The 114,358-nt window shown below is 72.9% G+C and carries 95 protein-coding genes and 1 riboswitch; of the genes, 28 read left to right on the top strand and 67 right to left on the bottom strand.

Annotated elements, in window-relative coordinates; all coding sequences use genetic code 11:
• Positions 1 to 385 precede the first annotated feature (385 nt).
• Both ABD350_RS17275 and ptsP read left to right on the top strand, forming a co-directional pair.
• Positions 386 to 835 (top strand): PTS sugar transporter subunit IIA, encoded by a 450-nt coding sequence (locus ABD350_RS17275; RefSeq protein WP_344349008.1) that lies wholly within the window; start codon positions 386 to 388, stop codon positions 833 to 835.
• Between the two features lie 78 nt (positions 836 to 913).
• On the top strand, positions 914 to 2,584 hold the full coding sequence (gene ptsP / locus ABD350_RS17270) for a phosphoenolpyruvate--protein phosphotransferase (protein WP_344349007.1): 1,671 nt from the start codon (positions 914 to 916) through the stop codon (positions 2,582 to 2,584).
• A gap of 89 nt (positions 2,585 to 2,673) precedes the next feature.
• Here ptsP and ABD350_RS17265 read toward each other — a convergent pair whose 3' ends face one another.
• Both ABD350_RS17265 and ABD350_RS17260 read right to left on the bottom strand, forming a co-directional pair.
• A complete protein-coding gene (locus ABD350_RS17265) occupies positions 2,674 to 3,567 on the bottom strand; it encodes a hypothetical protein (protein WP_344349006.1) in 894 nt (297 codons plus the stop codon).
• A gap of 198 nt (positions 3,568 to 3,765) precedes the next feature.
• Positions 3,766 to 5,742 (bottom strand): acetoacetate--CoA ligase, encoded by a 1,977-nt coding sequence (locus tag ABD350_RS17260; RefSeq protein WP_344349005.1) that lies wholly within the window; start codon positions 5,740 to 5,742, stop codon positions 3,766 to 3,768.
• A 213-nt stretch (positions 5,743 to 5,955) separates the two neighbouring features.
• Between ABD350_RS17260 and ABD350_RS17255 the strand changes: the two genes are divergently transcribed.
• Entirely contained in the window at positions 5,956 to 8,316 is a 2,361-nt protein-coding gene (locus ABD350_RS17255; protein ID WP_344349004.1) for a glycoside hydrolase family 31 protein, read from the top strand.
• Between the two features lie 10 nt (positions 8,317 to 8,326).
• Here the strand turns inward: ABD350_RS17255 and ABD350_RS17250 are convergent, their stop codons facing one another.
• Complete coding sequence (locus ABD350_RS17250; RefSeq protein WP_344349003.1) at positions 8,327 to 8,863, bottom strand: NUDIX domain-containing protein; 537 nt, start codon at positions 8,861 to 8,863, stop codon at positions 8,327 to 8,329.
• Between the two features lie 325 nt (positions 8,864 to 9,188).
• Between ABD350_RS17250 and ABD350_RS17245 the strand changes: the two genes are divergently transcribed.
• Entirely contained in the window at positions 9,189 to 10,838 is a 1,650-nt protein-coding gene (locus ABD350_RS17245) for a GGDEF domain-containing protein (protein ID WP_344349002.1), read from the top strand.
• Between the two features lie 277 nt (positions 10,839 to 11,115).
• Here ABD350_RS17245 and ABD350_RS17240 read toward each other — a convergent pair whose 3' ends face one another.
• The 5 genes from ABD350_RS17240 to ABD350_RS17220 are packed head-to-tail and all read right to left on the bottom strand — an operon-like array spanning position 11,116 to position 18,981.
• Positions 11,116 to 11,721 (bottom strand): GTP-binding protein, encoded by a 606-nt coding sequence (locus ABD350_RS17240; RefSeq protein WP_344349001.1) that lies wholly within the window; start codon positions 11,719 to 11,721, stop codon positions 11,116 to 11,118.
• A complete protein-coding gene (locus ABD350_RS17235; protein ID WP_344349000.1) occupies positions 11,702 to 15,340 on the bottom strand; it encodes a hydantoinase B/oxoprolinase family protein in 3,639 nt (1,212 codons plus the stop codon). The genes ABD350_RS17240 and ABD350_RS17235 overlap by 20 nt, the downstream gene beginning before the upstream one ends.
• Before the next feature lie 24 nt (positions 15,341 to 15,364).
• Positions 15,365 to 15,760 (bottom strand): DUF742 domain-containing protein, encoded by a 396-nt coding sequence (locus tag ABD350_RS17230; RefSeq protein ID WP_344348999.1) that lies wholly within the window; start codon positions 15,758 to 15,760, stop codon positions 15,365 to 15,367.
• 9 nt (positions 15,761 to 15,769) lie between these two features.
• Positions 15,770 to 16,204 carry a roadblock/LC7 domain-containing protein gene (locus ABD350_RS17225; RefSeq protein WP_030793366.1) on the bottom strand — a complete coding sequence of 145 codons (435 nt, stop codon included), beginning with the start codon at positions 16,202 to 16,204 and terminating at the stop codon, positions 15,770 to 15,772.
• Complete coding sequence (locus ABD350_RS17220; RefSeq protein WP_344348998.1) at positions 16,201 to 18,981, bottom strand: nitrate- and nitrite sensing domain-containing protein; 2,781 nt, start codon at positions 18,979 to 18,981, stop codon at positions 16,201 to 16,203. The genes ABD350_RS17225 and ABD350_RS17220 overlap by 4 nt, the downstream gene beginning before the upstream one ends.
• A 417-nt stretch (positions 18,982 to 19,398) precedes the next feature.
• Between ABD350_RS17220 and ABD350_RS17215 the strand changes: the two genes are divergently transcribed.
• A complete protein-coding gene (locus ABD350_RS17215) occupies positions 19,399 to 19,914 on the top strand; it encodes a hypothetical protein (RefSeq protein ID WP_344348997.1) in 516 nt (171 codons plus the stop codon).
• Between the two features lie 168 nt (positions 19,915 to 20,082).
• The gene (locus ABD350_RS17210) at positions 20,083 to 20,922 is read left to right on the top strand and encodes an IclR family transcriptional regulator (protein WP_382467105.1); all 840 of its coding nucleotides are present in this window, start codon (positions 20,083 to 20,085) and stop codon (positions 20,920 to 20,922) included.
• 112 nt (positions 20,923 to 21,034) lie between these two features.
• Here ABD350_RS17210 and ABD350_RS17205 read toward each other — a convergent pair whose 3' ends face one another.
• From ABD350_RS17205 to ABD350_RS17190, 4 genes are all read right to left on the bottom strand, one after another.
• Positions 21,035 to 25,675, bottom strand: coding sequence for a coiled-coil domain-containing protein (locus tag ABD350_RS17205; RefSeq protein ID WP_344348996.1), 4,641 nt, complete (start codon positions 25,673 to 25,675; stop codon positions 21,035 to 21,037).
• 61 nt (positions 25,676 to 25,736) lie between these two features.
• Positions 25,737 to 26,615, bottom strand: a complete 879-nt coding sequence (locus ABD350_RS17200; protein ID WP_344348995.1) for a hypothetical protein — start codon at positions 26,613 to 26,615, stop codon at positions 25,737 to 25,739.
• Between the two features lie 31 nt (positions 26,616 to 26,646).
• Entirely contained in the window at positions 26,647 to 28,176 is a 1,530-nt protein-coding gene (locus ABD350_RS17195; protein WP_344348994.1) for a hypothetical protein, read from the bottom strand.
• 91 nt (positions 28,177 to 28,267) lie between these two features.
• Positions 28,268 to 28,975 (bottom strand): GntR family transcriptional regulator, encoded by a 708-nt coding sequence (locus tag ABD350_RS17190; RefSeq protein WP_344348992.1) that lies wholly within the window; start codon positions 28,973 to 28,975, stop codon positions 28,268 to 28,270.
• A gap of 128 nt (positions 28,976 to 29,103) precedes the next feature.
• On the opposite strand from ABD350_RS17190, the gene ABD350_RS17185 reads away from it, so the two are divergent.
• From ABD350_RS17185 to ABD350_RS17170, 4 genes are all read left to right on the top strand, one after another.
• Positions 29,104 to 30,426: an MFS transporter gene (locus tag ABD350_RS17185; RefSeq protein WP_344348991.1), complete on the top strand. Its 1,323-nt coding sequence runs from the start codon at positions 29,104 to 29,106 to the stop codon at positions 30,424 to 30,426.
• Positions 30,427 to 30,592: 166 nt separating this feature from the next.
• Positions 30,593 to 31,351: a LamB/YcsF family protein gene (locus ABD350_RS17180; RefSeq protein ID WP_344348990.1), complete on the top strand. Its 759-nt coding sequence runs from the start codon at positions 30,593 to 30,595 to the stop codon at positions 31,349 to 31,351.
• The gene (locus ABD350_RS17175) at positions 31,348 to 31,965 is read left to right on the top strand and encodes a 5-oxoprolinase subunit B family protein (RefSeq protein ID WP_344348989.1); all 618 of its coding nucleotides are present in this window, start codon (positions 31,348 to 31,350) and stop codon (positions 31,963 to 31,965) included. The genes ABD350_RS17180 and ABD350_RS17175 overlap by 4 nt, the downstream gene beginning before the upstream one ends.
• Positions 31,966 to 32,137: 172 nt before the next feature.
• Positions 32,138 to 33,007, top strand: a complete 870-nt coding sequence (locus ABD350_RS17170) for a 5-oxoprolinase subunit C family protein (protein ID WP_344348988.1) — start codon at positions 32,138 to 32,140, stop codon at positions 33,005 to 33,007.
• Positions 33,008 to 33,337: 330 nt separating this feature from the next.
• Here the strand turns inward: ABD350_RS17170 and ABD350_RS17165 are convergent, their stop codons facing one another.
• The 4 genes from ABD350_RS17165 to ABD350_RS17150 all read right to left on the bottom strand — a co-directional run bounded on the left by ABD350_RS17165 (position 33,338) and on the right by ABD350_RS17150 (position 38,049).
• Positions 33,338 to 34,528, bottom strand: coding sequence for a glycosyltransferase (locus tag ABD350_RS17165; protein WP_344348987.1), 1,191 nt, complete (start codon positions 34,526 to 34,528; stop codon positions 33,338 to 33,340).
• The gene (locus ABD350_RS17160; RefSeq protein WP_344348986.1) at positions 34,525 to 35,652 is read right to left on the bottom strand and encodes a glycosyltransferase family 4 protein; all 1,128 of its coding nucleotides are present in this window, start codon (positions 35,650 to 35,652) and stop codon (positions 34,525 to 34,527) included. The genes ABD350_RS17165 and ABD350_RS17160 overlap by 4 nt, the downstream gene beginning before the upstream one ends.
• A gap of 285 nt (positions 35,653 to 35,937) precedes the next feature.
• Positions 35,938 to 37,356: a HEAT repeat domain-containing protein gene (locus ABD350_RS17155; RefSeq protein ID WP_344348985.1), complete on the bottom strand. Its 1,419-nt coding sequence runs from the start codon at positions 37,354 to 37,356 to the stop codon at positions 35,938 to 35,940.
• A 300-nt stretch (positions 37,357 to 37,656) separates the two neighbouring features.
• Positions 37,657 to 38,049, bottom strand: coding sequence for an ankyrin repeat domain-containing protein (locus ABD350_RS17150; RefSeq protein WP_344348984.1), 393 nt, complete (start codon positions 38,047 to 38,049; stop codon positions 37,657 to 37,659).
• A gap of 303 nt (positions 38,050 to 38,352) precedes the next feature.
• Here ABD350_RS17150 and ABD350_RS17145 point away from each other — a divergent pair, with 303 nt between their 5' ends.
• Together ABD350_RS17145 and ABD350_RS17140 are read left to right on the top strand one after the other, a co-directional pair.
• Entirely contained in the window at positions 38,353 to 38,547 is a 195-nt protein-coding gene (locus tag ABD350_RS17145) for a hypothetical protein (protein ID WP_030620070.1), read from the top strand.
• Between the two features lie 40 nt (positions 38,548 to 38,587).
• A complete protein-coding gene (locus ABD350_RS17140) occupies positions 38,588 to 40,198 on the top strand; it encodes a hypothetical protein (protein WP_344348983.1) in 1,611 nt (536 codons plus the stop codon).
• Positions 40,199 to 40,325: 127 nt separating this feature from the next.
• Here ABD350_RS17140 and ABD350_RS17135 read toward each other — a convergent pair whose 3' ends face one another.
• Positions 40,326 to 41,831 carry an SCO1417 family PLP biosynthesis transcription factor gene (locus tag ABD350_RS17135; protein ID WP_344348982.1) on the bottom strand — a complete coding sequence of 502 codons (1,506 nt, stop codon included), beginning with the start codon at positions 41,829 to 41,831 and terminating at the stop codon, positions 40,326 to 40,328.
• Between the two features lie 103 nt (positions 41,832 to 41,934).
• Here ABD350_RS17135 and yczE point away from each other — a divergent pair, with 103 nt between their 5' ends.
• From yczE to ABD350_RS17120, 3 genes are all read left to right on the top strand, one after another.
• Complete coding sequence (yczE, locus tag ABD350_RS17130; RefSeq protein WP_344348981.1) at positions 41,935 to 42,606, top strand: membrane protein YczE; 672 nt, start codon at positions 41,935 to 41,937, stop codon at positions 42,604 to 42,606.
• Positions 42,607 to 42,608: 2 nt separating this feature from the next.
• The gene (locus ABD350_RS17125; protein ID WP_344349013.1) at positions 42,609 to 43,379 is read left to right on the top strand and encodes a glycerophosphodiester phosphodiesterase family protein; all 771 of its coding nucleotides are present in this window, start codon (positions 42,609 to 42,611) and stop codon (positions 43,377 to 43,379) included.
• Positions 43,380 to 43,704: 325 nt separating this feature from the next.
• Positions 43,705 to 44,079, top strand: coding sequence for an RNA polymerase-binding protein RbpA (locus ABD350_RS17120; protein WP_003977404.1), 375 nt, complete (start codon positions 43,705 to 43,707; stop codon positions 44,077 to 44,079).
• A gap of 120 nt (positions 44,080 to 44,199) precedes the next feature.
• On the opposite strand, the gene fxsA is transcribed toward ABD350_RS17120, so the two are convergent.
• From fxsA to ABD350_RS17100, 4 genes are all read right to left on the bottom strand, one after another.
• Positions 44,200 to 44,757 carry an FxsA family membrane protein gene (gene fxsA, locus ABD350_RS17115; protein ID WP_344348980.1) on the bottom strand — a complete coding sequence of 186 codons (558 nt, stop codon included), beginning with the start codon at positions 44,755 to 44,757 and terminating at the stop codon, positions 44,200 to 44,202.
• A 70-nt stretch (positions 44,758 to 44,827) separates the two neighbouring features.
• Complete coding sequence (locus ABD350_RS17110; protein WP_344348979.1) at positions 44,828 to 45,622, bottom strand: polyprenol monophosphomannose synthase; 795 nt, start codon at positions 45,620 to 45,622, stop codon at positions 44,828 to 44,830.
• Between the two features lie 558 nt (positions 45,623 to 46,180).
• Positions 46,181 to 47,797 carry an amidohydrolase gene (locus ABD350_RS17105; protein WP_344348978.1) on the bottom strand — a complete coding sequence of 539 codons (1,617 nt, stop codon included), beginning with the start codon at positions 47,795 to 47,797 and terminating at the stop codon, positions 46,181 to 46,183.
• A gap of 90 nt (positions 47,798 to 47,887) precedes the next feature.
• Positions 47,888 to 48,328, bottom strand: coding sequence for an Lrp/AsnC family transcriptional regulator (locus ABD350_RS17100; protein WP_067046457.1), 441 nt, complete (start codon positions 48,326 to 48,328; stop codon positions 47,888 to 47,890).
• Between the two features lie 235 nt (positions 48,329 to 48,563).
• On the opposite strand from ABD350_RS17100, the gene ABD350_RS17095 reads away from it, so the two are divergent.
• Entirely contained in the window at positions 48,564 to 48,998 is a 435-nt protein-coding gene (locus ABD350_RS17095) for a hypothetical protein (protein ID WP_344348977.1), read from the top strand.
• A gap of 666 nt (positions 48,999 to 49,664) precedes the next feature.
• Here ABD350_RS17095 and ABD350_RS17090 read toward each other — a convergent pair.
• Complete coding sequence (locus ABD350_RS17090; RefSeq protein ID WP_344348976.1) at positions 49,665 to 50,837, bottom strand: acyl-CoA dehydrogenase family protein; 1,173 nt, start codon at positions 50,835 to 50,837, stop codon at positions 49,665 to 49,667.
• Positions 50,838 to 51,161: 324 nt separating this feature from the next.
• Here ABD350_RS17090 and ABD350_RS17085 point away from each other — a divergent pair, with 324 nt between their 5' ends.
• Entirely contained in the window at positions 51,162 to 52,394 is a 1,233-nt protein-coding gene (locus ABD350_RS17085; protein ID WP_344348975.1) for a glycoside hydrolase family 18 protein, read from the top strand.
• Positions 52,395 to 52,514: 120 nt separating this feature from the next.
• On the opposite strand, the gene ABD350_RS17080 is transcribed toward ABD350_RS17085, so the two are convergent.
• From ABD350_RS17080 to ABD350_RS17065, 4 genes are all read right to left on the bottom strand, one after another.
• Positions 52,515 to 52,655, bottom strand: a complete 141-nt coding sequence (locus tag ABD350_RS17080) for an SCO1431 family membrane protein (protein WP_344348974.1) — start codon at positions 52,653 to 52,655, stop codon at positions 52,515 to 52,517.
• A gap of 111 nt (positions 52,656 to 52,766) precedes the next feature.
• Positions 52,767 to 54,137 carry a peptidase C39 family protein gene (locus tag ABD350_RS17075; protein WP_344348973.1) on the bottom strand — a complete coding sequence of 457 codons (1,371 nt, stop codon included), beginning with the start codon at positions 54,135 to 54,137 and terminating at the stop codon, positions 52,767 to 52,769.
• 191 nt (positions 54,138 to 54,328) lie between these two features.
• On the bottom strand, positions 54,329 to 55,867 hold the full coding sequence (locus tag ABD350_RS17070) for an amino acid permease (RefSeq protein WP_344348972.1): 1,539 nt from the start codon (positions 55,865 to 55,867) through the stop codon (positions 54,329 to 54,331).
• Positions 55,868 to 55,937: 70 nt separating this feature from the next.
• Positions 55,938 to 56,894: a hypothetical protein gene (locus ABD350_RS17065; protein WP_344348971.1), complete on the bottom strand. Its 957-nt coding sequence runs from the start codon at positions 56,892 to 56,894 to the stop codon at positions 55,938 to 55,940.
• Between the two features lie 310 nt (positions 56,895 to 57,204).
• Between ABD350_RS17065 and ABD350_RS17060 the strand changes: the two genes are divergently transcribed.
• Together ABD350_RS17060 and ABD350_RS17055 are read left to right on the top strand one after the other, a co-directional pair.
• Positions 57,205 to 57,831 carry a uridine kinase family protein gene (locus tag ABD350_RS17060; RefSeq protein ID WP_382466935.1) on the top strand — a complete coding sequence of 209 codons (627 nt, stop codon included), beginning with the start codon at positions 57,205 to 57,207 and terminating at the stop codon, positions 57,829 to 57,831.
• A 429-nt stretch (positions 57,832 to 58,260) separates the two neighbouring features.
• The gene (locus tag ABD350_RS17055) at positions 58,261 to 60,129 is read left to right on the top strand and encodes an AAA family ATPase (RefSeq protein ID WP_344349010.1); all 1,869 of its coding nucleotides are present in this window, start codon (positions 58,261 to 58,263) and stop codon (positions 60,127 to 60,129) included.
• 111 nt (positions 60,130 to 60,240) lie between these two features.
• Here ABD350_RS17055 and ABD350_RS17050 read toward each other — a convergent pair whose 3' ends face one another.
• The 10 genes from ABD350_RS17050 to ABD350_RS17005 form a co-directional block, all read right to left on the bottom strand.
• The gene (locus ABD350_RS17050) at positions 60,241 to 61,314 is read right to left on the bottom strand and encodes a hemolysin family protein (RefSeq protein WP_344348970.1); all 1,074 of its coding nucleotides are present in this window, start codon (positions 61,312 to 61,314) and stop codon (positions 60,241 to 60,243) included.
• Positions 61,311 to 62,645 carry a hemolysin family protein gene (locus ABD350_RS17045; protein WP_344348969.1) on the bottom strand — a complete coding sequence of 445 codons (1,335 nt, stop codon included), beginning with the start codon at positions 62,643 to 62,645 and terminating at the stop codon, positions 61,311 to 61,313. The genes ABD350_RS17050 and ABD350_RS17045 overlap by 4 nt, the downstream gene beginning before the upstream one ends.
• Positions 62,646 to 62,808: 163 nt before the next feature.
• Positions 62,809 to 63,270: a PH domain-containing protein gene (locus tag ABD350_RS17040; RefSeq protein WP_344348968.1), complete on the bottom strand. Its 462-nt coding sequence runs from the start codon at positions 63,268 to 63,270 to the stop codon at positions 62,809 to 62,811.
• A gap of 14 nt (positions 63,271 to 63,284) precedes the next feature.
• On the bottom strand, positions 63,285 to 64,133 hold the full coding sequence (hisG, locus tag ABD350_RS17035) for an ATP phosphoribosyltransferase (protein ID WP_344348967.1): 849 nt from the start codon (positions 64,131 to 64,133) through the stop codon (positions 63,285 to 63,287).
• A gap of 51 nt (positions 64,134 to 64,184) precedes the next feature.
• Positions 64,185 to 64,457 carry a phosphoribosyl-ATP diphosphatase gene (locus ABD350_RS17030; RefSeq protein WP_019983911.1) on the bottom strand — a complete coding sequence of 91 codons (273 nt, stop codon included), beginning with the start codon at positions 64,455 to 64,457 and terminating at the stop codon, positions 64,185 to 64,187.
• Between the two features lie 34 nt (positions 64,458 to 64,491).
• On the bottom strand, positions 64,492 to 64,977 hold the full coding sequence (gene ribH, locus ABD350_RS17025; protein ID WP_344348966.1) for a 6,7-dimethyl-8-ribityllumazine synthase: 486 nt from the start codon (positions 64,975 to 64,977) through the stop codon (positions 64,492 to 64,494).
• Between the two features lie 23 nt (positions 64,978 to 65,000).
• Positions 65,001 to 66,290 (bottom strand): bifunctional 3,4-dihydroxy-2-butanone-4-phosphate synthase/GTP cyclohydrolase II, encoded by a 1,290-nt coding sequence (locus ABD350_RS17020; protein ID WP_344348965.1) that lies wholly within the window; start codon positions 66,288 to 66,290, stop codon positions 65,001 to 65,003.
• Complete coding sequence (locus ABD350_RS17015; RefSeq protein ID WP_344348964.1) at positions 66,287 to 66,928, bottom strand: nicotinamide mononucleotide transporter family protein; 642 nt, start codon at positions 66,926 to 66,928, stop codon at positions 66,287 to 66,289. The genes ABD350_RS17020 and ABD350_RS17015 overlap by 4 nt, the downstream gene beginning before the upstream one ends.
• On the bottom strand, positions 66,925 to 67,530 hold the full coding sequence (locus ABD350_RS17010) for a riboflavin synthase (protein ID WP_344348963.1): 606 nt from the start codon (positions 67,528 to 67,530) through the stop codon (positions 66,925 to 66,927). Before ABD350_RS17010 ends, ABD350_RS17015 begins: the two co-directional genes overlap by 4 nt.
• 161 nt (positions 67,531 to 67,691) lie before the next feature.
• A riboswitch (FMN riboswitch) is annotated at positions 67,692 to 67,822 on the bottom strand.
• Between the two features lie 277 nt (positions 67,823 to 68,099).
• Entirely contained in the window at positions 68,100 to 69,287 is a 1,188-nt protein-coding gene (locus ABD350_RS17005; RefSeq protein WP_344348962.1) for an ROK family transcriptional regulator, read from the bottom strand.
• A gap of 132 nt (positions 69,288 to 69,419) precedes the next feature.
• On the opposite strand from ABD350_RS17005, the gene ABD350_RS17000 reads away from it, so the two are divergent.
• From ABD350_RS17000 to ABD350_RS16990, 3 genes are all read left to right on the top strand, one after another.
• Positions 69,420 to 70,634: an MFS transporter gene (locus ABD350_RS17000; protein WP_344348961.1), complete on the top strand. Its 1,215-nt coding sequence runs from the start codon at positions 69,420 to 69,422 to the stop codon at positions 70,632 to 70,634.
• A 105-nt stretch (positions 70,635 to 70,739) separates the two neighbouring features.
• A complete protein-coding gene (locus ABD350_RS16995) occupies positions 70,740 to 72,167 on the top strand; it encodes a uracil-xanthine permease family protein (RefSeq protein WP_344348960.1) in 1,428 nt (475 codons plus the stop codon).
• 103 nt (positions 72,168 to 72,270) lie between these two features.
• Positions 72,271 to 72,981 (top strand): DUF5995 family protein, encoded by a 711-nt coding sequence (locus ABD350_RS16990; protein ID WP_344348959.1) that lies wholly within the window; start codon positions 72,271 to 72,273, stop codon positions 72,979 to 72,981.
• Between the two features lie 121 nt (positions 72,982 to 73,102).
• On the opposite strand, the gene ABD350_RS16985 is transcribed toward ABD350_RS16990, so the two are convergent.
• The 11 genes from ABD350_RS16985 to fmt form a co-directional block, all read right to left on the bottom strand.
• A complete protein-coding gene (locus ABD350_RS16985; RefSeq protein ID WP_344348958.1) occupies positions 73,103 to 74,800 on the bottom strand; it encodes a flavin monoamine oxidase family protein in 1,698 nt (565 codons plus the stop codon).
• Between the two features lie 83 nt (positions 74,801 to 74,883).
• Positions 74,884 to 75,672, bottom strand: a complete 789-nt coding sequence (locus ABD350_RS16980; RefSeq protein WP_344348957.1) for a carbon-nitrogen hydrolase family protein — start codon at positions 75,670 to 75,672, stop codon at positions 74,884 to 74,886.
• 171 nt (positions 75,673 to 75,843) lie between these two features.
• Entirely contained in the window at positions 75,844 to 76,296 is a 453-nt protein-coding gene (locus tag ABD350_RS16975; RefSeq protein WP_030620185.1) for an Lrp/AsnC family transcriptional regulator, read from the bottom strand.
• 27 nt (positions 76,297 to 76,323) lie between these two features.
• A complete protein-coding gene (locus ABD350_RS16970; protein WP_344348956.1) occupies positions 76,324 to 77,811 on the bottom strand; it encodes an amino acid permease in 1,488 nt (495 codons plus the stop codon).
• Between the two features lie 364 nt (positions 77,812 to 78,175).
• A complete protein-coding gene (locus ABD350_RS16965) occupies positions 78,176 to 79,618 on the bottom strand; it encodes a GuaB1 family IMP dehydrogenase-related protein (RefSeq protein ID WP_344348955.1) in 1,443 nt (480 codons plus the stop codon).
• A gap of 93 nt (positions 79,619 to 79,711) precedes the next feature.
• Complete coding sequence (locus tag ABD350_RS16960; protein WP_344348954.1) at positions 79,712 to 80,080, bottom strand: barstar family protein; 369 nt, start codon at positions 80,078 to 80,080, stop codon at positions 79,712 to 79,714.
• Positions 80,077 to 80,499, bottom strand: coding sequence for a guanyl-specific ribonuclease (locus ABD350_RS16955; protein WP_344348953.1), 423 nt, complete (start codon positions 80,497 to 80,499; stop codon positions 80,077 to 80,079). The genes ABD350_RS16960 and ABD350_RS16955 overlap by 4 nt, the downstream gene beginning before the upstream one ends.
• Before the next feature lie 92 nt (positions 80,500 to 80,591).
• A complete protein-coding gene (locus tag ABD350_RS16950; RefSeq protein WP_344348952.1) occupies positions 80,592 to 81,635 on the bottom strand; it encodes a sugar-binding transcriptional regulator in 1,044 nt (347 codons plus the stop codon).
• Between the two features lie 90 nt (positions 81,636 to 81,725).
• Complete coding sequence (gene rpe, locus ABD350_RS16945) at positions 81,726 to 82,412, bottom strand: ribulose-phosphate 3-epimerase (RefSeq protein ID WP_344348951.1); 687 nt, start codon at positions 82,410 to 82,412, stop codon at positions 81,726 to 81,728.
• A gap of 55 nt (positions 82,413 to 82,467) precedes the next feature.
• Complete coding sequence (locus tag ABD350_RS16940; RefSeq protein ID WP_344348950.1) at positions 82,468 to 83,886, bottom strand: RsmB/NOP family class I SAM-dependent RNA methyltransferase; 1,419 nt, start codon at positions 83,884 to 83,886, stop codon at positions 82,468 to 82,470.
• A gap of 78 nt (positions 83,887 to 83,964) precedes the next feature.
• Positions 83,965 to 84,897 carry a methionyl-tRNA formyltransferase gene (fmt, locus tag ABD350_RS16935; protein ID WP_344348949.1) on the bottom strand — a complete coding sequence of 311 codons (933 nt, stop codon included), beginning with the start codon at positions 84,895 to 84,897 and terminating at the stop codon, positions 83,965 to 83,967.
• Positions 84,898 to 85,112: 215 nt separating this feature from the next.
• Here fmt and ABD350_RS16930 point away from each other — a divergent pair, with 215 nt between their 5' ends.
• The gene (locus ABD350_RS16930; RefSeq protein ID WP_344348948.1) at positions 85,113 to 85,643 is read left to right on the top strand and encodes a hypothetical protein; all 531 of its coding nucleotides are present in this window, start codon (positions 85,113 to 85,115) and stop codon (positions 85,641 to 85,643) included.
• A 664-nt stretch (positions 85,644 to 86,307) separates the two neighbouring features.
• On the opposite strand, the gene ABD350_RS16925 is transcribed toward ABD350_RS16930, so the two are convergent.
• Positions 86,308 to 88,467, bottom strand: a complete 2,160-nt coding sequence (locus tag ABD350_RS16925; RefSeq protein ID WP_344348947.1) for a primosomal protein N' — start codon at positions 88,465 to 88,467, stop codon at positions 86,308 to 86,310.
• Positions 88,468 to 88,800: 333 nt separating this feature from the next.
• Here ABD350_RS16925 and ABD350_RS16920 point away from each other — a divergent pair, with 333 nt between their 5' ends.
• The 4 genes from ABD350_RS16920 (at position 88,801) to ABD350_RS16905 (ending at position 93,957) form a co-directional block, all read left to right on the top strand.
• On the top strand, positions 88,801 to 90,096 hold the full coding sequence (locus ABD350_RS16920) for a helix-turn-helix domain-containing protein (RefSeq protein ID WP_344348946.1): 1,296 nt from the start codon (positions 88,801 to 88,803) through the stop codon (positions 90,094 to 90,096).
• A 13-nt stretch (positions 90,097 to 90,109) separates the two neighbouring features.
• Positions 90,110 to 90,859 (top strand): toll/interleukin-1 receptor domain-containing protein, encoded by a 750-nt coding sequence (locus tag ABD350_RS16915; protein WP_344348945.1) that lies wholly within the window; start codon positions 90,110 to 90,112, stop codon positions 90,857 to 90,859.
• A complete protein-coding gene (locus ABD350_RS16910) occupies positions 90,856 to 92,802 on the top strand; it encodes a hypothetical protein (RefSeq protein ID WP_344348944.1) in 1,947 nt (648 codons plus the stop codon). Before ABD350_RS16915 ends, ABD350_RS16910 begins: the two co-directional genes overlap by 4 nt.
• 72 nt (positions 92,803 to 92,874) lie before the next feature.
• The gene (locus ABD350_RS16905; protein ID WP_344348943.1) at positions 92,875 to 93,957 is read left to right on the top strand and encodes a hypothetical protein; all 1,083 of its coding nucleotides are present in this window, start codon (positions 92,875 to 92,877) and stop codon (positions 93,955 to 93,957) included.
• Between the two features lie 74 nt (positions 93,958 to 94,031).
• On the opposite strand, the gene metK is transcribed toward ABD350_RS16905, so the two are convergent.
• The 13 genes from metK to pyrR all read right to left on the bottom strand — a co-directional run bounded on the left by metK (position 94,032) and on the right by pyrR (position 108,299).
• Positions 94,032 to 95,240: a methionine adenosyltransferase gene (gene metK / locus ABD350_RS16900; RefSeq protein WP_167512953.1), complete on the bottom strand. Its 1,209-nt coding sequence runs from the start codon at positions 95,238 to 95,240 to the stop codon at positions 94,032 to 94,034.
• Between the two features lie 249 nt (positions 95,241 to 95,489).
• Positions 95,490 to 96,692: a bifunctional phosphopantothenoylcysteine decarboxylase/phosphopantothenate--cysteine ligase CoaBC gene (gene coaBC / locus ABD350_RS16895; protein WP_344349009.1), complete on the bottom strand. Its 1,203-nt coding sequence runs from the start codon at positions 96,690 to 96,692 to the stop codon at positions 95,490 to 95,492.
• Between the two features lie 102 nt (positions 96,693 to 96,794).
• A complete protein-coding gene (gene rpoZ, locus ABD350_RS16890) occupies positions 96,795 to 97,067 on the bottom strand; it encodes a DNA-directed RNA polymerase subunit omega (RefSeq protein WP_030620214.1) in 273 nt (90 codons plus the stop codon).
• Between the two features lie 53 nt (positions 97,068 to 97,120).
• Positions 97,121 to 97,678, bottom strand: coding sequence for a guanylate kinase (gmk, locus tag ABD350_RS16885; RefSeq protein WP_344348941.1), 558 nt, complete (start codon positions 97,676 to 97,678; stop codon positions 97,121 to 97,123).
• A 61-nt stretch (positions 97,679 to 97,739) separates the two neighbouring features.
• Positions 97,740 to 98,063, bottom strand: a complete 324-nt coding sequence (locus tag ABD350_RS16880; protein WP_003977346.1) for an integration host factor — start codon at positions 98,061 to 98,063, stop codon at positions 97,740 to 97,742.
• A gap of 298 nt (positions 98,064 to 98,361) precedes the next feature.
• Positions 98,362 to 99,207 carry an orotidine-5'-phosphate decarboxylase gene (gene pyrF / locus ABD350_RS16875; RefSeq protein ID WP_344348939.1) on the bottom strand — a complete coding sequence of 282 codons (846 nt, stop codon included), beginning with the start codon at positions 99,205 to 99,207 and terminating at the stop codon, positions 98,362 to 98,364.
• The gene (locus ABD350_RS16870; protein WP_344348938.1) at positions 99,204 to 100,310 is read right to left on the bottom strand and encodes a quinone-dependent dihydroorotate dehydrogenase; all 1,107 of its coding nucleotides are present in this window, start codon (positions 100,308 to 100,310) and stop codon (positions 99,204 to 99,206) included. Before ABD350_RS16870 ends, pyrF begins: the two co-directional genes overlap by 4 nt.
• Before the next feature lie 51 nt (positions 100,311 to 100,361).
• Positions 100,362 to 103,670, bottom strand: a complete 3,309-nt coding sequence (carB, locus tag ABD350_RS16865) for a carbamoyl-phosphate synthase large subunit (protein WP_344348937.1) — start codon at positions 103,668 to 103,670, stop codon at positions 100,362 to 100,364.
• The gene (carA, locus tag ABD350_RS16860; RefSeq protein WP_344348936.1) at positions 103,663 to 104,805 is read right to left on the bottom strand and encodes a glutamine-hydrolyzing carbamoyl-phosphate synthase small subunit; all 1,143 of its coding nucleotides are present in this window, start codon (positions 104,803 to 104,805) and stop codon (positions 103,663 to 103,665) included. Before carA ends, carB begins: the two co-directional genes overlap by 8 nt.
• Positions 104,802 to 105,362 carry a PH-like domain-containing protein gene (locus ABD350_RS16855; protein WP_344348935.1) on the bottom strand — a complete coding sequence of 187 codons (561 nt, stop codon included), beginning with the start codon at positions 105,360 to 105,362 and terminating at the stop codon, positions 104,802 to 104,804. Before ABD350_RS16855 ends, carA begins: the two co-directional genes overlap by 4 nt.
• Positions 105,359 to 106,645, bottom strand: a complete 1,287-nt coding sequence (locus ABD350_RS16850; protein ID WP_344348934.1) for a dihydroorotase — start codon at positions 106,643 to 106,645, stop codon at positions 105,359 to 105,361. The genes ABD350_RS16855 and ABD350_RS16850 overlap by 4 nt, the downstream gene beginning before the upstream one ends.
• A gap of 4 nt (positions 106,646 to 106,649) precedes the next feature.
• Complete coding sequence (locus tag ABD350_RS16845) at positions 106,650 to 107,627, bottom strand: aspartate carbamoyltransferase catalytic subunit (protein WP_344348933.1); 978 nt, start codon at positions 107,625 to 107,627, stop codon at positions 106,650 to 106,652.
• Between the two features lie 90 nt (positions 107,628 to 107,717).
• On the bottom strand, positions 107,718 to 108,299 hold the full coding sequence (gene pyrR / locus ABD350_RS16840) for a bifunctional pyr operon transcriptional regulator/uracil phosphoribosyltransferase PyrR (RefSeq protein WP_344348932.1): 582 nt from the start codon (positions 108,297 to 108,299) through the stop codon (positions 107,718 to 107,720).
• Between the two features lie 253 nt (positions 108,300 to 108,552).
• Between pyrR and bldD the strand changes: the two genes are divergently transcribed.
• Entirely contained in the window at positions 108,553 to 109,056 is a 504-nt protein-coding gene (gene bldD, locus ABD350_RS16835) for a transcriptional regulator BldD (protein ID WP_344348931.1), read from the top strand.
• A 241-nt stretch (positions 109,057 to 109,297) separates the two neighbouring features.
• Here bldD and nusB read toward each other — a convergent pair whose 3' ends face one another.
• The 6 genes from nusB to ABD350_RS16805 all read right to left on the bottom strand — a co-directional run bounded on the left by nusB (position 109,298) and on the right by ABD350_RS16805 (position 114,279).
• The gene (gene nusB / locus ABD350_RS16830) at positions 109,298 to 109,726 is read right to left on the bottom strand and encodes a transcription antitermination factor NusB (protein WP_344348930.1); all 429 of its coding nucleotides are present in this window, start codon (positions 109,724 to 109,726) and stop codon (positions 109,298 to 109,300) included.
• Between the two features lie 2 nt (positions 109,727 to 109,728).
• Positions 109,729 to 110,295, bottom strand: a complete 567-nt coding sequence (gene efp, locus ABD350_RS16825) for an elongation factor P (protein ID WP_030795020.1) — start codon at positions 110,293 to 110,295, stop codon at positions 109,729 to 109,731.
• 45 nt (positions 110,296 to 110,340) lie between these two features.
• Positions 110,341 to 111,447, bottom strand: coding sequence for an aminopeptidase P family protein (locus tag ABD350_RS16820; RefSeq protein ID WP_344348929.1), 1,107 nt, complete (start codon positions 111,445 to 111,447; stop codon positions 110,341 to 110,343).
• Between the two features lie 71 nt (positions 111,448 to 111,518).
• Positions 111,519 to 112,514, bottom strand: coding sequence for an AAA family ATPase (locus tag ABD350_RS16815; protein ID WP_344348928.1), 996 nt, complete (start codon positions 112,512 to 112,514; stop codon positions 111,519 to 111,521).
• Between the two features lie 167 nt (positions 112,515 to 112,681).
• A complete protein-coding gene (aroB, locus tag ABD350_RS16810; RefSeq protein ID WP_344348927.1) occupies positions 112,682 to 113,773 on the bottom strand; it encodes a 3-dehydroquinate synthase in 1,092 nt (363 codons plus the stop codon).
• On the bottom strand, positions 113,770 to 114,279 hold the full coding sequence (locus ABD350_RS16805; protein WP_344348926.1) for a shikimate kinase: 510 nt from the start codon (positions 114,277 to 114,279) through the stop codon (positions 113,770 to 113,772). Before ABD350_RS16805 ends, aroB begins: the two co-directional genes overlap by 4 nt.
• Positions 114,280 to 114,358 lie beyond the last annotated feature (79 nt).

The following is a 114,358-nucleotide window of genomic DNA, read 5'->3' as shown; positions in this document are numbered from 1 at the left end:
CAAGGAACGGTCGCTTCCTTTGTACTCACCCTCTCGGGCTTTCCTCCGGGCGCTTCCCTTCGGTGTTTCAAACTCTACCAGGGTTTTTCCGTCTCTCTGACCACTCTCCTGCAAGCACGCAGAAGAAGATCCAGAGATCAGGATCTGATGAGTTTGGTTGCCGCCAGGGGCTGGGCACTGTTTCGTGCCTCTCGCCTCGAGCAGGGTTACGACTGTACACGCGGCCTGGAAGGCCATGCAAATCGCCATGGTTGGTGGTCTAGACCACTAGCTGGTAGCTTCTATCCGGAACCGCCAGTTCATTTGACATACGCTGCTGCTCGGTATGCCGTCCGGGACAGGCGGTGACGGCCTGCGAGCAGCTCCACTCCTTGGGAGGCTTCCCATGACCACCGTGACGTCCCCTCTCGCTGGACGGGCCATCGGACTGGCCGCAGTGCCGGACCCGGTCTTCTCCGGGGCCATGGTCGGCCCGGGTACCGCGATCGATCCCGTGCGCGAGGCCTCCGAGGCGGTGGCGCCCGTGGACGGCGTCATCGTCTCCCTGCACCCGCACGCGTTCGTCGTGGTCGACGAGAGCGGCCACGGGGTGCTCACCCACCTCGGCATCGACACGGTCCAGCTCAACGGCGAGGGCTTCGAGCTGCTCGTCGCCAAGGGGGACAGGGTCACCCGCGGCCAGGCCGTCGTCCGCTGGAACCCGGCCGCCGTCGAAGCCGCCGGCAAGTCCCCGGTGTGCCCGGTCGTCGCCCTGGAAGCCACTGCCGAGTCCCTCTCCGAACTGCGTGACAGCGGTGACGTGGAGACCGGCGACAGCCTCTTCTCCTGGAACTGACGACTGTGCCGTCCCAGGGCGGCGTACAGGACAACCACCGCGGCGGCGGGACCCGCCGCACTACTGGAGACGGGTGAGATGGAGACAACGCTGCGAGGCGTCGGCGTGAGCCATGGCGTGGCGATCGGCGAGGTTCGGCACATGGGCACGGCGGTGCTGGAGCCGCCGGCCAAGCAGATCCCCGCCGAGGACGCCGAGCGGGAGCAGGGGCGCGCCCGGCAGGCCGTCGACGCCGTGGCCGCCGATCTGATGGCGCGCGGGAATCTGGCGGGCGGCGAGGCCCAGGCCGTGCTGGAAGCGCAGGCCATGATGGCCCAGGACCCCGAGCTGATGGCGGACGTGGACCGGCGGATCGCCGTCGGCAGCACCGCGGAGCGGGCGGTGTACGACGCGTTCGCGGCGTACCGGGAGCTGCTGGCCGGTGCCGGCGAGTACCTCGCGGGGCGTGTGGCCGACCTGGACGACGTGCGGAACCGTATCGTCGCGCGGCTGCTGGGCGTGCCGATGCCGGGTGTGCCGGACAGCGACCAGCCGTATGTACTCGTGGCCCGGGATCTGGCTCCGGCCGACACCGCGCTGCTGGATCCGTCGCTCGTGCTCGGTTTCGTCACCGAGGAGGGCGGTCCGACCAGCCACAGCGCGATCCTGGCGCGGGCGCTGGGCGTGCCGGCCGTCGTGGCGCTGCCGGGCGCCGGCGAGCTGGCCGAGGGCACGGTGGTCGCCGTGGACGGCAGCACGGGTGATGTCTTCGTCAACCCGAGCGAGGAGCAGAAGGCGCGGCTTTCGGCCGCGGCTGCCGAGCGCAAGGCGGCGCTGGCCGCCTCGACGGGTCCCGGTGTGACCGCGGACGGGCACAAGGTGCCGCTGCTGGCCAACGTGGGCGGGCCGGCGGATGTGCCGGCGGCGGTCGAGGCGGGTGCCGAGGGCGTCGGTCTGTTCCGTACCGAGTTCCTGTTCCTGGACGACAGCAAGAAGGCTCCTTCCGAGCAGAGACAGGTGGAGGCCTACCGGCAGGTGCTGGAGGCGTTCCCCGAGGGTCGTGTGGTCGTACGGGTGCTGGACGCGGGCGCGGACAAGCCCCTGGACTTCCTCACGCCGGCGGACGAGCCGAACCCGGCGCTGGGTGTGCGGGGTCTGCGGACGCTGCTCGACCACCCCGAGGTGCTGCGCACTCAGCTGACGGCGCTGGCCAAGGCCGCCGAGGGGCTGCCCGTCCACCTTGAGGTGATGGCGCCCATGGTGGCGGACCGCCAGGACGCCAAGGCGTTCGCGGACGCCTGCCGGGAGGCGGGGCTTCAGGCCAAGTTCGGTGCGATGGTCGAGATTCCGTCGGCCGCGCTGCGGGCGCGCTCGATCCTGCGGGAGGTCGAGTTCCTGTCGCTGGGGACCAACGACCTCGCGCAGTACACGTTCGCGGCGGACCGGCAGGTGGGCGCGGTGTCGCGGCTCCAGGACCCGTGGCAGCCGGCGCTGCTCGACCTGGTGGCGCTGTCGGCCGAGGCCGCGCGGGCCGAGGGCAAGAGCTGCGGGGTGTGCGGTGAGGCCGCGTCCGATCCGCTGCTGGCCTGTGTGCTGACCGGTCTGGGGGTCACCTCCCTGTCCATGGGGTCGGCGTCGATTCCGTATGTGCGCGCCACGCTGGCGAAGTACACGCTGGCGCAGTGTGAGCGGGCCGCCGCCGCGGCGCGTGCGGCGGACAGCGCCGAGGAGGCGCGGGGCGCCGCTCAGGCGGTGCTGTCCGGCGAGTAGCCGTACCGGTGCCTTCGGGCGCTGTCGGTCAGGGGCGTCCTGCCTTCGGGTGGGGCGCCCCTGACGCGTGTGCGGGCGGTGGCCGTGTCTCAGTGGCGGTGGTGCGCTGCCGTGCCGTCGTCTCCGAGGTCGGGGGGCGCGCCGTAGTCGACGCCGGACTCGGGTGGGATGAGGTCGCCGGATTCGACGTCGGTGCAGTAGGCGTCGAAGACTTCCGAGGCCGTCAGGGGTTCGAGGGTGCCGCGGCGCAGGCGCCAGCCGTAGACGCGGTCGGCGGTGCCGGCGGCGCTGGTGCGGATGACGAGTCCGCCGGGGCTGCGGGTGGCCAGTCCGAGGGCGAGGACGCTGGTGAATTCCAGGGCCTCCGCCTCGTCCAGGCGGGTCGCGCCGGTGTCGTCCTGGTCGCCGTGCAGGACGGAGACGAGGGTGTCCGGTGGTCCGGAGACGCTGCAGACGAGGTGCCTCTCGCCGGGCGGTGCGGTGTCGAGGATGCGGACCAGGAGGTCGGAGGCGCGGGTGAAGGCGGCCCTGCCGATGTCCTCGCCGCAGGTCGGGCAGGGGCCGAGGCGGGTGAGGAGGGTGGTGGCGTACTCCCAGGTGGCCTGGCGTACGGCCTCGTCCACGAGCTGGGGCAGGAGGTCGGTGAGCGGGCGGCCGTCGTAGGGAACGGTGGGGCCGGTGGCCGCGAGCTGTGCGGTGAACCGGCTGCGGCTGGCCGGGGCGTCCGGGTCGAGTCCGGTGTCCGCGCAGTACGCGGCGTAGTCCTCCGGGTCGAACAGGGCGAGTGTGGTGTGGCTGCCCTGTGCGGCGCGGGCCTTGAGGACCGTCTCCAGTTGCCTCAGGTAGGCCGTGTGGTCGTCGAAGGTGAAGCTGCGGTAGCGCCGCATGGCGCGGAAGTCGTGGTCGTCGGTGAGAACGCCGATGGTGCCGGCGATCTCACGGCGCAGGACGCGTCGCAGGGCCTGGTGGTCGGTGTGCGCCATGATTCCCCCAATGCGCGGTCGATCAGTGCTCACTCACCGTAACCGTCGGCACTGACAACGGCCGTCCGCCGGCTGGCGTGGACCGGCTTGTGGAGGGTGTCTTCCCAGGTCATGGTCGGTGTGGGGAGGCGGTCCCGGACGTCGCGGTCTGGTTCGGCGGGGGACCGGGACCGGTGCGGAGGGTGATGTTCCGGTGGGTCAGGCGCGCTTGCGGGCCAGTTCCTCGTAGAAGCCGAGCAGGGCGACGTTGTCGATGGAGCCGGGGTTGACCGCCTTTTCCAGCGGGGTGCCCTGCAGCAGACGCTTGACCGGGACCTCGATGCGCTTGCCGGTGAGGGTGTGCGGGATGCCGGGGACCTCGATGATCTCGTCCGGGACGTGGCGGGGGGAGAGCTGTTCGCGGATGGCCTGCTTGAGGCGGTTCAGGAGCGCCTCGTCCAGGACGGCGCCGGGTGCGAGGTGCACGAACAGCGGCATCCAGTAGCCGCCGTCGGGTTGTTCGACGCCGATGACGAGGGATTCCCTGATCTCGGGCAGGCGTTCGACGACCTCGTAGATGTCTGCCGAACCCATGCGGACGCCCTGCCGGTTGAGGGTGGAGTCGGAGCGGCCGTGGATGATCACGGAGCCCCGGGAGGTGACGGTGATCCAGTCGCCGTGGCGCCAGACGCCGGGGTAGGTGTCGAAGTAGCTGTCGTGGTAGCGGCTGCCGTCGGGGTCGTTCCAGAAGCTGATCGGCATGGAGGGCATGGGCTGGGTGACGACCAGTTCGCCGACCTCGTCCACGAGGGGTGCGCCGTTCGGGTCCCAGGACCGCAGGTCGGTGCCGAGGCCGGGTGCCTGGAGTTCGCCGGTGTACACGGGGAGGGTGGGTACGGCGCCGGCGAAGCAGGAGCAGACGTCCGTGCCGCCGCTGACGGAGGCGATCCACAGGTCGGCCCCGCCCTCGGCGAACTCGTCGTGCAGCCAGCGGAAGCCGTCGGGCGGCAGCGGGGAGCCGGTGGTGGCGACGCATTCGACCATGGACAGGTCGTAGTCGCGGGCGGGGTGGACGCCGGCCTTGCGGCAGGCCATGACGTAGGCGGCGGAGGTGCCGTAGAGGGTGGCCCCGGTGCGTTCGGCGATCCGCCACTGGGCGCCGGTGTCCGGGTGGCCGGGGCTGCCGTCGTACAGGACGATCGTGGTGCCCGTCAGGAGGCCGGAGACGAGGAAGTTCCACATCATCCAGCCGGTCGAGGTGTACCAGAAGAAGCGGTCCCCGGGACCGAGGTCGCAGTGCAGGCCGAGCTGTTTGAGGTGTTCGACCAGGATGCCGCCCTGCGACTGGACGATGGCCTTGGGCAGGCCGGTCGTGCCGGAGGAGTACAGCACCCACAGCGGGTGGTCGAAGGGGACCTGCTCGTAGACCGGCTCGGTGTCCCCGGCGGTCAGCGCCGACCATTCGAGGGCGCCTTCGGGAGTGTCGGTGCCCAGCAGCGGGATGTGGACGACGGCGCGCAGGGTGGGCAGTTCGCGGCGCAGTTCGGCGACGATGTCACGGCGGTCGTGTTCCTTGCCGCCGTAGCGGTAGCCGTCGACGGTGAACAGGACGACGGGTTCGACCTGCTGGAAGCGGTCGAGGACGCTGCGGGCGCCGAAGTCGGGGGCGCAGGAGGTCCATACGGCGCCGACGGCGGCCGTGGCGAGGAGGGCGACGACGGCCTCGGGGATGTTGGGGAGGTAGCCGCTGACGCGGTCGCCGGGGCGTACGCCGAGCGCGCGGAGTTCGGCGGCGAGGGAGCCGACCTGGCGGCGCAGCTCGGACCAGGTCACGGGGCGGGGTTCGTGGGTCTCGTCCACGCACAGCAGGGCGGGTTCGGCGGCGCGGTCGGCCGCGGCGCGCAGGGCGTGTTCGGCGTAGTTGAGGGTGGCTCCGGGGAACCAGCGGGCGCCGGGCATGGCGCGGTCGCCGAGCACGCGCGTGTAGGGGGTGGCGAACCGTACGTCGAACCACTCCGTGACGGCTTTCCAGAAGGTGTCGAGCCGGTCGACGGACCACCGGTGCAGGGCCGGGTAGCCGCCCTCGGCCGGGGCGCCGTGGTGTTCGGCGGCCCATGCCTGGAACCGGGTGATGCGGGCCTGGGCGATCCGCTCGGGGTCGGGCTGCCAGAGCGGCTGGGGGTTCGCGGTCGACATGGGAGGCTCCCGGGCTGTGCGCGTCGTGTGCGTCGGTCCGCGCACGGGCTGGGGTGTGCGCGTGACGCGGCTGACACGGACGATGCCATGTGATCGACTTCTGCACCAGGGTTCGCCTCACATAGTCGATGTCGTGAAGATGTGGCCCGGGCACGGGTGAACGGCAGTTGAACGGCACGCGCGCGTGGGACGCTCAGTGGCAGGGTGAGCAGCATGGACGGTCGTGACCTGGTGCGTTCGGTGAGTCTGGTCGGTTCGGGGAGGGCGGCTCGGGGGTTGCGCACCGTGCGGGCCGCGTGGCGCAGGAGGCGTATCGACGCGGCGGGGCTGCCGCTGCGGGGGCCCGAGCGGGCCCGGGTGCCGGGGCAGGTGCGGGACGTGGAGCCGGGTCCGGGCGGCGGGCTGATCCGGTTCGACCGTTCCGAGCTGCGGATCGTGGTGGCGGCGAACGGGGCGGTGTTCTGGGGGTGGGACGGGGCCGGTGCGCTGCCGTCGTACGCGCTCGCGGGGAGTGGTCCGGAGCCGGATCCGCGGGCGGTGCTGGAGCCGGACAAGGACGGCGGCTGGCGGGTGGTGGCCGAGCGGGTGACCGTGGTCGTGTCGCGGCACGGCGCGCTGCAGGTGTGCACGCCGGGCGGGGTGGTGCTGCGGCGGGAGCTGCCGCCGCGCTGGTGGGAGCCGGTCGGCGGGGGTGCGGCGCGGTGGGTGCAGCGGTCGGAGGTGGCGGCGGACGCCCGGTTCTTCGGGCTGGGCGGGCGGGCGTCCGGACCTCGGCTGCGCGACGGGAGGTACCGGCTGTGGAACACCGATCCCGGCCGGGCGTTCGGGCCCGGTGACGATCCGCTGTATCTGACCATGCCGGTGCAGCTGGTGGTGGCGGACGCGGGCACGCATCTGGTGTTCCACGACACCACCTGGGACGGCTCGGTGGTGCTGCGGGAGGGCGAGGAGGGTGCCGGGTCCGGGCACGACCGGGCGGGGCGCTGCGAAGTGCACATGGACGGCGGCCCGCTGCGCTGCTGGGCGATGGTGGGCACTCCCGCGCGCGTGCTGTACACGTGGGCCTCGCTGACCGGGGCGCCCGCGCTGCCGCCCGCGTGGGCCCTGGGGTACCAGCACGCGCGACGGGGTTTCGGCAGCGAGCAGGAGGTGCGCCGGATCGTCGCCGGCTATCACGAGCGGGGGCTGCCGCTGGACGCCGTGCACCTCGGTATCGACCACTTCGACGACCACCGGGTGTTCACCGTCGACGAGCAGCGTTTCCCCAAGCTGCCGGTGCTGGCCGAGGAGCTGCGCCGGGACGGGATCCGGCTGGTGTCGGTCGTGGATCCGGCGGTGCGGGCGGAACCGGGTGACGCCGTGTACGACGGCGGCAGTGCCGTGGACGCGTTCGTGCGGGACGCGCGGGGCCGCACGGTGGAGGGTCTGGCGTGGGCCGGCGAGTCGGTCTTCCCGGACTTCACGCACGCGCGCGTGCGCGCGTGGTGGGGCGGGCTCTACGGGGAGCGGCTGGAGCAGGGTTTCGCGGGGTTCTGGCACGACATGAACGAGCCGACGTCGTTCGGCGCCTTCGGTGAGCCGACGTTGCCGCGGTCGGCCCGGCACGCTCTGGAGGGGCGCGGCGGTGACCACCGGGAGGCGCACAACGTGTACGCGCTGTGCATGGCCCGGGCGGCCTACGAGGGGCTGCGCGAGCTGGCGCCCGAGGCGCGGCCCTTCGTGTTGTCCCGTTCGGGCTGGGCGGGGCTGCAGCGGTACGGGGGTGCGTGGTCGGGGGATGTGGCGACGGGCTGGCCGGGGCTGCGGGCGTCGCTGTCGCTGGTGCTGGGGCTGGGGCTGTGCGGGGTGCCGTACTCGGGTCCGGACGTGGGCGGTGCCGACGGCGGTCCGTCGCCCGAGCTGTATCTGCGCTGGTTCCAGCTGGGCGCGTATATGCCGCTGTTCCGGACCCACGCGGGCCCCCGGGCCGGGCGCAGGGAGCCGTGGGAGTTCGGTGCCGAGGTGCTGGAGCACGCGCGCGCGGTGCTGCTCGAACGCCGGCGGCTGCTGCCGTACTTCGTGACGCTGGCGCATCTGGCCCGGCGGACCGGGGCGCCCTATGTGCGGCCGCTGTGGTGGGGGTCGCCGGAGGACCGGGCGCTGCGCGACTGCGAGGACGCGTTCCTGCTGGGCGACAGCCTTCTGGTGGCACCGGTGCTGGAGCCCGGTGCCGGCCGGCGTGCGGTGCGGCTGCCGCGGGGCCGCTGGTACGACACGGTGACGGAGGAGGCCTACGAGGGGCCGGCGCGGGTCGTGGTCGACGCGCCGCTGTCCCGGGTGCCGGTGTTCGCGCGCGCGGGTGCGGTGCTGCCCGTGCGGGGCGCCGACGGCGGGCTGGAGCTGGAGGTGTGGGCGCCCGCGCGCGGGCGGACCGGCGGCGGTCTGGTGGTGCCGGACGCGGGCGACGGGTGGGAGGAGCCGGAGATCGAGCGCTATGCCGCCCGCGGCCGGGACGGACGGGTGGTGGTCACCCGGGAGCGGGAGGACGGCGCGGCCGAGCCGCCCTACCCGGTGCGTGTGCGCGGGCTGGGCTGAACCGCGCCGCTCACACGTAGCGGCCTTCGAACCAGGCTTTGACGGCCACGGTGTGCAGCGGGAAGGCGAGTTCCTCGGGTCTGCGCAGCAGCTGCCAGCCCTCGGTCTCGTCGGTGGGGCCGGAGGGCGGCAGTCCGTCGGCCGGGCGCTCCGGCAGCAGCCCGAACAGCAGCAGGTGCCCGTCGGGCGCGCTCATGGCGTCCACGAGCCGTACGTCGCGGGCGGCCGCGTCGATGCCGGTCTCTTCCTTGAGTTCGCGGACGACGGCCTGCTTCCAGTCCTCGCGGTCGTCGATGTAACCGCCGGGCAGGGCCGTGCCTCCGCGCGCGGGGGCGATGGTGCGGGTGATGACGACCAGGGCCGTGCCCTGGGTGTCGTACACGGGCTGGAGCGCGATCGCGACCGGCAGCGGGTTGCGGTAGGCGACGGTCCCGCAGGACGGGCAGGTACGCGGCCAGCCGGAGATGCCCTCTCCATAGGGCGTTCCGCAGCTCGAACAGTGGGAGTCCGGCGCGGAATTGGCAGTTGGTTGCTGAGTTTCGGACACGCGCGGACTGTATCCGATCACGAAAGGGGCGTGTTCCGGCAGCGAGCCGTCAGGAACGGGCGGATCGGGAAGAGGCGGCCGGAATCACCCCCGTCGGTCCCGGCCGCCCCCGCTGTAACACGACGCCGCCCGGGGCCCTTCGGTTCACCGCCACGGCCTGCCCGTTTCCGGTTGCCCGTGGCACCCTTCCGACGACCGGTCAGACGGCTCCCCCGGGTGGGGCGGGGGCGGAGGGCCGTCCACCCTGTGTGACCGCCACGGAATCCTGCGTGAACGTCTCATGAACTGCGCCTGGGCGTGCGCGGGCGGCGCCCATCATGCTCCCGTGCACTCCTGGACGGATACTCTCCGCTTCGCCTTCCAGCCGGTGGTCAACCTGAGGACGGGCGCGGTCGCCGCACTGGAGACACTCGCCCGCCCGGAGACCGGCGACATCCTGGCCGAGGCCCGCCGGGATCCCGAACTGGACGGCAGGCTGGCCGTGCTGGCGTTCCGCGCGGCGGCGCGCCAGGAGACGCTGCTGCCCCTGCATCTGAACGTGTTCGCGGCCACGCTCGCCGACCTCGGCGGCCTCACCCCGCTGCGCGACGCCGTGCGCGGGGCGGGGCGCATGCCCTGGGAGGTGACGCTCGACATCGTCCCGCCCTATACGCACGTACCGCACCGGGCCCTGCTGGAGGCGGTGGCCGCGCTGCGCGAGCAGGGGTTCCGGATCAGCGCGGACGGCATCGGGGACGGCGACGTACCGCTCAGGCTGCTCACCGACCTCTCCCCCGGCCTGGTCAAGCTCGACGCCTCGCTGCTGGCACGGCCGGCCGCGGTACGGGCGATGCGGACGCTGTGCGAGGAACTGGGCGCCCTGGTGGCGGTGGAGGGCGTGGAGACCGAGCTGCAGTACGCGGGGGCCCTGGCGGCCGGTGCGCAGCTGGCCCAGGGCGAGCTGTTCGCGCCGCCGGCCCGGATCCCCACCGTGGACGTCTACGTTCCGTCCCTGACTCCCGGTGCCCTGACCGCGCCCCGTTCCGGGCCGTCGGTGCGGGAGTTCGTGCGGCCCGCCGCCGTACTGCCGCTGTCCGCCTCGGCGGAGCGGGTGCGGGCCCTGCTGACCGGTTCCCCGGACGTGTCCGGGGTGCTGCTGGTGGACCCGTCGGGGCGGCCGGTCCGGTCGGTGCACCGCTCGCGGTTCCTGCTGTCGATGTCCACCCGCTACGGACACGCCCTGTACGCCGACCGGCCGGCGTACAAGCTGGGCGACACGCCCCGCACGGTCGGGGTGGACGCGACGGCCTGGGAGGTGCTGGACGTGGTCGCGGTCGGCGGCCGGGACCGCACCTCGGACGATGTGGCGGTGGTGGACGAACAGGGCCGGTGCGCAGGGGTCGTACGGCTGGCGGACCTGGTACGGGCGCTGGCCGAGAGCCGGGTGGAGGAGGCGGCCGGGCTCAACCCGCTGACCAGGCTGCCCGGTTCGGACGCGATCGTGGGCGAGGTGGACCGGCGGATCTCCGAGGGGCGGGCGTTCGCGCTCAGCTGGCTGGACATCGACCACTTCAAACAGGTCAACGACGGGGCCGGGTTCGCCGCGGGCGACGAGCTGATCCGCGCGGTCGGCGGCGCGCTCCAGCGGGCGGCGGGGCAGGCCCGGGTGGGGCACATCGGCGGGGACGACTTCCTGGTGCTGGCCGACGAGGAGGCGCTCGGTCCGTTGGTGACGGCCGTACTGGACGCGCCCTGGACGGCGGGCGGACGGCCGGTCACGCTGTCGGTGGCCACCGTCGTCTGCGCTCCGGGCAGCGTCGGCGACCACCACCAGGCCGCCGCCCGGCTCGCTCCGCTGAAGAAGGCGGCCAAGGCGCTGCGCGGCGGGAGCTGGGTGCTCGGCCGGGCCGGGCTCCCGGGCCACGAGGTCCGGCGCGGCATGCCCGGACCCGCCCCCGCGGGGGCCGGGTTCTCGGCCGCCGAGCCGGGGCGGTGAACCCGCCGCGCCGGTACGGCCGTCCGGCGCGGCCCCGTGGGATGACGGGCGGCCGGTGTCACCGGCGTCGTCCACAGCCTTGACGCCCCCGCGGTGCCGGTGAAAACTTCCCGGTGTCAGCCGATATCGCCGTACATTCCTGGCGGTATCCGGCATTTCATGACAGGCGTGCGCGCGCGTGGCGCTCCGTACGGGACCACGGCCCGTACCCCGGTCGGCGGGGGTACGGGCCGTGCCCGCCGGCGGGCGGCGCGGGACGTGGCGGGCTGCCGGGCGATCAGACGGTGGCGGCCCGGCGGCGTCCGGCCGTGTAGGCCATCGCGTGCCGGACGAGCCCGATGAGCACCTCCTTGACCGACTCCCGGTCCCGGGCGTCGCACAGCAGGAGGGGCACGCCGTCGTCCAGGTCCAGCGCCTGGCGGACGGTCTCGATGGGGTACCGCGCGGCGCCCTCGAAGCAGTTGACGCCGACGACGAAGGGTATGGAACGCCGCTCGAAGTAGTCGATGGCGGCGAAGCAGTCCTCCAGGCGGCGGGTGTCGGCGAGGACGACGGCACCGAGGGCGCCCTCGGACAGCTCGTCCCACATGAACCAGAACCGTTCCTGCCCGGGTGTGCCGAACAGGTAGAGCACCAGGTTCTCGCGCACGGTGATACGGCCGAAGTCCATGGCGACCGTGGTGGTGTGCTTGCCCTCCACACCGCTGATGTCGTCGACCGGCCGCCCGGCCTCGGTGAGCAGCTCCTCCGTGCGCAGCGGTCTGATCTCGCTGACCGCGCCGACGAGGGTCGTCTTGCCCACGCCGAAGCCGCCGGCCACCAGGATCTTGAGCGTGACGGGCTCGACCGGGGGCTTGCCGCGCTCAGAACGCCCGAAGATCATCGATCTCTTCTCCTGCTTGATGGGGGTCGGGCGACGGTCGGCCGTAGCCGCCGCCACCGGGGGTTTCGATGACGAGTACGTCTCCGGGGCCGACGTCGGCCGAACCGCTCGCGCCGAGGTCGGTGACCGAGCCGTCGGCCCGCTCCACCCGGTTGGCGCCGAGCGCTCCGGGTGCGCCGCCGGCCATGCCGTACGGCGGCACCCGGCGGTGCTGGGAGAGCGTCGAGACGGTCATCGGCTCCAGGAAGCGGATGCGGCGCACGGCACCGTCCCCGCCGCGCCAGCGCCCGGCGCCGCCGCTCCCCCGCCGGACGGCGAACTCCTCCAGCCGCACCGGCAGCCGCCATTCCAGGACTTCCGGGTCGGTGAGCCGGGAGTTGGTCATATGGGTCTGGACCACGTCGGCGCCGGGAAAACCGTCGCCTGCGCCGGAACCGGAGGCGACGGTTTCGTAGTACTGGTAGCGCTCGTTGCCGAAGGTGACGTTGTTCATGGTGCCGGAGCCCTCGGCCTGCACGCCGAGCGCGGCGTACAGGGCGCCGGTGATGGCCTGCGAGGTCTCGACGTTGCCGGCGACGACGGCGGCCGGCGGCTCGGGAGCGAGCATGGAGCCGGGCGGCACGATGATGTCCAACGGGCGCAGACAGCCCTCGTTGAGCGGGATGTCGTCGGCGACCAGGGTGCGGAAGACGTACAGGACTGCCGCGTCGACGACCGCGCGGGGCGCGTTGAAGTTGGTGGCCAGTTGCGCGGAGGTGCCGGTGAAGTCGATGGTCGCCCGGCGCCCGGCTCGGTCGACGCGGATGGCGACCCGGATGACGGCGCCGGAGTCGGTCTCGTAGGCGTACTCGCCATCGTCCAGGGCGTCGATGACGCGGCGGACGGCTTCCTCGGCGTTGTCCTGGACGTGCCGCATATAGGCCTGGACGACGTCGAGGCCGAACTCGTCGATCATGCGGCGGACCTCGTCGACGCCCTTGCGGTTGGCGGCGATCTGCGCGCGCAGGTCGGCGAGGTTGGTGCGCGGGTTGCGCGAGGGGTACGGCGCCCCGGTGAGCAGGCGCAGGGTCTCCTCCTCGCGGAAGCGTCCGTTCTCGGCGAGGAGCCAGTTGTCGAAGAGGACGCCCTCCTCCTCGATGGTGCGGCTGTGGGCCGGCATGGAGCCGGGGGCGATGCCGCCGATCTCGGCGTGGTGGCCGCGTGAGGCGACGTGGAAGAGGAGCCGCGGCTCGCTGCCCGTGTCCGTCGTCCGGTCGGTGTCGAAGACGGGAGTGATCACGGTGACGTCGGGCAGGTGTGTGCCGCCGTGGTAGGGGTCGTTGACGGCGTAGGTGTCGCCCGGCCGCATGGCGGAGCCGCGGCGGCGGATGACCTCTTTGACGCTGGTGCCCATGGAGCCCAGGTGGACAGGGATGTGGGGGGCGTTGGCCACCAGGTTGCCGGCCGGGTCGAACAGGGCGCAGGAGAAGTCCAGCCGCTCCTTGATGTTGACGGACTGGGCGGTGGACTCCAGCCGGGCGCCCATCTGCTCGGCGATCGACATGAAGAGGTTGTTGAAGACTTCGAGCAGAACCGGATCGATGTCCGTGCCGAGTTCGGAACTCTGCGTAATCGCCGCGCGTTCCATGACCAGATGCCCGTCCTCGGTCGCGGCGGCCCGCCAGCCGTCGTCCACGACGGTCGTCGCGCCGGCCTCGGTGATGAGCGCGGGGCCGGTGACGGTCTCGCCGGGCGCAAGGGCCTCCCGGCGGTGGAGGGGTACGTCGCGCCAGGCGCCGCCGGTGTGCAGGCGGACGGTGCCGGCCGCCCGGGAACGGCCCTCGTACGGGGCGAGGGCGGAGAGATCGGGGGGTGTGGTGAGGCCGGTGGCTTCGACGGAGAGGGCTTCGATCACCACGGGGCGGTCGAGGGTGAAGGAGTACGTGGCGCGATGACGTTCTTCGAAGTCCCGCCGCATGGCCTCGGGACCGGCCAGGGCGACGGTGAGGGTGGTGTCGGTGCCGTCGTAGCGCAGCTGGGCGCGGCGGGTGACGCGGACCCGGTCCTCCGGGACGTCCTCGGCGACCAGTTCGGCGCGCGCCGCCGTCTCCAGGTCGTCGGCCGTGGCGCGCACGCGGGGCATGGCGGCGGCCTCCAGGGGTGCCTCCACGGACCGCTCCCGCATGGCCGTGATGTCGGCGAGGCCGATGCCGAGTGCGGAGAGGACACCGGCCATGGGGGGTACGAGGACGGTGCGGATGCCGAGCGAGTCGGCGACCCGGCAGGCGTGCTGGCCGCCCGCTCCGCCGAAGGTGGTCAGTGCGTAGCGGGTGACGTCGTGGCCCTTCTGGACGGAGATCCGCTTCACGGCGCCCGCGATGTTCGCGACGGCGATCCGCAGGTAGCCCTCGGCCACCTGTTCGGGGGTGCGGTCGTCGCCGGTGCGGTCGTGGATCTCGCGCGCGAGGGCGGTGAACCGGTCACGGACGAGGGTGGCGTCCAGGGGCTGGTCGCCCCCGGGTCCGAAGACCGCGGGGAAGTGGGCGGCCTGGATGCGGCCGAGCATCAGGTTGGCGTCGGTGACGGTGAGCGGGCCGCCGGCCCGGTAGCAGGCCGGGCCGGGGTCGGCGCCGGCCGAGTCGGGGCCGACCCGGTAGCGGGAGCCGTCGAAGTGCAGGACGGAGCCGCCGCCGGCGGCGACCGTGTGGATGTCCAGCATGGGGGCGCGCAGCCGGACCCCCGCGATCCGGGTGGTGAACACGCGCTCGTAGGCGCCGGCGAAGTGCGAGACGTCGGTGGAGGTGCCGCCCATGTCGAAACCGATGACGCGCTCGAAGCCCGCGCGCTGCGACATGCGGGCCATGCCGACGATGCCGCCGGCCGGTCCGGAGAGGACGGCGTCCTTGCCGCGGAACTGCCCGGCCTCCGTCAGCCCGCCGTTGGACTGCATGAACATCAGCCGGACCCCGCGCAGTTCCCCGGCGACGTGCCGCACGTAGCGGCGCAGCACGGGCGAGAGGTAGGCGTCCACGACGGCGGTGTCCCCGCGGGGGACGAGCTTCATCAGCGGACTGACCTCGCTGGACAGCGAGATCTGCGGGAAGCCGACGCGGGCGGCGAGTTCACCGATGGCGCGCTCGTGGCCGGGGTGCAGGTGGCTGTGCAGGCAGACGACGGCGATCGCGCGGATCCCGTCGTCGTACGCCTGCCGGAGCGGGCCGGCCAGGGCGTCCAGGTCGGGGGCGCGCAGGACGGTGCCGTCGGCGGCGAGCCGTTCGTCCACCTCCACGACCCGTTCGTGGAGCAGTCCGGGCAGCTCGATACGGCGGGCGAAGATGCGGGGGCGGTTCTGGTAGGCGATGCGCAGGGCGTCACCGAAACCCCGGGTGACGACCAGGAGGGTGCGCTCGCCCTTGCGTTCCAGCAGGGCGTTGGTGGCGACCGTGGTGCCCATGCGGACGGCGTCGACGGGTTCCCGGGAGTCGCCAAGCAGCTCGCGCACCCCGGCCACGGCGGCGTCGGCGTACCGGGCCGGGTTGTCGGACAGCAGCTTGTGCGTGAGCAGCCGGCCGTCCGGGCGCCGCGCGACGATGTCCGTGAAGGTGCCGCCTCGGTCGACCCAGAACTGCCAGCCAGTCACGTCACTACCCCGCTCTCGCGCCGGTCACAGCGCCCGGAGGCCGTTGATCACGTCGCGCAGAATACTCTCGTCCGGCAGCTCCGCCGGTGGCACCGGGCGGGTCACATGGACGAAACCGGCGTGCACCAGATCGCCGATGAGCACGCGGACCACGCCGATGGGCAGATCGAGTTCCGCGGCCAGTTCGGCGACCGACTGGGGCTCGTCCCGGCAGAGCCCGACGATGTCCACGTGCTCGGGGGACAGCGTCGGGTCCGTTTCCGGGTCACCGGCGTCGAGCTCGGTGACGACCACCGCGATCAGGTCGAGGCGATGCTGGCCCTCGCTCGTGGTACGGCCACGTGTCATGGCGTACGGCCGGACGACCGGCCCGGCCTCGTCGTCGAACCAGTGGTTTCTTCCCTGACCGTCTCCGCTCATGCCATCCCACTACCCGCCTGCGGGCAGATCGGTGCGCGGGGCGGTGCCCAGGTGCACGCCGACCCGCTTGACCAGCAGCGTCATCTCGTAGGCGACCTGTCCGACGTCGGAGTCGGCGTCCGAGAGGACGGCGAGGCAGCTGCCGTCGCCGGCGGCGGTGACGAAGAGGAAGGCGCCGTCCAGCTCGACGATGGTCTGCCGGACGCCGCCCGCGTCGAAGTGGCGGCCCACGCCCTTGGCGAGGCTGTGGAAGCCGGACGCGACGGCTGCCAGGTGCTCGCTGTCCTCCCTGGTCAGGTCCTTGGACACCCCTGTCGGCAGTCCGTCGCCGGACAGGATGACGGCCTTGCGGATGCTGGCGACCCGGTCCACCAGGTCGTCCAGGAGCCAGTTCAGCTCCCCCTTGTTCGTCGTCGTGTGGCCGGTGGCCTTCGGTGCGGTCATCGACCGTCTCCCTTGGTCGTTCCTTGTGCTGTGCCGTTGTGGGTCCCGTCGCCCGCGGCGTTCTCCTCGCGGCCGCGCTGCCAGCCGCGCTGGAGCGAGGCCATCCGGCTGCGGACCTCGTCGGCGTCGCGGTCGGCGGGCTCCTCCGCGCGTCCGGCGCGCCGTTCGGTGTCCTGCTTGAGCTGGGGGGCCAGGCTGGCCTGGCGCACACGCCGGGGCAGCGGCCTGGCGCCCGGCTCCGGGGCCGGGCCGCCGGGGGGCGGGGCCGGGTCCGCCGGAGCGCCGGGGCCGGACGTCAGGGGCCGGGTGCGCCTGGGCAGCTCCGGGACGCCGGACGTCTCGCCGGTGCTCTCGGCCGGGGCTCCGGGCCGGTCGCCGGCGGGGTCGGTGAGGGGGCGCCGGGCGGCGGTGCCGCGGCGGCGGGAGGGCAGCGGGGCCAGTTCGCCGGCGTCGGAGGCACCCGGGCCGGCGGTGGGTCCCGGGGCCGGTTCGCCGCGGCGGGGCCGCTGGTCGGTGACGGGCTTGCCGTGCGAGCTGACCAGCTTGGGCGTCTGCCGCCGGGGCAGCGGTACGGCTCCGCGGTCGCCGGCCTCGTGGTGCGCGGGCCGGCCGGCCGGCTGGTCGTCGCCGCCCGGGCGCGGCCGGCGGGGGCGGAACAGGCCGCCGCGCTCGCTGTCCTCGTCCGGCAGGGCGCCGGGGAAGTCGTCCAGCGCGTCGAGATCGACGGGCGCCTCCAGCTCGACCGGGCCGTCCAGCACGGAGGTCGGCGGTCCGGGCAGCCGCAGCGGCTCCGGGGACCGCCCGCCGCTCCGGCCGAGCGCCTGCTCGCCGCCGTTTCCGGGGCGGTCCCGGTCGAGCCGGAAACCGGCGCCGTTGGTGTCCGGGACGTCCTCGGTGAGCAGCGCGTCGGGGATGAACACCACGGCGGTGGTCCCGCCGTACGGCGACGGCTGGAGGGAGACCCGGACGTTCTGGCGCTGGGCGAGCCGGCTGACGACGAACAGGCCCAGCCGGTCGGTGTCGGACAGTTCGAACTCGGGTGTCTCGGCGAGGCGGAGATTGGCGTCGAGGAGTGCCTCGGCCGTCATACCGAGACCCCGGTCGTGGATCTCCAGGGTGAAGCCGTTGGCGACCCGCTCGCCGACGACCTGGACGCCGGTGTGCGGGGGCGAGAAGACCGTGGCGTTCTCCAGGAGTTCGGCCACGAGGTGGGTGAGGTCGGCGACGGCGGGCCCGGTGACGGCGACCCGCGGCAGGCGCCGGACCTCGATGCGCTCGTAGTCCTCGACCTCGGCGACGGCGGCGCGGACGACGTCCATCAGCTGCACGGGGCGGCGCCACTGCCGGGAGGGCGCGGCACCGGAGAGGATCACCAGGCCCTCGGCGTGCCGGCGCATACGGGTGGTGAGGTGGTCCAGGCGGAACAGGTCGGCGAGTTCGTCGGTGTCCTCGGTACGGCGCTCCATGCTGTCGAGCAGGGTGAGCTGCTTGTGCAGCAGCACCTGGCTGCGGCGGGCGAGGTTGACGAAGACCTCGGAGACACCGGCACGCAGTTCGGCCTGCTTGACGGCGGCCTCCACGGCGGCCCGCTGCAGGGTGTTGAGGGCCTGCCCGACCTCGCCGATCTCGTTCTTGTCGTACTCCAGGCGCGGCACCTCGGTCTCGACGTCGACCTGTTCACCGGCGGACAGCCGGCGCATCACGCTGGGCAGCCGGACACCGGACGCCTCGTGGGCCTCCAGACGCAGCTGGCGCAGGTCGCGGATGAGGGCGCGGCCGATCCGGATGGACAGGACGACGGAGACGAGGAGGGCGATCAGTCCGAGGAGGCCGACGACGGCCGCCTTGGCGATGACACCGACGGCCACCGGGCGCATGCGGTCCTGGTAGCGGTCGCTCGCCTGGTCGTCGAGGGTGCCGAGTTCGTCCAGGGCGGTGGCCGCGGCGGAATCCCAGCTCTCGGCGGTGACACCGCGGGGAGTGCCGGAGTCCATGGCGACGACGGTCCGTTCGGCTCCACGCAGGGGTGCCGTGGTGGCGTTCTTCCAGAAGCGTTCGTAGCGTGCGCGTTCGGCGGCGGGCAGCAGCGGGAGGCTGATGTCGTACAGCAGGGTGCGCTGGGCGACGAGGTCGGAGATCTCACGGGTCTCGTCCCGGGTGAGCCGGCCGACGACGAGGGACGAGCCGAGCAGGGCGTCCTCGCGGGCGAGCAGTTCGCGGGCGCGGGTGAGGTTGACCAGGGCGCGGGCCTGCTTCTCGACCTCGACGTCGTCGATGCCGACGAGGGAGGCGAGCAGCGCGTAGCAGGGGTCGACGAGGCGGTTGTAGAGGCCGAGTGCCTGGGCCCGGGTGACGGAGCGCTCCTCGACGCTGCGGCGCAGGGAGTCGAGGCCGTCCAGGGAGTCCAGGACGGCGGTCAGGTGGTCACGGCCGTCCGTCTCCAGGCGGTCCCGGGTGTCCTGGTCCTCGGCGTTCCGGCGGAGCGTGGTGATCGACCGGTCGGTGGCGGCGCGGGTGCGGTGCAGACCGGACAGGGCCTCGGAGGCCCGCGGGTCGGCGAGGTAGACGAGGGCCTGGCGGCGTTCCTGCTGCAGGACGCGGACGGTGTCCTCGGCGGGGTAACCGATGTCCTCGATGACGCCGGACACGCGGAACAGCTGGGCCACTTCCCGGCCGGCGAACACCGTGGCGAACGCCCAGACGCCGGTCAGGGACACCAGCGGCACGAGAAGCAGCGCCACGATCTTCCGGCGGATCGACTTCCCGCGAAAGCGCATGGCCTCCCCCAGCTCGACCCCCGCTGGTCGGGGGTGTTCATGTCCGTCAGCAAACGGCGCGAGCCTACTACCGCCCCACAGCTAACTCGAAGACACGTCCGGTGGGTGAAGTTCCGCACCGCAGGCGAGAGATGGCGAGTTGTCCGGGCATTAGGGGAGATTGCCACCGCGTTCCGGAGGGCCACGACCGGCCGCTTGTGGCAACTTTGGCGGGTGGTTGGCCGGATTTTTTCGCCGTGCGGGAATCTTCACCCGGTCTCGTTCGTCCTTCTCTATGGGAATTGGGGGCGGAATAGGCCACAGCGGCCGCATCCCGCGTCCCGGCGGCGTAAAGCGGCGCAAGCCGGGCAGCCACTGGGGAGGCGGGGTCTTCGGACTCCGGGGGCGAGCGGTCTGCCGGCGGTGGGGAGTGACACGGTGACGGGCACGGCGGAACGGCGCGAGGCGCACGGGAAGAGCGAGGCGGGGCGCCCGCGGACAGGGTGGGGCGGCACGGCACCACAAGGCGGCGGGGAGCCGGGCGGCGACGAACCGCGGTACGGACACCGGCCGTTGTGGGTCGAGGAGCCCGCGCGCCGGCATCCGGTGCCCGATCCGGTGCGTGCGGCGGCGGTGCGGGCCGTCCTCGTCATCGCGGTGACGCTGATCCAGGCGATGGTCGCGTTCTTGTGCACGCTGGCCGGTTCCTGGCTGGCGTTCCCGATGGTGATGGGCGGTGTGGCCGGCACGGTGGTGGCCACGTGGGCCGTGGTCGACGTGTGGGTGACCCGCCAGGTGTGGAACCAGCGGCACGGTGTGGTCTCGGAGCCGAGCAGCACGGCCCGCGCCCTGCGCCGGGAGCGACGGGCTCGCCGCCGCCAGGAGCGTGCGGCCCTGCGGGAACAGGAGCGGATACGACGCAGGGGTGGGGCGGGGCAGCTGTCGCACCCCTGAGGCGGGGCGGCCTGTCACACTCCTGAGGCGGGGCGGGGCCTGCCACATCCGTGAGGCGGGGCGGCTGTCGAGCCCTTGACCGGGCCCTTCGATAGCATCGGGTTTCGTATGGCGCACGACGAAGCGCCCTGCGCAACGAACGCGGCCCCGGATGATGAGAGTCAAGCCATGCCCCGCACGCAGAAGCAGCCCGACCGCGGCGGGCGGACCGCCCGGGAGCCGGGGCGCCCGGAGCGGCCGGGCGGCCGTGGGGCGGCCGGCGCGGTGCAGTCGGTGGACCGCGCCGTGAGCGTGCTGGAGATCCTCGCCCGGCACGGCGAGGCGGGCGTCACCGAGATCGCCGCGGAGCTGGACGTCCACAAGTCCACGGCGTTCCGGCTGCTCGGGGTCCTGGAGAACCGGGGCCTGGTGGCCCAGGCCATGGAGCGCGGGAAGTACTGCCTGGGGGCGGGCGTACTGCGCCTGGCGGGAGCGGCGGCGGTGCGTCTCGACATCTCGCAGGAGGCCGTCCCGGTGTGCCGTGAGGTCGCCGACGAGCTGGGCGAGACGGTCAACATCGCCGTCCTCGACGACGACGCCGCGGTGAACATCATGCAGGCGCGCGGCACCGCGGCCGTGACCGCGCAGAACTGGCTGGGCAGACGCACCCCGCTGCACGCCACGTCCAGCGGCAAGGTGCTCCTCGCGCACCTGTCGCCGACCCTGCGCGAGGGTCTGCTGGCGCGGCCGTTGACGCGGTTCACGGACCGTACGGTCACGGGTGCGGCGATGCTGCGCGCCGAGCTGGAGGCCGTGGTGCGGCAGGGATACGGCGTCACGGTCGAGGAACTGGAACCGGGCCTCGCGGCCGTCGCGGCACCGGTGCGCGCGCACGACGGCGAGGTGATCGCGGCCATCAGCGTCTCGGGCCCGGTGTACCGGCTCGACGCGGACCGGCTGCCGAAGGTGGCCGCGCGTACGGCCGCGGCGGGAGCCGAGCTGTCCCGGCGGATGGGGTACGGCTTCTGACGGGCGTCGACGCCTGACGGCACCGCGCCACATCGGCCGGCCCTGTTCCGCATCGTGCGATGTGCTGCACGCTGCGGAACAGAGCGGCGGCGCGAGCCGACGCGCCCGTGCCCTACGGAGCGCTCGGCGCCGGCTTCTTGAACATGCGCGTCGCCGTGATCTCGCTGTGCACGGTCTCCCCCGCCTGAGGCGGCTGGGGCAGGCCGGGCCGGAGGTGTTCCTCCACGCTGATGTACTTCAGGCCCGCCCGGAGGTCGGCGTCGTTGCGCAGGCGGATGACCAGCGGGAACTCGGCGAGGGCGGTCGTGTCGAACAGACCGGTGGTGTACAGCAGCTGGACGCCCAGCGCGTCGGACACGGCCCGCTGGAGCTCCAGCAGATAGGTGGCGTTGGCCCGGCCGATCGGGTTGTCCAGGAACAGCGTGCCCGCGTGCCGGTGCTTGTCGCGGCCCCGGTCGTTCGAGCGGAGCGCGGCCATCGTGCAGTACAGGGCGATGGCCGCGGTGAGCAGCTGGCCGCCGGAGAACACATCGCCCATCTGGCCGACGGGGACGCGCTCGGCGCGCAGTACGGCGTCGGGCTTGAGGATCTCGACGGCCACGCCCTTGGGCTGGAGGGCCGCGGCGACGCCCCGCAGGAGCAGGGACATCCCGTCGCGGCGCAGGTCGGAGTTCTTCTTCACGGCCGCGCGCGTGGCCTCGTCGATGACCTCGCCGAGCCGTTCGGTGAGCGTGGCCTGGTCGGGTTCCTCGAAGCGGATGCGCAGGAACTCCTGCCCGGACCACTCGCCGAGCCCCTCCGGCAGCCGGGAGAGCCGCTGGGCGGAGCGCAGGGTGGCGAGGGCCGACTCCACGAGGCCGCGCAGCCGGTCCACGATGGAGTCGCGGTTGCGTTCCAGCTGGGCCAGCTCATCGGTCAGCACGCGCAGCCGGGGCGCGAACGCGTCCGCCCACTTCTGGGCGTGCTCGGGCAGCGCGGAGGCGGGCAGTTCCCGGATCTGCTGCCGGGCGGGGGTGCGGACCTGCTCGTAGCGCGTGGAGTTGGCGTGCCGGACCAGGACGTCGCTCGCCTCGCGCACGGCCGCCTCGGCGGCGGACAGGTCGGCGGCGCAGCCGCGCAGAGAGCGGCGGGCCTCGGCGGCGGAGTGCCGGGCCTCCTCCAGGGTGCCGGGGTACGGCTCCGGCTCCTCCGGCTCCTCCTCGGGCGTCTGCTCGCGCAGCAGGTCGCGGAGCATGGCGGCGATCTCGTCGAAGCCGCCGGCCGCGTCCTCGGCGGCGCGGTGGGCCTCCAGCAGCTCGGTGTGGGCCGCCCGGGCCTCGGCCAGCGCCTCGGTGGTGGCGGCGAGTTCGGCCGTGGCGGTGCGCAGCAGGGCCTGGGCGTGCTCGGCGTCGCGCGGGATCAGTTCCTCGGGCAGCTCGGTGTGCGCCTCGGCGTCCTCGGGGGCGTGCCGCTCGGTCTCGCCGCGCAGCCGGCCGAGCTGTTCGCTCGCGGTCGACATACGGGTCTCCAGGAGCTGCACCAGCTCCTCCGCGCGAGCTGCGGCGGCCTGCCGGGACGGCCCGTCGGAGCCGTCGGGCGACTGCAGCAGCTGCTCGGCGCGGGTGCGGACCTTGTTGCTGAGCCGGTCCAGTTCGGCGCGGGCGGCGCTCTCGTCGCTCTCCGCGCGGGCCTGCTCGGCGCGCAGGTCGGCGCCGACGCCGACCTTCTCGTACACCTGGGAGGCGGCCCGGTAGGCCTCGCGGAGGGCGGGCAGGGACGCCTTCGGGGCGTCCGCGTCCGCCTCGGGTACGTCGTCGGGGGCGCCGGCGATCTCGGAGCGCTCGGCCCGCAGGGCGCGCGCGGTGCGGCGGGCGTCGTCGGCGGCGCGCTGCGCGGCCCGGCGGTCCTCGTCGGCGGCGCGGGCGCGCTCCAGGCAGGCCTGGGCGCGTGCCTCGGATTCGGCCGCCTCGTCGGCGAGTTCGCGCAGCTTCGCCTGCCAGCCGGCGCGCTCGCGCAGCCGGTGGGCGAGGCCGGCGAGGGCGTCGGCGGCGCGCCGGGCCTTCTGCGCGGCCTCCTGGCGCTCGTCGCGGACCCGCGCGGCCTCCACCGCGGTCTCCTCCGCCTCCGCGCGGGCGGTCCGCGCCTCGGCGAGTTCGGCCTCGGCCTCCTCGGCGAACGCGCGGGCCTCCTCGGCGGCCCGGGCCAGCTCGGTCAGACGTCCGGCGGGGCAGCCGGTGCGCCAGGAGGCGAGCCGGGCGGCCAGTTCGCGGTCCTTGCCGAGGCGGGCGGCGAGGACGCGGATCTCCTCGTCGCGCTCGGTGGCCCGGGCGCGCAGTGCCTGCCGTTCCTCGTCGGCGGCGTGTTCGTCGTGCATGGCCGGGTTCGGCGGCACCAGGAACACGTCACCGGGGGTGGCGTCGGCGGCGGGCGGCGGGGCGAGCAGCGCGGCGGCGGTGCCGACGGCTACCGCGGAGCGGGGCAGCAGGGCGGCGTCGCCGAGGACTTCGCGGGCGCGCGCGTGCGTGTCCGGGTCGGTGATGATCACACCGTCGACGAGCTCGGGACGGGCGGCGAGCACGCGCGCGTGGTCGGCCGGGTCGACGGCCTGGGCGAGGTAGCGCCAGCCGGGGAGCGCCGGGATGCCGTGTTCGCCGAGGAACTCGACGGTGGCCAGCACGTCGGGGCCGGGCGGCAGCAGCCCGCCGTCACCGAGGGCGCCGAGGATCCGGGCGTCGTCGGCGGCCGCCGTGCGCAGGTCGAACAGGTGCCGTTCGGCGGTGGACACGGCGTCGTCGAGGAGTTCGCGCAGCTCGTCGGCGAAGCGGTCGAGCTCCTCGGGGGTGAGCGCGCCCTCCGCGACGGTACGGGGTGCCGGGACGGCGTCGTCGGCCCCGGTGCGCGGGCCGGGCACGCGGACCGTGCTCGGTGCCCCGGGCAGGCTCAGCAGTTCCGCCAGCCGTTCCTCGGCGGCCAGCGACTCGGCGAGGCGCCGCTCGGCCTCGTACGCGCGCTCGGCAGCGGTGGCCGCGTCCGCCGCGCGGGCCGCGGTCAGCTCGGCGCGGGACTCGGCGGCGGCGGTCTCGCGCGCGTGCTCGGTGGCCTTGCGGGCGGACTCACGAGCCGCGTCCCAGGCGGCCACGGCGGTCTTCTCGGCGTCGCTGGCGGCGAGCGCGGCCCGTGCCGGGTCGGCGTCCGGGGCGCTGTCGTCCAGCCAGCCCGCGCGGACCGCCTCGGCGGTCTCCTGCTCGACCTCGGCGAGCCGCTGGCGCAGGTGCCCGGCCTCGCTGCGGGCCCGCTGCGCTTCGGTGGCGGCGGTGGTGGAGTCGCGGTAGGCGCAGTCGCCGGACTCCTGGAGGGCGGCGGACCGCTCCTCCTCCTCGTTGGCGAGGGTCTCGGCGCTCTCGGCGGCCGCGTGCAGGGCCCGCACGAGGTCCACGGCGGCCTTGGCGCGGGCGGCGAGCGCGGGGGCCGCGTCCCGTTCGGCCTCCTGGATGGCGGCGGACACGCGCGCGACACGGTCGGCGGCGGCCCGGTGGCGCAGCACGGCCTCGGCGGCCTGCCAGGCGGAGTGCAGGGTGCGGGCGTCGGCCAGTTCGCGCTTCTGCGCGGCGGCGGATTTCTCGGCGGCGGCCAGCGCCAGCGAGGCGTGCCGGTAGGCGAGTTCGGCGGCGATGAGGGCGCTGCGCTCGCGGGCGCCCTCGGAGTGGGTGACGGCGTAGGCGGCGGCCGTCACCCGCTGGGCGAGGTCGGCGGCCCGGACCCGTTCCCGCACGGCCCGCGCGGACAGTCGGCGGGCCAGCGTGCGGGTACGGCGTTCGGCGCCCGCGTGCACGTCACGCGCGCGTGCCCGGGCGTCGGCCGCCTCGATGATCCTTCCGAGCAGGTCGACCGAACCGGCGGTGAAGTCCCGTTCGGCGATCAGCTCGGCGCGTCGGCCGAGTTTGCTGCCGAAGCCGCTGACGAGGTCGGCGAGGCCGTCGGTGTCGCGGGTGTCGGTGACGGCGCGCAGCAACAGATCGGTGAAGTCGGAGTCCTTCTTGACCGCGAAGAGGCCGGCCGCCTCGCCCTCGTCGGCGTTCATCTCGCGCTGGTAGCGGAAGAGTTCGGGGTCCAGGCCGAGGTCGCCGAGGTGCTCGGTCCAGCGCTCGTGGATCTCCTCCCAGTGCACTTCAAGGTGCGGGTAGGCCTTGCCGGCCTCCATGAGGGCGTCGCGGAAGCCCTTCATGGTGCGGCGGCGGCCGTGCGCGCCGGAGGTGCCCTCGGCGGGCGGCCGTACGGCGGTGGCCTCGGCGACGGGCAGGCTGTCCAGGCTGAGGCCGGGACCGGGGCGGAAGGAGTACCAGGCCTCGGCGAACTTGCGCGGGTCGTTGGAGACCTGCCGTCCACGCCACTCGCTGACCTTGCCGACGACCACGCACTCGCCGGTCTGCACGTGCTGCCACTCCAGGGCCACATGGCCGCAGTCGTCGGCGAGCAGGAACTTGCGCAACACACCGGAGCTGGCGCCGCCGAGGGTGTTGCGGTGGCCCGGCAGCATCACCGAGAAGATCAACTTGAGCAGGACGGACTTTCCGCCGCCGTTCTCCAGGAACAGCACGCCCGCGGGCGCGGGCCGGCGCGGCGGGCCGGACGGCTCCTCCTCGAAGAACTCCGCCTGCGTGGGCGCCGGGTCGGGCACGGGCTCGCCGACACCCCGCAGGTCAAGCACGGTGTCGGCGTAGCGCGCACCGGCGGGACCGATGGAGTAGAGGCGGACCCGGGACAGCTCGTACATGGCGGACTCTCGTCAGTGTTCTTGCGGTGGAGGGGGTTCGGGGTTGGTGCGGGGCAGGGGTTCAGGAGTGGAACGGCAGCCCGGCCTCGGCCACCAGGTCCAGGGCGTCGGTGTCCTCGGCGGGCAGCAGGGTGGCCGTGCCGTCGGTGACCGGGACGACGCCCAGCTCGGACAGTTCGGCCAGGGCGGCGTTGCCGGCCATGTCGCGGACCTGGAGCTGGTAGCGGGCGGTGGTGCGGTAGGTGCCGCCGTTGTCGTCGCCGGTGCGCTGCAGGAAGCCGGAGTCGGTGAGGAAGGCCAGGGCCTTGGCAACGATGCCGGTGGTGGAGGCGGCGGGGCGGCGGGCGTCCTTGGTGGCGCCGGTGGCGCTGCGCCTGGCCCAGATCCGCCAGGCGGCCTCCAGGCCGGGTGCGTCGGTGGCCGGGTCGGTGTTCTCGCCGCGTTCCTCGGCGCGCTCCTCCAGGCGGCGGCAGGCCTGCCGGACGAAGGCGTCGACGCCGTTGACGGTGACCCGGCCGATGTAGGAGTCGTCGGCGAGGTCCTCGGGGCGCGGGAACGCCAGCGCGGCGACGGCGAGATGGGCCAGGCCGTGCAGGAAGCGGTCGCCGGAGTCGGCGGCGGTGCGACGCGCGTAGTCGCCCATGCGCACGGCGAAGACCGAGTCCTCGGCGGCGGTGACGGCCATGCCCGCGCGCGGGGACACCTCCAGCACGACGAGCCCCAGTCCGGCGGCGACGGCGTCGGCGAGCCGGGCGAAGGCCGGGTCCTCGCGGTAGCGGCGCAGCAGTTCGGTGTACTCCTGGTCGCGGGCGGGCGCCAGCTTGGGCTGGAGTCCGAAGGCGACGAGCCGCGCCGCGTCGGCGGCGTCGGCGGGGGTGACGGCGGTGGGCGCCGGCGGGGCGGGTGTCTCCGCCTCGCTCCACTCGACGTGCTCGGTCACGGGTTCGGCTCCTTGTCGCGGTCGTGCTCACTCATGCTGCTTCCGTCCGGTCGGCCGCCATCCCGGCGGCGTCCAGCAGGGCCGTTCCCACGATGAGGTCGGCCCCGCCGAACTCGGGATCGTCCAGCTCGGTCCCGTCGTCCACGGCGAAGAGCAGCTTCTCCTCGCCCTGCCGGTAGGCGGTGCCGACGGCGGGGCTGGCCGCGTGGACGGCGAGCAGCGCCACCAGGTAGGCGAGGTCGGGGTCGCCGGTGCGGCGGGCCTCGGCGAGCAGCCCGGACAGCCGTCGGGGCGCGTCCGGGGGCAGGTCCAGCAGGTGTGTCGCCGCGGCGAGCTGTTCCTCGCTGAACCGGCTGTCGTCGGGCGTGGCGATCAGGTCGGGTTCGGGCATCTCCGCGCCCAGGTGCTCCCGTTCCACGGGCGGGGTCAGCAGGATGTCGACGAGGTCGCCGATCCGGACGGACACCGGGGTGCGCGGTCCGGTGCCGCGTGCGAAGAACGCGTCGGTGACCCGGATCGCCTGCTCAAGCGGCAACGGCAGGACCGGGGCGAGGAGATGGCCGTAGAGGTCCGTCCCGGACGTCGCCGCCGGGGTGGCGAAGGCCTGCCGGTCCTGTTCGGCGCGGAACAGCGGGCCGGCCTCCAGCAGGCGCGACTGGAGCTGGGTGTGGCGCCGGATGCAGTCCTTGACGATGTCGACCAGCTCGGCGGCGCGGCGCTTGTGCTCGGGCTCCTCGGTCTCGTCGCGGGCCTTGCGGATGTTGGTGAGGATGGCGTTCTCGTGGCGGTAGCGCTCGGCCACGTGGTCCAGGGCCTCGGCGATCATGTCGGGGACGGTGTTGAGCCAGTCGACCGCGCGGACGTTGCGCCGGGTGGCCTCCAGGGCGCGGCGCAGCGTCTCGGAGTACTGCACCGTGCGGTAGCGGGCCTGCTCGGCGGCGAGCTGGGCGTCGGCGAGCCGGCCGCGGCTGATCAGCACCTCCAGCTTGACCTCGGCGGCGATCTGGGCGCTGGTGACGTCCGTGTCGAGGGCGCCGACCAGGACGTTGACCGCCTCGTCCGTGGTGCGCAGGTAGACCGTGCCGCCGGGGCCGGGGACCTCCTCGATCAGCTTGAAGTCGTAGTCACGGCGGACGTACGTGCCGTCCGGCGCGAAGGTGCCGTAGACCGCGCGGAAGCCGCGGTCGACGCTGCCGACGTTGATCAGGTTCTCCAGGACCCAGCGGGCCACGCGCTCGTGTTCGGCGGCGGACCGGTGCGGTGCCTGGGCGGCGATGCGCGGGACCAGCCGGGCGACGACCTGTTCGTGGTCGGCGCCCGTGTCGAAGTCCATGTTCAGCGTGACCAGGTCGATGGCGGCCAGCGCCACCTCGGCCATCCCGTACACCGAGTACTCGCCGGCCAGGTTGGCCTTGCGCACGTCCAGGTCGTGCAGCGGCGCGGTGCAGGCGAGCGCGCGCAGCCGGCGCGCCAGCCCCTCGTCGGCGGCCGGGCCCTGCGCCGGGCGCGGCCCCGCGCTGAGCTGGGGCGGAACACTGTCCGTCGATGCAGGCGAAGTCACGGTGCACAGACTAGGTCCTGGGTCTGACATCGGCCCAAACGGCTCAGAAGCGACGGCCGTCACAGAGGCGGAAGACGGCCTGCCGTGCCGGTCAGGAGGGGCCGGCCGCGTCCTCGCCCACCCGGCGCCGGTAGACCTCGACGACCCGTTCCAGGGAGTCCGCGAGGTACGTCTCCAGGAGCCGTTCCGCGCCTTTGGTGTCCCCGGCCTGGAGCGCCCGCAGAATCCGGGCGTTGCGGGCGAGGTAGGGCTCGTGCAGCCGGCGCGGGTCGTCCGCCACGTGGAAGGCCAGGCGCAGCTCGGCGAAGACGCTGCGCATCAGCTCGTCGGCGCGTTCGCTTCCGGCCAGGGCGACCAGCTCCCGGTGGAAGTGGATGTTGGCGGTGCCCAGGGCCTTCCAGTCGTTCTCCGCGGCGGCCCTGTGCCCTTCCTCGACCGCCGAGACCAGTCCGCCGAGCCGGTACGGCGGCGCCCCGAGGCCGCGGACGACGGCGCACTCGACCAGCGCGCGCGTGCGGTAGATGTCCTCCACGTCCTCCACTGTCAGGACCCGGACGAACACGCCCCGGTTGAGTTCGTGGACCAGCAGGCGTTCGTGGGTGAGCAGCCGGAAGGCCTCGCGCAGGGTGTTGCGGGAGACGCCGAGGGCCCCGCCGATGCCGTCCTCCGACAGCCGGGTGCCGGGCGGGAAGTAGCCCTCGGATATGCGGCTCCTGAGGATGTCGGCGACCCGCTCCGCGGTGCTGGTGCGGCCCAGGAGGACACGGTCGCCGGCCAGTCCCGTCAACTGCTCTGCCATGCCCGGAATTCAATCGCAGACATCAGGACGAAACAACATGGGTATTGAGGGATCGTTGAACGATCCTCTACGGTGCTCGACACGGCTCACTTCCCAGCACCCTCCGTCCCCCTTTCTGCGAGGTGCCCATGAGCACGACCCCACCGCCCCGGTCCGGGCCCCGCGCCGACGTACGGTCGGCGGGAGATGAACGGGCCGGTGAGGACGGCCCGTTCGGCTGGCTGCGCGCCCTCGGCCCACGCGGCCGGCGCGCCTTCGCCGGAGCTTTCGGCGGTTATGCCCTGGATTCCTACGACTACTTCACCCTGCCGCTGAGCATGGTGGCGCTCGCGGCGTACTTCGGCCTCGACAGCGGCCAGACGGGTCTGTTCACCACGGTGACGCTGGTGGTCTCGGCGGTCGGCGGTGCCGTGGCCGGCGTGGTCGCGGACCGGGTCGGCCGGGTCCGGGCCCTGATGATCACGGTGATCACGTACGCCGTGTTCACCGTCGCCTGCGGCTTCGCGCCCACCTACGAGACGCTGCTGGTCTTCCGCGCCCTCCAGGGCCTCGGCTTCGGCGGCGAGTGGGCGGTCGGGGCGATCCTGGTCGCCGAGTACGCGAGCGCGCGCCACCGGGGCCGTACGCTCGGCGCGGTCCAGAGTTCCTGGGCGGTCGGCTGGGGACTGGCGGCGGTGGTCTACACGCTGGTGTTCTCCTTCGTCGGCGAGGACCTGGCCTGGCGGGTGATGTTCTGGACCGGGGCGCTGCCGGCGCTGCTCGTGGTGTGGCTGCGCCGCCGGGTGCACGACGCACCCACGGCGACGGCGGCCCGGGAGCAGGACCCGGGGCGCGGCTCGTTCGCGGCCGTCTTCCGCCCCGGCCGGGACGGCGTGCCGGGCCTGCTGCGCACGACGCTCCTCGCGAGCCTGCTGTCGACGGGCGTCCAGGGCGGCTACTACACGCTGGCGACCTGGGTGCCGACGTACCTGAAGTCCGAACGCGGTCTGTCGGTCGTCGGCACGGGCGGCTATCTGGCCTTCCTGATCTCCGGCGCCTTCCTCGGCTACCTGACCGGCGGGGTGCTGACCGACCGGCTGGGCCGGCGGAACAACATCTGGCTGTTCGCGCTGCTGTCGGCGCTGTGCATCCTGGCGTACGCGAACATCCCGCACGGCGCCGACACCCTGCTGCTGGTGCTCGGATTCCCGCTCGGCTTCTGCATGTCGGCCATCTTCAGCGGCTTCGGCTCCTATCTGAGCGAGCTGTACCCGACGGCGGTGCGCGGCACCGGGCAGGGGTTCACGTACAACACGGGCCGTGCGGTGGGCGCGGTGTTCCCGACCGTGGTGGGGTTCCTGGCGGACAGCTGGGGCGTCGGCGGCGCGCTGGTCTTCGGCGCGCTCGGCTACGGCGTCGCCGCGCTGGCCCTGCTGGGGCTGCCGGAGACCCGCGGGAGGGAGCTGGCCTGAGGCACGCACGCGGGGCGGCCGGTCCGCCGGCCGCACGAGAACCACCAGGGGCAACCGCCGTACGGAACCACCGTGCGGAAGCGCCGCAGAGAAGCGCCGTACGGAACCACCACCGGCGACCGCCGTACGAGCGACCCGCACGAGACACCGGAGACACGAGAACACCATGACCGCGATCGATCTGAACGCCGACCTCGGCGAGGGCTTCGGGCGCTGGCGGCTGACCGACGACGAAGCGCTGCTGTCCGTCGTCACCAGCGCCAACGTGGCCTGCGGCTTCCACGCGGGAGACGCGGCCACCATGCGCCGGGTGTGCGAGCTGGCGGCCGAGCGCGGCGTGACGATCGGCGCGCAGGTCTCCTACCGGGACCTGGCCGGCTTCGGGCGGCGCGCGATGGACGTGCCGCCCGCCGAGCTGGCGGCCGAGGTGGCCTACCAGATCGGCGCGCTGGAGGTGTTCGCCCGGGCGGCGGGGGCGCGGGTGGCGTACGTCAAGCCGCACGGCGCGCTCTACAACCGGGTGGTGTACGACGCCGGGCAGGCCCGCGCGGTGATCGACGGCGTCCGCCTCGCGGACCCCTCGTTGCCGGTGCTGGGCCTGCCCGGCTCGCGGCTGCTGGAACTGGCCGCCGAGGCGGGGCTGCCGGCCGTTCCGGAGGCCTTCGCGGACCGCGCGTACACCGACGAGGGCACCCTGATGCCGCGCGACCGGGAGGGCGCCGTGGTGACCGACCCGGACACGGTCGTGGAGCGCTCGGTGAGCCTGGCGCGCTACGGCGCGGTCGTCGCGCACTCCGGCGCGCGGATCCCGGTGCGCGCCCGTTCGCTGTGCCTGCACGGCGACACGCCCGGCGCGGTCGGCCTGGCCCGCCGGGTGCGCGAACGGCTGGAGGCGGCGGGCGTGCGGGTGGAGGCGTTCGCGTGAGGGCGCTTCTCGTGGGCGACGACGCGCTCCTGGTGGAGGTGTCGTCCGGAAAGGAGGCGCAGGCCCTGCACGCGGAGCTGCTGCGCCGCCGCGCGGAGGGCGCGCTCACCGTCCGGGAGATCGTTCCGGCGGCCCGTACGGTCCTGCTCGACGGGCTGGCCGACCCCGACCGCTGGGCGGCGGAACTGACCACCGCGCGGGTACCGGAGGTGCCCTCCCGCGCGCGCGAGCTGATCGAACTGCCCGTGCGCTACGACGGCCCGGACCTCGCGGTGGTCGCCGCGCACTGGGGGGTGACCGAGCGGGAGGCGGCCCGCATCCACGCCGGCACCGAGTTCACGGTGGCCTTCTGCGGCTTCGCCCCGGGCTTCGGCTATCTCACCGGGCTGCCGGACCACTACGCCGTCCCGCGCCGCGCCACCCCGCGCACGGCCGTCCCCGCGGGCGCCGTCGCGCTCGCCGGGCCGTACACGGGCGTCTACCCGCGCACCTCCCCGGGCGGCTGGCAGCTGATCGGCACGACGGACGCGGTGCTGTGGGACCACACGCGCGTGCCGGCCGCGCTGCTGTCCCCGGGGGCGCGCGTGCGCTTCGTACCGCGGGAGGACGCGTGACGCGAAAGGGAAAGCAGGGGCGCCGGACGACCGCCGCCCACGCGCGCGTGGCCGCCACGCGGACAGGTACGGCTGCCGTACGGGGCCGCCCCGCCGCCACGCGGGCGGGCGCCGCCGGTGCCCCGGCTCGTGTCACGGGCGTCCCGGTGGTCCCGTCCGGGGAGGTGGGTGCGTGAGTGACCGTGTGCTCGTCGTGGTGCGCGCCGGGGTGTTGACGACCGTGCAGGACCAGGGGCGGCCGGGGTACGCGCACCTCGGCGTGCCCCGCTCCGGGGCGCTCGACCGGCCCGCGGCGGCGCTGGTGAACCGGCTCGTCGGCAATCCGCCGGACGCCGCCGTCCTGGAGACCACGCTCAACGGCTGTGCGCTGCGCGCGCGTTCCACGGTGACGGTCGCGGTCGGCGGCGCGCCGAGCCCGGTGTCGGTGGGCGGTCGCCCGGCCGCGTGGGGCGCCCCGGTCGTGGTGCCGGCGGGCGAGCTGCTGGAGGTGGGCGCGGCCACGGCCGGCGTACGCGGTTATGTGGCCGTCTCCGGCGGCATCACCGTGGAGCCGGTCCTCGGCAGCCGCGCCACCGACCTGCTGTCCGGCCTGGGCCCGGCCCCGCTCACGGACGGCACGGTCCTGCCGCTGGGCCCCCCGGCCGGCCCTCCCGCGCGCGTGGACGGCGCCCCACAGCCGCGTCCGCCCGCCGAGCTGGTGCTCCGGGTGACCCTGGGTCCGCGCGACGACTGGTTCACGGCGGGCGCGGTCCGGGACCTCACCACGCGCGCGTACCGGGTCTCCTCGGCGAGCAACCGCATCGGTCTGCGTACCGAGGGGCCCGCGCTGGAGCGGGCCCGGCCCGGGGAACTGCCCAGCGAGGGGATGGTGCTCGGCGCGGTCCAGGTGCCGCCGGACGGGCGGCCGGTGGTCTTCCTCGCGGACCATCCGACCACCGGCGGCTACCCGGTGATCGCGGTGGTGCGCACCGCCGATCTGCCCGCCGCCGCGCAGGCGCCACCGGGCACGCTGGTCAGGTTCGTCCCGGTACGGCGCCGCTGACCCCGGCGGCCCGCTCCGGGGGAGCCACCGGAACGGCACGGCGGAGCCCCGCGGTCCGGCCGCCCTCGTCGGTGGCCTCCCGCGCGCCGTCTGCCCGCGTGCCATCTGCCCGCGTGCCCCGCCCGTCGTCCTCCCACGCGGCGCCCTCCCGTCCGTCGTCCTCCCGCCCGTCGTCCTCCCGCCCGTCGTCCTTCCGCCCGGCGGGCGGTGAGCCGGAGCGGTTCACCGCCCGCGCCACCGGACGGGGCGCACGCCCCGAGGCCGCCGCACATGCGGCCGGCGGCCGCCCCGCTGCCGCGCACCGGCCCGAGCGGCGCCCGGCGTCGCCTGTCACGCCACGCCCTCAGGCTCCGGCTCCGGCACGGCGGGGCGGGCGTCGGCGCGGCGCGGCACCTCCGCCGCGTCGTGGGCCGCGAGGAACGCCTCCACGGCCGTTCCCCAGCCGAAGCACTCCGCACGCGCGCGTGCCGCTTCCCGACGCTCGGGTCCGCCGCGGTCCAGGAGCAGTTCCACGGCGTCCGCGAACGTCTCCGGGCCGCCGGCCGCGGTGGCTCCGGCGGAGCCGATGACCTCGGGCAGCGCGGAGAGGGCGCTCGCCACCACGGGAGTGCCGCACGCCATGGCCTCCAGCGCGGCCAGACCGAAGGTCTCGGCGGGCCCGGGCGCGAGGCACACGTCGGCGGACGCCTGGAGCGCGCCGAGGGCGGCCCGGTCGGACACGTGCCCGAGGAAGGTCACCGGGAGCCGACGGGTGCGGGCGCGCCGCTCCAGCCGGGGCCGCAGCGGCCCGTCCCCGGCGACCACGAGCACCACGCGCCGGCCGCGCCGCAATAGCTCCTCCAGGGCGTCCAGGGCCGTACCGGGCCGTTTCTCCACGGACAGCCGGGAGGCCAGCACGAGCAGCGTCTCGTCCACGCGCGCGTGGCGGGCCCGCAGCCCGGGGTCGCGCAGCGCGGGGTGGCGTTCCATCAGGTCGACGCCCAGGGGGGCGCGTACGACGTTGCGCGCGCCGATGCGGACGAACTCGCGCTCGGCGAACCCGGTGGTGCACACCACCCGTGAGTAGACGTGCGCGGTACGGGTGTTGAGGGAGTCGGCGGTGCGCCGGGCGAGCGGTTCGGGCAGACCCCAGGTGCGCAGGACGCCGTCGGCGCTCTCGTGGGAGACCATCACGGCGGGCACGCGCGCGCGTCGGGCCCAGCGGCCGGTCCAGCGCAGGGTGGTCCGGTCGGAGACCTCCAGCCGGTCCGGGGCCAGCTCCGTCAGCAGGGCGGCCACCCGCCGCCGGTCGGTGAGGACCCGGTAGCCGCCGGTGCCGGGCAGCGGCGGGCCGGGCAGGGTGATGACCCGGCCCTGCTCGGTGGCGCGGTCGGTGTGCCGTTCGCCGGGCACGATCAGGACGGGTTCGTGGCCGGCGGCCAGGTAGCCCTTGCCGAGTTCGCGCAGGGCGGTGCGCAGGCCGCCGGAGGCGGGGGCGACGAAGTTGGCGAGGCGGACGATGCGCAGGGACGGCCCGGTCATGCCGCCACCGCCGTCCGGCGGGCCGCGAGGACCTGGTCGTAGTGGTCGATCAGCTGGTCGCCGACGGCGGCCCAGGTGCGGCCCTCGACGCTCGCGCGGGCGGCGGCGCCGTAGGCGGACCGCCGCGCGGGGTCGGCGGCCAGGACCCGGACGGCCTCCCGGACGGCGGTGGCGTCGCGCGGCGGGACGAGCAGGCCGGTGCGGCCGTGGGCGACCAGGTCGAGTGGGCCGCCGGCGGCGGGTGCGACGACCGGCACCCCGCTGGCCATGGCCTCCTGGACGGTCTGGCAGAAGGTCTCGAAGGGGCCGGTGTGCACGAACAGGTCCAGCGAGGCGAAGATCCTGGCCAGTTCGCCGCCGGTGCGCCGGCCCAGGAAGACCGCGCCGGGCAGGGCCTCGGCGAGCTGGGCCCGGCTGGGTCCGTCGCCCACGACCACGACCCGCACGCCGGGCAGTCCGCAGGCCCCGGAGAGGAGTTCGACGTGCTTCTCGGGGGCGAGCCGGCCGACGTAGCCGACGATCCGTTCGCCGTGCGGGGCGAGTTCGCGGCGCAGCGCCTCGTCCCGGCGGTCCGGCCGGAAACGTACGGTGTCCACGCCGCGCGGCCACAGCCGTACCCGTGGTACGCCGTGCGCCTCCAGGTCGGCCCACGCGGCGCTGGAGGGGGCCAGGGTGCGGTCGGCGGCGGCGTGCACGGAGCGGATCCGCCGCCACGCCGCGGCCTCTCCGGCGCCCATGTAGGTGCGGGCGTATCCGGCCAGGTCGGTCTGGTAGACGGCGACGGCGGGGATGCCGAGCCGGGCGGCGGCGGCCATGCCCCGCACGCCGAGGACGAAGGGGCCCGCCAGGTGGACCACGTCGGGGCGGTGGGTGACGAGGGCGGCGGCGAGGCGCCGGCTGGGCAGGGCGACGCGAACCTGGGGGTAGCCGGGGAGGGGCAGGGAGGGAACCCGGACGACCGGGCACGGGGCGTCCGGGTCCGGGCCGGTGCCGGGGGCCGGGGCGGGGGCGACGACGAGCGGGTGGTGACCGCGGTCTACGAGGTGCCGGGCGGTCTGGAGCGCGCAGTGGGCCACGCCGTTCACATCGGGGGGAAAGGATTCGGTCACGATGACGACACGCATACGGGTGTTGTCGCCGCGCCGGACGTGCCCACGTCAACTTCGATCTTTCGGCGCGGGGAACGTCCCATGAGCGTTGAGCGGCCCGCCCCACGAACCAGGCGCTCCTCCTGCGAACCAGGCCCCCACGGACCAGGCGCCCCCACAGCGGTCCACCCCGCCGAACAGGCGCCCCTCCACGCTCCGCCCCCCGCGGGACAGGCGGCTGTCACGGTGCCCTGGCCCGCGGGTCATCCGGAGTTCACCCGCCGGGCGGTCGTCCGCCCCGGCAGGGAGGTGCGGGTGGGGTCAGCCGAGGGCGGCGTCGGGCCCGAAGCGGCTGCGTACGGCGGTCTGCACCTCGGCCTCCTCGGCCGGGTCGGCGGCCAGGCGGCGCAGCCGCTCCACGACCCGGGTGTCACCGGTCTCGGCGTGCCGGGCGGCGAGTTCGCGGGTGGTCTCCTCGCAGTCCCACAGGCACTCGACGGCGAAGCCGGCGGCGAAGGAGGGGTCGGTCGCGGCCAGCGCGCGGGCGGCGCGGCCCCTCAGGTGGGAGGAGGCCGTCTCGCGGTAGACGTGCCGCAGGACGGGGGCCGCGCAGCCGATGCCGAGGCGTCCGGCACCGTCGACGAGGGTCCACAGGGTGGGCGCGTCGGGCCCCTCGCCGCGTACGGCCTGGCGCAGGGCGGCGAGGACGAGGTCGCGGTCGCGGGTGCCGCCGCGGCAGGCGAGGATGCGGCCGGCGGCGGCGCCGAGCGCGTCGGGGCGCCGGGCCCAGCCGCGCGCGCGGTCCACGGCGGCGACGCCGCGCATCCGTTCGAAGGCGTCGACGGCGGCCTCCACGACGGCCGTGGTCCCGTCGGCGACCGCGGCCTCGACGAGATCGAGGGCGGCGGGGTCGTCGCTGTCGGCGAGGTAGCGCAGGGCGGTGCAGCGGGCTCCGTCGTCGCCGCTCCTGGCGGCCCGGAGGATCTCGGGCCGGTCCTCGGGGCCGGCCACGGCGACCAGACAGCGGGCGGCGGGCACATGGAGGGCGGCGCCGCGCTCCATGCCCTGCTGGGCCCACTCGAAGACGGCCCGCACGCTCCAGCCGGGCCGGGGGCCGGTGGGGCGCATCTGCCGCTGCCAGCGGTCGAAGCAGCCGGTTTCCTGGGCGGCACGCACGCGGGTGGCGATCGACGCGCGCGGGTCCTCGGCCCACAGCCGCCAGGGCCGTGGTTCGAAGGCGTCGCGTACGGCGGCGGCCAGGTCGGCCTCGCCCTCGGGGTCGGTGGCGAAGCGGGCCAACACGGGCGCGGCGAGGGCGCGCAGGCCCGCGTCGTCGTCCCGCAGGGCCAGCTCGTCGAGGGCCCAGGCCCAGTTGGAGCCGTGCGCGGCATACCTGCGCAACAGGTCGAGGGCGTCCCGCCGTCCGTAGGAGGCGAGGTGGCCGAGGACGGCGAGGGCCAGGCCGGTGCGGGACTCGTCGGTGTCGAGCACGTCCTCGGCGTCGAAGAGGTGCGCCTCCACGGCGTCGAGTCCGCCGTTCAGGTCGAGGTAGAGCCGGGCGTAGTAGAGGGAGCGGTTCTCCACCTGCCAGTCGTGGCGGGGGTCGCGCAGTACACAGTGGTTGAGGGCCGCGAGCGCTTCGGCGCGCGGGGCCGTCAGCGCGTGCAGCGTGCCGTCGCCACGGCCGCGCTGGAGCAGCCCGAGCAGGGTGCCGCTGGGCGCTATGACCGGATCGAACATGGGAAACAGCCTCACATCAAGCGTCGACGCAACCGGTGAATACGCGTTACCTGGCCGTGCGACACAACGTCGGAGCGCCCGCCGTTTCCTGCTTGCTGTAGACCATCTCTCTCTGCCTCTCGTCGGTGGCCCATGCGGACCGCATCACGGCCCGCGCGGTGCGGCAACACCTGCCCAGCCATCGCGTCCGTGAATCACGTCGTCATGATGACCCGCGCTGTGTGCTGCCGCGACCGTATTTCCGGCGGCCCTGTACCGCCTCCCCCGTTTTCCGTGTCGTTGCTGGTCGGAATATTCGGTTCAGCGCGCGCCGAACAGTTCCAGCAGTTCGGTCTTGCCGAACATCCGGGCCGTGTCGACGGCCGACGGCGTGCCCTTGGAAGGGTCGGCTCCGCCTTCCAGCAGGGCCTTGATCACATCGGTCTCGCCCTTGAAGACGGCACCCGCGAGCGGGGTCTGGCCCCGGTCGTTGACCTCATTGGCGGCGGCGCCGCGGGCGAGCAGCGCGCGCACCGTGTCGGCGTGGCCGTGGTAGGCGGCGAGCATCACCAGGGAGTCGCCGCGGTCGTTGGTGAGGTTGGCGGGAGCGCCCGCGTCGACATACGCCACGAGCGCCTCGGTCTGCCCCTGCCGGGCCAGATCGAAGATCTTGGTCGCCAGCTCCACGACCTCGGGGTCGAGGGCTTCACTCATGGCCGGACCGCCTCTCCATGCTGATAAGGGGACGTGCCCCACTGCTGCGGGGACTGCTTCGTACGAGTGAATCGCCAGCGTACTGGCTCTCGGGGCACATGACCCGATGTGCCCGAGGTAAAGATCACCGACGGGCCCCGCACGAGGCAACAGCGCTGGTCAACCAGGCCGCAACCGCTTCCTCCGAGTGGGCGGGATCCACCGGTTTACACCCAGTTGCACCTTTAATCGTATGGATACATGCTGTGATCCTGGAAGAACTCATGGTGACTGTCCCCCACCTTCGACACCAGGAGGCCCCAAATGATCCTCTCCCTCTCCGGCGTGCTGCTGCTCGGCATCGTCGTCTTCCTGTTCTTCCGCAAGGACGGGCTGAAGGGCTCGCACGCCACGGTGTCGGCCCTGTTCGGTTTCTACCTGTCGACCACAGGCATCGCCCCGAGCATCAAGGCCGGAGGAGAGAGCCTGGCCAGCCTCCTGGGCGGCATCAAGTTCTGACCCCGCCCCCACCGTCCGCACGCACGACGAGGAGTCAGCAGTGGCCCGGCGCCCTCTCCCCCGCATTCTGAGCAAGGACAGCGCCCAGATCGCCCGGACGCAGCTCGCCCGGAGCAGGGAACTGGCCCGGACGGCGGCCGACAGCGCCACCGACGTCCTTCATCCGCTGATCACCGTCGCGCGCGGGCTGGGCGTGCTGGCCTCGGCCGGCCGTCGCAGGTGGGCGGACACGCCCAAGGACAGACGCGGGCCGGTGCTGTTCCTCGCGACCTCCGCGATCATGGTCGTGGCCCTGATGCCGTACGGACCGCTGCTCGCCGTCGTCACGGTGATGGCGGCGGCGGCCTGGCAGGGCCGCGACCGCACCCCGTCGGCGCCGGAGGGACCCGACGCCTCCCGGACCGAACGCCTCAAAGCGCTCTACGACGCCCTGGTGCCGTATTTCTCCGCCCCCGAGGACCCGGCGCCGCTGTACGCGCACGGCGGGGAGTGGGAGCAGGCCTTCACCGCCTACGAGTTCGACGACGCCGGGCGCGTCGGCCACCTGGTGATCCGCTACCCCGCCTATTTCCCGGACGGCGAGCCCCAGGCCCGGGCGCGGGTCGAGCAGCTGCTCACCGCCAAGGCCGGGCGGGGCCGCGAGTACCACTTCGACTGGGACGAGGAGGGCAACCGGCTCACCGTCACCGTTCTCGCGCCGCTGCCCGCCGACATCCCCGCCCAGCCCTTCGTCACCGCGCCCGGCGAGACCGTCCTCGGCTACACCGACCCCAGTGAGGTCCAGCGCACGCTTCCCCTGTCCTACGGAGAGGAACGGATCGACGTCCCGCCGGTCGTCTGGCGCACCGGCATCCGCTCCACCGAGCCGCACCTGCTGGCCGTCGGCCATCCCGGCAGCGGCACGTCGACCCTGCTGCGCTCCATCGCCCTGCAGGCCCTGCGCCACGGCGATGTGCTGATCGTCGACGGCGGCGGCACCGGTGAGTACGCCTGCCTGACCGGCCGGGACGGCGTACTGGCGGTGGAGTGCGCGCTCGCCGGGGCGCTGGCCAGCCTGGAGTGGGCCGCGCGGGAGACCGAGCGGCGGCTCATCGCGGTCAACCTGGCCCGGCAGGCGGGCGACCCGCCGCCCGCGGACACCCGGCGCCCGCTGTGGCTCCTGCTGGACCGGCCCGCCGTCTTCACGCACCTGGCGGCGGCCGACGGGCGGGGGGATCCGCAAGCGTTGCTCCAGGGGCCGCTGCGGCACGGCCGCGCGGCGAATGTGACGGTGGTCGTCGCCGAGCAGTTCGACAGCGCGGAGACGCTCGGCGACGCGGTACGGCAGCACACGCGCGCGCGTGTCGTGCTGGGAGCCACCGCGCCGCAGCAGGTGGAGGCGGTGCTCGGGGCGGCACCGCACACGACACCGCCGACGCGGGTGCCGCCCGGGCGGGGGTACGCCCGGCTGGGCTCCGGCCCGGTGCACCGGCTCCAGGTGCCCCGTACCCCCGACCCCTACGACGACGCCACGAGCGACGCCGACCGGCAGGCGGTGCTGGAGCTGCTGCCCCCGCGGGCCACCGCCGCGGGGTCCACGCCGGCGGGCCTCGCGAAACCGGCGCCGGAGCAGACACCGGTACGGGCGGAAGCGGTGGCGGCGGAGTCCTGACCGACGCCCGGGCGTCCCGAAGGGGCGCGGGGAACCGCGCGCGCGACCACCGGGTGCGGGCGGACGCCGGAGCCCGGCCCCCCGGCCATCAGACACGGCCCCACCCCGGCCGTCAGGACCCGCCGCCCTACGCCACGAAGGTGCGCGGCGACTCCGTCGCCCCCGTCGCGCCCGACTCCACCAGGCGGGCCGCCGCGGCCAGCCGGGACGCCGCCTCGTCCGCCACCGCTCCCCCGACGGTGAACGGAAGCCGCAGATAGCCCTCGAAGGCGCCGTCGACACCGAAGCGCGGCCCGGACGGAACCCGGACCCCCGTCCGCTCGCCGGCCTCCGCGAGGCGGGAGCCGGACAGGCCGCCGGCCCGGACCCAGAGGGTCAGCCCGCCGCGCGGCACCTCGAACTCCCAGTCGGGCAGCTCCCGGCGCACCGCCGCCACCAGGGCGTCCCGGTTCTCCCGGGCCTGCGCCCGGCGCAGTTCGACCGCCTGCTCCCAGCCGCCCGTGCTGAAAAGCCAGTTCACGGCCAGCTGCTCCAGCACCGGCGTGCCCAGGTCGGCGTACGCCCGCGCGGCGACCAGGCTGCGGATGACGTCCGGCGCCGCGCGCACCCAGCCGATGCGCATCCCCGCCCAGAACGCCTTGCTGGCCGAGCCCACCGTGATCACCGTGGAGCCGGCCGGGTCGAAACCGCACACCGGCCGGGGCATGCCCTCCCGGACCTCCTCGTCGAGCCATAGCTCGCTCATCGTCTCGTCGGCGACGAGCACGGTGCCGGCCGAGCGGGCCGCGTCCACCAGCCGGCGCCGCTGGTCCTCCTCGGCGAGCGCCCCGGTGGGGTTGTGGAAGTCGGCGACCACGTAGGCGATGCGCGGGGCGGCCTCGCGCAGGACCTGGCGCCAGCGGTCCATGTCCCAGCCGGACAGCCCCTCGGCCATCGCGACCGGGACCAGCCGGGCCCCCGCCTCCCGCATGAGCTGGAGGATGTTGGCGTAGGACGGCGACTCGACGGCGATGCGTTCGCCGCGGCCCCCGAAGAGATGGCAGATGGCGTCGATGGCGCCCATCGCGCCGGTCGTCACCATGATCTGCTCCGGCATGGTGGGGATCCCGCGCGCGGTGTACCGCTCGGCGATCATCGAGCGCAGCGCGGGCAGCCCGGCCGGGTAGTCGCCGTGGGTGTGGGCGTACGGCGGCAGTTCCTCCAGGGCGCCCTGGACGGCCCGGGTGAGCCATGGTTCGGGTGCCGGGAGCGAGGCGCAGCCCAGGTCGATCATCGAGCCGAGGGCCTCCGGAGGCAGCGGCTCCAGGCCGCGCGCGGGGATCGGGTTGCCCGCCGGTACGGCGGTCCAGCTGCCGGCACCGCGCCGGGACTCCAGGAAGCCCTCCCCGCGCAGCGCCTCGTAGGCCGCCGCGACGGTGGTGCGGCTGACGGCGAGGGCGAGGGCGAGTTCGCGTTCCGCGGGCAGGCGCGCGGCCACCGGGACACGGCCCTCCAGGACGAGGAGCCGGATGCCGTCGGCGAGGGCGCGGTAGGCGGGGGGACGGCGGGTGCCGGGGCCGGCCGGACGGTCCTGCTGGGAGGTGAGGAGCCGGGCGAGCTGCGCGGCCCCCACCGCCGAGGTCCACTGCGCCATGAAGATCAGTCCACCTTCCCCGGATTGGCCATGGATGGCGAGGATTAACAAGCCACAGAGTGTCATGCGTCAGGCCACCGCCACCACTCAGGGGGGAATTTTCATGTCCACTCGGACCGGCACGGCGCCCGGCCGTCGGCTCGGCCGGCGCCTGGTCCAGCTGTACGCGGGACTCGTTCTCTACGGCGTGAGTTCCGCGCTGCTCGTGGCGGCGGGGCTGGGCCTGGAGCCGTGGAACGTGCTGCACCAGGGGCTCGCGGGGCTGACCGGGCTCGGCATCGGGGTGCTGTCGATCATCGTGGGCGCGGCGGTGCTGCTGCTGTGGATCCCGCTGCGGCAGCGGCCCGGGCTGGGGACGGTCTCCAACGTCTTCGTGGTCGGCCTGGCGATGGACGGCACCCTCGCGGTGCTTCCGGACGTCCACTCCCTCGCCCTGCGCGTGCCCCTGCTCGTCGCCGGCATCGTGCTCAACGGCATGGCGACCGGCCTGTACATCTCCGCGCGCTTCGGCCCGGGCCCGCGGGACGGGCTGATGACCGGGCTGCACCGGCGCACCGGCCGGTCGATCCGGCTGATGCGGACGGCGGTGGAGGTGGCGGTGGTGGTGACCGGGTTCGCCCTGGGCGGCACCATCGGGGTCGGCACCGTGCTGTACGCGGTGTCCATCGGCCCGCTGGCGCAGGTGTTCCTGCGGGCGTTCGCCGTCCCCCCGGCACCGGCGGGCAGCACGATCGTCGCCGGCGGGACACCCGAGCGGGTGATACTGCGTTCGTGACCTTGACGACGCCCGCCCCGCGCCACCCGTATCTCGACCACCCGGGGCCGATCCCCTTCGCGCACCGGGGCGGCGCGGCCGACGGCCTGGAGAACACCGTGGCGCAGTTCCGGCGGGCGGTGCGGCTGGGTTACCGGTACATCGAGACCGATGTGCACGCCACGGCGGACGGGCGGCTGGTCGCCTTCCACGACGCCACGCTGGACCGGGTCACCGACGGCGCGGGCCGGATCGCCGACCTGCCGTGGGCGGAGATACGGCACGCGCGCGTGGCGGGCCGGGAACCGGTGCCGCTGTTCGAGGAACTGCTGGAGACCTTTCCCGAAGCGCGCTGGAACATCGACGTCAAGGCGGAGCCGGCGCTGCGCCCCCTGCTGGAGCTGGTCGAGCGCGCGAACGCCTGGGACCGGGTCTGCGTGGGCTCCTTCTCCGAGGCGCGGGTGGTGCGCGCGCAGCGGCTGGCCGGGCCCCGGCTCGCCACCTCGTTCGGCACGCGCGGGGTGCTGGGCCTGCGGCTGCGCTCCTGGGGACTGCCGGCCGCGGTGCGCCGGTCGGCCGTGGCCGCGCAGGTACCCGAGAGCCGGTCGGGCGTGCCCGTGGCCGACCGCCGCTTCGTCCGCGCCGCCCACGCGCGCGGACTCCAGGTGCACGTGTGGACCGTCAACGCACCGGAGCGGATGCACCGGCTCCTGGACCTCGGAGTCGATGGCATCATGACGGATCACATCGGCACCCTGCGCGAGGTCATGGAGGAGCGCGGCGTCTGGGCCTGACCGCCCGGAACGCCTCTTTCCCGGCCTCGGCGACGGGAAGCCGGCTCCGGTGGATCCGGAAGCGATTTCGCACTCGGCGCGAAAGGGCGGTAGTGTACGCGTTTGGCCTGCCAGGCGTACCGTTACTGCGCGTCAAAGATGCCGAAACGCTGGGTGACATCTGCTAGCAGATGTGACAAACCGGGCGCCTGTGGGTAGAACAAGGGGCGGCTACGACGGCGACGCATGACCCGGAACGGGAATCTTTACCGCCGACCGGACGTTGACCGGATGACGACGACAGCGACACCTGTCCTGTGGGCGACAAGCCCGGGAGGCACGATTCATGAGTGAGCGAGCTCTTCGCGGTACGCGCCTCGTAGTGACCAGCTACGAGACGGACCGCGGCATCGACCTGGCCCCGCGCCAGGCCGTGGAGTACGCATGTGAGAAGGGGCACCGCTTCGAGATGCCCTTCTCTGTGGAGGCGGAGATCCCGCCGGAGTGGGAGTGCAAGGTCTGCGGTGCCCAGGCACTCCTGGTGGACGGTGACGGTCCCGAGGAGAAGAAGGCCAAGCCCGCGCGCACCCATTGGGACATGCTGATGGAGCGGCGCACCCGCGAGGAACTCGAAGAGGTCCTTGAGGAGCGTCTGGCGGTGCTGCGTTCGGGCGCGATGAACATCGCGGTCCACCCCCGGGACAGCCGCAAGAGCGCCTAGTCCCCGCGGGGGCTCGGCCGGTACAGAGCGCGACACATACGACGGCGGGCGCCGTACATGGAGATCATGTACGGCGCCCGCCGTCGTCGTGCGCCGGAAAGCGCCCCGCGCCGGGACCGCTCAGCGCGTCAGCGGCGGACGGGGCCCCTGCGAGGCGTCGCGCGGCTCGTCGTCCCGGATGACCTCGCCCGGCACCACCTTGCCGTCGGGCCGGTGCATGCGGGCCTGCTGGAACACGTCCCCCAGGCTGCCCGGGGCGACCCGGCGCAGGCTCCGCTCCAGGGCGTTCTCGGCGAGCCGGCCGACCGCCCGCTGGACGGGCGGGAGCAGCAGGAGCAGGCCGGCCGCGTCCGAGACCAGGCCCGGGATCATCAGCAGCAGACCGCCGAGCATCATCAGGCCGTTGCCGCCGCCCCGCGCAGGCGAGCCGCCCTGGCGTACGGCCTCGTTCAGGCTCGCGAAGGCGCGCCGGCCCGCCCGCTTGATGACCACCGATCCGGCCACGAGGCCCGCGACCAGGAGCAGGAACACCGTGAGGCCGCCCGCCGCGCCCGCGACCAGGGTCAGCAGCCAGATCTCCAGCACCAGCCAGGCGGCGAGGCCCAGCGGCAGATACCTGCGCAGCCGGGAGCGCCGGCGGCGTGCGGGGTACGGGGAGGTCGGAGCGCCAGTCGTCATGCTCCCAGTGTGCCTGGGCACGGCTCAGCACCGGATAAGGGAGTGACCGGCCGCGGCCGTGACCGGTGTGCTAGGCGCGCTTGTCCTTGCCGGCGAACCGGCCGATGCGGTCCCCCACGCCCCAGGAGGTGACCCGCCACAGCGCCTCGACCACGATGTCCCGGCTCATCTTGGAGTCGCCCAGTTCGCGCTCGACGAAGGTGATGGGGACCTCGACGACGTGATAGCCGGCCTTCACCGCGCGGCGGGCCAGGTCGACCTGGAAGCAGTAGCCCTGCGAGGCGACCTCGCCCAGGCCCAGGCCCTCCAAAGTCTCGCGGCGGAAGGCCCGGAAGCCGCCCGTGACGTCCCGGATCGGCACGTCCAGCATGAGACGCGAGTAGGTGGAGCCGCCCCGCGAGAGGAACTCACGGGACTTGGGCCAGTTCACCACCCGGCCGCCGGGCACCCAGCGGGAGCCGAGGACCAGGTCGGCGCCCTTGAGGGCGGTGAGCAGCCGGGGCAGTTCCTCGGGCTGGTGGGAGCCGTCGGCGTCCATCTCGATCAACACGCCGTAGTCCCGCTCCAGGCCCCAGCGGAAGCCCGCGAGGTAGGCCGCGCCGAGGCCTTCCTTGCCCTTGCGGTGCAGCACCTGGACGTGGTCGTCGGCGGCGGCGAGTTCGTCGGCGAGCTTGCCCGTGCCGTCGGGGCTGTTGTCGTCCGCGATCAGTACGTGCGCCTCGGGGACGGCGCCGCGTACCCGGCCCACGATGGTCTTGATGTTCTCCGCCTCGTTGTAGGTCGGAATGATCACCAAGGCCGTGCCGAGCGGACCGAACCGCCTTCCCTGGGCTGTGGCCGCGAGGGCCCCGTCGCCGTCGTTCACTGCTGCCCCTTCATGTCGTACGCAAGGGTCCACCATAGTGGCCGCCGCCTGGGAAGACCCGATGGCGCAGGCATCTTGTGGTGTCGATTCCCCGGGAACGGGGTAGGGGTGAGGTTTCTGGGCACCTTCCCGCCGCGCGGCGGACGGAACGCGCCACGGCGGATGGGGGCCCGGCGCCCTTCGGGCCGACCTGGGACCCGCTGGCTGCGGATCTACCGAGAGCCGTTGTCTAGGGAGCGCCCGGGCCCCACCCGGGTCACACCGGCCGATCGTCCGGGGTGTTCCCTCGCCGGCGCGGGCGCTGGGCCTGGCTCCCAGTGACGGTGCCCCGGTGCGGCACACCGTCCCTGACCCAGCGGCGCTGCGACGAGCCGTGCGAACAGTCCCCGGTCGAGCGTTTCGGTGGTGGACCCGGCCGAACCTACCGGCCCCCGGCCGCCGACTGTCAACAGCCCTCCGAGCTGGGGCGACGGGGTCGGTTTCGCGGGCGGCGGGGAGGATGCGCAGGTGGGGCGGCGAGGCCGCGGCGGCCGGTGGCCGCCGCGCCACCCCGGGAGATCACTCGCCCGGCCGTACGAACACCGTCCGCCCGCCCACCACGGTGCGCAGGCAGACCGGCAGGTCACGGCCCGGGGTGAGGTCGGGCAGGCCGGGGGTGCCCGAGCGCGGGTCGGTGGACCAGCGGGCCACCCGGTCGTCGGGGGCCTGCACGACGAGCCGGTCCGTGTGCCAGACGGCGTAGTCGGCGGGGGCGCCGGGCACCAGGACGCCGGCGTCGTCCCGTCCCACGGCCCGCCAGCCGCCGCGCGTGTGCGCGGTGAACGCGGCCCGGACCGAGATCCGGTGCTCGGGCGTGCGGTGGAAGGCGGCGGCCCGGACCGTGCCCCACGGGTCGAGCGGGGTGACCGGGCTGTCCGAGCCGAACGCGAGCGGTACGCCGGCCCGCAGCAGCGCGGCGAACGGGTTGAGGGTGCGGGCCCGGCCGGCGCCCAGCCGCCGGGCGTACATGCCGGCCTCGCCGCCCCACAGCGCGTCGAAGGCGGGCTGCACGGAGGCGATCAGGCCCAGTTCGGCGAAGCCGGCGACGGTCTCGGGGGTGAGCATCTCGGCGTGCTCGACACGGTGCCGGGCGGCGCGGACGCGGGCCAGGCCCACCTTCTCGGCGGCGGCGCGCACGCCCTCGACCACGGCGCTCACGGCGGCGTCGCCGATGGCGTGGAAGCCGGCCTGGAGGCCCGCCTCGGTGCAGGCCACCACGTGCGCGGCGACGGCGTCGGCGTCCAGGTAGGCGGTACCGCGATGGTCGGCGTCGGCGTACGGCTCGTGCAGGCAGGCGGTGTGCGAACCGAGGGCGCCGTCGGCGAACAGGTCGCCGGCGGCACCGGCCGCGCCCAGCTCACGGGCCCTGGCCACGCCTTCCTCGGCCCCTTCGGCCCAGTAGCCGACCACGCGGGGGCCGGGCAGCTCGGCGGCGAGCCGCAGCAGGGCGGTGAAGTCGTCCTCGGAGGAGATCCGCGGACCGCCGCACTCGTGGACGGTGCCGATGCCGAGCGAGGCGGCGTGCGCGAGCGCGGCGCGCTGGGCCTCCTCCCGCTGGGCGGGGGTGATGGCGGCGAGCGCGGTCTCGCGTACGGCGTGGTGGGCGTCCCGGGTGAGCGGGGCGTCGTCGCGGGGCACGCGGGCGGGGACCAGGTCCAGCAGGGCGGTGCTGACGACCGCCGAGTGCACGTCGATGCGGGACAGATACAGGGGTCGTCCGCCGGTGGCCTCGTCCAGTTCCGCGCGGGTCGGCGGGCGGCCACCGGGCCAGCGGGCGGCGTCCCAGCCGTGGCCCAGCAGCACCCGGTCGCCGGGGCGGGCGGCGGCGAACTCGCGGATCCGCGCGAGGGCCGCCTCCAGGGACGGGGCGCCGGACAGGTCGAGGCCGGTCAGGGCGAGGCCGGTGGCGGTGGTGTGCACATGGGCGTCGGTGAACGCCGGGGTGACCAGGGCGCCGTCGAGGTCGACCACCTCGTCGACGCCGTCGGCGAAGGCGTCGGCGGCGCCTTCGGAGCCGACCCAGGCGACGTGGCCCGCCTCCACGACCATCGCCGTGGCGAAGGGGTCGGCGGGGCTGTGCACCTCGCCGCGGCGGAGCAGGACGGTCTTGGGGGGCTCGGCGGTGCGGTTGCTCATAGCCGACAGTTTCTCCCGGCGCCGCGGTAAGGCCGCGCCCGGGGCGTGTCCGCGCGGCACCCGGAACCGGCCCGCCGGTGCCGGGCCCTGTCAGATCTTCGGCGGGCGGGCCTCGTACGGGGTCGAGAGGACCACCGTCGTACGGGTCGACACCCCTGCCAGCGAGCGCAGGCGGGCCAGGAGTTCCTCCAGTTCGTGCGGGGTGGCCACGCGCACCTTGAGGATGTAGTTCTCGTCCCCGGCGACGCTGTGGCAGGCCTCGATCTCGGGGACGCCGGCGAGGCGGTCCGCGATGTCGTCGGGGGCGCTGGGGTCGAACGGTTTGACCGAGATGAACGCGGTCAGCGGCAGTCCGACGGCCTCCGGGTCGACCACCGCGGCATAGCCGCGGATGACGCCACGCTGTTCCAGCCGGCGCACCCGCTGGTGCACGGCCGACGTGGACAGGCCCGTGGCCTTGCCCAGGTCTGTGTAGCTCATCCGCCCGTCCTTGACGAGCAGCTGCACGATCTGACGGTCCAGCTCCTCCATGCCGCCAAAACCTACAGTGCGCTTGATCTCCGCGGATACCTCGGAGACGCAGGTCATGCCCTGTTCCCCGGAAAAAGAGCCGGGGCGGGCATCTGCGCGCGGCATGTGACGAACACCACACGGCTCGGGCGGGCTCCGTGATGTTCTCGTGATTACCGCCGAGACCGGACGGGAAGTGCTTGGTGTGGTCGAGGCCGCAGTGCCTTTCACGGCCCAGCCTTAGGGGGAGAATCCCATGCAGAGTACCCATCGCCCTGGTCGATCTACGTCCGCACGGCCGCAGCCGGTCGTCGAGCCCGAGCCGGAGGGCGTCGAACCCGACGCCTACGACGAGGAACCGGACGCCTACGACACCTTCGAGATGTACCGGGTGATCTGCCCGGACTGCGCGCAGCCGATCGCGCTGCTGGCGGACGAGGAGTTCCTGCCGGAGCACGCGCTGTGCGCCTCGCCGTGGAACCCGTTCGGGCTCACGGTGTGCGCGGGCACGGGCCGTCCGGCGGCCGACGCCCGCCCCGCGGACGAGTCCGCCGAGCCGCAGGAGCAGGGCACCGCCCTGCTGCTCACGCTTCCGCAGGGTCTGGACTGGCGGACGCAGCCCTTCTCGCACGTCGGTGGCCCGGGCTCGCGCCCGATGCGCGTGCCGGCGCTGCGCGACCAGGCCGCCTGAGCCGCTCCGCCCCACCCCGTTTCCGCCCCGTTCCATGACGCACCGGCCGACGTGGTGCGGGACCGGCGTGTCCGGGCCCGCCGCGCCCGGCCCGGACGGGCGGCGAGACCGGGCGCCGGACGGCGACCGCACCCGGACCCGCGGCCCGGCCGTGACCGCCTCCGGGTACCCGCGTGCGGCGCCGCCCGCCGCGTGCGCCCACCTCCGGGCTCGGGCGCGCCGGTGTGACCGGCGGCGAGTCACGTGGCGCGGCACCGGCGGGCCGTGCCGTCGCGCCCGGGCCTCCGGGGAGGGTGCGGAGACGGCCGTCGGCCGTCGGCCGGGGAACACCACCTGGCCACCGACTTCCTGACGGAGCGTCAGGCAGGCGGAGGCGGCCGATGGGGGAACCGGACGTGTGTGGACTGACGCTCGATTCCGCCGAATGGTGACCTGCCCGGCCGTCGGCGCGTTCCCCGGGTATGACCCCCACGTACCCGGCGACCGGGCGTCAGCGTCGTACCTTCGTTCCCCGCCCGGCGGAGACACTTCCGCCGCCCGTCTCCCAGGATCCGCCGATCTACCGCGATCTGATGCGGGCCTGGGCGGACCGGGGCCGTACCCTGCCGGGCCGCCACGACCCGGAATGGACCAGGCTGGCGGCCCCGACGGTCCGCCCGGGGCAGTTCAGCGATCTTCTGGGCCCGCCACATGACGGGCGATGACCATCCGCTGGATCTGGTTGGTGCCCTCGACGATCTGCAGGACCTTGGCCTCGCGCATATAGCGTTCGGCCGGGAAGTCGGCGGTGTAGCCGTAGCCGCCCAGGATCTGCACCGCGTCCGTGGTGACCTTCATGGCGGTGTCGGTGCAGTGCAGCTTGGCCATGGCGGCCTGCTTGGCGAACGGCCGGCCCGCGTCCCGCAGCCGGGCGGCGGCGAGGTAGAGCGCGCGGCCCGCCTCGATCTGGGTGGCCATGTCGGCGATCATGAAGCGCAGGCCCTGGAAGTCGGCGATGGGCCGGCCGAACTGGCGGCGCTCGGTGGCGTACCGGACCGCCTCGTCCAGGGCGGCCTGGGCGAGGCCGACGGCGCAGGCCGCGATGCCGAGCCGGCCGGAGTCGAGCGCCGACAGGGCGATGGAGAAGCCCTGGCCCTCCTCGCCGACGCGCCGGCTGTCGGGGACGCGGACGCCGTCGAGGTGCACCTGGGCGGTGGGTGAGCCCTTCAGGCCCATCTTCCGTTCGGGCGCCGCGCCGCTCAGGCCGGGCGCGTCGCCGGGGACGAGGAAGGCGGTGATCCCCCGCGGGCCGTCCTCGCCGGTGCGGGCCATCACGGTGTAGAAGTCGGCGATGCCGCCGTGGGTGATCCAGGCCTTGGTCCCGTCGATGACCCACGTGTCGCCTTCACGGACGGCCTTGGTGCGCAGGGAGGCGGCGTCGGAGCCGGAGGACGGCTCGGACAGGCAGTAGGCGCCGAGCAGCCCGCCGCCCAGCATCGCGGGCAGGTGCTCGACCTGCTGCTGCTTGCTGCCGTAGGTGGCGAGCGCGTAGGAGGCGAGCGTGTGGACGCTGACGCCGAGGCCGACGGTGAGCCGGGCGGCGGCCAGTTCCTCCAGCACCTGGAGGTAGACCTCGTACGGCTGGTCGCCGCCGCCGTGCTCGGCGGGGTACGGCAGGCCCAGCAGGCCGGATGAGGAGAGCAGGGTGAAGACCTCGCGCGGGAAGCGCCCCGCGTCCTCCTCCTGCGCGGCCTTCGGCGCGATCTCCCGCTGGGCGATCTCCCGGACGAGGGCGAGCAGATCCTTCGCCTCTTCCGTGGGCAGTTGACGCTCCACCGGCTGCGGCGCGCGGTCGGACATGGCGTCGGCTCCTCCCTGTTCGGATCCCGGCGGCACGGCCCGTGGTGGGGGCGGCACCGCCTGATCGTTCCGCTGTGCCGAGGCACCCTCTTCCGGGTCGCGGAAGCTGCTGACCAGCGGCATGCGCTGTGAGTATGCCCGATCGGCGACCTCCCGTCACCAGTTAACGACCGCTCACTTCAGGACTGCCGTGCGGGCTTCACCCGTCGGTGAAATTGGTCCGAACCATTGACCTACTGGTCTAGTCCTCCTACTGTGCAGCCCACGCCTTACCGCGTTCATGCCAATCGGCGCGCTTTCCCCTCCCCCACGAGGAGACACCCGATGCACACTCCCCACCGCTCACTCCTGCGGACGCTGGTCTCGGCCGCGTGTACCGCCGCGCTCGGCGCCGGCCTGCTGGCCGGGACCGGCACCGCCACCGCGGCGGCGCCGAGCGCCCCCCAGGTCACGGCCGGCTCCAAGGTCGTCGGCTACTTCACCGAATGGGGCACCTACGACCGCAAGTACTACGTCAAGAACATCGAGACCTCGGGTTCCGCGGCCAAGCTGACCCACATCAACTACGCCTTCGGCAACGTCACCGGTGGCAAGTGCGCCATGGGCGACTCCTACGCGGCCACCGACCGGGCCTACACCGCGGCCGAGTCCGTGGACGGCGTCGCCGACACCTGGGACCAGCCGCTGCGCGGCAACTTCAACCAGCTGCTGAAGCTGAAGAAGAAGCACCCGGGCCTGAAGGTCCTGTGGTCCTTCGGCGGCTGGACCTGGTCGAGCGGCTTCGGCGAGGCGGCGAAGAACCCGGCCGCCTTCGCCCAGTCCTGCTACGACCTGGTGAAGAACTCCAAGTGGGCCGGTGTCTTCGACGGCATCGACATCGACTGGGAGTACCCGAACGCCTGCGGCAACACCTGCGACACCAGCGGGCGGGAGGCGTTCCGCACCCTGATGGCCGCGGTGCGCGCGAAGTTCGGCTCCGGGAACCTGGTCACCGCGGCGATCACCGCGGACGCCACCAGCGGCGGCAAGATCGACGCGGCGGACTACGCCGGTGCCGCCCAGTACGTCGACTGGTACAACCCGATGACGTACGACTACTTCGGCGCCTGGGACGCCAAGGGCCCGACCGCCCCGCACTCCCCGCTGAACTCCTACTCGGGCATCCCGAAGGCGAACTACTACACCTCCGCGACGATCGCCAAGCTCAGGGGCCTCGGCATCCCGGCCTCGAAGCTGCTCCTCGGCCTCGGCTTCTACGGACGCGGCTGGACCGGCGTCACCCAGGCGGCGCCCGGCGGCACGGCCACGGGTCCGGCGGCCGGCACGTACGAGCAGGGCATCGACGACTACAAGGTGCTCAAGACCAAGTGCCCGGCGAACGGCACCGTGGCCGGCACCGCCTACGCCAAGTGCGGCAGCGACTGGTGGAGTTACGACACCCCGGCGACCATCGCCACGAAGACGGCGTACAAGAACCAGCAGGGCCTCGGCGGCACCTTCTTCTGGGAGCTGAGCGGCGACACCGCGAACGGTGAGCTGATCAAGGCGATCAACTAGCCCGGCCGGCGACTTCGGCCGTCCGCCCGCCCGTCCGTCGTCCCGGCGGGCGGGCGGCGGCCGTGACCGGGCCGGCGACCGGTCCCCGGCCGCCGAACGGGCCGCTTCGCACGCGTGGTGTCAGAGCAGTCCGAGCCGGGTCACGAGCATCGCGAACACCACGACGAGAACCCAGCCCATGACGTGCTCAAGGAGGTCCGGGCGGTCTTCCCGGGGGCCGCCGGTGACGGCGCGGGTGGCGGTGGCCGGGTGTGCGGTCATGGTGTCACTCACAAAAGATCAGACGTTCACGGCGTAATCCCCCACCCCTGACGTCCACCATGCCACCCGCGTCGGTGTTCGCGGCGATGAGCTTGGTCACAGGGCTGCGGCTCAGCGCACCCCCACCGCGGCGAGCGCCCTGCGCTGGCGCGGGGTCGGATGGGCCGGGAAGTACAGGTAGCAGACCCCTCCCGTGCCGGAGACGACCTTGCCGGAGGCGTTGTAGCGCTTCGTGCGGAGCCAGATATTTTCCCACTCGCGCCGCTTGTAGACGCGCCGCACCGCCTCGTCGCTCGGGGAGGCCGGGTCGTTGGCGATCACGTCTCCGTCGGCCGTGAACCCGATGACGGTCATCAGGTGGCCCGCGGTGCCGTAACCGGCCCCCGTGAGCTCGCTCCTGAGGAACGACTGGGACGTGATGACCGGGATGCCGGCCGCGATCAGCGTCTCCAGGTCGGTGAGGGAGGCGAGCCGGGTGACCACGCCCTGGAGGCCCTCGAAGGTCGCCGCGTAGGCGGCGTTGAAGGGCCAGTTGCCGCAGCCCTGGTACTGGTAGTCGTAGGTGAAGCGGGCCGCGTGGTCGACCTGGGGGTCGGCGTAGGCCGGGTCGACCCAGGAGAGCTGTTCGGGGGTGAGCCGGCCGCCCCAGTACTCGACGACCATCTGCGAGGAGGTCGGGCTGCACCAGGCCTCGCCGCCGTTGTCGTACTCGGGGTACTGGCCCTTGTGGATCTCCTGCGAGTAGCGCGGGACGGCCAGTTCCCGGGCGAGGCCGGGGGTGGAGGCCGGGACGGTGAAGCGGTCGGGGACGTCGGAGCCCATCGCGCCCAGCCGCCAGACGGTCGGGGTGAGCCGGGTGCCGGGCCTGCGGTAGAGGGTCAGGCGCAGCCGGTACGACGTCAGGCGCAGGCCGGTGCCCGGGTCGTCGATGGCGAAGGTGTCGGTCCAGACGCTGCTCTTGCCGTCTCGCTGGCCGTCCACCGAGGTCCGCCGGATGTCCTGGTCGCCGGCCGCCCAGCGGCCCAGCACGTACCAGGGCGTGTCGGTGCCGTCGGAGTACGTGCCGCGCAGCTCGGCCTGGAGCCAGGTGCCCTCGGGGGTGTGCGCGTTCCAGGAGGCGACGACCTCGGTCGCGGGCACGGTGAGCCGGTGCGCCGGGCCGGTCCAGGTGGCGTACTCCCAGGCGGCGGTGGTGCCGGTGTGCGGGTCGGTGTAGTCGGTACGGCCGGCCGGGCTGCCGATCACCACGCCGGGCCGGCGTCCGGCGACGGTCCGGGTGCCCTCGGCCGTCCCGGAGCGCCAGTCGCGGTAGGTGGTCCAGGCGTGGTAGTCGACCGGGCGGGCCTGCGCCGGGGCGGGGCCGTCGGTGTGGGGCGCGTATGCCGGTGCGGCGGCGGCAGCGGGGGCCGCGGTGCCGGTCACCGCCGCGGCGACGGCCACTGCCAGGACGGTTCTGCGGGAGGGCTGTTCGGCTCTGCTCATGGGCGCGATGACCCCCAGGGTGTCCGAGTCGGGCTGGTCCGGTGCGGTAACTATGGAGCAGGCCGAATCGCGCTGCCAGCACTTCGACACATGCCGCGCCAGGAATATTGGTCCCGGCCACTGGCGGCGGGATTTGGGGGTGTCCGCTTGCCCGCGGGCCCGGGCGGAGTACCGCCCGGGCCCGGGAGGGGTCAGACCAGGTCCATCGCGGCGACCTCGTCGGGCCGTCCGTAGCTGACCGGCCCCTGGAAGCGGCGGCGGGCCGTGGCGAACCACCACACCGTGGCGATCAGCAGGACGACGGCGAGCGCGATCGGCGCGTAGTTGAAGGAGTCCACGGTGATCGGCGAGGCCTGCGGGAGCATGAACAGCACGCTGCTCAGCAGGATCCACACCACAGCCAGCCAGCCGATCGGCCTGCCCCAGCGGCCCAGGTGCCAGGGGCCGGGCTGGAAGGCGTCACCGAGCCGCAGCCGCAGGAAGATCGGCACGGCGTAGGCGAGGAAGAGGCCGACCACGTTGACGCTGACGATCGCGGTGAACGCCGTGTGCGACCACCAGCCCGGCACCACCAGCGCCAGCGAGCAGCCGACCGCGAGCCACACCGCCTTCACCGGCGTGCGGGTGCGCAGGGAGACCGAGTGCCACCAGCGGGAGCCGGGCATGGCACCGTCCCGGGAGAAGGCGAAGATCTGCCGGGTGTTGCTGGTGAGGTTGGCGAGACCGCAGAAGAGCATCGCGCCGATGACGATGAGGAGCAGCACCTTCGCGGTGCGCAGCCCGAGGCCGTCGATGAGGATCTGGATGGGCGGGGCGGCCGCGCCGGCCACCTTGGCGTAGTCGCCGATGCTGTAGACCAGTGCCAGCATCAGCACCAGGCCGGCGATCGCCGAACAGGCGATGGCGCGGGTGATCCCCTTCGGCGCGCTGACCGTCGCCTGGACGGTTTCCTCGGACATGTGGAAGCTGCCGTCGAACCCGGTGAAGGTCCAGCTGGTGACCAGCAGGCCGAGCATGCCGCCGTAAAGCCCGCTGGTGAAGCCGGTGTTGTTCTCGAAATGCGTGACAAAGGACGCCGACTGATGATGGTCGGGCATCACGACGAGTGCGCCCACGATCACGACGAGTCCGATCAGCAGCCACCATACGGAAATGCGGTTCAGTATCGCGACGAGCTGGACGGTGTAGGTGTTGGCGAGCCCTTGCAGGACGATGATCAGGGCCGTGATCAGCACCGTCTGGTGCGCGGTCGGGTGATAGGAGGGCCACTGGAGCTCGACGAACACCTGGATGAAGGTGGCCGCGGCGTATCCGGTGGCGGCGGTGCCGCCGATCTGGCCCACGAAGTTCAGCCACCCCGTGAACCAGGACCAGGCGCCCTTGTGCCGCTTGGCGAGTTTACCGGCGGAGAAATAGAGGGCACCGCTCGTGGGATAGGCGGAGGCGACCTCGGCCATGGCCGCTCCGATCAGCAGGACCATCACCGAGACGCCGATCCAGCCGAACACGAGAATCCGCGGGCCGCCCGCGTTCATACCGAATCCGAAGGACGAGAAAATGCCCGAGAGGATATTGATGATGGTGAACGAGATCGCGAAATTGTCGAACGCTTTGAAGCGCCGGGTGAGCTTGCGCGGATAACCCATCGCGTGCAGCGTGGCGTCGTCGTCGAGCACGACGTCGTCCGCGGCCCGGGCACGCGCCCGGGGAGTCGACATCCGTTCGGACACGGATCGGCCTTTCTCTCGATGGAGACAAGGGGGGACGAAGGGAACAGCGGGGTGAGCGGGGCCGGCCGGGTCAGCCCGGCCCCGGGACGGGCAGGCCGCAGGCGCGCCGGGCCCGGGAGAGCTGCTCGACGGGGTCTCCGAAGGCGCTCCAGGGCATGCGCGAGGCGTACGGACCCATCGCCGTGAACACCGCCCGGGCCTCGAACTCGCGCTGGCCCATCACCAGCGCGTGCGCGAGGTAGGCCAGGTCGAGCACCGGGGTGAAGCGGTAACCGGACACCGCGGGCAGCCAGTTCTGGTAGATCGCCAGCGCGGTGGAGCGCCACTGGGGCTGTTCCCAGACCCGGTCGGCGAGCAGCTGGGTGGGGTTGTAGCTCTCCACCAGGGCCACCAGGGGCAGCAGCCGCAGGGCGGAGTCGGCGGGGGCCCGCTGGCTGAGGAAGGCGGCCACGTCCCAGGCGGCGGTGACCGAGCCGCCGTGGCGGGTGAAGAAACAGGACAGGAAGCGGTGGTGGGCCTCGCGGTGCCAGGGGTCCAGGGACAGGATGTGCGCGAACAGCCGCCAGGGGCCGGGCGGCGAGGTGAGCAGGCCCTTCGGGGCCGGGTCGCGCAGCCGGTGCAGCCGGGCCATGGCGAGCCGGGCGACCCAGGGCGTGGGGTCGGCGGGGTTCGCCTCGGCGGCCCGGTCGCAGGCGGCCAGCGCTATCCGCTCCAGCGCCTCGGCTCGGTCGTCGCGCGCGTCGGCGGCCCGCAGGGCGCGCTGCACGGCCACGCGCGCCCACATCAGCGCGGCCTCGGGGGTCGGCTCCTCGGCGAGCCAGCGCTCCGCCAGATCGGTGCCGGCCGCCTCGGAGGCGAGCACCAGCGAGCGGTGGGCGCGCAGGCCGAAGTCGGTACGGGTCTCGGCGAGGGCCTCGTCGGCGGACCGGTAACGCCCGGCGCGCACGTCGACGCAGACGCTCGCCAGCACCCGGTCGTCGGCCGCCGGATGCCACACATAGTGCCCTTCGAATAAGTCCGCGGCCATATCCCCCTGCCCGTCACCGTGCGGCGCATCACGTTGCGCAGGAGGCACCTTACTCAGCGTGGGGCACACCCGGAACGCCGAATTCGACATATCGGTCAGCGGATTCGGATTGTTTATCGACACCTTCGACTGGCCCGCGGCCGGTGATTCAAGTCGGGACTTTTCCCGGCCCGCCGACTACGGACGCCACCCGGCGACTCCCGGCCGCTCCCGACGGCCGCCCCGCCGCCCCCGGCGCCGCCCCGCCCCCCGGGGCCCGCCACTAGACTGTCGTGCGGACAACCGGCCCGCATCGCACCACACCTCGGGAATCGCCATTCACGACCTCGCCGCCCGGCTGCGCGGGCTCCCCCCGTCCCTGGGACCGGTCCGGCTGATCGGCGTCGACGGGCACGCCGGATCCGGGAAGTCGACCTTCGCCCGGCGGCTGGCGCGGGCGCTGGGCGGGGCCCCGGTCGTCCACCTCGACGACTTCGCCAGCCATGAGCGCCTGTTCGCCTGGACCGGCCGGCTGATGACCCAGGTGATCGAACCGCTGGGCCGCGGCGAGAGCGGATACGTCACCCCCTACGACTGGCGGGCCCGCGTCTTCGGCGACCCGCGTCCGGTGCCGGCCGCGCCCGTGGTGCTGATCGAGGGCGTCGGCGCCGGGCGCCGGGCGCTGCGGCCCCATCTGGCCCGGCTGCTGTGGATGGAGCTGCCCCGGGAGGAGTCCTGGGCGCGCGGCCGGCGGCGGGACGGGGCGGAGCAGCGGGAGTTCTGGGACGGCTGGGTCACGGCGGAGCGCGCGCACTTCGTCACCGATCCCTCACGCCCCCACGCCGATCTGCTGGTGCTCCAGCGACCCGAGGGGTACGAGGTGCTGCCGGGACCGGCCGCGGGCACCGGATCCACGCCCGATGTGACCCTCGGTGACGGCCCCTCCGCGATGTGGTGAGGCTGTGAAGACCCTTGCGGGACAAGTTCTCCGAGTACCTCAACTTCGCTTGACCGAGGGCCGGTACAGGACTTACGTTCTGAATGTGCGGCTTTCGGAGCCGCCCACCGACACGAAGCCCCCGGTTGTTCCCCCGTGACCGGGGGCTTCGTTCTGCCCGCGGGACCCGGTTTCCGCCCGTCGGCGCGGCGGCCCTCTCACCCTCGGTCACGAAATGCCGTGCGCCCCGTCTGCCCCACCTCGCCGAACGCCCTGTGCGGCACCCTTCGGCAGGCACCCTGACCGCGGGTACGATGCCCTCGGTGCGACCTTCGAGCGGCAGCCTCGCGCACCCGCAACTCCGTTCCGCGGTACGGCGGTTCGACCACGGTGGCCGTCGGGTGACTGCCCGGCGGTGAACCACGGGTGCATGGTCTGTGGGGGGACGTGATGGACTTCGGCTCGCAGGGTCCCGAGGCGCCGGCCGACCTCGCCTGGCTGCGGGGCGTGGACGCCTACACGATGGGCGCCTACCCGCAGGCGGAGGAGGAGTTCCGCGCCGCGGTGCGGATGGACCCGGGCATGGCGGACGCCTGGCTCGGACTGCACGCGCTCCGGGTCGACACCACCACCGCGCTGCTGCGCATGTTCCGGCACCGCGACCGCTTCGGCGAACAGCGCGCCCGGCACCGCCGCACCCTCAACTCCTGGTACTGGCTGGGCTGGTGGGTGCAGCCCGTGCTGGAGAGCCCGCGTGATCTGCTGCTGGCGCACGCCTCCCACTGGCTGGACGGCCGGCATGTGCCCGAGCTGGACCGCGCCCTGGCCGGACTGCCCCCGGTCGACACCGACGCCCAGGTCCGCTTCCTGCACGCCTGCCGCGCCTATCTGGTCAAGGACTGGGAGCAGCTGGTCCGGCACACCGACCCGCTGCTGGACGATCCCCTACTCGGCATCGAGGCCGGCCTCTTCGGCGGCATGGCCCGGGTCCGGCTGGAGATGTACGGCCAGGCCGAGCCGCTGCTGTCGGCCGCGCTGATGCGATGCCGCAGCGAGCAGCCGCAACGCAAGGAGCTGCGCTACTGGCTGGCGCGGGCACACGAGGGCACGGGACGGTCGGCCGCCGCGCTCCCCCTGTACCGGGCGGTGCACCGGGTGGACCCGGCCTTCATGGACACCTCGGCCCGGCTCGCGGCGATCGCCGAGGGCGACGGGTACGACGAGACGGGCGACCTCGCCGCGATCACCCTGACCGGCGCGGGACAGGACACGGTGGACGGCCCCGACGGGTTCGATCCGCTGTTCGGCACCGAGGGCCGCGATCTGCGGCTGCCCGAGCCCGACCTGCCGGCCGGGCCGCTGCCGTCGGCGGCCGACCCCTCGGTGCGGACCAGGACGGGCCCCGGGGGATCCGCCTCGCCGGTCCCGGCCGGGCCGACCGACCCCGCGTTACTGGACCAGGCGCTCGCCGAACTGGAGCGCATGGTGGGCCTTGAGCCGGTCAAGCGCCAGGTCAAGGCGTTGTCCGCGCAGCTGAACATGGCGCGGCTGCGGGCCGGGCAGGGCCTGCCGGTGCAGCCGCCCAAGCGGCACTTCGTCTTCTCCGGCCCGTCCGGCACGGGCAAGACCACGGTCGCGCGCATCCTGGGCCGGGTGTTCTACGCCCTGGGCCTGCTCGGCGGCGACCATCTCGTGGAGGCCCAGCGCGCCGACCTGGTCGGCGAGTACCTGGGGCAGACGGCCGTGAAGGCCAACGAGCTGATCGACTCCGCGATCGGCGGGGTGCTGTTCGTGGACGAGGCGTACTCGCTGTCCAACTCCGGGTACGGCAAGGGGGACGCCTACGGCGACGAGGCGCTCCAGGTGCTGCTGAAGCGGGCCGAGGACAACCGCGACCACCTGGTGGTGATCCTGGCCGGCTACCCGGAGGGCATGGACCGCCTGCTGGCCGCCAACCCCGGGCTGTCCTCCCGTTTCACCACCCGGGTGGACTTCCCCTCCTACCGGCCGGCGGAACTCACCGAGATCGGCAAGGTGCTCGCGGCGGAGAACGGCGACCAGTGGGACGAGGAGGCGCTGGAGGAGCTGCGGTCGATCGCCGGGCACGTGGTCGGCCAGGGGTGGATCGACGAGCTGGGCAACGGACGGTTCCTGCGCACGCTGTACGAGAAGAGCTGCGCGTACCGGGATCTGCGGCTGTCGTCGTACGCGGGACCCTTGTCCCGGGAGGACCTGGCGACCCTGCGGCTGCCCGACCTGATGCAGGCCTACGGCGAGGTGCTGTCGGGGCGGGGCCCGCACGATCCGTCCGCGTACTAGGCGAGCGCCCCTGAAGGGGGCGGGGTACCGGGTGAGCGCCCCGGAGGGAGGCGGGGAACCGCGCGGCCGGCCCGGCACCGGCCGGCGGCCACGGCTCCCGCCACCACCCGGCTATCCGGCGAGCGCCTCCTCCGGCTCCCCGCTCACCCTCGGTTCCGGCATCTCCCGGTGCGCCGGGTCCCGGACCTCGCCCACCAGCATCTCCAGTACGTCCTCCAGGGCCACCAGGCCCAGCACCTTGCCGGACGCGTCGGCGACCTGGGCCAGATGCGTGGCCGCCCGGCGCATCACGGTGAGGGCGTCGTCCAGCGGCAGCTCGGCGCGGAGCGTGGCCATGGGCCGCCAGACCTGCTGGGGGACGGCCCGGTCGGAGTCCTCCAGGTCGAGGACGTCCTTCACGTGCACGTACCCCATGAAGGGGCCCTTGCCGGCCGCGGCGACCGGGAAGCGGGAGTAGCCCGTGCGGGCGGTCAGCTCCACGATGTCCCCCGGGGTCACCGACGGTTCCACCGTGACCAGGGACTCGCGGCGCAGCAGGACGTCCGTCACCGGGCGGGAGCCCAGTTCCAGGGCGTCCTCCAGCCGCTCGCGCTCCTCGGGGCCGAGGAGGCCGGCCTCACCGGAGTCCTCCAGCAGGCGGTTGAGCTGCTCGGTGGTGACGACCGCCGCCACCTCGTCCTTCGGCTCGACCCGGAACAGCCGCAGGATGCCCTGGGCGCAGGCGCCGAGGGCCACGGTGACCGGCTTGCACAGGCGGGCGAACCAGACCAGGCCGGGGCTGAGCCAGAGCGCCGCCTTCTCGGGCGCCGCCATGGCCAGGTTCTTCGGCACCATCTCGCCGATGACCAGGTGGAAGAAGACCACCGCGGCCAGCGCGATGACATAGCCGAGGGGGTGGATCATGCCGTGCGGCAGGTGGATCCACTCGAACAGCGGCTCCAGCAGGTGCGCCACCGTCGGCTCGGCGACCGCGCCGAGCGTCAGGGAGCAGACGGTGATGCCGAACTGGGCGGCGGCCATCATCTGCGGCAGCCGCTCCAGGCCGTAGAGCACCTGGCGGGCGCGGGCGGTGCCGAGCGGTTCGATCTGGCTGCGGCGGACGGAGACGAGCGCGAACTCGGCGCCGACGAAGAAGCCGTTGGCGAGCACGAGCAGCGCCGCGAAGACCAGTTGCAGCACGCTCATCGGGCGGCCTCCGTCACGCCCGCCACCGGGGCCGTCCTGACCAGGCGGACCCGTTCGGCGCGATAGTGGCCGACCTGGCGGACCGAGAGCCGCCAGCCGGGCAGTTCGGCCCGGTCGCCGGGGGCCGGGATCCGGCCGAGCAGATCGGCGACCAGTCCGGCCACGGTCTCGTACGGCCCCTCGGGCACCTCCAGGCCTATGCGCGTCAGGATGTCGACGCGGCAGCCGCCGTCCACGTCCCAGGCGGGCCTGCCGTCCTCGGGCGGGGCGGGGGCCAGCTCGGGCATGTCCTTGGCGTCGTGCTCGTCGCGGACCTCGCCGACCAGTTCCTCGACGATGTCCTCCAGGGTGACCACGCCGGCCGTGCCGCCGTACTCGTCCACGACGACCGCGATGGGCTGCTCGCTGCGCAGCCGGGCGAGCAGGGGCTGCACGGGCAGGATCTCGGGGACGAGGAGCGCCTTGCGGGCGATGCGGCCGACCGGGGTGCGCAGCCGGTCGTGGGCCGGGACGGCCAGCGCGTCCTTGAGGTGGGCCATGCCCACGACCTCGTCGATCTTCTCCCGGTAGACGGGGAAGCGGGACAGGCCGGTGGCCCGGGTGAGGTTGACGACGTCCTCGGCGGTGGCCGAGACCTGCAACGCGCTCACCTTCACCCGCGGGGTCATCACGTGCTGTGCGGTCAGCTCGCCCAGGGACAGGGTGCGTACGAACAGGTCGGCCGTGTCCTGCTCCAGGGCGCCGGCCAGGGCGGAGTGCCGGGCCAGGGAGACGAGTTCGCCGGGGGTGCGGGCGGAGGCCAGCTCCTCGGCGGGCTCCACGCCGAGGGCGCGGACCAGCCGGTTGGCGACCGTGTTCAGCGCGGAGATCACCGGGCGGAACAGGAGGGCGAAGCGGTGCTGCGGGCCGGCCACGAAGCGGGCCACCTGCAACGGCCGGGACACCGCCCAGTTCTTCGGCACGAGTTCGCCGATCACCATCTGGATCGCGGAGGCCAGCAGCATGCCGACGACCACCGCGACACCGGCCGCGGCCCCCTCGGGGACGCCGAGCGCCGCGAACGGGCCGCGCAGCAGCTCGGCCAGCGCGGGTTCGGCGAGCATGCCGACGACCAGGGAGGTGATGGTGATGCCGAGCTGGGTGCCGGAGAGCTGGAAGGACAGTTCCTTCAGCGACTCCACGACCGTGCGGGCGCGTGGGTCGCCGTCGGCGGCGGCCTTCTCGGCGTCCGGGCGTTCGACCGTCACAAGGCCGAACTCGGCCGCCACGAAGAATCCGTTGGCGAGGATCAGCAGGAAGGCCGCGGCGAGCAACAGCAGGGGGATGGTCACGCCGCCACCGCCTTGCCGCTATGTCGGGCAGGGGTGGCGCGGGTACTACAGGACGATCCGTCCATCGCCGGAGAGGGTCACTCCTCGGGTAGCAGGAACCCCTGTGCACCGGGTGGCACGCAGGGGCGGAGGCACAGCGGGACGCCTCCGCCCACCAGATTAATCAAGATCTGGGCTCGTGCGGCAGGGCGGGCGAGCCGGAGCGGGCCTCGGCGAGTGCCCGCAGGGCCCGGGCGTCGGCGATGGCCTGCTGCTTGGCGATGCCCGGCTGGATGCCGAGCGCGGGCAGGCTGGTGCCGTCGCTGAGGTCGAGGAACACCCAGGGGTCACCCGGCCGGAGGTTCACCCTAAGGATCTCCGCCCAGGCCAGGCGGCGCCTGCTCGCGATGTTGACGACGGTGACACCGGACTCGTCGGCGACCACCTTCACCCGGGCCAGCTGGGCCAGTACCCACAGGCAGAGCGCGCCGGTGACGATGAAGCTGAGCCGCGAGCCGGGGCCGAGGTTCTCCAGCAGCAGCGCGATCCCGGAGATCACCACGAAGATCAGGACTCCGGCGGTGAGCAGGATCACCCGGGTGCGGCCGGGCCGGAAGGTGACGGGCAGGGCGGGCAGGTCGGACATCTCGGACGTACCCCTCAGAGGCGGCAGGCGTGGATGGCCGTGGTCAGGATGGCACGGGCGCCGATGCCGTAGAGGTCGTCCATGATCCGCTGGGCCTCCTTGGCGGGGACCATGGCGCGCACGGCGACCCAGCCCTCGTTGTGCAGCGGGGAGACGGTCGGGGACTCCAGGCCGGGGGTGAGCGCGACGGCCTTCTCCAGCTGCTCCACCCGGCAGTCGTAGTCCATCATCACGTACGTCCGGGCGACCAGGACGCCCTGGAGGCGGCGCAGGAACTGCTGGACCTTGGGCTCCTCGGCGTCGGCGCCGGTGCGGCGGACGACGATGGCCTCGGACTTCATGATCGGCTCGCCGAAGACCTCCAGGCCCGCGTTGCGCAGGCTGGTGCCGGTCTCCACGACGTCGGCGATGACCTCGGCGACGCCCAGCTCGATGGCGGTCTCGACGGCGCCGTCCAGGTGGACCACGGCGGCGTCGATGCCGCTGTCCGCGAGGTGCCTGGCGACGATCCCCTCGTAGGAGGTGGCGACCGTACGGCCCTTGAGGTCCTCGATGCCGCTTGCGGTGCCGGGCTTGGCGGCGAAGCGGAAGGTGGAGCGGGCGAAGCCGAGCGGCAGGATCTCCTCGGCGTCGGCGCCGGAGTCGATCAGCAGGTCACGGCCGGTGATGCCGATGTCGAGACGGCCGGAGGAGACGTAGATCGCGATGTCGCGGGGGCGGAGGTAGAAGAACTCGACCTCGTTCTCCGGGTCGACGATGCGCAGCTCTTTGGACTCGCGGCGCTGCTGGTAGCCGGCCTCATGCAGCATCTCCGCCGCAGGGCCGGACAGTGAACCCTTGTTGGGGACGGCGATGCGCAGCATGAGGTCGGCTTCCTTCGTTCGTTCTCTACGGGGTGGGTGCGGGGGGACGGCTTACAGATGGGCGTAGACGTCGTCCAGGGAGATGCCGCGGGCGACCATCATCACCTGGACGTGGTACAGCAGCTGCGAGATCTCCTCGGCCGCCGCCTCCTTGCCCTCGTACTCGGCGGCCATCCAGACCTCGGCGGCCTCCTCGACGACCTTCTTGCCGATGGCATGGACGCCCTTGCCGACCAGCTCGGCGGTGCGGGAGGTGGCGGGATCGCCCTGGGCGGCCTTGTGCTGGAGCTCGGTGAACAGCTCCTCGAACGTCTTCTTGGACATGGTGAGCCCCACCCTAGCCGTTGTGCCGGCCGGCCTAGTGCCAGGGTTCGGATACCGAGCGGAGGGTGGCCGCCGTCGCCACGGCCGCCGTCACCGCCTCGTGGCCCTTGTCCTCGCTGGAGCCCTCCAGGCCGGCCCGGTCCAGGGCCTGCTCCTCGGTGTCGCAGGTGAGCACGCCGAAGCCGACGGGGACGCCGGTGTCGACGGAGACCTGGGTGAGGCCCTGGGTGACGCCCTGGCACACGTAGTCGAAGTGGGGGGTGCCGCCCCGGATGACGACGCCGAGGGCGACGATCGCGTGGTAGCCGCGGCCCGCGAGGACCTTGGCGGCGACCGGGAGTTCGAAGCTGCCCGGGACCCGGATCAGGGTCGGCTCGTCGATGCCCAGGTCGCGCAGGGCGCGCAGGGCGCCGTCCACCAGGCCGTCCATCACCTTCTCGTGCCACTGCGCCGCGATGACGGCGACCCTGAGGTCGCTCACCTTGCGTACGGACACGTCCGGTGCACCCTTGCCGCTCACGTCTTACCTCCGTGCTCTCTCGCTTACTGGTTGCCGCAGGCCGACACGGCGGGTGTGTCGAGCCAGGGCAGGTCGTGTCCCATCCGGTCCCGCTTGGTGCGCAGGTAGCGGAGGTTGTGCTCACCGGCCTGGACGGGCATCGGCTCCCGGCCGGTGACCTCGATGCCGTGGCGCCCGAGGGCGTCGGTCTTGTCGGGGTTGTTGGTCATCAGCCGGACCCCGCGGACACCGAGGTCGGCCAGGATCCGCGCGCCCGCGCCGTAGTCGCGGGCGTCGGCGGGCAGGCCGAGTTCCAGGTTGGCGTCCAGGGTGTCGTGGCCCTGCTCCTGGAGTTCGTAGGCGCGCAGCTTGGACAGCAGGCCGATGCCGCGTCCCTCGTGTCCGCGCAGGTAGACGACGACTCCGCGGCCCTCCTGCTGGATCCGGGCGAGCGCGGTGTCCAGCTGGGGGCCGCAGTCGCAGCGCAGGGAGCCGAAGACGTCGCCGGTGAGGCACTCGGAGTGGACGCGGACCAGGACGTCCCGGCCGTCGCCGAGGTCGCCGTGGACGAGGGCGACGTGCTCGACGCCGTCGACGGTGGACCGGTAGCCGTAGGCGGTGAAGGTGCCGTGCCGGGTGGGCAGGCGGGTGGCGGCCTCGCGGCGGACGGTGGGCTCGCTGTCGCGGCGGTAGGCGATCAGGTCCTCGATGGAGATGATCGTCAGGCCGTGCTTGCGGGCGAACGGGATCAGCTCGGGCAGGCGGAGCATCCGGCCGTCCTCGCCGGCGATCTCCACGATGGCACCGGCCGGGCGCAGGCCCGCGAGCCGGGCGAGGTCGACGGCGGCCTCGGTGTGGCCGTCGCGGGCGAGGACGCCGCCGGCCTTGGCGCGCAGCGGGAAGACATGGCCGGGGCGGACGAAGTCGGCGGGCTCGGCCGTGCCGCTCGCGAGCAGCCGGAGCGTGGTGGCGCGGTCGGCGGCCGAGATGCCGGTGCTCACACCGTGCGCGGCGGTGGCGTCCACGGAGACCGTGAACGCGGTTTTCATCGACTCGGTGTTGTCCTCGACCATCTGCGGCAGCCGCAGCCGGTCCAGTTCCCCGCTCTCCATGGGAGCGCAGATCAGCCCGCGGCACTCGCTCATCATGAAGGCGACGATCTCGGGGGTGATCTTCTCGGCGGCCACGACGAGGTCGCCCTCGTTCTCCCGGTTCTCGTCGTCGACGACGACGATCGGGCGCCCGGCGGCGATGTCGGCGATGGCCTGCTCGACCGGGTCGAGCGCGAAGTTCTCGATGTCGTGGGTGTCGTGGAGGACGGGTGCCGAGGTCATGCCGGCGCTCCTTCCAGTGTGGGCCGCGCGGCCTTGCGGGAACGCAGCCACCAGTCGCGCATGCCCCACAGGACGAGTGCGCCGTAGATGACGTAGACGAAGCCGGAGAAGGCGTAGCCGTTGGCGAAGTTGAGGGGGACGCCGACGAGGTCGACGAGCAGCCAGGCGAACCAGAACTCGACCATGCCCTTGGCCTGGGCGTACATCGCGACGATGGTGCCGACGAAGATGTAGGCGTCGGGCCAGGGGTCCCAGGACAGGGACGGGTAGGCCTGGAACAGCAGGGCGACGGCGACCGTGCCGGCGCCGGCGGCGGCGACCATGGCCGCACGCTCGCGCCAGGTGGCGAACCGGGGGGTGATCTGGCCGTCGCCGGACCGGTTCCGGGTGCGCTGCCACTGCCACCAGCCGTACAGCGCGACGGCCATGACGACGACCTGCTTGCCGGCGCTGCCGGTCAGATGGCCGTAGAAGGCGGCGAACAGCACGAGGCCGGACAGGAACTGCACGGGCCAGGTCCACAGGGAGCGGCGCCAGCCGAGGGCGAGGGTGATCAGGCCCAGGATGTTGCCGGTCATGTCCGACCAGATGATGTGCTGACCGAAGAGGGTGAACGCCTCGGAGTTCAGCCAGTTCACCGGCCGGCCTCCCGTCCGGCCGTGAGCAGCCGCTCGACGTACTTGGCGATGACGTCCACTTCGAGGTTGACCGCGTCGCCGGGCTGCTTCACGCCGAGCGTGGTCAGCGCGAGGGTGGTCGGGATGAGACTGACGGTGAAGTGGTCCGGGGCCGCCTCCACGACGGTGAGGCTGATGCCGTCGACCGTGATGGAGCCCTTCTCCACGACGTAGCGGGAGAGGTCCGCGGGGAGGGAGATCTTCACGATCTCCCAGTGCTCGGAGGGCGTGCGGGCCAGGATCTCGCCGGTGCCGTCGACGTGCCCCTGCACGATGTGCCCGCCGAGGCGGGCGCCGACGGCGGTGGGGCGCTCCAGGTTGACGCGGGAGCCGACGGTGAGCGCGCCCAGGCTGGAACGCTTCAGGGTCTCGGCCATGACGTCGGCGGTGAACTCGTCACCCTCGTGTTCGACGACGGTGAGACAGACCCCGTTCACGGCGATGGAGTCGCCGTGCCGCGCGCCCTCGGTCACGACGGGGCCGCGCAGCCGGAAGCGGGAGGCGTCGCCGAGGTTCTCGACGGCGGTGACCTCACCCAGCTCTTCGACGATTCCGGTGAACACTTCCCGGGTCCTCCTGCCTCTTCGGGCACGGACTCCGGGGCTGTCGATGACGACAGAATCCACGGGTGAGCACACACCGGAGGCGTCGCCGGACGGGCGCGTCCACGCTGGGACGAGCCTCGATACGGCGGCGCGCACACGGATACACGCGTGCCCGCCCGCCGCGCACTGCCTCCCATCCGGACTTTAACCGTCGGTCCAGGAATTTCACCTGGTCAACCGGCCGCTGGAAGCGACCGGGTCGCGGACTGTAACCGCCGGTTCGGACTTTCACCGACCCCGGAGTGCGCTGCTTCTGGTACAGGGCCCAGTCTGCCACGCCCGTCACCCGTCCAGACGGGCGGGTCGTGTGGCCTCCCTCACAGTGCGCGCGGACGCGTTCGCGCCACGCCACCGCCCCCGGCAACCGGTCGGCGGACCAAGGGCGTTGAGGTTGGTCCGGACCATTGACCCTACTGGTCTAGTCCTCTTAAGGTGCGGACGGGCTCGGCGGCGGTGACGACGGCCCTTGCCCGCCGCCGGGCCGCCAAGACGGGGCCGGACAGGCAGGGCCGGACAGGCAGGGCCGGCTACCGCTCCGGCGGCGCGAACAGCTCGTCCTGCGCCCGTTCCCGCGCGGTGAGCAGCGCCCCGCGCAGCACGGCCGTACCGCCGAGGCCGCTCGCCCGCACCTCGGTGGCCAGCGGCGACATCCGGCGCAGCCGCTCCCCCACCAGCCCGGCGAGCACCGCTCCCCCGGCCCGGCCGACCTCCCCGCCGAGCACCACGCAGCCGGGGTCCAGGACGGCCGCCACCGAGGCCGCGCCGACGGCGACCCGGTCGGCGAGGGCGCGCAGAAAGCGCTCGTCGGCCGCGGACGCCCGCGTCACCGCCCCGCGCACCGCGCGCGCCGCGCCCGGCCCGTCCGCCGGGCCGGGCGCCGGCAGGCCGCACTCGGCGGCCAGCGAGACGACCGCGGCCGCGCCGGCCAGCGAGTGGAAGCCGCCGTCGCAGTCGGTCGCCGAGGGCAGCGAGGCCGTGCCCGGCACCGGCAGGAAACCGATCTCGCCGGTGCCGCCGGAGGCACCGCGGCGCAGGCTGCCGTCGAGGACGACCGCGGCGCCGACGCCGTGCCCCAGCCAGAGCAGGACGAAGGTGTCCCGGTCGCGGGCGGCGCCCTCGCGCTGCTCGGCCAGGGCGGCCAGGTTGGTCTCGTTCTCGACGGTCACCCGGGCACCCGGCAGCCGGTCCTGGAGGGCGGCGACCAGGCTGCGGTGCCAGGCGGGCAGTCCGGCGGAGTCCCTGAGGTCGCCGGTGGCCGGGTCGATCAGGCCCGGCGCCCCGATGCCGACGGTGTGCAGCCGGTCCGCACCGCCCTCCTTCACGGCCCGCTCCACCGCGGCCACCGCCCGCTCCACTGCGGGCCCGGTCCCGGTGTCCCCGCCGATCGGCGCGGACGCCTCGGCGAGCACCCGGCCGAGCAGGTCGGAGACCAGGACGAGGACGCCTTCGGTGCGCACGTCGAGCGCGGCGAGGTGGGCGCGACCGGCCACGATGCCGTAGAGCCGGGCGTTGGGGCCCCGGCGCTGCTCGCCGGACTCACCGACCACCGTGATCAGTCCGGCGGCCGTGAGCCGGTCGACGAGGTCGGCGACCGTCGGCCGGGACAGGCCGGTCAGCTGCTTGAGCTGCCCCGCCGTCAGCGGGCCTTCCTGCTGCAACAGCCGCAGGGCCAGCCGGTCGTTGAGGGCCCGGGCGGTGCTGGGTGATGCGGGCATGTCGGGAATCCTCCCAGATCGCTGCGGACCGGACGGTCGTACGCGGCGCACGGCTGCCCTATCTATCAGGCAGGGTTCCTGATAATTTACGCCCCGGGTTGCCGAGAGGGTCGGCCGGGGAGGGACAGGAACATGGGTGACATGAGCCCCGCACGCGACGAGGTCCGGCGTGCCCGGTACGCCGTGGCGGCGGTGTTCGCCGTGCACGGCTCGGTGACCGGGTCGTTCGCCACGCGGGTGCCCTGGATCAGGGAGCACGCCGGGCTGAGCGCCGGCCAACTGGGGTTCGCGCTGGCCTTCACCGCGCTCGGTGCCGCGTGCGCGATGCCGCTGGCCGGGCGGGTCACCCACCGCTTCGGCAGCCGTACGGCCCTGCGCGGGCTGCTGGCGCTGTGGACGCTCGCCCTGGTGCTGCCCTCCGTCGCGCCGAACCTGGTCACCCTGTGCCTGGCGCTGTTCGCCTACGGCGCCTCCTCGGGCATGGCCGACGTCGCGATGAACGCGCTCGGCGTGGAGGTCGAGCGGCTGCTCGGCAGGTCGGTGATGTCCGGGCTGCACGGCATGTGGAGCGCGGGCGCCCTGACCGGCTCGGCGGCCGGCACCCTGGCCGCGCATCTCGGCGCGGACGCCCGGGTGCACTTCGCGCTGGCCTCGGCCGTGCTGACCGTGCTCGGGTGGACGGTCTGCGGCTGGGTGCTGGACATCCAGCCCGCCGCGGACGAGGAGCCGCCGCCGCGGTTCGCGCTGCCGCCGCGCTCGGCGCTGCTGATCGGCGCGGTCGGGTTCTGCGCGGTGTTCGCCGAGGGCGCGACCCTGGACTGGTCGGCGGTGTTCCTGCGGGACCGGCTGGACAGCTCGGCCGGGCTGGCGGCGTCCGCCACCACCGGCTCCATGCTGACCATGGCCGTGGCCCGGATCGCCGGGGACGCGGTGGTGAACCGCTTCGGCGCGGTCCGCACCGTGCGGGCCGGCGGAGTGCTGGCCGTGCTGGGCGGACTGCTGATCGTGCTCGCGGAGCACCCGGCGGCGGCCATGACCGGATTCGCGCTGATGGGGCTCGGCATCGCGGTGGTCGTCCCGCTGTGCTTCGCCGCCGCCGGTCACGCCGGCCCCCGCCCGAGCCAGGCCATCGCGGGCGTGGCGACCGTCACCTACACCTCCGGGCTGATCGCGCCGAGCCTGATCGGCGGGGTGGCCCAGGCCACCAGCCTGATGGTGTCCTTCTGCGTGGTGACGGCGCTGGCCTGCGGGCTCGTCGTGTTCTCGGGCGTCCTGCGCGCCGCCGAACGCGGGGGCCGGGCGAAGGCGGATCCGCGGAGCGCGGCGGTGTCCGGCCCGCACTCCTGAGGTGATCGCGGAGGTTCACGTACGTGACCACGTGGGCGGAGAACCCTCACTTACCCGCACAATGGTTCGGACCGTCTCATGTACGTAAGAAAGTGAAACCCCACCATGGACCTCGGCGTGCGCTGGAAACTGCACGGTGACGGGCGCACGCCCGCTCCCGGAGCGGTGGTACGCCCCGACGAACGGCTGTCCTGGCCCCGCACCGTGGGCCTGGGCGCCCAGCACGTGGTCGCGATGTTCGGCGCCTCCTTCGTGGCCCCCGTGCTCATGGGCCTGGACCCGAACCTGGCGATCATGATGTCGGGCGTGGCGACCGTGATCTTCCTGCTCGCCACCCGGGGCCGGGTGCCGAGCTACCTCGGCTGCTCCCTGTCCTTCGTGGGCGTGGCCGCCGTCATCCGCGCCCAGGGCGGCACCAGCGCGACCGTGACCGGCGCGGTGCTCGTCGTCGGCGCGGTGCTGTTCCTGGTGGGCCTGGCCGTGCAGCGGTTCGGCGCGCGGATCATCCACGCCGCCATGCCGCCGATCGTCACCGGTGCCGTCGTCATGCTGATCGGCTTCAACCTGGCCCCGGTGACCGCGTCCACCTACTGGCCGCAGGACCAGTGGACCGCGCTGCTGGTGATGCTCTTCACCGGGCTGGCGGTCGTCTGCCTGCGCGGTTTCTGGTCGCGCATCGCCATCTTCCTGGGCCTGGTCTTCGGCTACGGCATCTCCTGGGCCTTCGACCGGATCTTCGGCAAGATCCACTCCGTGAGCCCGAGCGGGAAGGTCACCGACCACTGGCGCCTGGACCTCTCCGCGGTCTCCCACGCCGACTGGATCGGGCTGCCCCACCTGCACGGGCCGTCCTTCCAGTGGTCGGCCGTCCTGGTCGCCCTGCCCGTGGTCATCGCCCTGGTCGCGGAGAACGCGGGCCATGTCAAGGCGGTCGGCGAGATGACCGGCGACCCGCTGGACGACAAGCTCGGCACGGCGATCTCCGCCGACGGTGTCGCCTCGGTGCTCTCCACCGCCGTGGGCGGCCCGCCGAACACCACGTACTCGGAGAACATCGGCGTGATGGCCGCGACCCGCGTCTACTCCACCGCCGCCTACTGGGCCGCCGCCGGCTTCGCGCTGCTCTTCGGCGTCTGCCCGAAGTTCGGCGCGGTCGTGGCGGCCATCCCGGGCGGGGTGCTCGGCGGCATCACCGTCATCCTCTACGGCATGATCGGCCTGCTCGGCGCCCAGATCTGGATCAACGCCAAGGTGGACCTGCGCAACCCGCTGAACCTGGTCCCGGCCGCCGCGGGCATCATCATCGGCGTCGGCAACGTCTCCATGAAGTTCACCGACACCTTCTCGCTCAGCGGCATCGCCCTCGGCACCCTGGTCGTCATCACCGGCTACCACGCTCTGCGCGCCTTCGCCCCGGCCCATCTGAAGGGGCAGGAGCCGCTGCTGGACGAGGGCACGTCGACGTACGACACGGAGGCGGACACGGAGACCGGCTCGCCGGCGGGGGAACGGGCGCCGCGCGCGAAGTCCTAGCCGGCGCTCCCGCGTTGCGCCGTTCCCCCGTTCCGGCGAAGCACCGGGCCGGTCGGCCCGCCGGCCGGCCCCGTGCTGGGACGCTTCCCCCATGGCTTTCCCCATGGCTTCCCCTCTGGCTTTCCCCCTGGCGCGGCCCGCGGCACCCACCACCCCCGTCGACGCCGTCGTGGCGCGGATGCGCGCGCTGGACGCGGCCCTGCCCGCGCGGGACGGCGTCGCCGTGTTCAACCGCGTCTACCTCGCCGTCACCGAGGAGGTCGGCCGGCGGCTGACCGTGGGCGAGTTCCCCGATCCGCGGGCGGCGAGCGCGCTGGACGTACGGTTCGCGGAGCGCTATCTGGCGGCGGTCGACGCGGCCGCCGGGGACCACCGCCCGCCCGCCTGCTGGCGGCCGCTGTTCCAGCTCCGCCGCCACCCCGGGGTACGGCCGCTGCAGTTCGCCCTGTCCGGCGTGAACGCGCACATCGGGCACGATCTGGCCCTGGCCGTGGTCGACACCTGCCGGGCACTCGGCTGCGAACCGGCCGACCTGGAGGACGAGTTCGACCGGGTGGGCGAGCTGCTCGTGGCGCTGGAGGAACGCGTCCGCGAGGAGCTGATGCCGGGCCCGGATCTGCTCCAGCTCGCCGACCCGCTCACCCATCTGCTGGGCTCGTGGAGTCTGGAGCGGGCCCGGGACGCGGCCTGGGCGGCGGCCCGCGCCCTGTGGGCGCTGCGGCACTGCGCCGGAATCGTCGAGGAGTTCACCGAGCGGCTGGACGCGGCGGTGGGGTTCGCGGGCCGGATGCTGCTGACCCCGCTGCCCGCCTGAGCGGGCCCGCGGACCCGGTGGCCGGCGCAGCAACAATCCCCGGCGGAGGCGCGGGGGTTGGCGAAGGCGCGGGCGGCCGGAATCCGGGTCCGGCCGCCCGCGCCTTGGTCGGTCTCCCGGGTCAGTCCTCGGGAAGCTCCACCGGCGCGATCTCGTCGTAGACGTCACCCGGGCCCGGGTTCGACGGGTCGGTCGTACCGCCGAAGTGGTGCATCACGCCCCACACCGCGTTCAGCGCGGTCTGCACGGCGCCCTCGGCCCAGCCGGCCGTCCAGGAGATGTCGTCGCCGGCCAGGAAGATGCCCCGCTTGTCCTCGGGCAGCCGGCCCTGCATGAAGTGGGTGAACAGGCGCCGCTGGTAGCGGTAGTGGCCGGGCAGGTTGGCCTTGAACGCGCCCATGAAATAGGGCTCGTTCTCCCAGGAGATCGTCACCGGGTTGCCGATGATGTGCTTGCGGATGTCGACCTTCGGATAGATCTCGCCGAGCGACTTCAGCATGACCTCCATCCGCTCGTTCGCGGACAGCGGCAGCCACTTCAGGCTGTCGTCGCACCAGGTGTACGACAGGCAGATCACGGCCGGCTTGTCGGGGCCGTCGTCGAGCAGGTAGGTGCCGCGGGTCATGCGGTCGGTAAGCGTCATCGACATGACGTCCCGGCCGGTCTCCTCGTCCTTGTCCAGCCAGAACGGCCGGTCCACGGGCACGAAGAGCTTGCTGGACTCCATGTAGTGGGTGCGCTCGATCGCGGTCCAGTGGTCGATCGGGAAGAGCGAGTCGTCGCAGGCGATCTTGGACAGCAGCATCCAGGACTGGGCGGTGAAGATCGCCGCCTTGTAGGTGCGGATGTCGCCGCGCGCGTCGGTGACGGTGATCCGGTTGCCCGCGGTGCGGTGCAGCCGGGTCACGGCCGGACGCGGCTCGCCGCCGGTGTGCAGGGACCGCAGCGAGGTGCCGTGCGGCCAGTGCACGATCTTCTCCGGCTCGCGCTCCCACAGCCGCAGCGGCAGCTGCTGGGAGCCGCCGACGATGCCGCGGTGGTGGTCGTCGGCCTCGGTGTAGACGACGCGCAGGATCTCCAGGATGGAGTTCGGGAAGTCGGTGTCCCAGCCGCCGGTGCCGAAGCCGACCTGGCCGAAGATCTCCCGGTGCCGGAAGGACTTGAACGCCTCGGAGTCGCACAGGAAGCCGTAGAAGGTCTGGTTGTCGAGCTTCTCGACCAGCTTCGCCCAGATCTCCCGGATGCGCGGCACGTCCCGCTCGCGCATCGCGCGGTTCATGTCGGAGAAGTCGGCGCCCTCCTCCAGGCACTTGTTCCAGGCCGCGGCGACGTCCCGGTACACCTGGGGCAGGTCGTCGATGGTGACGGCGTAGTGCGACTCGCCCTTGAGGTCGACCACGGTCGAGGGGGTGGCCTCGGCCAGCGGGTTCGGGAAGGGCCTGGTCTCCAGGCCGACCAGGTCGATGTAGTGCTGGAGCGCCGTGGAGGACGGCGGGAAGCGCATCGCGCCCATCTCGGCGGTCAGTGAGCCGTCGCAGCCGTCGAAGCCGACCGTGCGGAGCCGGCCGCCGATCTGGTCGGCCTCGTAGACGACGGGCTTGAGGCCCATCTTCATCAGCTCGTAGGCGGCGACGATGCCGGACAGGCCGCCGCCGATGACCGCGACCTCGGTGCCGTGCTCGGTCGCCGGGACCTGGCCGAGGCCCGCCGGGTGGGCGAGGAAGTCGTCGTAGGCGTAGGGGAAGTCCGGGCCGAACATGGTGATCGGCGGCTGCTGCTCGTCGGTGTGCTCGACGGCGTTGGGCACCGTGGACGTCATGGGGGTACGGACTCCTTGCGTGGTGGAACAGGGTGAGGCTGCTGCGGCCGCTCTCGCGCGGCTTTCCTTCGCGTGTCCGCGGCTCAGACCAGGGACCCGTACAGACCGGGGCGGCGGTCCGCCAGGTACGGGTTGTTCTCCCGGGAGGCGGCCAGGAAGGCGGGGTCGGCGTCGGCGAGCACCAGTTGCTCGGCGCGGCCGGCGCGGGTGCGGGCGACGCCGTCGGGACCGGCCAGGACGGAGAGGCCGACGAACTCGAACTCCCCTTCCTCGCCGACCCGGTTGACGTACGCGACGTACAGCTGGTTCTCGAAGGCGCGCACCGGGATCATCGACTCGGCGACGAACTGGAAGGGGTGCATCTGCGCGGTCGGTACGACGAGGAGGTCCGTGCCGGCCAGGGCGTGGGCCCGGACGTTCTCCGGGAACTCGACGTCGTAGCAGATCAGCAGGCCCACGGTGAGGCCGTTCAGCTCGGCCTGGACGACCTGCTGCCCGCCCGGCGTGAAGTGGTCGCGCTCGAAGCAGCCGAAGAGGTGGGTCTTGCGGTAGTTGGCGAGCCGGGTGCCGTCGGCGGAGATCAGCTGGGCGGAGTTGAAGACGGTGTCGCCGTCGCGCTCCGGGTAGCCGTAGACGAGGGCCAGGCCGTGCCGGGTGGCGATCTCGGCGACCGCGTCGGCCGAGTCGCCGTCGGCGGGCTCGGCGAGGCGGGCGATGTCGTCGCCGATCGCGTATCCGGTGAGGAACATCTCCGGCGCGGCCAGCAGTCCGGCGCCCGCGGCGGCGGCGCGGCCCGCGGCCTCGTCGAGGACCTTGAGGTTCTCGGCGATCGAGCCGGGACGGCCGGAGCTCTGGAGCAGGGCGGTGCGCATGCGTCATCCTCACCGGAACGGGGGGTTGGGGGTCAGGAAGACGGTACGGGCGGTGCGCTCGGCCGGACAAGAAGGAGCCGTTGCGCGCCGGTGCGGGGTTCGTTGCGCGCAGTCGGGGCTGGGCGGCGATTCGTTGCGCGCCCCGAGCTGTTGTCCGCTCCTGCCCGCGTCCTACCCCGGTGCCCCGGAGGAGAAGCGGCGCAGCAGTGGTGACAGGACCAGGACGGACTTGGTGCGTTCCACGAACGGCTCGCCCGCGATCCGCTCCAGGACCCGCTCGAAGTGCCGCATGTCGGAGGCGAAGACCTGGGCGATCGCGTCCGCGTCGCCGGTGACCGTCGACGCGGCCACGACCTCCTGGTAGCGCTCCAGACCCCGCTGGATGGTCTCCGGAGAGGTGTTGCTCCGGCAGTAGATCTCGATGTACCCCTCGGTCTCCCAGCCGAGCGCCGCCGGGTCCACCCGGACGGTGAACCCGGTGATGGCTCCGGTGGCCCGCAACCGGTCCACGCGCCGCTTCACCGCGGGCGCGGACAGGCCGATCAGCTGCCCGATGTCCGCGTAGGAGCGGCGGGCGTCCTCGGCGAGGGCGTGCACGATGCGTTCGTCGAGATCGTTCAGCACAGGGGGTCGTTCACTTCTTCGGTTCGGTCACTTCACTGCCGTCACCGCGAGGTCGTCGTCGGTCGCGAGACGGGAACGGCGATAGCCGTACAGGAAGTAGAACACGAGCCCGGCGGCCATCCAGCATCCGAAGACGACCCAGGTCACGGTGTCGAGGCTGAACATGTTGTACGCGCAGAACGCGAAGCCCAGCACCGGCAGCACCGGCCCGAACGGCACCTTGAACGTCCGCTCCAGGTTCGGCCGCTTGTAGCGCAGCACGATGACCGCGATGTTGACCAGGCCGAAGGCGAACAGCGTGCCGATGCTGGTGGCGTCGACGAGCTTGCCCAGCGGGATCAGGGCGGCGAGCGCACCGCAGAAGAGGGAGACGATCACCGTGTTGAGGCGGGGGGCGCCGGTCTTGCGGTGGACCTTGCCGAGCGCCTTGGGCATCAGGCCGTCACGGGACATCGCGAAGAGGATGCGGGTCTGGCCGTAGAGCACGGTGAGCACCACGCTCGCGATGGAGATGACCGCGCCCAGCGCCAGCAGCGTGCCCCAGAAGGTCTGGCCGCTGACATCGTTCATGATCGCGGCGAGGGAGGCCTCCGAGCCGTCGAACTTCTTCCAGTTCCAGGCGCCGACGGCGACACCGGCGACCAGCACGTACAGCGCGGTGACGATGATCAGCGACAGCATGATGGCCCGCGGCAGGTCCCGCTTGGGGTCCTTGGCCTCCTCACCGGCGGTGGAGGCGGCGTCGAAGCCGATGTACGAGAAGAACAGCGTGGCGCCGGCGGCGCTGACGCCGGTCATGCCGAGCGGCATGAAGTCGGCGTAGTTGCCGGACTTGAAGCCCATGATGCCGACCGCGCAGAACAGCACGAGGGCGACGATCTTCACGCACACCATGATGGTGTTGGCGCGGGCGGACTCGCGGGCGCCGCCGAGCAGGAACACCATCGCCAGCAGGACGACGACCAGCGCGGGCAGGTTGATGACACCGCCCTCGCCGGGGGCCGAGGACAGCACGCTCGGGATGGTGACGCCGATGGTGCCGTCCAGCAGCTCGTTCAGGTACTCGCCCCAGCCGACGGCGACGGCGGCGACCGACACGCCGTACTCCAGGACCAGGCACCAGCCGCAGACCCAGGCGACCAGCTCGCCCATCGTTGCGTATGCGTACGAGTAGGACGAGCCGGCGACCGGGATGCTGCCCGCCAGCTCGGCGTAGGACAGGGCCGAGAACAGCGCGGTGAGGCCGGCGATCACGAAGGACAGGGTGATCGCGGGGCCGGCCTCGGGGACGGCGTCGCCGAGGACGACGAAGATGCCGGTACCGAGGGTGGCGCCGATGCTGATCATGGTCAGCTGCCACAGCCCGAGGGAGCGCCGAAGCTCGCCTCCCTCGCCCTGGCCGCCCTCCGCGACCAGGCGTTCCACGGGCTTGCGACGCATCAGGCGCGCGGCGACGCCCGGGGACGCGGGGGCGGCCGGTAGGGGATTGTGCGGGGGTGCGCCTTGGTCGAGCACGCGCTGGCTCCTTATCGCTGCCGGTGTGGTGCGGACGCGGACCGGCAGGAGAGCCGGTCCTCGTGGACGGGGGACCGGTGGGCCTGCGAGGGCAGGAACCCACCGAGCGGGGTCCCCGCCACGCACGTACTAGCGCAGCACCCTATGAGGCGGGCCTTCACGGGCGTAATGCAGCAACCTTGCGCATCCCCGCAGAATCATTGCGTTCCTCGGGCCGGAATGACAAATCGTTGCGCGTGCGCTGTCGACCGTTGCACAACGCCCTGAAGAGCACGTTTTACGAGGCCGGCGGGATACGCCGACGGCCCCCGCCGTTCCCGGGTGGGGAACGGCGGGGGCCGTCGTGGGTGCGGAGAGCCGCGGGTCAGTTCCAGCTGGCGTGCAGCGGCTTGCCCTCGGCGTAGCCGGCCGCGCTCTGGATGCCGACGATCGCCTTCTCGGCGAACTCCTCCAGCGAGCCGGCACCGGCGTAGGTGCAGGAGGAGCGGACGCCCGCGATGATCGCGTCGATCAGGTCCTCGACGCCCGGACGGGCCGGGTCGAGGAACATCCGGGAGGTGGAGATGCCCTCCTCGAACAGCGCCTTGCGGGCCCGGTCGTAGGCCGACTCCTCCGAGGTGCGGTTGGCCACGGCGCGGGCCGAGGCCATGCCGAAGGACTCCTTGTAGGCGCGCCCGTCGGCGTCGTGCTGGAGGTCGCCCGGCGACTCGTACGTACCCGCGAACCACGAGCCGACCATCACGTTGGACGCGCCGGCCGCGAGGGCCATGGCGACGTCGCGCGGGTGGCGAACACCACCGTCGGCCCACACGTGCTTGCCGTACTTCTTCGCCTCGGCGGCGCACTCCAGGACGGCGGAGAACTGCGGGCGGCCCACCCCGGTCATCATGCGGGTGGTGCACATGGCGCCCGGGCCGACACCGACCTTGATGATGTCGGCGCCCGCGTCGATCAGGTCCTTCACACCCTCGGCGGAGACGATGTTGCCGGCCGCGATCGGCACCTTCGGGTCGAGGGCGCGCACCGTCTTGATGGCGCTGATCATCGACTCCTGGTGGCCGTGCGCGGTGTCGATGACGAGCGTGTCCACGCCCGCGTCGAGCAGCTGCTTGGCCTTGCCCGCCACATCGCCGTTGATACCGACGGCGGCGGCGATCCGCAGCTTCCCGTCGGCGTCCACGGCCGGGGTGTACAGCGTGGCGCGCAGGGCGCCCTTGCGGGTGAGGATGCCGGCGAGCTTGCCGTCCTTGTCGACGGCCGGGGCGTAGCGGCGGTTGTGGTGGTCGAGGGTGTTGAAGGCCTCGCGCGGGTCGATGTCGGCGTCCAACAGGAGCAGGTCCTTGGACATGACGACTTCGAGCTGGGTGAAGCGGTCGACACCGGACAGGTCGGCGTCGGTGACGACACCGACGGGCCGGTGGTCGTCGTCCACGACCACGCCGGCGTTGTGCGCGCGCTTGGGCAGCAGCGCCAGGGCGTCGGCGACGGTCTGGTGCGGGGCCAGCACGATCGGGGTGTCCAGCACCAGGTGCCGGCTCTTCACCCAGGAGATCACATCGGTGACGACGTCGATCGGGATGTCCTGCGGGATGACCACGAGCCCGCCGCGGCGGGCCACCGTCTCGGCCATGCGGCGGCCGGCGATGGCGGTCATGTTCGCGACGACGAGCGGGATGGTGGTGCCCGTCCCGTCCGGCGAGGCGAGGTCCACGCCCTGACGCGAGCCCACCGCGGAGCGGCGCGGCACCATGAACACGTCGTCGTACGTCAGGTCGTACGCGGGCCGGATGTCATTGAGGAAACGCACGTGCTGCACATCCCAGTCGATCAGAGGTGACCCCCTGACAGGTGTGCCAGGGGGAAAGAGCACGTACTTCATTCTCCCATGGCGGGGCGTCCGTCATGCCCTGACAGAACATCCAGGGTCGTCGCCGGACGACTGGGAGGTTCCTCCAAGGGCGAGGGCGACGGTGAGGGCCGGCGTACGGTCCGCGGCCTCGGTGAGGACCTCCTCGGCGATCCGCCACTCCTCCGGCCGGGCCTCGGCGTACGGCCGCCAGCCCCGTACGACGATCAGCAGCCCCCGTTCCACGGCGCCCTCGGGCCAGACCGTGTGATCGGACAGGGAGTCGGCCAGCGCGTCCCAGTTGCGGCCGAACCAGTCGGGCAGCGCCAGGGCCCGGGCGGCGCGGTCCATCAGGCCCGCCTTGTCCGTGACGCCGTCGAGGCCGAGCGCGACCACGAGGGGGCCGGCCGGGTCTTCGTTCATCTCAGTACCGCCCGGAACGAGTCGTAGTGGTCATCGGTGTAGTAGATCTCCCCGTCCCGCCCGGTGACCAGACGGCGGGCGCCCCGGTCGCGGGAGCCGGGGGTCTTCACGGTGTACTCGTGGTAGTAGCCGCGCCGGTGCTTGGGCAGGTGCCCCTCGAAGTTCCCGAAGACGGAACCGTCCCGGGCGTACGGGTAGGGTCCGCCCCGGTCGATGAGGGCCAGTGTCCTGCGGGCCTCGGCGGGCAGCCGGGACGCGGGGACCGTGGGCATGCCACGCGCCCAGGCCGGGGTGGACGCGCCCGGCGAGGCCGGGGACGCCGGGGAGGCCGGCGGGGAGCCGCCGGAGCATCCGGCCAGGAGAACGGCGAGACAGACCAGCAGCCCGGCGAGGAGGCGGGGGACGAACCGTGGCGGCATGCCGACGATGCTGCCACGGCCGCCCCGTCGAGGCCCGTCGAGGACCCCCGGGACCCGGTGCCAGGCCCGGTCGGGCCCGCCGGGGCCCGGTGTCAGACTCCGTCGGGGTCCTGGCGGCCGAGCGCCGGCTTGGGTGCCTGGCCCGCCGTCAGCAGGTAGTCGGCGGCCGAGGTGTCCGTCACCAGGCTGGTCACCAGCCCGGAGCGCAGCACCGCGTCGATCGCGGCGGCCTTGCGCTGTCCGCCCGCGATCGCCACCACCTCCGGGATACGGCGCAGTTGGTCGGCCTTGACCGTGATGCACCGCTCCCCCAGGTCCCGGCCGATCCGGCGCCCGTCGGCGTCGAAGAGGTGCGCCGACATCTCGGCGGCGACCCCGAGCGAGGCGTAGTGCGCGCGCTCCTCGTCGCTGAGCATGTCGTGCACGGTCGAGATGCCCGGCTCCCAGGAGCCGATGGAGACACAGGCGACCGTGACCTTGTCGAAGTACTCGAAGGCCCGGGCGATCCCGGTCTGGTTGCGCAGCGCCGCCGCGGTGGCCGCGTCCGGCAGCAGCATCGGCGCGTAGATGGGGTGGGCGTCGCCGCCCGAGACCTGGGCGGCCCGGCGGACGGCCTCCACCGAGCCGCGCTCGGCGGTCCCGGCGTCGTACACGCCCGTCAGCTGCACCACCGTGCACGGCGGCAGCCGGTCGAGCGCCGCCGCCATGTGGATGGTGGACCGGCCCCAGGCCAGCCCGAGCACGTCGCCCTCGTTGACGAGTTCGCCGAGCAGGTCGGCTGCGACCTCACCGAGGTTCTCGGGGTCCGGGGTCTCCTCCGCCTCGGCCGGGGACTCGACCACGACGGCGTGCCGCAGGCCGTAGCGGGCGCGGAGCGCGTCGGAGCGCTCGGCGTCCAGCTCGGCCGGCACGCGGATCTCGATGCGTACGAGGTCCCGTTCGAGGGCGGTCTCCAGGACCCGGGCCACCTTGAAGCGGCTGACGCCGAACTCCTCCGCGATCTGGATCTTGGACTTGCCCTCAAGGTAGAAGCGGCGGGCCATGGCCGCCGCCTGCACCAGCTCAGCGGGTCCCATCCGCATGGCTGACCGGCCCGCCGACATACCCGACACGGCGATCTCCTCACTGCTGTTCACACTCTGGATTCGCCGTTCATCCTCGCAGATTCGGGGCGACTGATCCGCCCTGATGGGCGGGCTTCATTCAACCGTTCACTTCGCCGTGGCTCAGTGGTCGCATGCCCAGGACGCCTTGGCGGTGGCCGACTCCGCCTGGGCGCGCAGCGCGCGCACGGCCTCGGCGGGGACCTCGGCCCCGTACACGGCGGAGCCGGCGACGAACACGTCCGCTCCCGCGTCCGCGCACTGCTCGATGGTGGCGGCCGAGACACCGCCGTCGACCTGGAGCCACAGTTCCAGACCGTGCTTCTTGATCAGCTCACGGGTGCGGCGGATCTTCGGCAGCATGATGTCGAGGAACGCCTGGCCGCCGAAGCCGGGCTCGACCGTCATGATCAGCAGCATGTCGAGTTCCGGCAGCAGGTCCTCGAACGGCTCGATCGGCGTCGCGGGCTTCAGCGCCATGGAGGCGCGGGCACCCTTCGCGCGGATCTCCCGGGCGAGCCGCACCGGGGCGGCCGCGGCCTCCACGTGGAAGGTGACCGACGACGCCCCCGCCTCGACGTACTGCGGGGCCCACCGGTCGGGGTCCTCGATCATCAGGTGGCAGTCCAGCGGGGTGTCCGTCGCCCGGGCCAGGGACTCCACCACCGGCACGCCGAGGGTGAGGTTCGGGACGAAGTGGTTGTCCATGACGTCGACATGGAGCCAGTCGGCGCCGCGGACCGCCTCGGCCTCGTCCGCGAGGCGGGCGAAGTCGGCGGACAGGATGCTGGGGTTGATCTGCACGGGCATGCCCCCAAGCCTATGCCCTGCCGGGAGGCCCTGGTCAGGCCCGGGGCGGCCGGTATTACGCGGTTCTGCGGATCAGGGCCAGATACATCGCGTCCGTGCCGTGCAGGTGGGGCCAGAGCTGGATGTCGGGGCCCTCGCCCAGGGCGGGCAGGCCGGGGAGGAGGGGGCGGGCGTCGATCAGGTCGGTGTGGGGGTGCTGTTTGAGCACGTCGGCGACCACCGCCCGGGTCTCGGCGAGGTGCGGGGAGCAGGTGGCGTAGCCGACGACCCCGCCGACGCGTACGGAGTCCAGCGCGGTGCGCAGCAGGGCGCGCTGGAGCGGGGCGAAGGTGTCCAGGTCCTCGGGGCGGCGGCGCCAGCGGGCCTCGGGGCGGCGGCGCAGGGCGCCGAGGCCGGTGCACGGGACGTCCACCAGCACCCGGTCGAAGGTGCCGGGACGCCACGGCGGACGGGTGCCGTCGGCGGCGATGACCTGGTACGGGCCAGGGTTGCCAGCCAGCGCCTTGGCGACCAGGCCGGCCCGGTGCGGCTGCTTCTCGGAGGCGAGCAGCACGGCACCGCGCTCGGCGGCCAGGGCGCCGAGCAGCGCGGCCTTGCCACCGGGTCCGGCGCAGCCGTCGAGCCACTTCTCGTCGGGCCCGTCGAGCGGGGCGTTCGCGAGCGCGAGGGCGACCAGCTGGCTCCCCTCGTCCTGCACGCCGGCCCGGCCCTCGCGCACGGCCTCGACCGCGCCCGGCTCGCCGCCCTCCGCGAGCCGTACGGCGTACGGCGACCAGCGGCCCGGTACGGCGGCCTCCTCGCGCAGCAGCTCGTCGGTGGTGGCCCGCCCTGGCCGGGCGACCAGGGTCACCTCGGGCCGTTCGTTGTCGGCCGCCAGCAGCTCCTCGATACCGGCCCGGCCGCCGCCGAGGGAGTCCCAGAGCGCGGAGACGACCCAGCGCGGGTGCGAGTGCACGACGGCGAGATGGTCCTCGGGGTCCTCGTCGTAGGGCGGCGCGACCTTCTCGGTCCAGCCCGTCAGGTCGTCCTGCGCGATCTTGCGGAGCACGGCGTTGACGAACTTGGCGCGGCCGTCCCCGAGCACCACCCGGGCCAGCTCCACGGTGGCGGAGACGGCGGCGTGCGTCGGGATCCGGGTGCCGAGCAGCTGGTGCGCGCCGAGGCCGAGCACATCCAGCACCGGCGGGTCGACCTCGCGCAGCGGCCGGTCGACACAGGCGGCGATGACGGCGTCGTAGGTGCCCTGCCGGCGCAGCGTGCCGTACACCAGCTCGGTGGCGAGCGCGGCGTCCCGGGCGTCGAAGTCGCCCTTGTCGCGGGCCTTGCGCAGCAGCGGGGGCAGCACGAGGTTGGCGTAGGCGTCCCGCTCGTCCACCGCGTGCAGCGCCTCGAAGGCCAGGATGCGCACGGGGTCCTTCTGGGGACGGCGGTAGGGCTTGGCGGGCCTGCGGGGGCGCCGGGACTGCTCACTCACGAAAAAGGTGCTCCGGAGATAGAAGGGGATGCGTCTCCAGCCTACGTCGGCGCGTCCCCGCCACCGCCGTCCGGGGCGTCAGCCGCCGAGCGTCTCGCCCTCCGCGATGCGCGCCCCGCGCGCCCAGTCGGCCCCGCGCATCGGCTTCTTGCCCTGGGCCTGCACCCAGAGCAGTTCGACGGCGTACGAGCCGGTGCCCACGTGCACGCTGTTCTTGCCCACCGCGAGCCGGCCCGGCGCGAGGTCGGTCCGCCCGGGCGCGGGGGTGACCTGGACGAGCTTGAGCCGTTCGCCGCGGAAGGTGGTCCAGGCGCCGGGCGCCGGGGTGCAGCCGCGCACGACCCGGTCGACGCGCAGCGCGGGCGCCGCCCAGTCCACCCGGGCGTCCTCGACGGTGATCTTCGGCGCGAGGGAGACGCCCTCGGCGGGCTGCGGTACGGCCTTCAGGGTGCCGTCCTCGATGCCGTCCATGGTGGCGGCGAGCAGCCCGGCGCCCGCGAAGGCGAGCCGGGTCAGCAGGTCGCCGCTGGTGTCGGTGGGGCGGATCTCCTCGGTGACGGTGCCGTAGACGGCCCCGGAGTCCAGGCCCTCCTCGATGAGGAAGGTGGACGCCCCGGTGATCTCGTCGCCCGCCATGACGGCGTGCTGCACGGGCGCGGCGCCGCGCCAGGCGGGCAGCAGCGAGAAGTGCAGGTTGACCCAGCCGTGGGCCGGGATGTCCAGGGCGGGCCGGGGCAGCAGGGCGCCGTAGGCGACGACCGGGCAGCAGTCCGGGGCGATCTGCTTCAGCCGCTCCAGGAAGTCCGGGTCCCGGGGCTTGAGCGGCTTCAGCACCTCGATCCCGGCCTCCTCCGCCCGCTCGGCCACGGGGGACGCGACCAGCCTGCGCCCGCGCCCGGCCGGCGCGTCGGGCCGCGTGACGACGGCGGCCACCTCGTGCCGCCCGGAGGCGAGCAAGGCGTCCAGGGCGGGAACGGCGACCTCGGGGGTACCGGCGAAGACGAGCTTCATGGGCGGGATCGGGCCTCTCGGGCGGGGGTCGGTCGGGCAGCGCACCAGTCTATGACCATGGACGGCGCACGGGAGGGCGACCGGCGTACGCATATGCCTGTACGCCCCCACCCCGTGACCAGCGGAGGGTCGGCGCGTTGGTCAAGAAAGAGTTGACCACATCGGGCCGCTTTCGCGGCCGAATTCCTTTCAACGCCGGTTCGAGAGGCTTGTTCATGGCCGACCATGCAACCCACGACGCCCAGGCCCGGGCCAGCCTGCACTTGCTGGTGCGGGACATCGAGCGGGTCCGCCGGCAGGTGGACGCGCTGCGCACGCTCACCGCCCAGTTGGGCAACGTCTACCGCCCGCGCCGCTCCGGCCCCTCCACGGGCTTCGTCGTCTACGGACGCGCCCCCGCCCCTACGGTCCGCCTCGCCCAGGAACTCCGCGACAGTGTCGAGACGCTGGTCACGGCCGCGGTGGACTTCGACCGCTCACTCGGTTTCTCGTGGGACGCGGTGGGCTCGGCGCTCGGGGTCACCAAACAGGCGGTGCACCGCCGCTACGGCGCCCGTCGCGCGGCGGCCCAGGCGGAGCGGACGCCGGAGCCGTCCGGCACCCGCACGATCAATGTGAACACCGGGCTGCCCACCGTACCGACGGTGCCCGCGGCCCGCTCCATGCCCACCCAGCCGACCGCGACCACCCCGACCCTGCGCGACGACACCCGCCCCACCCCCTTCCCCAGCCCCCGCAACGGCTGACCCCACCACCCCCACCCCCTGCCCTCCCGGAAACCGGGAGGGCAGACGTGTGCGACGGCCGACGGGGGTGGGGCAGCGGTGTCCCGGGGCGACGGAGCCCGGCGCAGAGGGACGCCGGGCGACTTGACGGGGTGCCGGGCAGGGGGGCTCGGGCGATCAGGCCGGGGGCGCCGGGCGACTCGACGGGGACCGGACTCGACGGGGTGCCGGGCGACTTGACGGGTGCCGGGCGACTCGACAGGGGTACCGCAAGGCACGCCGGGCAATTCGGCGATGGAGCCTGGCGACCAAGCCGGAGGGCGCCGGGCGACTCGAAGGGTGCCGGACGACTCGACAGGGGCACCGCAAGGCACGCCGGGCAACTCGGCGATGGAGCCTGGCGACCAGGCCGGGGAGCCGGATGACTCGACGGGATGCCGGGCAGGGGGTGCCGGGCGACCAGGCCGGGAACGGCAGGCGATCCTCACATGACGCCCCGATCGGCACCCGGCCGCCGCGGGCCGGGGCACCGAACCGGCCGCGCGCCATATCCCCGAGGTGGCGAGAGCACCGGAATCCGTGCCCCGGCGGCTCGTTCCCTGCCCTGCCCCGCCCCGTCCGCTGCCCGGGAGCCCATCCCGGCCGGGCGCCCGACCCCACGGCCCGGTGGCCCGTACCCGGCGGCTCAGCCGATGTCCGGTGGGTCGACGCGGATCCGTACCTGGTCGGCGCTGCCGCGGACCATGCGGGCGGCCTGGGCGGTCTTCAGGGCCGTGGCCAGGGCGGCGCCGCTGCCCGGGGGGACGCGGACGAGCGCCCGTTCCCAGTGTTCGCCGGGCGGGGGCGCGCCCGGCCGGCGCGGTCGGCCGGGCTGCGGGGGCGGCAGCGGTACCGGGCCCAGCACCTCGGCGTCCGGCGGCAGTTCGACGGCCGTCAGGAACTCCGCGACGGCCGCCGGCGGTCCGGACACGGCCGCCATCCGGGACACCGGCGGGAAGCCCAGTTCGGCCCGCTCGGACAGTTCGCGTACGGCGTGCCCGACGGGGTCCCAGCGCACCAGCGCCTGGACGGGCCGCAGGGTGGGCTCGGCCACCACGACCACGGTGCCCCCCTCGCCCTGCGGCCGCACCAGCGCGCCGGCCGCGATCCACCGGCGCAACGCGTCCTCGCCGGCCCGCAGATCGGGGCGCCCGAGCATGGCCCAGCCGTCCAGGAGCAGGGCCGCCGCGTAACCGTTCTCGGCCACCGGTTCGGCGCCCGGCGTGCTGACCACCAGCGCGGGCGTGTCCGGAACGGTGTCCAGCACATGCTCGCGTCCCGAGGTGCGCACCGGTACGGCGGGAAAGGCGCGCCCCAGTTCCTCGGCGGTGCGGCGCGCGCCCACGATCTGGGCGCGGAGCCGGAAACCGCCGCACTCCGGGCAGTGCCAGGCGCTCTCCTCGCGCCCGCACCACCCGCACCGCAGCACGCCCCCGTCCTGTCCCTCCAGCGGCCCGGAGCAGTGCCGGCACCGGGCGGGTGCCCGGCACCGGTCGCAGGCCATGCGGGGGGTGTAACCGCGCCGGGGCACCTGGACCAGCACCGGCCCGTGCCGCAGCCCCTCGCGGGCCGCCTGCCAGGCGAGGGTGGGCAGCCGGGCGGCACGGGCGGCCTCGTCGCGCGCGAGGTCCTCGTCGCCGACGGTCCGCACCAGGGGCGCGGCCCGGCGCACCTGCTCGCGCCCGGCGACCAGCGGCCGGGCCCAGCCGGTCTCGACGAGCTGGGCGGCCTCCACGGTGCAGCCCCAGCTGCCCAGCAGGAAGGCGCACCGGTCCAGCGCGGCCCGCAGCAGCAGCACGTCGCGGGCGTGCGGCTGCGGGGCGTGCGGCTCGCTGTGGCTGTCGTCGCCGTCGTCCCAGACGGCGACGAGCCCGAGGTCCCGCACGGGCGCGAACATCGCCGCCCGGGTCCCGACGACGGCGCGCACGGAGCCGCGCCGCACCGCCAGCCACTGCGCGTACCGCTTCTCGGGGCCGGCGTCGGCGGTGAGCAGCGCGTGCCGGTCGGGGCCGAGCAGCGCGGTCAGCGCGGCGTCGACGCGCGCGGCGGCCCGCCCGTCCGGCACGACGACCAGGGCGCCCCGCCCGGAGGCGAGGGTGGCGGCGACGGCCCGGGCCAGCTCCTGGCTCCACAGCGGTCCGGGCAGCGCGTTCCATACGGCCCTGGGGGCCCCGCCGGAGGCCAGCGCGTCGAGGAAGGCGGCCCCGTGGTCGTACCGCGCCCAGGAACCGGCCTCGGGCGCCCCGGGCGGGGGCAGCGGCGCGGGGGACGGCCGCTGCTCGGCGCGGGCGTTGCGCGGGGGTACGGCCAGTTGCAGCACGTCGGCGAGGCTGCCCGCGTACCGGTCGGCGACGGCCCGCGCGAGGCCGAGCAGTTCCTCGCTCAGCACCGGCTCCGGTGAGACGACCTGGGCGAGCGCGGCCAGCGGTCCCGCGTAGTCCGACTCGGCCCGGCGCTCGATGAGGAAGCCGTCGATGAGCCCGCCGCCCTCCCGGCGTCCCTCGCGCACCCGGTGCCGCCCGGCCCCGAACCGCACCCGCACCCGCACGCCGGGCTGTGCCTGGGCGTCCAGCTCGGCGGGCACCGCGTAGTCGAAGTACCGGTCGAGGTGGAGCACGCCCTTGTCGACCAGCACCCGTGCGACGGGCAGCTCCGGCGCCAGCGCGGCCCCCCGCCAGGTCCGCGGCTTGGCCCGCGGCACCTTGGCCTTGCGCACACTCTCCCGGATCAGCGCGAGCTGCTCCGGCGGCGCCCCCTCGGCCCCACCATCCCCGTCTCCCCGGGGCACCCCGTTCTCGCTGCTCACGCCAGCATTCTTACCAAACGCCACCGACAATGCCGCCGGGCGCCGACCTCCTGCCGGCGATCGGCAGCGGTCCCGGTGCCCCTCGGCGGCGCCCCCACGTCCGCGATGCGCGTCTCCGACATGCCGGCGCCCTGTTCGACTACTCCTCACACCCGGTTTTCACGAGGGCGCTACCGGTGGCCGGAATCGCTTTCTCGACATGTCCCCGCCATTCGGTTTCGCTCCGGATGAGGAAACGGGAAACGCCTGTTTCACCTTGTCCGGCCCAGCCGCCCGGCGCACTCTGATTCGCGTCTCCCTACGGCTGCCGGCCGGGGAGCAACGGAGGTAGGAGTGCGGGAGCACTGGCAGGATTTCGGGCGTGAGCTGCGCAGACGACGCATCGCGGCCGGGCTTTCTCTGCAACAGCTGGGACGGCGGGTCCACTACAGCAAGAGCCAGTTGAGCAAGGTGGAACGAGGACTCAAACGCCCCACCGCGGAGCTGGCGCGCCTCTGCGATTGCGCACTCGGTGCGGGTGGTGAACTGACCCGTCTCGTCGCGGTTCCGCACCCTCAGCCACCTTCGCCCAATTCCGGCAACGACGACGAGGTGTGGTTGATGCAACTCCGCAAGGACGGTTCCGGTTCCTTCCAACGCCTGAGGCGGCGTGACCTGATCGCGGCCGGCGCTGCGTCGGTGCTGACTCGTCAGACATCCGTTCCGCAGCCGGCGCTGCCTCGCCTGGAGGGGACCGAGGCGGTGGTCGACGCCTCTCGACTACTGTTCGGACAACTGCGTCGGCTCGGCCAGGCAGCGGGAGCGGCCCATGTGCTGCCACCGCTGATCGCCCAGACTCACAGCCTGGAGCATTTGGCGGTGGCCAGCGGGCCCCGGGGCCGCAAGGAGCTCTTGGTGCTGGCCTCACGCTATGCCGAGTACGCGGGCTGGATGGCGCAGGAGTCGGGTGACGAGACGGCCGCTCTCTGGTGGACAGACCGTGCCGTTCAGCTCGCCTCGGCGGGCGCGGACAAGGCGCTCGCTGTCTACGCGCAAGTGCGACGGTCCCTGATCAGTCTCTATCGCGGAGACATCCAGGAATCGATGGAATTAGCCGCATACGCCCTGCAGAGCGAGGCGCCGACGCGTGTTCGGGGACTGGCCGCCCAGCATCTGGCACAGGGCAGGGCAGTGAACGGCGACCACACCGGTTGTATGCGCAGCCTCGACCGCGCCAGGGAATTACTCGCGGAGGCAGCGATGGATCCCACACAGCCGGTACTCGGTGCCTCGAACCTGCCCGACGTGGTCTCGATGTTCACCGGCTGGTGCCTGTACGACCTGGGACGCCCCCGGCAGGCCGCCGTCATCCTCGACGAGGAGACCGCCCGCATCCCCGAACACGCGCTCCGCACCAGGACACGGTATGGGGTCCGCCGTGCCCTGGCCCACGCCTCGGCCGGCGATCTCGACCAGGCCTGCCACATCACCGCCGAACTACTGCCCACGTCGCGGCTCATCAGCTCCGCGACCGTTCAGGCCGACATACGCCGCCTCTGCCGAACGCTGGGCAGGCATTCCCGCAACGCGGCGGTACGGGAGTTGCTGCCGGAGCTGACGGCCTCGGCAGCGCACCCGGCCCATTCCTGAGAAGGGATCCGAAATGCACGAGATCTTCATCAACTACCGGACCAAAGGCGGCAAACCCTTCGCGTACATGTGCCACGACGTGCTCGCGAACCGGTTCGGCGAAGACAGTGTCTTCCTCGCCAGGAAGTCGATCGCCGAGGGGACGGACTTCGCCGAGGCCCTGTTACGAGGAGCCCGCGACTGCCGGGTCCTGCTGGCGCTGATCGACGAGGAGTGGCTGAACGCGCCCGACCGCCGACAGCCGGACCGGCGTGCTCTGGACAACCCTGATGACTGGGTGCGACGTGAGATAGAGGAAGCACTGGCCTCGGGAGCGGTCGTGGTTCCTCTCCTGATCGCTCGCAAGGTGGAGCAACTGGACGCTCGTACTCTGCCGCACTCCATCGCCGAACTCGCTCAATGCCAGTACGCACGGGTGGGTCACGCCACTCTGGCGGCGGATCTGAACAGGCTGGCGGACAGCCTCGTGCGACGCATCCCGGCCCTCGCCGCACTGGACCGGGCCCGGCGTGCGGTGGCAGACGAACGCCCACAGGATTCCGGGGTGCGCACCGATCACCAGAGCGGTGGCATAGGGAACGTCGGTGGATCGGTGGGAACCTTCGTCAACGAAGCGAACGCCCCGTTCCACACAGGCCGCGGCAATATCTACGGCGGCCCGCATTTCAGCGGGGACGGCACGAACTACGTCGCCGGTGACAACCATGGCGGGATTCGCCAGGGATTCGGCACTCGGACGCCTCGCGGAGGCGAAGAGCGGTGACCGCGGCTTCGCAATTCGCCTCCTTCGTCGGAGAGGCGTACGGCTCCGTCCACAGCGGAGAGGGAACCCAGTACAACTTCTACTTCCAGTCCACCGAGCAGTGGCTGCGCGATCAGGCTCGCAGGCGTCCGCGTTCGGTCGCCGAAGAGGACCGTCGGCATCTTCATGAGCGTTTCGTGGCCCCGCCCGGCCTGCAACACGCGCGCGATCTGTTGCGGGCCGAGCACACGGTTCTCGTCCGCGGCCACTCGGGCAGTGGACGGCGTGCGGCAGCCCTGATGCTGCTCCACGAGCTGCCGGTGCGCGAGGGCACTCTGCACGAGTTGCCGGACACCACCGACGACACCGCCGGCCCGCCTCTGGACGGCCGTGACGTAGGCCCGGGTGACCGGCTGCTGCTGGATCTCTCGGAGGCTGACGAGGCGCGCTACATCGCCGTACAGAACGCGCTGTCGGACTTTCGCAGCGCCGTGGCCGCCAACCACGCCTACCTCGTGGTGATACTCCCCCACCATCTCGGCTATCTCCTTCGCGGGGACCTTCGGTATCTCATGGCGGAGATCTCCCGTCCAAACGCCCGACGTGTACTCGCCACCCATCTCAGGTGTGCCGGCATCCGTCCGTCCGACGCTCTCCTGGGCGGTGCCGAACTCGCCTCCTTTCTGGCCCGGGCGCCCTTGCGCGACGTGGCAGCGCTCGCCGATCGCATCAACCGGCTTCGGAGGGCCTCCCCTGCCGACAGAGGCTTTCCGGACTGGCTCAAGCAGGCCTTGGAAGAACAGCACGACCAGGCCGAGAGGGTCGCGGCGGACTTCTCCGCAGCCCAGAACGGACGTCACAGAGCGCTCCAGCTGGCGGTCGCCATGTTCCACGAGGCCACCCCGGACGTGGTTCTGTACGCGGCGAACGGACTACTGGGACTGCTGAGCCACCCCCCGGATCCGACGCCTCGCCTGGAGCAGGCGGATCTCCATACAGAGCTGTCCGCCGTCCGCGCGGAAACGGGCCCGGATGGTCGCGTCCGGTTCACCGTCGACGGTTACGACCGTGCCGTGCGGCAACATTTCTGGACATTCCTCCCGGACATACGCCGAGAACTCCGTGATTGGCTCATGCGTCAAGCGGCCGATCCGGCGCTGGACCGGGTGATCCGGCGCGAGGCGGTGAACCGGTTCGCTTACCAGGCCCTGCGTGTCGCCCGGCCCGAGGATCTCGCCTGGCTCGCCCAACAGTGGACGGCGTCCAGAGCCCCCGCGTGGCTCATCCCCGAGGCCGCCCGCACCCTTGTCCTGGGGCTGGAGGACGACCACCACGGCCGCTTCTTCCGTCAGCGCATCTACGACTGGGCGACCTCGGACGACACAAGCCTTCACTGCCTCCGCGTCCTGGTCATGGTGTGTTCTCAGACGATGGCCCGCTCACACCCCGATCAGGCGCTGGTGCGTCTGCATCATCTGGCTCGCCGCTCGCATGAGGGGGTCCGGTGGGAAGCGCGGAAAGCCGTGGTCCAGTTGGTGTCAGCCGACGATCGCCTGTACCAGTTGATGCTGGAGCGACTCGCCGTCGGAGTCAGTCAGCGATCGTCCCAAGCCGATCTGGAGCTATTCCGGGATCTGGCGGACCCCGTTCGCCTGATCGGCCGCCGAAGCGTGCGCCATTCGCTGGCAGCCTGCTGGGCCGGGCTGCTGAGCGGCACGACGGACTGGCCGACGCATCTGCGCCTCTGGCTGGAAGCCGGCGAGACCGCGGCTGAGCGCGACCTCGTCGCCCAGGTTCTCGCCGCTGCCTGCGCCCAGGACGCGCGGTTGCTGGGACGCCTCTACCGAGTCGCCTTGGACTGGGTGCGCATCCGGCCCGAGCCCGGCCGCGCGGACATGGCGTCCCGCCTGCTGATGGCGATCAACGAGGCTCAGGGCATCCACGCGTACGGCCGTACCGCATGACGCCACCCCCGCGCCGTGCCCTATCTAGAACACCATGACGGGAGCTCTCTCATGAGTTCTGGCCATCGGGCCATGACCCTCTTCGTCACCCTTCTCCTGGGTCTGATGCTCGTCATACTCGGTCTGGCCATGGGCTGGTCCTGGTGGGCCTGGTCGGCCAGTGGCCCGCTGCTGCTGATCGCCGCGTTTGCGACACACCGGATGCTGAGCCCGAAGCGGGCGGAGATGCCCCGTGATGTCCTGTCCGCGCCGGACCTGCCGCTGCCCGAAACAGAGCGGCAGGAGCACCGGATCATGCATGTCGCGCTGCCCAGTTCCGTGGCCGACTACGACTTCTCCTTCTCGGCCACGGTCCGCTGGACCCTGCTGGACGCACCCGACGATGCCCCGTGGATCAATGCGGCAGGGCTGGCGGTCGAGGCGGTCCTGGAGCGGGCCAGGTCCGTAACAGCACAGCAGCCACCCAATCGCAGTTCCTTGGCCCGGCACCAGTTGGACGGCGCCTTGGCCACCATGCGGGTGGACGCCAGCGGACGTGTGATGGCCATGGCACACAGTGTCGAGCTGGACTTGCCTGAACACGATCGCGAGCGTCTCACCCGGCTTTCGAACGTACGCAAGGACGAAGACGTCTGGGAGCACGAACGCAATTACGAGCGCAGCAAAAGGGCCTACCTGGGTGAGGACGTCCTGAAGGACACCGGTAGCGCCGTGGTGTGGTGGTTGTCCAGAAACGAGGAGGAGGTCGAGGGTGCGGTCGATCGCATCGGGGTGTTCGCGCAGCTGTCCGCGGCGGCCAGAAACGAAAGCGTGGCGCCGCAATTCGAGCACATGGTGTACCAGCCCCGCGACCGCTCCGCCGAAGGAGAACCGGGCGATACCCCGCTGACATCCAACGACCCGGTCGGTGCCGAAACGGGTGACGAGGCGGAACCCCCCTTTCCCACCGACTCCGTGCTGGCCTGCTTCGGTATCTCCCCTGACGACCCCGACCGGGACCTGTTCGCCGCGCGACTCGCCGATGTGGCGAGGGCTCACGGCAAACACCACGCCGAGGCCGCCTTGCGCAGCTGCATCAGCGACGACGGGGATGACGGCAACGGGGAGGGGCACGGCCCCGAGAAGCCAACCGAGGACGGCTACGAGGGCGGATAAACGTCAACTCGGACGCGCCGAGACCCGGCCCCCGTAGTCGGGAAGCCGGGCCTCGGTGAGCGGGTGGGTGGGGTTTACAGGCCCGCTGCGGCGCGCAGGGCGTCGACGCGGTCCGTGCGCTCCCAGGTGAAGTCGGGCAGCTCGCGGCCGAAGTGGCCGTAGGCGGCGGTCTGGCCGTAGATCGGGCGGAGCAGGTCCAGGTCGCGGATGATCGCGGCCGGGCGGAGGTCGAAGACCTCGTCGATCGCCTTCTCGATCTTCTCGGGGTCGATCTTGTGGGTGCCGAAGGTCTCCACGAACAGACCGACGGGCTCGGCCTTGCCGATGGCGTAGGCCACCTGCACCTCGCAGCGGGAGGCCAGGCCGGCCGCCACGACGTTCTTGGCGACCCACCGCATCGCGTACGCCGCCGAGCGGTCCACCTTGGACGGGTCCTTGCCGGAGAAGGCGCCGCCACCGTGGCGGGCCATGCCGCCGTAGGTGTCGATGATGATCTTCCGCCCGGTCAGGCCGGCGTCGCCCATCGGGCCGCCGATCTCGAACCGGCCCGTCGGGTTGACCAGCAGCCGGTAGCCCTCGGTGTCCAGCTTGATGCCCTCGTCCAGCAGGGCCTTCAGCTCCGGCTCCACGACGAACTCGCGGATGTCGGGGGCGAGCAGCGACTCCAGGTCGATGTCGGAGGCGTGCTGGGAGGAGACCACCACCGTGTCCAGCCGGACCGCCTTGTCGCCGTCGTACTCGATGGTGACCTGCGTCTTGCCGTCCGGCCGCAGGTAGGGGATGGTGCCGTTCTTGCGGACCTCGGACAGGCGCTTGGACAGGCGGTGCGCCAGGAAGATCGGGAGCGGCATCAGGGTCGGCGTCTCGTCGGAGGCGTAGCCGAACATCAGGCCCTGGTCGCCCGCGCCCTGCCGGTCCAGCTCGTCGTCGTCGCCCTCGACCCGGGCCTCGTACGCGGCGTCGACACCCTGGGCGATGTCCGGGGACTGCGCGCCGATGGACACCGACACGCCGCAGGAGGCGCCGTCGAAGCCCTTCTTGGAGGAGTCGTAACCGATGTCCAGGATCTTGTTGCGGACGAGGGTCGCGATGTCCGCGTAGGCCTTGGTCGTCACCTCGCCGGCCACGTGCACCAGGCCGGTGGTGATGAGCGTCTCCACGGCGACCCGGGAGGTCGGGTCCTCACGCAGAAGCGCGTCGAGAATGGTGTCGCTGATCTGGTCAGCGATCTTGTCGGGGTGACCCTCGGTCACGGACTCCGAGGTGAACAGGCGACGGGACACAACGCTCCCTGTGGTTGCAGCGGCTGCTGGCTGATCATTTGCGATCGACGCTGGGCTGCGCCTGGCGTCGACCGTGAACAGTTTATCGGTCGCACTCCGCCGACGGGCCACCCGTCTCGCCTCTCGGGAGCGCTGTGACCTGCGGCACGGGCATTGTGCCCAATGGCCGGCGGCCTTGGCCAGGGGCGCCACGCCCAATTCGAGCGTGGCGCGAACACGGCTCAAGGGTGGCCCGACCGGGTGGCACGGTCAGCCCAGTCGGCGGACGACCAGGTTCCAGACGGTGTCGGCGAGGTCCTCCTTGGGGCCGTAGGGCACCGGGGTCTCGCTGCCGTCGGCGCCCAGCACCACGGCCTCGCTCTCCTCGGCGCCGAAGGTCTTGCGCTCCCCCACCTCGTTGACCACGAGCAGGTCACAGCCCTTGCGGGCGAGCTTGGTGCGGCCGTTGGCGAGGACGTCGTCGGTCTCGGCGGCGAAGCCGACGATCACCTGTCCGGGGCGGGCCCGGTCGGCCGATATCTCCGCGAGGATGTCCGGGTTGCGCACCAGGACGATCGGGTCCGGGTCCCGGCCGTCCTTCTTCTTGATCTTCCCGGCGGCATAGGCGGCCGGCCGGAAGTCGGCCACGGCGGCGGCCATGACCACGGCGTCGGCGTCCGCGGCGGCCTTCAGGACGGCCTCGCGCAGCTGCACGGCGGTGCCCACCCGGACGACGTCCACGCCCGCCGGGTCGGGCAGGCCGGTGTTGGCCGCGACCAGCGTGACCCGGGCGCCGCGGGCGGCGGCGGTGCGGGCGAGGGCGTAGCCCTGCTTGCCGGAGGAGCGGTTGCCGAGGAAGCGGACCGGGTCGAGGGGTTCACGGGTGCCGCCGGCGGAGATGACGACGTGCCGTCCTTCGAGGTCGGGCGCGGCGCTGCCGCGGGCCAGCACCCGGCGGCAGACCTCGAAGATCTCGGCCGGGTCGGGCAGCCGACCCTTGCCGGTGTCGACGCCGGTCAGGCGGCCGACGGCGGGCTCGATGACGACGGCGCCGCGGCGGCGCAGGGTGGCGACGTTCTCCTGGGTGGCCGGGTGCTCCCACATCTCGGTGTGCATCGCGGGGGCGAAGACCACCGGGCAGCGGGCGGTGAGCAGGGTGTTGGTCAGCAGGTCGTCGGCGAGGCCGTGGGCGGCCTTGGCGAGCATGTCGGCGGTGGCCGGGGCCACCACCACCAGGTCGGCGTGCTGGCCGATGCGGACGTGCGGGACCTCGTGGACGTCGCTCCAGACCTCGGTGGCGACCGGGTTGCCGGACAGCGCGGACCAGGTGGCGGCGCCGACGAAGTGCAGCGCGGCGGCGGTGGGCACCACGCGGACGTCGTGGCCCGACTCCGTGAACCGTCTCAGCAGCTCACAGGCCTTGTACGCGGCGATACCGCCGCTGACCCCCAGCACGACCTTCGGCTTGTCCACCATGGCTCCTCGCATTCGAGAATCTGCACCACCCATGACACACCACAGGCCCGGCAGCGTGACTGCCGGGCCTGTGGATAAGTCAACCGCGATCTGAAAGTACTACTGCGCCGGGCCGTCGACAGCCTCGGAGGTCAGCAGACCGGCGTTGATCTCACGCAGGGCGATCGAGAGCGGCTTCTCGTGCACGTGCGTGTCGACGAGCGGACCGACGTACTCAAGGAGGCCCTCACCGAGCTGCGAGTAGTACGCGTTGATCTGGCGGGCACGCTTGGCCGCGTAGATCACGAGGCTGTACTTCGAGTCGGTCGCCTCAAGAAGCTCGTCGATCGGCGGGTTGATGATGCCCTCGGGCGCGGTGATGGAAGAGGACACGCTCTACCTTCCGATGGATGGGAAAGAATCAGACATCGTGATCACAGTCACGATCACACAACGTCCATCAAGGCTAGCAGCTCGCGGGCCACGTCCTCGACGGAGGTGTTGACCAAGGTCACATCGAACTCCGGCTCGGCCGCCAGCTCGGTCCGCGCCGCCTCAAGACGGCGCTCGATGACCTCCGGCGACTCGGTCCCCCGGCCGGTCAGCCTGCGCACCAGCTCCTCCCAGGAGGGCGGAGCCAGGAACACCAGCTGGGCGTCGGACATGGACTCGCGGACCTGCCGGGCGCCCTGGAGGTCGATCTCCAGCAGGACGGGCTCGCCCTTCTCCAGCCGCTCCAGCACGGCCGCGCGGGGCGTGCCGTAACGGTTGCCGGCGAACTCGGCCCACTCCAGCAGCTCGCCGTTGGCGATCAGCTTGTCCATCTCCTCGTCGGTGACGAAGAAGTAGTGGACTCCGTGCTGCTCGCCGGGGCGCGGGGTGCGGGTGGTCGCCGACACCGAGAGCCAGACGTCGGGGTGTTCCTTGCGCATATGGGCGACGACCGTGCTCTTGCCGACCCCCGAGGGGCCGGAGAGCACGGTCAGCCGCGGACGTTCACTCATGCAGCGATTATTCCAGCAATCCCGGGGTGCCCGGGACTCCCGGTCCGCCGGGCGGGCGGACTCAGGAGCCGGTGCTGCCGAACTCACGCTCCAGGGAGGCGATCTGGTTCGAACCGAGACCGCGCACGCGGCGGCTCTCGGAGATGCCCAGACGCTCCATGATCTGCTTGGCGCGGACCTTGCCCACGCCCGGCAGGGACTCCAGCAGCGCGGAGACCTTCATCTTGCCGATGACGTCGTTTTCCTGGCCCTGCTTGATGACCTCGTGCAGGGAGGCGCCGGAGTGCTTGAGTCGATTCTTGACCTCGGCCCGCTCCCGGCGAGCCGCGGCGGCCTTTTCGAGCGCGGCTGCGCGCTGTTCAGGGGTAAGGGGCGGAAGAGCCACGCCTACGTCACCTCGGATGTCGAACTGTCGGATACGGACCGGTGAGGAACCTAGTCGCCCCACACCTGGGGGTTACGGGCAACACGCTGCCCGACCTCCCCCTGCCTTGAGGGGCACGGGAGGTGTCCCCACTGCCTCGGAGACTAGCGGGCAAGTCCGCCAGAGTCAGCGAGAACAGCGGAAAAGTCCTGGTCAGCCTCCGTCAGGTCGGACATTTTGCACATATTGCCCCTGATTTGAGGCTGTATTCACACCACGGGCGGCGTGATCCGGCTCCGCCGGGAGCCGGACCGGCGGCTCAGCCCGCGGTGACGGCCTCCCGGATCTGCGTCGCGAACCGCTCGGCCGCCCCGCGCAGCGCCTGCGCGTCGGGCCCGTGCCGCAGCACACCCCGGCTGACGTTGGGCACGACGTTGCGGACGGCCGCCCCGAAGACCCGCGGGAGATCGGCCGGGGTCGCGCCCTGGGCGCCGATCCCGGGGGCGAGGAGCGGGCCGCCCATGTCCAGGTCGTACGACGACAGGTCGCCGAGGGTGGCGCCGACGACCGCGCCGAACGAGCCCAGCGGCTCCTCCCCCGCGTTCTCGGCCGCCAGGTGGGCCAGCATGGTCGCCCCGACCGTCCGGCCGTCGGCGCGCACCGCGTGCTGCACCTCGCCGCCCTCCGGGTTCGAGGTGAGCGCCAGCACGAACAGTCCGGCACCGCTCTCCCGCGCCAGCGCGACGGCCGGGGAGAGCGAGCCGTAGCCGAGATACGGCGAGACGGTCAGGGCGTCGGAGAACAGCGGGGCGTCCGGGCGCAGGAACGCCTCGGCGTAGGCGGCCATGGTGGAGCCGATGTCGCCGCGCTTGGCGTCCGTCACGACCAGGGCGCCGGCCGCGCGCGCCTCCTGGACCGACTTCTCCAGCACGGCGAGGCCGCGCGAGCCGAACCGCTCGAAGAAGGCGCTCTGCGGCTTCAGGACGGCCACCCGGTCGGCCAGGGCCTCGACCACCGTGCGGCTGAACCGCTCCAGGCCGGCGATGTCGTCGTCCAGGCCCCACTCGGCGAGCAGGGAGGCGTGCGGGTCGATGCCGACGCACAGCGGGCCGCGCTCGTCCATGGCGCGGCGCAGCCGGGCGCCGAAGGGCTCCGGAAGGGTCATGCGGGCTTCCTCACATCGGCGCCGACCGCGTCGGCGAGGGTGGCGTACGGGCTGGTGCGCAGGCGGGCGGCGAGGCCCTTGTGGATCGACCGACACCAGAAGGGGCCCTCGTAGATGAAGGCGCTGTAGCCCTGGACCAGCGTCGCACCGGCCAGGATGCGCTGCCAGGCGTCCTCGGCGGTCTCGATGCCGCCGACGCCCACCAGGGTGATCCGGTCGCCCACGCGCGCGTACAGGCGCCGCAGGACCTCCAGGGAGCGTGCCTTGAGCGGCGCCCCGGACAGCCCGCCGGTCTCCGCCACCAGCGCGGGCGCGGAACGAAGGCCCAGGCCCTCGCGGGCGATGGTGGTGTTGGTGGCGATGATGCCGTCCAGGCCCAGTTCCACGGCGAGGTCGGCGACCGCGTCGATGTCCTCGTCCGCGAGGTCGGGGGCGATCTTCACCAGCAGCGGGACGCGCCGGCCGGGGACGGCGCGGTCGGCGGCCTCGCGCACGGCGCCGAGCAGCGGGCGCAGGTGGTCCACCGCCTGGAGGTCGCGCAGGCCGGGGGTGTTGGGCGAGGAGACGTTGACGACCAGGTAGTCCGCGTACGGCGCCAGCCGCTCGGCCGACTTCACGTAGTCGGCGACGGCCTCCGCCTCGGGGACGACCTTGGTCTTGCCGATGTTGACGCCGACGACGGTCTTGAAGACCGCCTCGCGGGAGGCCAGACGGGCCGCCACGGCCAGCGAGCCGTCGTTGTTGAAGCCCATGCGGTTGATCAGCGCGCGGTCGGCGACGAGCCGGAACAGCCGCTTCCTGGGGTTGCCGGGCTGCGGCTCCCCCGTCACCGTGCCGATCTCGACGTGGTCGAAGCCCAGCATGGACATCCCGTCGATCGCGACGGCGTTCTTGTCGAAGCCGGCGGCCAGCCCGAACGGGCCGTGCATCCGCAGCCCGAACGCCTCGGTGCGCAGCTCCTTGTGGCGGGGCGCGAGGACGGCGGCGACGAAGGTGCGCAGCACGGGGACGCGGGCGGCGAGACGGATCCACCGGAAGGCCAGGTGGTGCGCCTGCTCCGGGTCCATGCGCCGGAAGACCAACTTGAAAAAGATCTTGTACATGGTGTCCTCGTGAAGAGGGGGACACCGTTTCCGGTGTCCCCCTCGGGGCTGCTAGTCGCGGGCGGCGGTCAGGCGTTCCGCGTGTTCCTGCAGGGAGCGGACGCCCACGTCCCCGTGGTTGAGGGCGTCGATGCCCTGGACGGCCGCCGCGAGCGCCTGGACCGTGGTCAGGCACGGCACGGAGCGGGCCACCGCGGCCGTACGGATGTCGTAGCCGTCGAGGCGGCCGCCGGTGCCGTACGGGGTGTTGACGATGAGGTCGACCTCGCCGTCGTGGATGAGCTGGACGATGGTCCGCTCGCCGTTCGGCCCGGTGCCCTCGGACTGCTTGCGCACGACCGTGGCGTTGATGCCGTTGCGCTTGAGGACCTCGGCGGTGCCGGAGGTGGCCAGCAGCTCGAAGCCGTGGGCGACCAGCTCGCGCGCCGGGAAGATCATCGAGCGCTTGTCGCGGTTGGCGACCGAGATGAACGCGCGGCCCTTGGTGGGCAGCGGGCCGTAGGCACCCGCCTGGGACTTGGCGTACGCCGTGCCGAAGACGGAGTCGATGCCCATGACCTCGCCCGTGGAGCGCATCTCCGGGCCGAGCACGGTGTCCACGCCCCGGCCGTGGATGTCGCGGAACCGCGACCACGGCAGGACGGCCTCCTTGACGGAGATCGGCGCGTCCAGCGGCAGCTCGCCGCCGTCGCCGTTCTTCGGCAGCAGCCCCTCGGCGCGCAGCTCGGCGATGGTCGCGCCCAGCGAGATCCGGGCGGCGGCCTTGGCGAGCGGCACCGCGGTCGCCTTGGAGGTGAAGGGCACCGTGCGGGAGGCGCGCGGGTTGGCCTCCAGGACGTAGAGGATGTCGCCGGCCATCGCGAACTGGATGTTGATCAGCCCGCGCACGCCGACGCCCTTGGCGATGGCCTCGGTGGAGGCGCGCAGCCGCTTGATGTCGAAGCCGCCGAGGGTGATCGGGGGCAGGGCGCACGCCGAGTCGCCGGAGTGGATGCCGGCCTCCTCGATGTGCTCCATCACACCGCCGAGGTACAGCTCCTCGCCGTCGTAGAGCGCGTCGACGTCGATCTCGATGGCGTCGTCCAGGAAGCGGTCGACGAGGACCGGCCGGGAGGGGCTGATCTCGGTCGACTCGGCGATGTAGGAGGCGAGGCGGGTCTCGTCGTAGACGATCTCCATGCCGCGTCCGCCGAGCACGTACGACGGGCGGACCAGGACCGGGTAGCCGATCTCGTCGGCGATGGCCTTGGCCTCGGCGAAGGTGGTGGCCGTGCCGTGCTTGGGGGCCGGCAGACCCGCCTCGGCCAGGACGCGGCCGAAGGCGCCGCGGTCCTCGGCGGCGTGGATGGCCTCCGGGGAGGTGCCCACGATCGGCACGCCGTTGTCCTTCAGGGCCTGCGACAGGCCGAGCGGGGTCTGGCCGCCGAGCTGGACGATGACGCCCGCGACGGGTCCGGCCTGCTGCTCCGCGTGGACGATCTCCAGCACGTCTTCCAGCGTCAGCGGCTCGAAGTACAGGCGGTCGGAGGTGTCGTAGTCGGTGGAGACGGTCTCCGGGTTGCAGTTGACCATCACGGTCTCGTACCCGGCGTCGGCCAGCGCGAAGGAGGCGTGGACGCAGGAGTAGTCGAACTCGATGCCCTGGCCGATGCGGTTCGGGCCGGAGCCGAGGATGATGACGGCCGGCTTCTGGCGCGGGGCGACCTCGCTCTCCTCGTCGTAGGAGGAGTAGAAGTACGGCGTCTTCGCGGCGAACTCGGCGGCGCAGGTGTCGACCGTCTTGTAGACCGGGCGGATGCCGAGGGCGTGCCGGACCTCGCGGACGACATCCTCGCGCAGGCCGCGGATCTCGCCGATCTGCTGGTCGGAGAAGCCGTGCCGCTTGGCCTCGGCGAGCAGGTCGGCGGTCAGCTCCGGGGCCTCGGCCAGCTCGTCCGCGATCTCCTTGATCAGGAAGAGCTGGTCCACGAACCAGGGGTCGATCTTCGTGTACTCGAAGACCTCCTCGGGCGTGGCGCCGGCCCGGATGGCCCGCATGACGGTGTTGATCCGGCCGTCGGTGGGCCGTACGGCCTCGCGCAGCAGGGTGTCCTTGTCGCCCGGGTCGCCGACGAAGGTGAACTGGCTGCCCTTCTTCTCCAGCGAGCGCAGCGCCTTCTGGAAGGCCTCGGGGAAGTTGCGGCCGATGGCCATGGCCTCGCCGACCGACTTCATGGTGGTGGTCAGCGTGGAGTCGGCCTGCGGGAACTTCTCGAAGGCGAACCGGGGGGCCTTGACGACCACGTAGTCCAGGGTCGGCTCGAAGGAGGCCGGGGTCTCGGCGGTGATGTCGTTCGGGATCTCGTCCAGCGTGTAGCCGACGGCCAGCTTGGCGGCGATCTTGGCGATCGGGAAGCCGGTGGCCTTGGACGCGAGCGCCGAGGAACGCGACACGCGCGGGTTCATCTCGATGACGATCACGCGGCCGTCCTCGGGGTTGACCGCGAACTGGATGTTGCAGCCGCCGGTGTCGACGCCGACCTCGCGGATGATCGCGATGCCGACGTCGCGCAGCACCTGGTACTCGCGGTCGGTCAGCGTCATCGCGGGCGCGACGGTGATGGAGTCGCCGGTGTGCACGCCCATCGGGTCGAAGTTCTCGATGGAGCAGACGACCACGACGTTGTCGTTCTTGTCGCGCATCAGCTCCAGCTCGTACTCCTTCCAGCCGAGGATGGACTCCTCCAGGAGCACTTCGGTGGTCGGGGAGAGCGTCAGGCCCTGGCCGGCGATGCGGCGCAGCTCCTCCTCGTCGTGCGCGAAGCCGGAGCCGGCGCCGCCCATGGTGAAGGAGGGGCGGACGACGACCGGGTAGCCGCCGAGGGTCTCGACGCCCTTGAGGACGTCGTCCATGGAGTGGCAGATCACCGAGCGGGCGGACTCGCCGTGCCCGATCTTCTTGCGGACCTCCTCCACGACGCCCTTGAACAGGTCGCGGTCCTCGCCCTTGTGGATCGCCTCGGGCTTGGCGCCGATCAGCTCCACGCCGTACTTGGCGAGCACGCCGTTCTCGTGCAGGGAGATGGCGGTGTTCAGGGCCGTCTGGCCGCCCAGGGTGGGCAGCAGGGCGTCCGGGCGCTCCTTGGCGATGATCTTCTCGACGAACTCGGGAGTGATCGGCTCGACGTAGGTGGCGTCGGCGATCTCCGGGTCGGTCATGATCGTCGCCGGGTTGGAGTTGACCAGGATGACGCGCAGGCCCTCGGCCTTGAGCACGCGGCACGCCTGGGTGCCGGAGTAGTCGAACTCGGCGGCCTGGCCGATGACGATCGGGCCGGAGCCGATGACCAGGACGGACTGGATATCGGTGCGCTTAGGCACGCTGGCCCTCCATCAGGGAAACGAAGCGGTCGAACAGGTAGGCGGCGTCGTGCGGACCGGCTGCCGCTTCGGGGTGGTACTGGACGGAGAAGGCGGGCTGGTCGAGCAGCTGGAGCCCCTCCACGACGTTGTCGTTCAGGCAGACGTGCGAGACCTCGGCGCGGCCGAACCTCGTGTCGCTGACCTTGTCGAGCGGCGCGTCCACGGCGAAGCCGTGGTTGTGCGCGGTGACCTCGACCTTGCCGGTCGTACGGTCCTGGACCGGCTGGTTGATGCCGCGGTGGCCGTACTTCAGCTTGTAGGTGCCGAAGCCGAGGGCGCGGCCGAGGATCTGGTTGCCGAAGCAGATGCCGAACAGGGGCGTCCTGCGCTCCAGGACGGCGGTCATCAGCGCGACGGGGCCGTCCGCGGTCGCCGGGTCGCCGGGGCCGTTGGAGAAGAACACGCCGTCCGGGTCGACGGCGTAGACGTCGTCGGCGGTGGCGGTGGCGGGCAGGACGTGCACCTCGATGCCGCGCTCGGCCATGCGGTGCGGGGTCATGCCCTTGATGCCGAGGTCGATGGCGGCGACGGTGAAGCGCTTCTCGCCGACGGCCGGGACGACGTACGCCTCCTTGGTCGCGACCTCCTCGTAGAGGCTCGCGCCCTTCATGTGCGGCTGGGCCTGCACACGCGCCAGCAGCTCCGCCTCGGGGGCGACGGCCGCGCCGGAGAAGATGCCGGCCCGCATCGAGCCGCGCTCGCGCAGGTGGCGGGTGAGGGCGCGGGTGTCGATGCCGGAGATGCCGACGACGCCCTGGCGCTCCAGCTCGTCGTCCAGGGAGCGCTTGGCCCGCCAGTTGGACGGCACGCGCGCGGGGTCGCGCACGACGTAGCCGGAGACCCAGATGCGGCCCGACTCGTCGTCCTCGTCGTTCCAGCCGGTGTTGCCGATCTGCGGGGCGGTCGCGACGACGATCTGGCGGTCGTACGACGGGTCGGTGAGGGTCTCCTGGTAGCCGGTCATGCCGGTGGAGAACACGGCTTCGCCGAAGGTCTCCCCCACGGCCCCGTAGGCGCGGCCGCGGAAGGTGCGGCCGTCCTCCAGGACGAGTACGGCGGGAACCCTGGCGGTTCCCCTGGTGGAGGTCGTCATCGTGCGCCTTCCGTGTCGTTGGTCATCTTGTTCAGGGTGTCGACCCACTCGGCGTGCTCGGCCGAGCGGTCCGAGCGGAAACCGGAGTCGATCAGTTTGTCGCCGTGCTGCCAGGTCACCACCAGCAGTCCGCCCTCGGGGAGGACCTTTCCGGCGATGCCCTTGTCCAGGCGGGCGCCGCGCAGGGCGGCCCGGGGGACGAAGAAGTCGGCGGCGCCGGGGCGCTCGACCTCCAGGCCCGCGTCGGTCAGGGTGAGCTCGGCCCGGCTGCGGGTGCCCAGGCCGTGGGCCACGATGCGGTCCAGCCACTGCCCGGCGGTGGTGGAGCCGTGGTAGCGGCCGCTCATGCTCAGTCTGGCCGGGCCGGCGTCCTCGGGCGCGGCGGGCAGCGGCGGCAGGCCCGCCTGGAGGGTGCCGCGCCACTTCCAGCCCTCGCGCATCAGCCAGTAGACCAGCGCGATGAACAGGACCAGACCGACGAGCCAGCCGATCCGGGCCCCCCAGTCGGTGACCTCGGCCGACTTCTTCGCCTCGGCCAGCAGGATTACAGGTGTCACGTGAGCTTCCCGTCGACGAGCGTGACCTTGCCCCGCAGCCACGTGTGCGTCACACGGCCCGGCAGCTCACGGCCCTCGTAGGGGGTGTTGCGGCTGCGCGAGGCGAAGCCCGCGGGGTCCACCGGGCCACGGTATGCCGTGTCGACAAGGGTGAGGTTGGCGGGTTCACCGGCCGAGACGGGACGGCCGTGACCGGTGGCCTGTCCGATGCGCGCGGGCTTGACGGACATCCGGTCGGCGACGCCGGCCCAGTCCAGCAGGCCCGTGTCGACCATGGTCTCCTGGACCACCGACAGCGCGGTCTCCAGGCCGACCATGCCCATGGCGGCGGCGGCCCACTCGCAGTCCTTGTCCTCGTGCGGGTGCGGGGCGTGGTCGGTGGCGACGATGTCGATCGTGCCGTCGGCGAGCGCCTCGCGCAGGGCCATGACGTCGCGCTCGGTGCGCAGCGGCGGGTTGACCTTGTAGACGGGGTTGTAGGTGCGCACCAGTTCGTCGGTCAGCAGCAGGTGGTGCGGGGTGACCTCGGCGGTGACCCGGATGCCGCGGGACTTGGCCCAGCGGACGATCTCGACGCTGCCGGCGGTCGACAGGTGGCAGATGTGGACGCGGGAGCCGACGTGCTCGGCGAGCAGCACGTCCCGGGCGATGATCGACTCCTCGGCGACGGCCGGCCAGCCGCCCAGGCCCAGCTCGGCGGAGACGACGCCCTCGTTCATCTGGGCGCCCTCGGTGAGCCGCGGCTCCTGCGCGTGCTGGGCGACGACGCCGTCGAAGGCCTTCACGTATTCCAGGGCGCGGCGCATGATCACCGCGTCGTCCACGCACTTGCCGTCGTCGGAGAAGACGGTGACGCCGGCGGCGGACTCGTGCATGGCGCCGAGCTCGGCGAGCTTCTTGCCCTCCAGGCCGACGGTGACGGCGCCGATGGGCCGGACGTCGCAGTAACCGTGCTCCCGGCCGAGCCGCCAGACCTGCTCCACCACGCCGGCGGTGTCGGCGACCGGGAAGGTGTTGGCCATGGCGAAGACGGCCGTGTAGCCGCCGCTCGCCGCGGCGCGGGTGCCGGTCAGGACGGTCTCGGAGTCCTCACGGCCCGGCTCGCGCAGATGGGTGTGCAGGTCGACCAGGCCCGGCAGCAGCACCTTGCCGGCGGCCTCGACGACCTCGGCGCCCTCGGCGGCGAGGCCCGTGCCCACCTCGGCGATGGTCTCGCCGTCGATCAGCACGTCCTGCGGCTCGCCGCCGAGCACCTTCGCACCACGGATCAGGATCTTGCTCATGGTCTTACTTCTCCTCGGTACGAGAGTGGGTGACGGCGGGCTCGTTGCCACCGAGCAGCAGGTAGAGGACGGCCATCCGGATGGAGACGCCGTTGGCGACCTGTTCGACGGCGGTGCAGCGGCCGGAGTCGGCGACCTCGGCGGTGATCTCCATGCCGCGGACCATCGGGCCGGGGTGCATCACGATCGCGTGCTCGGGCAGCCTGGCCATGCGGTCGCCGTCCAGGCCGTAGCGCCGGGAGTACTCGCGCTCGGTCGGGAAGAAGGCCGCGTTCATGCGCTCGCGCTGGACGCGGAGCATCATCACGGCGTCGCACTTGGGCAGCGTGCTGTCCAGGTCGTAGGAGACCTCGCACGGCCAGGACTCGACGCCGACCGGCACCAGGGTGGGCGGGGCGACCAGGGTGACCTCGGCGCCGAGGGTGTGCAGCAGGTCGACGTTGGAGCGGGCGACCCGGCTGTGCAGGACGTCGCCGACGATGGTGATCCGCTTGCCGGACAGGTCCTGGCCGAGCCCGGTGTCACGGCCGACCAGCCGGCGGCGCAGGGTGAAGGCGTCCAGCAGGGCCTGGGTGGGGTGCTGGTGGGTGCCGTCGCCGGCGTTGATGACGGCCGCGTCGATCCAGCCGGAGTTGGCGAGCCGGTACGGGGCCCCGGAGGCGCCGTGCCGGATGACCACGGCGTCGACGCCCATCGCCTCCAGGGTCTGGGCGGTGTCCTTCAGGGACTCGCCCTTGGACACCGACGAGCCCTTGGCGGAGAAGTTGATGACGTCCGCGGACAGCCGCTTCTCGGCGGCCTCGAAGGAGATACGCGTCCGCGTGGAGTCCTCAAAGAAGAGGTTGACGACCGTCCGGCCGCGCAGGGTCGGCAGCTTCTTGATCGGCCGGTCGGCGACCCGGGCCATCTCCTCGGCGGTGTCGAGGATCAGGACGGCGTCGTCGCGGGTGAGGTCGGCGGCCGAGATGAGATGGCGCTGCATCTGACAGGCTCCGTAAGGCAGTTCATTCGGGAGATTTCGGGCAGGCAGGCGCGTGCGGGGGCACGCCGGGGCGGCCGTGCGCCTGTCGTGCTACTGGGCGGCCGGCTTCGCACCGAGCAGCACGGTGTCGCGACCGTCCTCCTCGGCGAGCTGGACCTTGACCGTCTCCCGCAGCGACGTGGGGAGGTTCTTGCCGACGTAGTCGGCGCGGATCGGCAGTTCGCGGTGGCCGCGGTCGACCAGGACCGCGAGCTGCACCGCGCGGGGGCGCCCGATGTCGTTCAGCGCGTCGAGGGCGGCGCGGATGGTGCGGCCGGAGAAGAGCACGTCGTCGACGAGGACGACCAGCTTGCCGTCGATGCCGTCACCGGGGATCTCGGTGCGGGCCAGCGCACGCGGCGGGTGCATGCGCAGGTCGTCGCGGTACATGGTGATGTCGAGGGAGCCGACCGGGATCTCGCGGTCGGTGATCTGCGCCAGCTTGGCGGCGAGCCGCCGGGCGAGGAAGACGCCCCGGGTCGGAATGCCGAGGAGCACCACGTCGTCTGCGCCCTTGGCGCGCTCGACGATCTCGTGGGCGATACGGGTGAGCACCCGCGCGATGTCGGGGCCTTCGAGCACGGGCCGGGCATCGGACGCTTGCGGATGCACGGGGGTGGCGTGCGTGTCCATACGAAACGGACCTCCTTCTCCGCCTCACGGGACGGACCTTAAAGGACGTCGGAATTGCGCCATCCACCGTAGCAGGTCTCCGGAGGGCCTTCTGTCACCCCCTTGGCCTAACGGGCGGCCGCTACCACGGAAGAGTCGGTGTGGACCATTCGGCTTGACGCAGGAGAGTCACGCTGCGTAACCTCACAGTGAGTTACCAGCCGCGCGGCGGGAAGACAGTCCGGCCGCGTCGACACAGTGTCCGGGGAGCTATATGTCCAGCGAATACGCCAAACAGCTCGGGGCCAAGCTCCGGGCCATCCGCACCCAGCAGGGCCTTTCCCTCCACGGTGTCGAGGAGAAGTCCCAGGGTCGCTGGAAGGCCGTGGTGGTGGGTTCGTACGAGCGCGGCGACCGTGCCGTGACCGTGCAGCGCCTCGCCGAGCTGGCCGATTTCTATGGCGTTCCGGTGCAGGAGCTCCTGCCGGGCACGACGCCGGGCGGCGCCGCCGAGCCGCCGCCGAAGCTGGTCCTGGACCTGGAGCGGCTGGCCACCGTGCCGACCGAGAAGGCGGGCCCCCTGCAGCGCTACGCGGCGACGATCCAGTCCCAGCGCGGTGACTACAACGGCAAGGTGCTCTCCATCCGCCAGGACGATCTGCGCACACTCGCCGTCATCTACGACCAGTCGCCCTCGGTCCTCACCGAGCAGCTGATCAGCTGGGGCGTCCTGGACGCGGACGCGCGCCGCGCGGTGGCCACGCACGAAGACGCGTGACAACCAGCCATACGTAAGCAGAAACGTGCCGCCGGGGTGGCCGGAATCTTACGGTTCCGGCCACCCCGGCGGCGTTTTCACGGCTTCCGGAGCCAGGGCGGGCACGGGGCGGCCTCCAGGGGCGCCCGGGCCGGCAGCGGCGCGCACAGACGCCGAAGAGGCGCGGGGAACCGCGCGACCGGCCGGACGCCCCTCGGGCCGCCCGGCCGCCGCGGTTCCCCGCGCCTGATGTCGCTGTCGGCTAAGCGCGACGCAGCGTCGGCTTGAGTTCCTTCAGCCGGCCCAGCAGGCCGTTGACGAACGACGGCGACTCGTCGGTGGAGAACTCCTTCGCCAGCTGCACCATCTCGTCCAGGACGACGGCGTCCGGGGTCTCGTCGACCCAGATCAGCTCGTACGCCCCCAGCCGCAGGATGTTGCGGTCCACGACCGGCATCCGGTCGAGCGTCCACCCCACCGCGTACTGGGAGATCAGCTCGTCGATCCGCGGCGCGTGCTCGGCGTAGCCCTCGACCAGCTGCATCGTGTACTCGCTGACCGGGGGCTGCCGGGTGTCGGCCCGGGAGAGCCGGACCCAGTCCGCGAGAACCGTCAGGACGTCCGCGCCGCGCTGGTCGCCCTCGAAGAGGATCTGGAAGGCGCGCTTGCGGGCCGTGTTGCGGGCAGCCACGGTTAGCTGTTCACCCGGCCGAGGTAGTCGCTGGTACGGGTGTCGACCTTGATCTTCTCACCGGTGGTGATGAAGAGCGGGACCTGGATCTGGTGACCGGTCTCCAGGGTGGCGGGCTTGGTGCCACCGGTGGAGCGGTCGCCCTGGACGCCCGGCTCGGTCTCGGCGACGGTCAGCTCGACGGCGGCCGGCAGCTCCACGAAGAGCACCTCGCCCTCGTGCTGGGCGACGGTGGCCTCGAAGCCCTCGATGAGGAAGTTGGCGGCGTCGCCGACGACCTTGCGGTCGATCATCAGCTGGTCATAGGTCTCCATGTCCATGAAGACGAAGTAGTCGCCGTCCATGTACGAGAACTGCATGTCGCGCTTGTCGACAGTGGCCGTCTCGACCTTGACGCCGGCGTTGAAGGTCTTGTCGACCACCTTGCCGGACAGCACGTTCTTGAGCTTGGTGCGCACGAAGGCCGGGCCCTTGCCGGGCTTGACGTGCTGGAACTCGACGACGGACCAGAGCTGGCCGCCTTCGAGCTTGAGCACCAGGCCGTTCTTGAGGTCGTTCGTGGAAGCCACGGTTGCGGAATCTCCTGGACTGACGTACGACCCCGGGGTCACGCGCTACAGCGCGAGCAGCTCCTTGGTCGTGATGGTGAGTAGCTCGGGTCCGCCGTCCGCCTCGGGGCGCACGACGAGCGTGTCATCGATCCGGACACCGCCCCGGCCCGGGAGGTGGACCCCCGGTTCGACGGTGACCGGCACGCAAGCGTCCAGTTTACCCATGGCCGAGGGCGCCAACTGAGGGTCCTCCTCGATTTCGAGTCCGACACCGTGCCCGGTCAGCGGTGGCAGGGCTTCCGCATAGCCCGCCGAGTCCAGTACCTGGCGTGCCGCGCGGTCGACGTCACGGCAGGCCGCTCCGGGCGCGAGGAACTCCCGTCCGGCGCGCTGGGCGGCGAAGACGAGGTCGTACAGCTCGATCTGCCAGTCCGCGGGCGAGGTGCCGATGACGAAGGTACGGCCGATTTCGCAGCGATAGCCGCGGTAGGTGGCCCCGAGGCAGACGGAGAGGAAGTCGCCCTCCTCCACGCGCCGGTCGGTGGGGCGGTGGCTGCGGCGGCCGGCGTGCGGCCCGGTGGCCACGGAGGTGGGGAAGGCCGGGCCGTCGGCGCCGTGGTCGACCAGCCGCCGCTCCAGCTCCAGCGCGAGGTGCCGTTCGGTGCGGCCGACCAGGATGGACTCCAGCAGCTCGCCGAGGGCCTGGTCGGCGATCTCGGCGCCGATGCGCAGGCAGGAGATCTCCTCCTCGTCCTTGACCACCCTGAGCTGTTCCACGGCTCCGCCGAGGTCGGTCAGGCGGAGTCCGGGGGCGACGGCGGCGAGGGCGCGGTGGCGGGCCACCGTGAGGTGGTGTTCCTCGATCGCCAGGGAGTCGGCGCCCCGGGCCAGGGCCAGGCCGGCCGCGGCCACGGCGGTGTCGCCGCCGTTCGCCGGCAGGACGTGCAGGCGCACGCTCTCGTCCGGTCTGCCTTCACAGGGGCGGTCGCCCGGCGGGCCGGCGCACACCAGGAGGTCCTCGCTCCCGCCGAGCAGCAGGACGGCACCCCGCGGGGCCGCTGCGGCGAGATAGCGGACGTTGGCCGGGCGGGTGACGAGCGCTGCCGCGGTGCCCGCCGCGTTGACGTGGTCCCTCAGCCGGGATCGGCGGTTCGCGTACACCTCTGACATGAGATGAGCGTAGGAGTTTTGTCCGGGTTGTGCCGATTGGGAGGGGCCGAGTGGGGTGGGAGGGTGCCCGCCTACCAGTTCGGCGGGCTCGCTATCGCTCTCGCCAGCACCTCGTCCAGGACCCTCGCCGTTCCGGGGATGTCCAGCTGGGAGTTGTCGATGATCGGCAGGCCCGAGCCGTACCAGCCGGCCATGCGGCCGTGGATGCGGGCCACCTCCTCGTCGGTGAGGCGACGGTTGCCGGTGCGTTCCGCGTTGCGCTCCAGGACGATGTCCAGGCCCGGGAGCAGGACGACCGGGAGCAGGCCGGGGCCCACGTGCCGCTTCCAGCCGCCGAGGCCCACGACCGGGCGGTCCGGGAAGACGGCGTCGTCCAGGATGCAGGAGATGCCGTTGGCCAGGAAGTTCCGGGCGGCGAAGCCGCAGGTGCGACGGGCCAGGCGGTACTGGGCCTCCGAGTTCTCGTTCCAGCCGGACTGGGGGTCGGCGAAACCGGAGCGGACCCATTCGCGCACGTCGTCCAGGCTGATGTGGGCGGTGGGGACGCGCCGGTGGTCCGCCCAGTACCTGGCGACGCTGGTCTTGCCCGCACCGGCCGGGCCGATGAGGAGTACGGCGAGGGTGGCGCCCGCCGGGTCGGGGGCCGGGGCGGTGGCGGGCGGCACCGCGGGCGCGCCGGCCGGGCCGCCGGGCGGCAGCGGCACATGCCCGGTGGCGTCGTGGGACGACGGGGCCGGTACGTGGTGCGCGGGCGGCGGGCCGGAGGGCGCGGGGGGCTGCCGCGGGGCCGTGGACGGCGGCGGCACGGGGGGCTGGTGGGAAGCCGGGGGCTGCTGCGGGGCCGGCGGGACGGGGCCCGGCGGGGTGGCCGGGAAGCCCGGGGGCGGCGGGGGTACGGGCGCGGGCCGCCGGGGGGCTCCCGGGTGCGGGCCCTGGGGATGGGAGGCCGACTGATACGAGGCCGGCTGGTGGGGAGCCGGCTGATGGGGAGCCGGCGCCCAGCCGGCGTGCGGCCCCTGCCCCGGCTGGTGGGGCGGCGGCAGCGGAGAACCCACTGCGTGCTGCATCCGTTGCCACTTTCGTCTCGTACAGGCACTGTGCTGGCGGCGGCGGGGGCACGCCCCCACTGCCTACCGAACGGTACCGTCCCCGGCCGTCGTTCGGTGAAACGGCCGGGGGCGGTCCGAAGTGCCCGTTCGGGGAAGGGAATCGGACGGAGGGAACAGTCCGGGACCTACTGCCCGACCTCGCCGTACGCGGCGAGGAGGACGGCCGGGTCGGGGCCTTCCAGGACGGTGGGCCTGGCCAGTCCGTCCAGGACGATGAAGCGGAGCAGGTCGCCGCGGGACTTCTTGTCGACCTTCATCGTCTCCAGCAGCTTGGGCCACTGGTCGTAGCGGTAGTGCAGCGGCAGGCCGACGGCTTCCAGGATGGCGCGGTGGCGGTCGGCCGTCGCGTCGTCCAGGCGGCCCGCCAGGCGGCCCAGTTCGGCGGCGAAGTGCATGCCGACGGAGACCGCGGCACCGTGCCGCCACTTGTACCGCTCGTTCTTCTCGATGGCGTGGCCCAGGGTGTGGCCGTAGTTGAGAATCTCCCGCAGGCCGGACTCCTTCAGGTCGGCGGAGACCACCTCGGCCTTGACCCGGATCGACCGCTCGATCAGCTCCGCGGTGTGCGGACCGGCCGGGGTGCGGGCGGCCTCGGGGTCGGCCTCGATCAGGTCCAGGATCACCGGGTCGGCGATGAATCCCGCCTTGATGACCTCGGCCAGACCCGAGACGTAGTCGTGGACCGGCAGCGAGTCCAGCGCGGCCAGGTCGCACAGCACCCCGGCGGGCGGGTGGAAGGCACCGACGAGGTTCTTGCCCTCGGCCGTGTTGATCCCGGTCTTGCCGCCGACCGCCGCGTCCACCATGGCGAGCACCGTGGTCGGGATCGCCACCCAGCGCACCCCGCGCAGCCAGGTCGCCGCGACGAATCCGGCCAGGTCCGTGGTGGAGCCGCCGCCGACGCCGACGATGACGTCCGTGCGGGTGAAGCCGCACTGGCCCAGCGCCTTCCAGCAGTAGGCGGCGACCTCGGCGGTCTTGGCCTCCTCCGCGTTGGGCACCTGGATGGCGACGGCCTCGTACCCCTGCCCGGCCAGATCGGCCCGCAGCGCCTCACCGGTCTCGCCGAGCGCCTCCGGGTGGATCACCGCGACCCGCTTGGCCCGCTCGCCGATCAGTCCGGCCAGCTCGCCCAGCAGTTGCCGGCCGACCAGCACCTCGTAGGCGTCCGTGCCCGCCGTGGCCCCGACCTGGATCCGGGTGACTGCCTCGCTCATCGCTGCTTCAACTCCAGTGCGTCCAGCACGCTCTGCGTGACCTCTTCGGGGGTACGGCCGTCCGTCGCCACCACCGCGACCGCGACCTGTTCGTACAGGTGCCGGCGGGCTTCCATCAGCTCGCGCCACTGCTTGCGCGGGTTGACCGCGAGCAGCGGGCGGGCCACGTTCAGGCCGGTGCGCTTGACGGCCTCCTCGACCTCCATCGACAGGTAGACCACCCGGTGCCCGGCCAGCAGCGCCCGTGTCTCCTCGTCCAGGACGGCGCCGCCGCCCAGCGCCACGACGCCGTCGTGCTCGGCGAGGGCCGTCCGCACGGCCGTCTTCTCCAGCGCGCGGAAGGCGGGCTCGCCCTCGTCCACGAAGATCTCGGCGATGGTGCGGCCCTGGGCGGCCACGATGTCGTCGTCGGTGTCCCGATAGCCCACGCCGAGGTACTCGGCCAGCAGCCGGCCCACCGTGGACTTGCCCACGCCCATCGGGCCGACCAGGACGATCGCCGGCATGGCGCTCACCTGATCGCCAGGTGGTCGAGGTAGGAGCGGACGTTGCGGCGGGTCTCGGTGACACTGTCGCCACCGAACT

This window comes from Streptomyces nogalater, from assembly GCF_039532885.1.
GTDB classification, from domain to species: domain Bacteria; phylum Actinomycetota; class Actinomycetes; order Streptomycetales; family Streptomycetaceae; genus Streptomyces; species Streptomyces nogalater.
The sequence above is the reverse complement of the archived record's forward strand: the minus strand, read 5'-3'. Positions and strand labels throughout refer to the sequence as shown.

Coding starts and splice junctions, on each gene's coding strand:
- ABD350_RS17275 (WP_344349008.1), top strand. CDS start 386: ATGACCACCGTGACGTCCCCTCTCGCTGGACGGGCCATCGGACTGGCC.
- ptsP (WP_344349007.1), top strand. CDS start 914: ATGGAGACAACGCTGCGAGGCGTCGGCGTGAGCCATGGCGTGGCGATC.
- ABD350_RS17265 (WP_344349006.1), bottom strand. CDS start 3,567: ATGGCGCACACCGACCACCAGGCCCTGCGACGCGTCCTGCGCCGTGAG.
- ABD350_RS17260 (WP_344349005.1), bottom strand. CDS start 5,742: ATGTCGACCGCGAACCCCCAGCCGCTCTGGCAGCCCGACCCCGAGCGG.
- ABD350_RS17255 (WP_344349004.1), top strand. CDS start 5,956: ATGGACGGTCGTGACCTGGTGCGTTCGGTGAGTCTGGTCGGTTCGGGG.
- ABD350_RS17240 (WP_344349001.1), bottom strand. CDS start 11,721: ATGATCTTCGGGCGTTCTGAGCGCGGCAAGCCCCCGGTCGAGCCCGTC.
- ABD350_RS17230 (WP_344348999.1), bottom strand. CDS start 15,760: ATGAGCGGAGACGGTCAGGGAAGAAACCACTGGTTCGACGACGAGGCC.
- ABD350_RS17225 (WP_030793366.1), bottom strand. CDS start 16,204: ATGACCGCACCGAAGGCCACCGGCCACACGACGACGAACAAGGGGGAG.
- ABD350_RS17220 (WP_344348998.1), bottom strand. CDS start 18,981: ATGCGCTTTCGCGGGAAGTCGATCCGCCGGAAGATCGTGGCGCTGCTT.
- ABD350_RS17210 (WP_382467105.1), top strand. CDS start 20,083: ATGCCCCGCACGCAGAAGCAGCCCGACCGCGGCGGGCGGACCGCCCGG.
- ABD350_RS17205 (WP_344348996.1), bottom strand. CDS start 25,675: ATGTACGAGCTGTCCCGGGTCCGCCTCTACTCCATCGGTCCCGCCGGT.
- ABD350_RS17190 (WP_344348992.1), bottom strand. CDS start 28,975: ATGGCAGAGCAGTTGACGGGACTGGCCGGCGACCGTGTCCTCCTGGGC.
- ABD350_RS17185 (WP_344348991.1), top strand. CDS start 29,104: ATGAGCACGACCCCACCGCCCCGGTCCGGGCCCCGCGCCGACGTACGG.
- ABD350_RS17180 (WP_344348990.1), top strand. CDS start 30,593: ATGACCGCGATCGATCTGAACGCCGACCTCGGCGAGGGCTTCGGGCGC.
- ABD350_RS17165 (WP_344348987.1), bottom strand. CDS start 34,528: ATGACCGGGCCGTCCCTGCGCATCGTCCGCCTCGCCAACTTCGTCGCC.
- ABD350_RS17160 (WP_344348986.1), bottom strand. CDS start 35,652: ATGCGTGTCGTCATCGTGACCGAATCCTTTCCCCCCGATGTGAACGGC.
- ABD350_RS17155 (WP_344348985.1), bottom strand. CDS start 37,356: ATGTTCGATCCGGTCATAGCGCCCAGCGGCACCCTGCTCGGGCTGCTC.
- ABD350_RS17150 (WP_344348984.1), bottom strand. CDS start 38,049: ATGAGTGAAGCCCTCGACCCCGAGGTCGTGGAGCTGGCGACCAAGATC.
- ABD350_RS17145 (WP_030620070.1), top strand. CDS start 38,353: ATGATCCTCTCCCTCTCCGGCGTGCTGCTGCTCGGCATCGTCGTCTTC.
- ABD350_RS17135 (WP_344348982.1), bottom strand. CDS start 41,831: ATGGCGCAGTGGACCTCGGCGGTGGGGGCCGCGCAGCTCGCCCGGCTC.
- yczE (WP_344348981.1), top strand. CDS start 41,935: ATGTCCACTCGGACCGGCACGGCGCCCGGCCGTCGGCTCGGCCGGCGC.
- ABD350_RS17120 (WP_003977404.1), top strand. CDS start 43,705: ATGAGTGAGCGAGCTCTTCGCGGTACGCGCCTCGTAGTGACCAGCTAC.
- fxsA (WP_344348980.1), bottom strand. CDS start 44,757: ATGACGACTGGCGCTCCGACCTCCCCGTACCCCGCACGCCGCCGGCGC.
- ABD350_RS17105 (WP_344348978.1), bottom strand. CDS start 47,797: ATGAGCAACCGCACCGCCGAGCCCCCCAAGACCGTCCTGCTCCGCCGC.
- ABD350_RS17100 (WP_067046457.1), bottom strand. CDS start 48,328: ATGGAGGAGCTGGACCGTCAGATCGTGCAGCTGCTCGTCAAGGACGGG.
- ABD350_RS17095 (WP_344348977.1), top strand. CDS start 48,564: ATGCAGAGTACCCATCGCCCTGGTCGATCTACGTCCGCACGGCCGCAG.
- ABD350_RS17090 (WP_344348976.1), bottom strand. CDS start 50,837: ATGTCCGACCGCGCGCCGCAGCCGGTGGAGCGTCAACTGCCCACGGAA.
- ABD350_RS17085 (WP_344348975.1), top strand. CDS start 51,162: ATGCACACTCCCCACCGCTCACTCCTGCGGACGCTGGTCTCGGCCGCG.
- ABD350_RS17080 (WP_344348974.1), bottom strand. CDS start 52,655: ATGACCGCACACCCGGCCACCGCCACCCGCGCCGTCACCGGCGGCCCC.
- ABD350_RS17075 (WP_344348973.1), bottom strand. CDS start 54,137: ATGAGCAGAGCCGAACAGCCCTCCCGCAGAACCGTCCTGGCAGTGGCC.
- ABD350_RS17065 (WP_344348971.1), bottom strand. CDS start 56,894: ATGGCCGCGGACTTATTCGAAGGGCACTATGTGTGGCATCCGGCGGCC.
- ABD350_RS17055 (WP_344349010.1), top strand. CDS start 58,261: ATGGACTTCGGCTCGCAGGGTCCCGAGGCGCCGGCCGACCTCGCCTGG.
- ABD350_RS17050 (WP_344348970.1), bottom strand. CDS start 61,314: ATGAGCGTGCTGCAACTGGTCTTCGCGGCGCTGCTCGTGCTCGCCAAC.
- ABD350_RS17040 (WP_344348968.1), bottom strand. CDS start 63,270: ATGTCCGACCTGCCCGCCCTGCCCGTCACCTTCCGGCCCGGCCGCACC.
- hisG (WP_344348967.1), bottom strand. CDS start 64,133: ATGCTGCGCATCGCCGTCCCCAACAAGGGTTCACTGTCCGGCCCTGCG.
- ABD350_RS17030 (WP_019983911.1), bottom strand. CDS start 64,457: ATGTCCAAGAAGACGTTCGAGGAGCTGTTCACCGAGCTCCAGCACAAG.
- ABD350_RS17020 (WP_344348965.1), bottom strand. CDS start 66,290: ATGACCTCGGCACCCGTCCTCCACGACACCCACGACATCGAGAACTTC.
- ABD350_RS17005 (WP_344348962.1), bottom strand. CDS start 69,287: ATGCCCGCATCACCCAGCACCGCCCGGGCCCTCAACGACCGGCTGGCC.
- ABD350_RS17000 (WP_344348961.1), top strand. CDS start 69,420: ATGGGTGACATGAGCCCCGCACGCGACGAGGTCCGGCGTGCCCGGTAC.
- ABD350_RS16995 (WP_344348960.1), top strand. CDS start 70,740: ATGGACCTCGGCGTGCGCTGGAAACTGCACGGTGACGGGCGCACGCCC.
- ABD350_RS16990 (WP_344348959.1), top strand. CDS start 72,271: ATGGCTTCCCCTCTGGCTTTCCCCCTGGCGCGGCCCGCGGCACCCACC.
- ABD350_RS16985 (WP_344348958.1), bottom strand. CDS start 74,800: ATGACGTCCACGGTGCCCAACGCCGTCGAGCACACCGACGAGCAGCAG.
- ABD350_RS16980 (WP_344348957.1), bottom strand. CDS start 75,672: ATGCGCACCGCCCTGCTCCAGAGCTCCGGCCGTCCCGGCTCGATCGCC.
- ABD350_RS16960 (WP_344348954.1), bottom strand. CDS start 80,080: ATGAACGAAGACCCGGCCGGCCCCCTCGTGGTCGCGCTCGGCCTCGAC.
- ABD350_RS16955 (WP_344348953.1), bottom strand. CDS start 80,499: ATGCCGCCACGGTTCGTCCCCCGCCTCCTCGCCGGGCTGCTGGTCTGT.
- rpe (WP_344348951.1), bottom strand. CDS start 82,412: ATGCCCGTGCAGATCAACCCCAGCATCCTGTCCGCCGACTTCGCCCGC.
- fmt (WP_344348949.1), bottom strand. CDS start 84,897: ATGAAGCTCGTCTTCGCCGGTACCCCCGAGGTCGCCGTTCCCGCCCTG.
- ABD350_RS16930 (WP_344348948.1), top strand. CDS start 85,113: ATGGCCGACCATGCAACCCACGACGCCCAGGCCCGGGCCAGCCTGCAC.
- ABD350_RS16915 (WP_344348945.1), top strand. CDS start 90,110: ATGCACGAGATCTTCATCAACTACCGGACCAAAGGCGGCAAACCCTTC.
- ABD350_RS16905 (WP_344348943.1), top strand. CDS start 92,875: ATGACCCTCTTCGTCACCCTTCTCCTGGGTCTGATGCTCGTCATACTC.
- gmk (WP_344348941.1), bottom strand. CDS start 97,678: ATGAGTGAACGTCCGCGGCTGACCGTGCTCTCCGGCCCCTCGGGGGTC.
- pyrF (WP_344348939.1), bottom strand. CDS start 99,207: ATGACCCTTCCGGAGCCCTTCGGCGCCCGGCTGCGCCGCGCCATGGAC.
- ABD350_RS16870 (WP_344348938.1), bottom strand. CDS start 100,310: ATGTACAAGATCTTTTTCAAGTTGGTCTTCCGGCGCATGGACCCGGAG.
- carA (WP_344348936.1), bottom strand. CDS start 104,805: ATGACGACCTCCACCAGGGGAACCGCCAGGGTTCCCGCCGTACTCGTC.
- ABD350_RS16850 (WP_344348934.1), bottom strand. CDS start 106,645: ATGAGCAAGATCCTGATCCGTGGTGCGAAGGTGCTCGGCGGCGAGCCG.
- ABD350_RS16845 (WP_344348933.1), bottom strand. CDS start 107,627: ATGCAGCGCCATCTCATCTCGGCCGCCGACCTCACCCGCGACGACGCC.
- pyrR (WP_344348932.1), bottom strand. CDS start 108,299: ATGGACACGCACGCCACCCCCGTGCATCCGCAAGCGTCCGATGCCCGG.
- bldD (WP_344348931.1), top strand. CDS start 108,553: ATGTCCAGCGAATACGCCAAACAGCTCGGGGCCAAGCTCCGGGCCATC.
- ABD350_RS16820 (WP_344348929.1), bottom strand. CDS start 111,447: ATGTCAGAGGTGTACGCGAACCGCCGATCCCGGCTGAGGGACCACGTC.
- ABD350_RS16815 (WP_344348928.1), bottom strand. CDS start 112,514: ATGCAGCACGCAGTGGGTTCTCCGCTGCCGCCGCCCCACCAGCCGGGG.
- aroB (WP_344348927.1), bottom strand. CDS start 113,773: ATGAGCGAGGCAGTCACCCGGATCCAGGTCGGGGCCACGGCGGGCACG.
- ABD350_RS16805 (WP_344348926.1), bottom strand. CDS start 114,279: ATGCCGGCGATCGTCCTGGTCGGCCCGATGGGCGTGGGCAAGTCCACG.